Genomic DNA, 115343 nt, shown 5'->3' with positions numbered 1-115343 from the left:
TCAAAGAAGGAAAAAATCCATTTGGGGACTCCTATGATGAAGAAGCTAACGAATTTGTAACTTTCTTTAATGAGGATTTCTCTACAGAAGTTGGTGAGTTTCAGCCTATCTCTGAAGAATTCTTCTTAAAAGTAAAAAGCTAGTGGGACAACTTCAATAATCAATAAGTACATTAATCTAAAAAAGAGGGGCCCTCATCATTCAGGGTTCTTTTTAATATTTCTCCAGAAAGAAGACTATACATAATGTACATAAATAAGGAAAGCACTCTGGGTCTTCGTACAGCCGCCATTGCGCTGCATTAGCCATCTGCCGATATGAAATGCTCGGCGTGGCTTCAGCCATTTTCGTAAGCCCAATTTTCGTTCCCATTGCCATAATGGTAGCCATAAGAATTGTCGGTTCTTCCTCGTTTTGAGTGCGGTTACTGGAGGCGTGAATAAACTGTTCATGAAAATTCGTCAAGTTGGCTACTTCCATGAGCAGATCCGTTAGTTTGATTCGTGGAAGAAGTGGCTATGTTGGTTTATACCGACAGAGGATTGGCACTTTTCGGGCTCTCTTTGAGGTCAATCACGGCGGGATCTACAAATAAAAATTAAAAAAGAGAACCCGATTCAGTTTGAAGAATCGGGTTTTATAAGTCCAGGGCATTACGCTAACGGGAGGATAGTTGAATAATAATTCCAGTGAGCCGTATCATCGATAGTGGTAAAGCAAAAGGTCGAGTTAAAGTTTGAATCTTCTATCCTAAGATTTCAGATGGGAGCATAAATGCTTCGCAAACGGGGAGTGTGTAGTATTGAAGTAAAGGGCAGATAAATGGGAGGGCTGAAAATGCCCATAAACAAAGGGTCTCGAGACATGGAGTTTTTCTCTCGGCTGTTAGGCCGGAGGTGCTAATGTCGGGAAACCCTTAATTTTATTGTTTGCGGTAACATATTATCAACCACCTTGAAGGTTCAAGAATTTTAATATCCTATCTCCTTGGTTGACAATTAGGTGGCCCGTACCAGGCAACAGCTCGATCTTAGCTTGTTGTGCAAATTGTTTAAGTCGCTTTATACTCTTGCTTGCAGGTATTATTTGATCAGAATCGCCAAAAAGCATTAAAATCGGCATAGTTAATTGATAAAGCGACTGATCACTAAATAGTGGCATTCTTGCTGTTCGTGGTTTGAAATATTTGAACGTAAGTGATGCCAATGGAAGCTCTTCTCCCAATCCGGATAACGATGATGAAGAAATATTACTGCCACCCACTAATTTGAGTGTTTGTAGCTGGCCCCATTTTCCAAGTAGTGAGAAAAAAATTGCTTTCCATAGGAAACTGGCTTTTTCATGTGCAAGCCCTCCGGGACAAAGCAAAACCAAATTATTAACCTTATCCGGATAGGTGGTAGCGAAACTCAATGCCATCCAGCCGCCTAATGACATAGCTACAATTGAACAGGTGCTTAATCGAAGTGCATTTATTGTTTCATTCAACCATAAAGCATATGAACCACTTTCGTAGCTTGGTCGGCTTGCCGCTGATAATCCTGCTTCTCCAATAATGTCGATCGCATAGACATTGTGGGTTTTAGAAAGAGAAGCTACATCGCCGTACCAGGTGAAAGAATTCGATACGCTTCCATGCAGGAGGATCAGTGGGGGATTGTCCTTTGATCCAGACTCTATGATAAAAGTCGGTCCAAGACTTGTTTCAACTTCGTATTGGTGGTTTTCCACTGGCCAGTTGGCAAGTATTTTGCGGTACTGTCCTAAAACTTCTCGTTTGCCTACTTCTGACTTATATATATTTTCCATTATTTCTCGCCTTTCTTTCTATTTCAGAAGCCATTTTTCAGCTTCTTCTTTACTTTCATATAATCTAAAATGATTGCCTTTGTTCGTTTCCATGGCCATTTGTTTAAATATGCCTTTTTGAATTGTCTCCTGAGGAATAATAGCAGCAGCTTTTATGCCATAGTTTATAAATTTCTGAATAATATTACCTGCCAGTTTGGTTTTAAGTTTGAAGAAATCCTCTGATAAGGCTGCATAGTGTATCATAAGCGCATATGTCTCATGTTCCCAGCATAAAGTCACTAGATCAAGTGCATTATTCTCTGTACTTAAAGGTTCAGTAGTAGAAATGAGTTCAATATATTTTTTACTTTCTATTACTCTAATCTCATAGTTCATCCTGTCTTTTGTCTCCAAAATTTCATTTTCAAACAACTTCTGACGAGTTTCACGGACCCAATTAAGTTCATTATTATAGGTTGAAATAACGTTTTTTGAAATCATCTCCCATATTAAGCTTTCCCTAGTGCTTCTATTAGGCGAATGAAGAGCACGTTTGTATTTTTCCTTCTGCATAATCAATTGGAGTTTGATTTCATTTTCATATTTTGAGAGTACTTCACTTAATTCTTGATTACTTAACATATCTGACCATGCAAGCTGTACTAAAAATGTTTTTTTAATTTCAGGAGCTTCTGGTGATGACACAAGCCATTTTCTTAATTCTTTAAGTCCTTCTTCTGTTATGGTATATATTTTTTTTGAAGGAGAGTTATCCTGGTGGACCACATCATTGGTAACGAAACCTTCATTTTCCATACTTATTAGAGCTTTGTAAATTTGATTATTATTACCGGACCAATACATGAATGAGGAATCTTCAAAAATCTTTTTTAGTTCATATCCTGTTGAGGACTTCCAACTCAATATGCCTAATATTGCTAATTGGATTGACATAGTTACACCTCGTTATAAATAACATAGGTTAATAGTAACATATGTTATTGCTTTTGTTAATCTATTTTCGTCATGCTTGTCAGCTGCTTCAACCATCCACCACTCAAATATATGCCCAGTACGAGGAGAGCGGCGAAAGCTCTGCTCACAGAGCAATACGGGCAAAACAGAGAACGGATCGCAAGTGAGATGTGTACCTTACTCCAGGTGTCAGAGCTTCCTCGTGAATTTTCAGAAGCTCTCGAATGGTTCATGGTAGGGGCTACATACCAATGATCCAATTCATAGGGTTGGTACAATTGATTTTGTGATAGCTACCTACTAAAACCCCCACAACCGCAACTTCACGGAAGATCGACATCGTGAAGCTGCGGTTTTTTTCATGGCCGAATACGTGCAATGGCTGACGGTTTTCAACTCAACGGATTTAGGCAATCCAGGTGGAGGCGGCTCCGCACAAACATGAAGAATGTCGTGTTCTTTTATGGAGAGGGCTGCTTAGTTGTTTTAGACTACAGGAAGATCATGGCGTAATAAGTCTACACATTCCTTACATACAAATGTGCTTTGTAAATTAACCTTCTTTGTATGGAATGAAGCAATGCTTGTTCTTTTCTTGTCACCAGTAGCACTTGATTTAGGGGGACATGTTAGTAACGGGATAGCTGCTTTGATTGCCATGACTATTTAGAGCCTTTCTCTGTCATTGGCCGCGATTTAAAACTAATGAACTTATCATTCGCGCAGGGGTAGTGCCTTCTTTTTTCAATCGATTATAATAGCGTATAGAAGCTAGTTACTGTTATGAGAAAGAAGGAACCTCCATGACCTATACGACCCAGGAAAACGGTGTTTTTCCAGCAGTCTGTTCACTTGATTGCCCGGACCAATGTGGATTGCTCCTTCATAAAAAAGACGGGAAAATCGTCAAAATCGAAGGGGACCCGAATCATCCGGTGACGAAGGGGAATATTTGCAACAAAGTCCGCAACATGACTGAGCGCATTTACGATCCCAAGCGACTCACGCATCCGTTAAAGCGTATTGGCAAAAAAGGGAGCGGGGAGTTTGTTCGAATCAGTTGGGAAGAAGCCATCACTACCATAACCGAACGCTGGCGTGCCTTGATAGATTCAGACGGTCCCGAGAGCATTTTGCCTTACAGCTTTTACGGGAACATGGGGCGGATTAGTGTTGAGGGAATGGATCGCCGTTTTTTCCATCGGATGGGGGCTAGTCAACTTGACCGTACGATCTGCAACAGTGCAGGGGCTGTAGGCTACAGCTACACGATGGGCGGAGCCTTTGGCACAGATCCGGAAGACACTGTACATTCCAAGCTGTTCATCATGTGGGGCATCAACACGGTTAGCACCAACATGCATCAAGTGGTGTTTGCGGAACAGGCTCGAAAAAATGGGGCGAAGATCGTCGTGATTGATGTCCATAAAAATCAGACGGGTCGATGGGCTGATTGGTTTATCCCGATTTTACCCGGAACAGATACGGCTTTGGCTTTGGGCATCATGCATGTGCTTTTTGCAGAAAACTTGGTGGATTCAGCCTTTATGGAAAAGTATACGGTAGGACATGAAGAGCTCAGAAAGCATGTAAGCACCTACGATCCTGCCATCGTATCAGCCATAACGGGTGTCCCTGTCGACGATATTTACAAATTGGCGAGAATGTATGGCACCACTACTCCGTCCTTTATTCGCATTGGAAACGGCATTCAGCATCACGACAATGGTGGAATGTGTGTAAGGACGATTGCTTGTCTTCCGGCCCTGACAGGGCAGTGGCTCGTTAAAGGTGGTGGGGCCAATAAAGGGAATAAAGGTTTCTTGGAGCACAACAAACTTGCCGTGCAGAGACCAGATTTGCTGGCCAATAAACAGACGAGAGTCATCAATATGAATGAGCTTGGAAAAGCGTTGCTCGATACAGAGCCGCCGGTCAAATCGCTCTTCGTCTATACGAGCAATCCAGCCATTGTTGCACCGGATGGAAACAAAGTGCGGCAAGGCTTGGCAAGAGAGGATTTGTTCACAGTCGTACATGACTTATTTTTGACGGAGACGGCTCTTTTTGCCGATATCGTTTTGCCAGCGACGTCTTCCTATGAAAATACGGATTTTTACACGTCGTATTGGCATCATTACATTCAACTTCAGCAGCCGGTGATCGCCCCATTTGGAGAGAGCAAGTCCAACACGGAGGTTTTCCGCTTGCTGGCTGCTGCTATGGGATATGACGAACCTGCTTTTCAAGACAGTGATGCAGAGATGGTCAGACAGGCGTTGGAGGGGCACGGCAATCCTCATCTGGAAGGAATCACGTATGAAACTTTGGTCGAAAAACAATATGCCAAAGCAAATTTGGAACCTTTCTTTTTGGAACACCTTCCCACCCCAAGTGGCAAAATTGAGCTTTACTCACAAGCAATGGCAAAACGAGGGCTGCCCCCATTACCGACGTACACGCCATTGGTGAATGATGGGGATTTCCCGTATTTATTTGTGCCGGGGCCGAATCACAATTATTTGAACTCCACGTTCTCGAATAATGAGAAGCATAAGAAAATGGAGAAAATACCACGTTTGCATATGAATGTGGCAGATGCGTCTGCATCAGGCATAAGTGACGGAGATACGGTCCGCATATGGAATGAGCGGGGAGAATGCGAGCTCGTGGCAGCTGTCGGAGAAAATGTTCTAACGGGTGTCGTCGTGAGTCAAGGCTTATGGGCAGATAACGAAGGTCCGAAGCATTATGTAAATGCCCTCACACCAGACCGAATCGCGGACATGGGTGGAGGCGCGACGTTTTTCTCCGGACGTGTTGATGTGGAAAAGATCGTCCGATAACAAACAGCGAGTGCTCCTACTGCAAGGGCACTCGCTGTTCCATTTTTTCGTGAATGTACCGCAAAAAGGGGAGGAAGCGTCTTATGCTTGATTCCAATCTAATAAAACAACTCATAAAAGAACGGTCAGAACTTCACCTGAATGATCCAAAGGTATATGATTTCTGGGAAAGGCTAACGGAGCTTTTGAGTGCCAACACTCTAGAAACCATCGAGTTCTTCGAGGCTTGCACAGAGCAAGAAGCTTATTGGCTTAGTGAAATTTTTGAGGATATCTCAGCAAGAGTGAATAGTCGGGATTTTATCGAATGTATAAAGCGAGTGGACAGAAAATATCCAGAATTACAACTTTCAAAAGATATTAGGGTAGCGGAGGATTTTATGGACCGAACATGATGAGTGAGTATACTCCTTAAAGAACGAGGATTGTACGAAAAAAAGGAGTGGGTAATGATTAATCCTATATTCAAGCAATGGTTGAGTTTGGTAGTGGTCATGGAGGAGACGGTTCCCCATGTACCCAGAATGAATTGTCAAAATTGCACGAGTGAAAGCGTTGGTTATGAATACATAGGAGCTCCAGAGAAGAGAGTAGGCTCAAGAATCGGAATCCCGGAAGGTGCAAGCGTCATACCGTTTCATGCAGGAGAAGAACAAATCGCCCATATCCCAAATTTCAAGAAGGTTTCCCCATAATACAGGAGGAGGTTCTCTTGTGGCACTGGAATATTCGTTACTTTTGGAAGATCATGTTTTATCAAAAGATACTATTCTAGACGAATTAAACAAATTAGGATACTCATGTGAGAAGATTGAATGCCTTCAACTAGGCTTCACCATCTATGATACCTACGAAAAGGCAGGTTTTTCGTTATCCTTGCTGGATACATCCTGTATGGCATTTGGTTATGAATTCGAGTACTTACCTGATCCATTTATGGATAAGCAGGATCTTTGTTTTCGAATCAATAAGTTCTATGACTGGGAACATGCAATCACTAATATTCTCACAATCATTTTCAATTTTTTAGCGAAGGTCCAAGGGAGCGCTATCTTTGAATGTAACGGTGAAACCATTCATCTATTAAGAAGGAATGGTGTGTTGTATATAAACGAGGATACTGGATTTTGGAAAAACGAAAATTTTCTCCGCTTCGTGAACAAGTTCGACTATGAAATTTTAAAAGCGCCAAACCAACAATAAAAAAGTGTCCCCACCACATCGCAGAGGGACACTTCTTCTTTTCGATTACAAAACAAAGCTGACGACGATACCAGACAAAAGACTAACCAGCGTGGCACCGAACAACAGCTTCAACCCAAAACGAGCAACCACATTGGATTGTTTCTCATTCAGCCCTTTCACCGCACCAGCGATAATGCCGATAGAGGAGAAGTTCGCGAACGAAACAAGGAAGACGGAAAGAATTCCTACTGTACGTGGGGAGAGTTCAGATACGACTTTGCCCAGCTCGATCATCGCTACAAACTCGTTCGTTACGAGCTTCGTCGCCATGATACTACCAGCCTTCATCGCTTCCCCAAAAGGAATACCCATCAGGACGGCAAAAGGAGCGAAGACGAAGCCAAGCATTTCTTGGAACGTCCAGCCGAAAATCATGCCGAACAAGCTGTTCACAGCTGCGATCAAAGCAACAAAACCGAGCAGCATTGCGCCAACGACTACGGCTACCTTGAAGCCGTCCATGATGTACTCGACGAGCATTTCGAAAAAGGACTGCTTTTCATTGCTTTGAATCTCCAGTAAATCGTCTTCTTCTTTCACGGTATAAGGGTTGATGATCGAAGCGATAATAAAGCCGCCAAACAGATTCAAGAACAGGGCTGTGACAACGTATTTCGGCTCAATCATCGTCATGTACGCACCGACAATCGACATCGAAACAGTGGACATAGCTGACGCGCACAGCGTGTACAGACGGTGCTCCGGCAAGGAACCGAGCTGTTTTTTCACCGTGATGAATACTTCATTTTGGCCGACGATAGCAGAAGCAACAGCGTTGTAAGACTCTAACTTACCCATGCCGTTAATTTTGCTTAGAACAAAGCCAATTGCCTTCATGATAATCGGCAAAATCTTGAAGTGACGCAAAATACCGATGAGAACAGAAATGAAGACGATTGGGAGCAATACACCAAGGAAAAAGGACATTTGTCCGTCGTTTGCCAGATTACCAAATACGAAATTGATTCCTTCCCCAGCAAATGCAAGAAGCTTTTCAAACGATTTGGAAATGGCTGAAACGAATATAACCCCAAACTTGGTTTGCAGAAGAAGAAAGGCGAGCAAAAATTGCAGAGCAATCATGACGATGATCGGTCTGTATTTGACCTGTTTACGTCCATTGCTTCCTAACAATGCTAACCCGATCACGATGAGTATGCCAGCGATGGGAATGATAAAATTCATTACAACCTCCAAGAAATTAAATAGTGCTAAACTTAAAAGGCAAAAAAACGCACTTCCCGACAAGAGAAGTGAAAGCGGTTTATATTCTATCATCCCGATAATATGATTGCAATTTATATGTATGTTCAGAATTGTTGTCCGTTACGTGTGGAACGCTGAAATCGGGCGTACTAGCATAAGCCTACCGCCATACGGTTTATGGAGGAGGTGAAATCCTTGGATGAGTTGCAGAGGCTCAAGCAGTTTATTACTTCAGCAGAGCATGTCTGGACTCAGATCGCGAATTCGCCGAGAGGAAAGCCTGTATATACCGTAAACGGTGTGGATTACACGCCATTGCCCGAAAAATACAACACCAAACGAAAAATCTCCCGTATTTTCCGCCGGTATTGGGGCAAGCAATTGACGGAAGTGATGATTCGGAATCTCCACTTGCGGATGCTGAAAGGAAAGCTCTGTATTCCTTATCGTGACATCCCAACTTTTCCAGCAACCGTGCTGTCGTTGCAAATAAAAGTGAATCTGCCGGATCATCGGACCGTGGCTGCGATACTGAGCGGGGGAGGGAAAAAAACAAGAGTGGACTACCGTTTGATCCGAGTCGGCGCAACCAAAACGTTTACGATCATGAAACGCTCAGGCGAGCAGTTTGATCTGAGATATCAATCTCTTGCTACGATACCCCTCAACCCGAAGGCACAACCCGTACGTAGAAGCAAGCAACGGGGAAAAACCAAAAAGTAACGAAAAGCTCCTCAATTCCCCCGAAACATAAGGGGCGAGGAGCTTTTGTTATTCCGTTACGTACGAATGGAAACGCGGTACTCCCGCAGCCAATAATCTAGCTGGCCGAGATAGGCAAATAACTGTGGGGTACTCATGAGCTGACCGAAAAAAGGAATGCTCGAAGCCTGGGCATCTGACTCGGCAATTTTTCGAATCGTCGGAACATCTACCAGTTGAAGCAGTGGAGAGGAAGAGTCGTTTATGATATCCAGCAGCCAAGAGCGAACGGCTTCCGTATAGGCGGGATTGTGTGTTTTCGGATACGGGCTTTTCTTGCGATATAAAACCTCATCAGGCAAGATTCCTTCCATGGCTTTTCGCAAAATTCCTTTTTCCCGATTCCCGTGCGTCTTCATATCCCATGGGATGTTCCAGACATATTCCACGATGCGGTGGTCACAAAACGGGACGCGCGCTTCCAGACTGGCTGTCATACTCATTCGGTCTTTGCGATCCAACAGCGTGTTCATGAACCACGTAATATTCAAATAAAACATTTCCCGACGGCGCGCTTCAATCGGATCTTCGCCTGGAAGATGCGGGACTTCATCGAGAGATTCCTCATATCGCATGGCAACGTATTCCTCGGGTTTGACCCAATCACGAAGCTCAGGTGATAGCCAGGAGGCACGTTCTTTCGTCACTCTCGACCAAGGAAACGTTCCGGCATGCAGCAGTTCCTCACGATGAAACCACGGATACCCGCCAAATACTTCATCTGCGCATTCTCCAGAGAGGACGACGGTCGTCTCTTTTTTTATTTCTCGGCAAAACAGATAAAGCGACGCATCCACATCAGCCATCCCCGGCAAGTCGCGGGCAAGTGTCGCTGTTTTCAAGGCTTCGATCAAATCGTCAGTGTCGAACTTAATCGTGTGGTGCTCGGTTCCGAGAAACTTTGTAACGAGTTGCACATAAGGTTCATCCTCATTCGGTTGAAAAGCACTCGCCTTGAAATGTTTTCGGTTGTCGACGTAATCGATAGAGTAGCTGTGCAAAGTTCCGCGGCCTGTTTTTTGAAAATGATCTGCCGCAACAGCTGTAATAATGCTCGAGTCCAACCCGCCTGACAAGAGGGTCGAAACGGGCACATCTGCAACCAATTGGCGTTCAATCGAATCCGTGACTAGCTCCCTGACACGTTCCGCAGTTGTCTCCAAGTCATCCGTATGTGGGTGGCTTTTGAGCTGCCAGTAACGTTTTTGCTTGACACCATCACGAGTCACCAGCAGATAAGCACCGGGCCGAACCTCGTGTACATTGTGAAAAACTCCATGGCCAGGCGTACGGGCGGGACTGATTCCGAAAACCTCTGCCAAGCCTTCGCGAGAGAGCTCTGGTTTGACTTCGGGGTGAGCGAGCAAGGCTTTTAGCTCGGAAGCAAGCAGAAATGAACTGCCTCTTTGCGCATAAAACAGCGGCTTAACCCCCATACGGTCACGGCCGACAAACAATCTTTGTTCCCGTTCGTCCCAGATCGCAAAAGCGAAGATGCCGTTTAGCTTTGACAGACAATCTGGGCCCCACTCTAAATACGTGTGCAAAAGCACCTCCGTATCCGAGTGAGATTGAAAAGTATGTCCGCAAGCAAGCAGTTCTGCTCGCAAATCCTCGGTATTATACAATTCACCATTGTAAATCATGGTGCAGGCAAGTTCGTTTTTGAGAGCTGACATAGGCTGCTGTCCGCCAGCAGGGTCAACGACCACAAGGCGACGATGACCGAGGGCCGCGCGAGGAGTCAGCCAAAAGCCTTCTGCATCAGGGCCTCGATCCTTGAGGCATTGGGTCATTTTTTGCAGCATATCACGTTCACCAGATAAGTCCTTTTCCCAATCAATCCATCCTACAATTCCACACATGGCATACTCACCCTTCTCCTGAAGCATTGCACACACAGCGTATGCAATCAGCCTAGCGCGGTTGTCTGTCCAGCAGGGAATTGAGGGTAATACGCGGAATTTATAGAAGATTTAAACTAAGGGAGGCTGCGGTGGACAATCTTACGTTATTGCTCATTGAAAGGATGGGCATTCTTTTGACGCTGGCATTTATTTTGACAAGGACATCATTGTTCCGCCAGCTTTTAGACCGCGAATTGCACGTAGGGACGTCAATCGCATTTTCCGTCATGTTCGGGTTGTTTGGGATTGCGGGTACATATGCAGGAGTGGTTGTACAAGGAGAGAGCTATCTCCCTGCATTTTGGATTTTTCGTTTGTCGCATGACGAAATAATCGCCACTTCTACGCTGGTAGGGGTCGTCATCGGAGGTTTGCTAGGGGGACCTCTCGTTGGCCTGGGGGCAGGTGTCATTGCTGGGCTTCATGTCTTTCAATTGGGAGGATTCGCCGCAGCACCGATGGGCTTGTCGATCCCGATCACGGGTTTACTGGCAGGATACGTAGCGCGTTTTTTCTCGCAGGAGCGGGTTATTTCTCCGTCCAAAGCCATGTTTATCGGCATGTTCGCGCCCATTATTCAGATGTCGCTTTTATTGATCATGGCCGCTCCGCCTGAGCTGGCGCGAACCATGGTCAACGTGATCGGGATTCCGATGGTACTGACAAACAGTGTTTCGATTGCGATTTTTACGACGATGATACGGGTTGCCTTGCAAGAGGCAGAGCGTTCCGCTGCCATTGAAGCGGAGCGTTCCTTTACGATAGCGGAAAGAATTTTGCCACACTTGAAAAGGGGGCTTACACTGCAGACAGCCCAGTCAGCAGCCCTTGTCTTACAAAAAGAAACGAAAGCAGCCGCCGTTGCAGTAACAAATCGGGAACAGCTTCTCGCGCACGTTGGAGTGGGGGCTGATCATCATCATCCGGGAGAAGCACTCCATAGTGAGCTCGATAAGCGGGCTCTGTTTAGCGGTGGAATCGACAAGGGATTGACGCGCGAGAGCGTCGGGTGCAAGCGTAAAAATTGTAGCCTGCATGCAGCGATTCTCGTGCCGATTAAAGAGGGGGACAGCGTCGTTGGTCTGATCAAACTCTATTATCGGAGGCCGCAACAAATAGGAAAAGTTCAGGAGGCATTAGCAAAAGGGCTTGGCAACCTGATCTCCAATCAATTGACCCTATCTCTCACGGAGCAAATGAAAGGCTTGATGAAGGATGCTGAGTTGCGAATGCTGCAGGCACAGATTCAACCACACTTTTTGTTTAACACGCTGAATTCAATTGTGACCTTGATACGAATTGATCCGCAGCTAGCCCGGCATATGACCATTCAGCTTGGCGTGTTCATGCGTTTTAACCTGAAGCTAACAGCAAGTCCGCTTGTCACCGTGAGACAGGAGTTGGAACACCTGCATGCTTATTTGGAAATTATCAAGATAAGATTTTCCGAGCAATTCGCCGTTCGCACCATCATTGAGGCGGGGGTAGAGGAAGCCCTTATCCCGCCTGGCACGTTGCAGCCGTTATTTGAAAACTGTATTCAGCATGGTGTTCGTGACATCACGAACGGCGGTGAGATCATTCTCCATGTGAAACGGCAGGATGTGCACGTTGCTTTTCAAATCGAAGATAATGGCCAAGGTTTTCCTGACAACTTGCTGCCAGTTCTCGGAAAGGTTCCCATGGAGAGTAAGGAGGGCAATGGAATTGGCATTCATAATGTCAACCAACGCCTGATCAGCTTGTGCGGACAAGAGGCCCAACTTCATTTTGCCAATAAACAAGAAGGCGGTAGTATGATTACCTTTACGATTCCGATTACAAAAGAGGTGAGTGCCTGATGCCAATACGCGTCATGATTGCAGAAGACGAGCGACTAGCACGCGAAGAACTGAGCTATTTACTGCTTCAAGAAGGAGACGTAGAGCTGCTGCCCTATGCCACCAATGGACGAGAGCTGTTGGAAATGGTCGATGTGCACGAACCGGATGTCGTCTTCCTCGATATGAAAATGCCTGAGCTGGAAGGAGCGCAAGCAGCGAGAATGCTGGCTTCGCGTAAGCAGCACCCCCTCATCGTTTTTTGTACCGCGTATGAGGAATTTGCCATCGATGCGTTTAAGCTGTACGCCGTCGATTATTTGCTGAAGCCTACGGAGCCCAAACGGCTGGTCGAAACGATGCAACGAATACGAGAGCGTCTAGTCAAGCCAAAAGTAGAGCCTGTCCAGACAAAACGAACGAAGCTGTTGGTAGAAGACAACAGCCGATTAGTGGTCATTGATCCAATGACGATTGTCTATGCGGTGCGGGAGGAGCGATATGTGCAAATCGTCACCCAAACGGCTACCTATTCGACGCGGATGACCCTGACACAGCTGGCTGAGAAGCTTTTTGCATACGACTTTTTCCGTACCCACAAAAGCTATTTGGTCAATCTTCAATTCGTAAGCGAGCTCGAACCATGGTTCAACGGTGCCTACAACCTGATTTTGAAGGGAGAAGGAAGACCGCGTATTCCCGTATCCCGGACCTCCGCCAAGGATTTGCTCAAACGTCTCGAGGAGTAAGCCAGGTGATCCATGGTTTGCAGATCATGGTTGAAAATCTGCCACTGACACACTCTCCCCGACATCTTACGCAGAAAAATACACGGATAAAAAAGGATTCTCTACAATGTAGGAAGCGCTTACATTTTGGTTGATAAAGGGGAGGTTCCTATGGGCAAATCCGCTTCGGCAAAAAAAGCCGAGGATCAGAAGAAGGATGCTGTTGATTATGCCGCAGTGATTCAGTCAGCCACGTTCAAAGAGCTTTTGAGAAGAAAAAAAGCGTTTATTTTGCCATCTTCTATTTTTTTCTTTGTATTTTACTTTACCCTTCCGATATTAACCTCCTACTTCACCGTACTGAATCAACCAGCATTTGGGGCCATTTCGTGGGCGTGGGTATTCGCCTTTGCTCAGTTCGTCATGACATGGGGTCTCTGTATCCTGTACACCAAGCGGGCAGAGCAGTTTGATCAACTCGTAGAGAAAATCAAACGAGAGGCAGGTGGGAGGGGCTAATGAACGTTACTGCATTTTTACTCTTTCTCGTCATTGTTCTTTTGACGCTTGTCATCACCTTTTACGCGTCGAAAAAGACGAATACGACTAGTGAGTTTTACACCGCTGGAGGAGGCTTGACGGGTTGGCAAAACGGCCTTGCGATTGCGGGAGATTACATGTCCGCTGCTTCCTTTCTTGGAATTGCCGGGATGATTGCGTTGAGCGGGTTTGATGGTTTCTTCTACAGTATCGGTTTTCTTGTCGCGTATCTCGTGGTGCTCTACTTGGTAGCAGAGCCTTTGCGTAATTTAGGAAAATACACGATGGCTGATATGATAGCCGCGCGTTTTGACAATAAAAAGGTTCGTGGTGTCGCTGCTCTCAATTCGATTGCCATCTCGATTTTTTATATGATCGCGCAATTAGTCGGAGCAGGCGCCTTGATCAAGCTACTGTTGGGTCTGGATTACACGACCTCCGTATTGATCGTAGGGGCATTGATGACCATCTACGTCGTCTTCGGCGGGATGACGGCAACCTCATGGGTGCAGATCGTCAAAGCCGTTTTGTTAATGATTGGGACATTCATTATCTCTATGATGGTTTTCGCCAAATTCGATTTTAATCTTTTGAAAATGTTCGAGCAAATGAAGCTGGCGACACCATTGGGAGAGCAATTCCTCAATCCTGGTAACAAGTTTAAAGTGGGGCTCGATACGATTTCATTGAATCTCGCGCTAGTGCTCGGAACGGCTGGATTGCCGCATATTTTGATTCGTTTCTTCACTGTAAAAGATGCCACGACAGCTCGCAAATCGGTTGTGTACGCAACGTGGATCATTGGTGTCTTCTATGTCATGACGATCTTCCTCGGCTTCGGTGCGGCAGCGTTTGTCGGAGCGGGCAATATGGACCCAGCAGGTAACATGGGCGCTCCATTACTAGCGCAAGCACTCGGTGGTAACTTCTTGTTCGCCTTCGTATCTGCGGTTGCCTTCGCTACCATTCTCGCAGTAGTGGCTGGGCTGGTGCTGACTGCGGCTTCTGCCTTCGCGCACGACTTTTACGGACACGTATTACGCCAAGGAAAAGCAACAGAAAAGGAACAAATGAAGATGGCCAAATGGGCGTCTGTCGGAGTCTCGATTGTCTCTATCCTGCTCGCCTTGTTTGCGCAAAATCTGAACGTGGCTTTCCTTGTTGCTCTGGCTTTCGCAGTAGCGGCGAGTGCAAATCTACCCGTGATTTTGTTCACGATCTTCTGGAAAAGATTCAATACGGCGGGAGCAATTAGCGGGATGCTCGTCGGACTGTTCAGCGCTCTCATTCTGGTTGCCTTGAGTCCGAACGTTTGGAATCCTGTGGCTGGAAAGGCGATTTTGGTCGGCGAAGCGCTGTTCCCATTGCCGAATCCGGGGATTGTCTCGATCCCGTTAGGGTTTTTGGCAGCATGGATCGGAACCTTGTTGTCCAGCTCCCGTGATGATAAGAAGTACGATGAAATTTTGGTGAAAGCGAATACAGGAATGAAAGATTCAGCGTAGAAACAGTAAGCATAGGAAGCTCATGCCAAGAAGAGAAGGCTGGGGTTAACCCCTGGTCTTTTTTCATTTTTGCAAGAAGGGAGAGATATTGTCCGTGACGACGATCATCTTTTTCCTTGCCGTCATTATTGGAACGATGGCTATCACTTATTCGGCTGCCAAACAGACAGGAACGACGAGAGACTTCTATGCAGCAGGAAATCGCTTGAACGGGTTACAAAATGGCATTGCCATTGCGGGCGATTATATGAGTGCTGCCTCGTTTTTGGGGATTGCGGGAACGATTGCGATGTACGGCTTTGACGGGTTCGTGTATGCGATAGGCTTTTTTGTCTCTTATCTGATTATTTTGTTTTTAGTTGCGGAGCCGTTGCATAATTTGGGGCGCTATACGCTGGCAGACGCGATTGCCGTCAGGTTTGACAGTCTTTGGCTCCGTGGCGTTGTTGCCTGTACGACTCTATTAATTACGATTTTTTACATGTTGGCGCAATTAGTTGGGGCTGGTGCCCTCATTCATTATTTATTAGGAATCCGTTACGATACGGCGGTCCTGATCGTCGGGAGCCTGATGACATTTTACGTGGTGTTCGGCGGGATGGTGGCGACCTCGTGGGTTCAGATTATTAAAGCAATTTTGCTCCTGACAGGGACATTGATCCTAAGTCTGATCGTATTTGCCCGTTTTGATTGGAGCTTATCCGAAATGTTTTCTCATGTAAGTACGATTACACCTCTTCAGGAACAGTTCTTACAGCCAGGTAATCAACTTCATGATCCGCTGGAAACGATCTCCCTGCATTTGGCTTTGATTCTCGGTACCGCCGGACTCCCCCATATTATCTCCCGGTTGTTCACAGTCAAAGACGCAAAGACGACTCGTAATTCGATTTACACCGCTACTTGGGTCATCGGCGCCTTTTATTTGATGACGATCTTCCTCGGTTTCGGAGCGAGCACGTTTGTAGGCTACGAGGCATTGAAAAATGTGGGCTTCGGGGGGAATCTGACTGTCACGCTCTTGGCGAATGCTCTCGGTGGAGAGTTTTTGATGGCATATATCGCTGCCGTTGCCTTTGCGACGATATTGGCTGTCGTGACAGGACTCGTGCTCTCCGCGTCTTCAGCGTTCGCGCATGATGTCTACAGTCATCTGATCAGGCGAGGGATGGCATCGGAAAAAGAACAGGTCACCATGGCAAAGCTTTCGTCAGTTGCGGTGGGCGTGATCTCCATTTGGCTGGCGATCGGTGCAGAAAAAATGAACGTGGCGATTCTCGTTGCGCTGACGTTTGCAGTAGCAGCATCATCCAATTTACCACTGCTATTGTTTACGTTATATTGGAAGCGGTTTACCGTGAGAGGAGCGATTTGTGGCGTCCTGACAGGGGTAACGGCATCCGTAGTCCTTGTCATTCTGGGACCGACTGTTATGCATCCCGTAGCTGGACTTATTCGTGCGGAGCCATTATTTCCACTGACGAATCCCGGATTGGTCTCGATACCACTCGGCTTTCTAGGGGCGGTGCTCGGAACACTACTGGATCGGCCTGATCCGGATGCCGAGAGGAAGTATGAGCGCGTACTGTTTCAGGCGTTGACGGGAATCCGAGTTCCATCTGGGAAAACGTAACGATGATTCGTGATGAGCACAGCATGATGAAAAAAGACGATGGAGTGGCGACCCTTTTTGAGGGTCGTTTTTTGATTGGCACGATCCGGCCCTGCATGTTTCATTGGGCAATCATTCATACTACGGGTAAACGACATCAAAATGGGTGATAGGTATGGAAAAGGTCGGGCTCGTTTTGCAGGGAGGAGGTAGCCGTGGGATTTATACTGCTGGCGTTTTGGATTACTTCATGGAGCAGGAGCTATACATCCCGTATGTGATTGCCGTATCAGCAGGTGCGTGCAATGGGGCGGCATACTTGGCGAGACAGCACGGATTGGGCAAGATTTATCATACGAAATACATTCGCGATCCCCGATACTTTCACTATAAAAATTTGATCAAGAAACGCTCGCTGTTTGGCATGGATTTTATTTTCAGTGAGATGCCTAACAAGCTGGAGCCGTTCGCCTTTGATCGGTTTCGCGAAGCGAAGGAACAGTTTGTCGTCGTCACGACGGATTGCTCGACAGGGGAAGCCGTTTACTTTACGAAAGACGACTGTGAGGATATTTTCCATGTGATTCGGGCTTCGTGCAGTCTCCCGTTTCTATCCCCAAAAGTTGCCTTCAACGGGCGTAAGTTATGGGATGGAGGCATCGTGCATCCGGTACCTCTCATGAAGTCCATGCTTGATGGCAATCAAAAGCATATTATTGTACTTACGTCTTCTTGTCCGCCTAGTGAGTGGATGCGCAAGCTTTCGCGTGTCGAGCGTCTTTTTTCCAGAGGTACGCGCTTGTGTCAAGCATTCATTCGTCATTTTCGCATCTATTACGAGGCAATAGAGCAGATCAAGGAGATGCAGAAGGAAGGCAAAGCGTTTGTTATCGCACCTCCAGAGGGTACCTTTCTACGAGGGTTTGAACGACAAGAGGAGAAGCTGGAGCATTATTACAGACAAGGCTATCAGGATGCTCGTACCCAATTTTCTGGGCTTTGTACATGGCTTGGTCTTGGCGGGAACAGGTGAAAACTGAGGAGACATCGATCCCGCGGATGTTTTTTCGGCAAAATCATGTGAAACAGGTTTTTCCAAAGCAAAGATAGGGAAGAAGCATCAGGGGAGGATGGAATCAGGAGGAAAGACCCCATGAAATATGTGAATGTAGACCTAGTAGAGCCAGGAGACGTTTTGGCTCGAAGCATTTATACAAGCGAAGGCTTGACGCTCTTGCATGCAGGTGTCCAGCTGACTGTCGGAATGATAAATAAATTGCGTCGGTTTGGCGTCACGATGTTAAGCATCAAAGACCCTCTGCTCGATGAAGTGAAAGAGCAGGAGGTCGTCACGGAAACCACTCGAAAGGACGCAATCCGCAATCTATCTCAAGCGATTTCGTGTGTGCAGACTGGAAAAAATTTTGATGTCCGGGGCATTCAAAAATCAGTGGGAAGTATCATCGACGAGACCTTGAAAAATCGTCGCGTGCTCTTGAATCTGGGGGAAATTCGCACGACCGACAACGCGATGTACATTCATTCCTTGAATGTGTGCATGATGGCGACAGTAATGGGCGTAGGATTAGGTTATAATACGGCTCAATTAAAAGAGCTCGCCATCGGAGCCCTCTTGCATGACATTGGAAAGCTGTCAGTCGACAAGGAAGCACCAGCTTACAAAAAGAACAGCAAAACCAATCATCATACCTGGCTAGGCTTTGATCTGTTGCGAAAAAAACATGAGATGAGCATTGTGTCCGCACACGTTCCTTTACAGCATCATGAATGGGTGGATGGAAGTGGGCAGCCACGAGGATTGACTGGCGATGAAATTCATGATTTCGCCAAGATTGTGGCGATTTGTAACTACTATGATAATCTCATCTCGCCTTTTTCAGCGGAAGAGGAGACGTTGCCTGCGTATGAGGCTTGCGAAAAAGTCATGGGGCTCGCGGAGAAACGCTTTGATCATAAAATGGTCATTCACTTTTTGCGCTCGATTGCCATGTATCCGACAGGAACCTCGCTGAAGCTGTCGACAGGAGAGATCGGTGTGATCATTGACCAAAATAGAGGCTTGCCTTCGCGCCCAGTCGTTCGGGTCATTCGAAGAGAGCAACAGGCGAATCGGCGGATCGTCGATGATCATGAGATTACGGACATTGATTTGAGTGAAAAGCCTACTATTTTTATCTCAGCTGTCATGGACTAGGCCATAGGAAGAATAGGACTCCCTATCAGGGAATATCCCTATCAAGATCAGGGAATACCCCTACATACACGTAGGGCCCACGGGGCTACAATGAACTCAAGGCAGATGGATACATAGAGCTACACCAACACATTTGCCAGATGAAAAAGAGGAAGGACGTGTCATTATGTCCCGTATTCTAGTTCCTGTTGATTTCTCAGCGCAGTCCATTCAGGCGGTCCGCTTCGCGCTGGCCTATGCCAAGAATAAGCATGATATCACATTGCTTCATGCCATCTCGCCATTCCCTTCACGCAATGTTGTCAGAAGGTTGGGACGAGAAGTCGTTGAAGATTATCAATTGGATGAGGCAAGAGATGATCTGAAAAAATTCCTGTCGATCATAGAAGAAGCAGGTATCACGTATGAATTGGAGATTGAGTTCGGAGAGCCGCATGAAGTCATTGCGAAGCACGCTGCAAATGACTATGCTGCCATCGTAATGGGAACACATGGCTACGGCCGAATCACAGGCTTCCTGTTGCAGAGCGTCAGCTATCCGACACTCCACGATGTCAAAGTCCCGGTCTTCCTCATTGCAGAGGAGACAGATGAGAAACGCTTCCCTTGGAATAAAGTGCTCATTGCAGTAGATGGTTCCGATCATTCGATCGAAGCTGCGAAGAAAGCCATCGAGATGGGTCAGCACCTCCCGAATGTATCCTATACACTTCTGTCCGTTGTCATACCGCCAGTCACATACGCAGGTGTATATGGCGTAGGCTGGGATAACATGAATACACTCGAAGGTTGGGGACGGGAATCGTTAAAACCTTGCGAAGAGATGCTTGAGGCTGCATCGATTCCTTTTGAAAGCATGGTTGTAGTTGGAGATCCAGCTACTGTGATTCGCCAGACCGCTGAAGAAATCAACGCTGGACTGGTTGTGCTCGGTCATCATGGCCAAGGTGCGGTTGCAGGGACATTGCTTGGAAGTGTTACATTTAAGACGATTCATCGTACGAAAACACCACTCCTCATTGTGAAAACATAGCATTTCGCTAGAAAAAGCTGTCCGATTCGTGGACAGCTTTTTTGCTTGGGCGCAGCCTCTTACGATAGCGTTTGCGCTTGTTTTTGTTCGAAAGATTGATTCGCCCCATCTGGTGTAACCTCTGCCGAATCCCACTTGATTCGCGTACATCCCCATGCAGCGAGCAGAAGGATGACAGATGATATCAGAAATACGGTAATCAACGAAGTCATCTGCATGAGCGGACCTGCAACAAAGGAACCGACCATCATGAGTCCGACCATGAGCGGTGAAATCGTCCCATTCACTCGCCCGATATACGCTTCATCCACGAGCTTGATCATGAACATACTGATCGCAATCTGTAAAAATGCCATCCCAATTCCGGTGAAAAAGCGCATTGCTGCGGTTACGTATACCCAAACAGAGAGAACTTCTACGGCGACGGAGAGAGCGAAGAATATCAATCCACCTGTAATGACCCAGCGACTATTCATGCGCTCCAGATAAACAGAAGCCAAAATGCCGCCCAACAACATACCCAATCCGTCTAACGCGGTAAACCATTGGATGGCTTCTTTGGAGAGTAAAAGACGATCCGTGACGACGAATACTTCAAGCGAATTAATAAAACCCGAGGATAGCCCCAGACACGAAAAGGTAATGGCAATCCCGAGCAAGGCTGGTCGCTTTTTTACATAGGCAAAACCTGCTTTAATCTCAGAAAGGAGAGTTCCGTCTTCCTCTGTTGCAGTGGCAGATGAGGTAGGGAGCGTCAAGAGAATCAATGCCGCGACGAGGAATAGGCCAGCCATTGTTAACAGGGAAGGGTAGATGCCCCAATGTTCAAAGAAGAAGGTACCGACAATCGGGCCAACCAGTAGAAAAATAGAACCCGTACTTTGTGAAATAGACACAGCTGCTGCCATTTGCTCATCAGGAATATGGCGCTTCAACATCTTGGCAGAAGAAGGCTGGGAGAACTGCGACACGACAGCTGAGATAAATGTCGCAAAGAATACAGCGATCCACATCCCTTGCCAGAGCAAATACACGATGACCAAAACAGAGAGGGCGCTTAACAGGTTCCCGGCTATCATCGTTCGTTTTGGATTCCAGCGATCAGCCAATGCCCCGCCAATAATCGAAAAAACCAAGATCGGCGCGAGTTCGATAGCGGTCAAAAGCGATACCGCGGTCGGATTGTTGCCGCTCGTTTCCATTACGTAGTAGAGCAAGGCCATGTTACGGATCCATATACCGATATTTTCTAATGTATCCGTGATAAAGACGGTCAGAAAAACTTTGTTTCCCCAAAGACCTTTCATAGGTCATATCACTCCCGAAAAGTTATACCGAACGTCCGGTCTAATTAAGGTTGAAAAAAATGCTACTTGGCAACAATGCCATGCAGCAAAACGTCAATGCTCCTCTTCAGCAGAGCATGAAGACGCTCGTCATCCATCTGATAACCTACATTAATGATTCCGTTCATAAGCCCTTCCAGTATCATCGCCATTTCTTCAGGATCGCATGGGGCAAAATCGCCTCGATTGATTCCTTCTTGGAAGATTGAGGTATAGAGGGTATACGAGGAGCTGAGCATTTCCAGCACTTGTTCCAAAATGGCTGGATCGGCGAGCTGGCTGCCGGAGAACTCTTCGCCTGCTTTTTTTAGAGGGTGGGACAAAAAGTCCTCCAAGAAAAAAGCAGCTAAGCCGTACAGTTTATCGATGGATGTCTCGAATTCTTTTTCTTTTTCCTGCCATAGATCTACCCATTCGTTGTACTGCTTTTCAAGCAAATGCAGGAACAACTGCTCCTTGTTTTTGAAGTGGTAATAGAGGCTGCCCTTACTCGCTCCAGTTGCTTGGCAAATGTCCTCAATGGAAGTGGCTGAATAGCCTTTCTGAGAAAATAACTCGGTGGCTTTCTCTACGATATGTTGTTTGGTTTTCTCCCCATCGAGACGGCGCTTTGACATGATTGAAATGCTCCTTAATCTAGACTGAACGTTCGGTTTATTTTTAGTTTATTCGATCTGAAAGGGAAGCGCAAGTGCTCGATTGAGAAAAAGGACAGAGGGAAAAATGAGAAGAAGCGAGTAAGAGGAGGGATTATCTTGCAAGTCGGTTGTCATGTCAGTATTCGTCATGGGTACGGGGAGGCGGCGAGAACGGCATACAAAGAAGGTGCGTCATCCTTTCAATTTTTCCCGAAAAACCCGCGTAGCTTAGGCGTCAAGCCATTCGATGCCCGGGATGCAGAGCGTTGTCGTGCTTTTTGTCAGCAAAACGGCATGCTGTCGATTGCTCATACGCCATACCCGGTGAATCTTTGCGTCGAGGAGCAGGAACTATTCGCCGTCACAGTGGGCTCCGTGCGAAATGACCTTGAAATTGCCGAAGCTTGTGGAGCGTTGGGCGTGGTCGTTCACTTTGGCCAGTATAAAGGTGCTGATGTCCTTGCCGGTTACAAAATCATGATCCAGATGGTCAATCAAATACTGGATGGCTGGAATGGGAAAGCCCAGCTGTTAATCGAAAACAATGCCGGACAAGGCAACGGCATGGGCACGACACTCGAAGAGCTTACGCAGGTTCGACAATTGTTTGCTGAGCCACAGAAGGTAGGATTTTGTTTGGATACGTGTCATGCATTTGCCAGCGGATTGTGGAAAGGGAATGATTGGGGAGAAGTAGCCGATCGGATGCGAGAGCTTGATTATTTTACGAGCTTGCGGGCCGTTCATCTAAACGATTCTGTTTATCCGAGTGGTTCCTTTCGAGACCGGCATGCCTCTATCGGAAAAGGGATGATCGGTGATGCAGCCATTGCCACTTTTTTGCAAACACCCGAATTGCAAGGACTTCCCATCGTTTTGGAAACGGCGAGAGGCTCAGAAGGGGGCAATGGTGAAGAAATCAAACATGTTCGTCTACTCATAGACAATTGGCAGGGCTGACCATGTTATGGTAGAGTGTGAAATGATGTGTTCAACACGGGAGGGGTACCAATGAAAAAGCGTATTAAGGTGACGATTGCGGATTTTACTCATCTGACAGAAAACTTGAATAACCCAGAGGAGCTCGCTCTGTACGAAACGGCGAACGGAAATACATACGATGCTGAAATCGAGCATGATGGATATGCGATTGTGGATGTGACAGACGAGGATTACATCGAGCTGGCTCCAGGGGAATATCAGCTGATGATCGAGGAGTGGACAAACGCCGGACAAATCGGTGAATGGACACTGCAAACCATGTCTGACCCAGCAGATGACAAAGCTTTGCTGTACCGCACAGTGGACAAGGCTGGATCAGAAATACAAGCACCACAATCTTTGCCGAAGCAAGTAGTCGAGCTGGTAGCAAATACATGGTTTGGCAAAAAAGCAAAGAAGATTGAGGAGTAATCCAAGAAAGAAAAGGAGCGCTGCGAGATAGCGCTCTTTTTTTTATACAGATAAGAATTTATAAGTTTTAGGGAACCTCTTTGGCTGTTTTCGACTATCGCTAAATAAATCATTTTAAATTCCCGATGTGACTAAACTCTCTTTATTATCCGGTTCAATACTCTATTATTCAGTCTAAAACTTTATTGTCGCTGCGCATTCGCTCCGGGTTTTCTTATTTTTGCATCCTCCATTTACATGAAATTAATCTTTTAAACAAGATAAATTCATATGTGTTTAATATTGCGATTTTATATTATACATGTAGCAAATCGCAATCAAACGCACACGAATCGCAAATTGGAGGGGAACGAAGTGATAAGAATAACGGCTCTGAAAACAGTACTGGCAATGGGTTTAATGACAATTACCATTACGGGATGTGGAGGTCAACAAAATACTGCCACCCCAAATACGGCATCAGATGCAACAGCGGAGCACACAAGAAAAGAACTGTCGCTCGAAGAGATCACCAATCTGGCGAAAAAAGAAGGAAAAGTTGTGAGTTTGGGAATGCCAGACGGGTGGGCCAACTGGAAGGATACTTGGACTGATCTTGACAAGAAATATGGGTTGCAGCACATCGATACAGATATGTCTAGTGCAGAAGAAATCGCAAAATTTGAAGCTGAGAAGGATAATCCAACAGCGGATATTGGGGATGTCGGCATCTCATTTGGCCCTGTCGCAGTCGCAAAAGGGGTAACAATTCCATACAAAACATCCTATTGGAACGACATTCCTGATTGGGCAAAAGACGATCAGGGACACTGGACAGTTGCTTATCAGGGAACGATCGCGGTTCTCACAGACAAGAAGCTTGTCAATAACCCACCTACATCATGGGATGATCTGCTAAAAGGCGACTATAAAGTAGTTATGGACGATGTTGCAGTATCGAATCAGGCACAAATGACCGTTTTGGCAGCCGCCATGGCACGCGGCGGAAATGAAGGAAATATCCAACCAGGTTTGGACTTTTTTGCGGAGTTGGCGAAGCAAGGCCGGTTAGCATCGATGGATGTAAAACCAACTAACCTGGAGAAGGGTGAAGTGCCAGTTGCACTTTTGTGGGATTTTTCGGCTTTGGGGTACCGGGACAAAATCGATCCAAACCGTTACGAAGTATCGATTCTAAAAGAGGGCAGCGTTGTCAGCGGTTATACGACTATTATCAATAAATATGCGCCGCATCCGCACGCAGCGATGCTTGCCCGTGAGTACATTTTGAGTGATGAAGGTCAAATCAATTTGGCCAAAGGCTATGCTCGACCAATACGAGCAAATGTAAAGTTGCCGGAAGATGTAATGAAAAAAATGATTCCATCCGAGCAGTATCAAAATGCGAAGCCGATCAATGACTACAAAGTCTGGGCAGAAACAGCAAAACGGCTTCCTCAAATGTGGCAAGAACAAGTATTAGTCAACGTACACTAGGAGGATTTGACATGAACAAAGTGATTATGGTCGTGATTGACGGCTTGCAGTATAAAGTTGCCACTTCCCAAATGGGCTATTTAAACCATCTGGTTGAACTGAATAAAGCCGCATCGTACAAAGTAAAGTCCGAACTGCCAAGTATGTCGAGACCTCTTTATGAGGTGCTGTTGACTGGTACCCCATCATCTGTTAATGGGATCACAAGTAATGACACGGTTCGACTGTCTACCCAAAAGAGCCTGTTTCATTTGACAAAAGAATTTGGGATGCGCAATGCAGCAACCGCTTTTTATTGGGTAAGCGAGCTTTACAACCGGGCTCCATTTGACAAATTTGTTGATCGCCACCAGGCGGATGAGTCGAAGGGCATTCAATATGGTTCGTTTTATTACGACGATTTCTATCCGGATTCTCATCTTCTGTTGGACGCTGAAGCGCTGCGCAGAAAACATGACCCTCACTTTCTCTATATCCATACCATGGGGGTTGACAATGCAGGACACCTGTACGGATCAGATTCGAAACAGTATCGAAAATCTGCTATTAAAATGGACAGCCATTTAGCCGAGTTGATCCCTCTGTGGTCGCAGGAAGGATATCACATCGTCATTACGGCAGACCACGGGATGAATACGGATGGGGATCACGGTGGTACCGGTAATGATGAGAGGGATGTTCCTTTGTTTATCATCGGTGAACGAGTGAAGCCGGGCTATCATGAGCAGGTGATCCCGCAGCTTGCAATGGCGCCATTTATTTGCCAGTTGCTTGGAATCTCTAAGTCCGAAGTGATGATCAATTATGATTTTTCAGGAATGATCGTTTAAATCTGAACCAATCACAGGAAGACCATTGCTAGAAGGGAATGGTCTTCCTCAATTAAAGCTAGGAGTTGTCCAAATGAAACAGAAGATAACGTGGTTCTCCGTGCTTGTACTGCTGCCTTTTGCCGTGCTGGTCATTGCGTTTGAAATCGTGCCTCTCACCGGAATGATCCTCGACAGCTTTCAGTCTGATAATGCATACAGCTGGGTTCATTATGTAACAGCTTTGACAAATCCCTATTATTTTAAAGGAATACTTAATAGTTTGCAGATATCCTTGTATTCCAGTCTGATTGGGATTGTAATTGCCCTGGTCGCCTCTTATTCCATTACGCAAATGCCAAAAAAGATTCAAACGATCATGATTACATTCTCTAATATGACTTCTAATTTTTCAGGAATTCCACTTGCCTTTGCTTACATCATTTTACTTGGAAGCAGCGGGGTATTTACCTTGTTATCCAAGGAACTAGGTTGGAATATACTCTCTTCCTTTGATTTATATAGCTGGAGTGGACTCGTAGCGGTGTACGTCTATTTCCAAATACCATTAGCGATACTGATGCTCTACCCGACATATTCCGGCATCCAAAAATCCTGGCGTGAATCCGCCGCTCTCTTGGGAGCCTCTCCATTGCAATTTTGGTGGCATATCGGACTTCCAGTGATTTTTCCAGGACTTGTTGGTACGTTTAGTATCCTCTTTGCTAATGCCATGGGGGCGTATGCAACCGCATTTGCGTTAGTAGGGGGCAGTTATAATATCGTGCCGATACGCATCGGTGCTTTGGTAAGCGGAGATGCTATCAGCCAGCCCCATTTGGGAAGCGCGTTGGCTGTCATCTTGGGCTTGATGATGATTGGAGCGATGTGGTTTAACGAACGAATGATGCGTCGGGTTAGGAGAGATTTGCAATGAGAAAAGGATCAATCCACTATCTTGTCATCTTCGTGGTAGGGATGTATCTTTTCCTGCCTTTGGCCGCAACATTTTTGTACTCGATATCCAATACGTGGGCGAATACGATCTTGCCTTCAGATTTTACGCTCTCATGGTACCAAGAGCTGTTTTCCGATCAGCGCTTTATCCTGGCGATGGGAAGAACCTTGCTGATCTGTATCCTGGCTCTATTCGTCAGCATGATTACCATGGTGATGGCTGTTTTTACGATCACCGTCTATTTTCCAAAATGGGAACGTTTTATCCAGGCGCTAGTGATGCTTCCGTATGCCATTCCAGGTGTGGTAGCTGCTGTGGGACTGATCAAAATGTATTCCAGCAAGCCGATTGTCCTGACGGGAACGGTATGGATCATCGTTGGAGCTTATTATGTGTTGATTCTTCCATACATGTATCAGGGGATTCGAAACAGCTTGAGAACGATTGATGTCAAGAGGCTGATCGAAGCCGCAGAGATATTGGGAGCAAGTAAATGGATAGCTTTCCTTAAAGTGATAGTGCCTAACATTATTCCAGGAATTCTTGTTTCGTCTCTGTTATCTCTTTCGATTTTGTTCGGAGAATTTGTCTTGGCTAACATTCTCGTAGGCGGGCACTTTGAAACGATCCAAATCTATCTAATGAAACGTCTTAAAGAAAATGGGCATTTGTCCAGTGCGGTTGTGATAACGTATTTTGTGATCGTTCTGATCAGTTCGCTGGTGATGTTGAAGCTGGGCTCAAGACTTCAAAATGGAAAGACAAAGGAGAAGGTGTCATGAGTTATGTACAGATTGAAAGGGTTGAAAAAAATTATGCTGGCACCAGCGTGCTTCAGCAGGTCTCCCTTCAGATTGAAAAGGGTGAATTCATCACATTGCTTGGTCCGAGCGGATGCGGAAAGAGTACATTGCTCCGTTGCATTGCCGGATTGGAAACAGCAGACAGCGGAACGATCACAGTCAATGGTACGAACATTACCAACCTATCTCCCCAAAAGCGGAATGTCGGGATGGTATTTCAATCGTATGCATTGTTTCCCAATATGACGGTATTTGATAATATCGCCTTTGGATTGAAAATGCAAAAGATGGACAAGATCCAAACAGAAAGAAAAGTGCGTCAGGTAATTGAGCTGATTCATCTGTCAGAAAAAGAAAAAGCCTATCCCCACGAACTTTCCGGAGGACAGCAACAGCGTGTAGCGCTTGCGAGAGCGATCGTGACAGAACCAGATATATTGTTGCTGGATGAACCGCTCAGCGCACTGGACGCAAAAATCCGCAAAAGCCTGCAAATGGAACTCAGAAACATTCAGAATAATTTACAAATGACGATGATCTTTGTAACGCATGACCAAGAAGAAGCGATGACCATTTCAGATCGGATCTTTGTGATGGACCAGGGTGAGGTTGTACAGAGTGGGGTACCGGAGCATATTTATGCGTCGCCCAAAAACGAATTTGTTGCCCGCTTTATCGGTAGCTATAACGTATTAACTCACGCAGACATTTATCGATTAACGGGGGAGTCGCTTCAAGCAGGAACCTATGCTGTTAGGCCCGAAGTAATCGGATTATTTGACAGCAGTATTCCTTCCAAGATGAAAACATCAGGTTATTGGGTAAACGGATCTGTCATGAGTGTAACCATCAAAGGAAACGTACGTCGTTATGAAATTCAGGCGAATGATTGCTTGATACATGCTGACGAACTGAACGTGCCTCAAACCTCCTCCTTAACAGTAGGCATGCAGGTTCAAGCCTGGATACCGGAAAAAGAGTGCATATTACTTTAACAGAAAGGTGAGTCCCGATGTCGATTCAGGCAGTAGAACGAAAAAAAAACATTCTCGATCAGTTGCAAGCTACCGGAAAGGTGAACGCATCTGCATTGGCTCGATTGTTTAATGTTTCCATGGAGACAATTCGTCGAGACCTTGATCTTCTGGAGAAGGATGGTTTATTAAAACGCGTGCATGGTGGGGCAGTCAAAAGCAATTTTGAACTTGGAGAGCCTCCTTTTGTGCAAAGGCAAAGTCTTATGATCGAGTCCAAACAGCAAGTCGCAAAACGTGCGGTACAATTGATCCAAAATGGAGATACGATCGTACTTGGTGGAGGCACCACGATCGTGGAACTGGCGCATGCGATTCGCGGCCTGACGAACCTCAACATTTTAACGAATTCACTCCCCACAGCTAATGTCTTATTGGATTCGTTGTACCAAGGAGTTTTCCACGGGAATGTCATCCTATTGGGAGGAGCGTTAAACGTGGAACAGCACTCAAGTGCAGGGACCATTTGCGAGAAAACGTTAGAGGTGTTTCATGTAAACAAAGCCTTCATTTCTCCGGGTGGAATCTCTTTGAATGGAATTACAGAGTACGCTCTCGAAGAGTCTGCAATTTCCAGGAAGATGATCGAAGTAGCGAAGGAGGCTGTCATTCTCGTAGATCATTCCAAGCTCGGAATGGAAGCCTTTTGCAAGGTTTCACCAATACATGGGGTTGATGTGATTGTCTGTGATCAGGATATGCCTGTAGCATGGAAAAAGCAAATAGACAGCATTGAATGGATAACAGCAGGAAACGAACAAGAAGGTAATTCCGCGGCATCGTAAAGAGAGGCAGAAAGGTTGGGTGCATTAGAATTGGGTCAGATTAAAGGAATCCTTTTTGACAAGGATGGTACGTTACTGGATTTTCATGCTTTCTTTGTTCCAGTAGCCAGACAACTGGTTACTCAATTGCTTGATGATTTGGGATTATCAGATGATCGCCAGTTGGAACAAGAACTGTTGAAAGTGATTGGATTAAGGGAGACTCAGGTAGATCCAAAGGGAATTCTCGCCAGCGGTACATCCCGTGACATTTATGAAGCCTTTTCTGAATTGCTTCAGGATAAACATGTGAGGGCGGACCGACTGAAACAATTGGAGTCCTGGGTTCCCGAAAAACTATATGAACTGACCAAATCAAGCGCTGCTCAAATACAGCCAACTGCTGATTTGAAAAAACTGTTTGCACAGCTCCAGTCCCTGGGAATGAAGGTAGGGATCGCAACGGCAGATGATTGGGAATCAACTGTTTACGGTTTGAAAAGCCTGGGAATTCATGATTATTTTGAATTCATTGGAACATCGGATCACTATGATAAAAAGCCAGATCCATGCATGCTTCATGCATTCTGTGAAAAACATCAGTTGGATACGACTGAAGTAGCTGTGGTCGGGGATACGGTAGTAGATCTTCTGCTTGCCCGAAATGGGACGGCTGGTCTTGCAGTTGGAGTGCTCTCCGGTGTAAGCGGAACAAGTGAATTGGAAGAATTGGCCGATATCCTGTTGCACTCCGTTGGAGACATCGTTCGAGAAGATGGATGCTTGATATGGGAAAACAGCATCATTCGCTAAATGCGAGTGATGTTGTTTTTTAGGAGCTGTCGCTGGGGAGATGAACGTATGAATGGAAATTGGGTATACATTCTTGTCGCTGGTTTTTTTGAAGTGTTATGGGTAATTGGATTGAAACATTCATCGAACGGGTGGATGTGGCTAGGTACGATTGTAGCGATCTTCCTCAGTTTTGCTTTTTTGATCCGTGCTTCCAAACAATTGCCGCTGGGGACGGTTTATGCAGTCTTTACTGGTATTGGAACAATGGGAACAGTATTGATAGAAATACTTATTTTCGGAGAGCCGTTCAAGTGGATAAAATTGCTTTTGATTCTCATTCTGTTAGCAGGGATCGTCGGCTTAAAGGTAATCACCAAAGACATGGATACAAAAGGAGAAGCCGCATAATGGGATGGGTATATCTACTCTTGGCTGGTGTATGTGAAGTGGTTAGCGTAACAAGTATTCATCATGTAAACGTAGGTGGTGGCTGGAGGGCAAAGATTGTGTTGGTTAGTGGTTTTACGTTAAGTTTTTTACTCCTTTCCCTTGCCATGAAAACCATTCCGATGGGGACCGCGTACGCAATCTGGACTGGAATAGGGACAGCAGGAAGTACAATTGTATGCATGGTAGGATACGGGGAATCAAGAGATTGGCGTCGAATGATCTGCATGAGTATGATTTTATTTGCAGCAGTCGGTTTAAAGATCGTATCCTGACATGTCGGAAGGAGAGAAGTATATGAGAGCAGGTAAGCTGATCGCAGGAAAAACGATCAATCACTGGATTGCCGAGCATCCTCTGTTGGAAGATATCATTTCAACCAAAAAGGTTTTCTGGTCAAATCCAGATAATGGATTACAAAAGGGAGAGCCCTGTTCTTTGGGAGCAGAGGACATAAAGGATGCAGAGGAGAGATTGTTGAGATTCGCGCCGTATCTCGCGAAGGTATTTCCGGAAACAAAAGGGACAAACGGAATCATAGAATCACCCATTATGCCTATTCCCAATATGAAAAGATACATGGCGGAACGTTACAAGCAAGAGATCCCAGGGAGATTATTTTTGAAGTGTGACAGCCATCTCCCCGTCTCAGGATCAATTAAAGCCCGGGGCGGAATTTATGAAGTGCTGAAACACGCTGAAGCCCTGGCATTTGCACATAACATGCTTACGATGGATGATTCCTATGAGATGATCGACTCGGAAAGGTTTAGGCAAATTTTTTCTCAGTATTCCATTGCTGTAGGCTCTACCGGGAACTTGGGGTTAAGCATAGGCATTATGGGTGCCAGAATGGGATTTAACGTGACCGTTCATATGTCAGCCGACGCAAAACAGTGGAAAAAAGACTTGCTTAGAAGCAAAGGCGTAACGGTTATTGAATATATGTCGGACTATAGCAAAGCAGTAGAAGAAGGAAGAAAACAGGCGGAAGAAGATCCAACCTGCTATTTTATTGACGATGAGAATTCAAAACATCTTTTTTTAGGGTACGCCGTCGCAGCCGGAAGATTACACAAACAATTGGATGAGTTAGGGGTCATTGTTGATGAGGACCATCCATTGTTCGTATATCTCCCCTGTGGTGTAGGCGGGGGCCCAGGAGGCATCACGTTTGGATTAAAATTATTGTACAAGGATCATGTATATCCCTTCTTTGCTGAACCTACCCATTCCCCATGCATGTTGCTAGGTTTATTAACTGGATTGCATAACCAGGTCTGTGTGCAGGACTTCTGCATAGATAATCGAACAGAGGCGGATGGGCTTGCAGTAGGCAGACCTTCACGCTTTGTCGGCAAGACCATTGAGTCCTTACTCAGCGGAATATATACTATTGATGACGATTCGTTGCATGTACTATTGCAAGCGCTGACTGATATCGAAAACATAAAGCTTGAACCGTCTGCCTTGGCAGGAATGCTGGGTCCCGTCAATCTGATTGGAACCGAAGCAGGCAAACAATTTCTCGCAACGAATCATCTGGATTCGAAAATGAATCAAAGTACACATATTATTTGGGCTACTGGTGGAAGTATGGTACCGCCAGAAATAATGAAAGAATATTACGAGAAAGGGCTGCTTTTATCAAAGGGCAGCAGGTAAGCTTTTCATTTTGCCTCAGTAATTCTGGTTGTACAGGATAAACTCCGCTTGTGTCATTCAGCTGTCGGGAAATTCTCGACAGCTATTTTAATATATCCCGGGATATTGCAGCATTTTTATAAGACGGCTACGAATGTGTAGACTTTCCTTCCGATAACAGTGATTAAGTCAGTACAATGAAGCTCATAACATTTCCCTAGCGTGCTAGTATAAGATACTTGGTATAAGAAGTAAAGCGCAGGACTCGCAGACCTTGACAACGCCTACCCAGTCGGAACTTTAAAAAGGGGGCCCGGTTGTCGAACACTTCTTCCCTGAGATACGTCCGCCCGTAGGGTGGCTTGGGCTCGACGGTCCCCTTCTTGAAGTGGAGACGGACAGTCAATCCCCCATGCGGGCGTGTTAGAGTCGAAGAGAACTGCGCTTTTTCTTCTCCTCCACTATGTTGACTCACTCGTCCTCAGAATCCAGTTGAATCCCATACTTTCTAATCCGCCGCATAAGTAGCGACTGGGTTATACCGAGGCCCGCTGCTGTTTTGCGAGTCGTTTTGTGTGTACGCAATGCTTGCAGAATAAATTCCATCTCAATTTTCTCCATCCGCTCTGTAAGAGAAAGAGAACCGAGTGAAAGAATCCCTTCCTCCAGCTCACGAATACTCCGCAGTTCTTCCGGCAAATCACTGACTTGGATTTCATCCAGCTTGGACGTAATAACGATCCGCTCTACCAAATTTTCCAGCTCCCGCACATTTCCAGGCCACTCGTATTGATGCAAGACATCCAGCACTTCCGGGGAAAAACGCCGTTTCTGGTTATGCTTGCTATTGAATCGCTGTAAGTTGTGATGGAGTAACGGGAAAATATCGTCCTTTCTCTCCCGTAATGGCGGAACATTGATTGGCAAAATATTAAGACGATAGTACAGATCGTGTCTGAATTTGCCCAATCGCACAAGCTCCTGAAGGTTGGCATTGGTTGCTGTTATGATGCGGATGTCAGCCGTGTATGTTTTCGTGCCGCCGATCGGCATAAATGTTTTGTTTTGCAAAAGCAGCAATAATTTCGATTGCAAGTGGTAGGGAAGTTCACTGATTTCATCCAAGAAAAGCGTCCCTTTGTCCGCCATTTTCACTAATCCGATTTTCCCCGAGTGACTCGCCCCCGTAAAGGCCCCTTTGTGGTAGCCGAACAGCTCTGATTCGATCAAGGTTTCGGGAATAGCGCTACAGTTGACGTGGACAAACGGCCCGCTGCTTCGCTCACTCAACTGATGGATTTGCTCAGCAAGATAGCTTTTTCCTACACCTGTTTCTCCTGTAATAAACACGGTCGTGTCGACAGGGGCTGCTTTTTTCATTAATTCCAGCAGAGCGAGGTAGGAACGGCTGTTTCCTATCAAGGTTTGGGAGGAGCTCTGGCTTGCTTCCCACTTCATGTGCTGAATCTCTTCGCTGTATCGCTTAAGCAAAGCGACCGTCTCTTCCAGCTGTGAACTCGCACGGGCTGCCTCAGTGATATCGCGTGAGTGGGAAACGATCAGCTCTGGTCTCCCCTCCTCATCCGGGATGATGTGTCCAGTTACTAGGAATTTCCCCTTGTTATTGACGAGCTGAATGGTTGTGGTCGGTTTTCCCGTTTCCAAAACCAAGCGGGTGACAGAAGGGCTGAAAATTCCCATTTCTTCGAGGTCGGATACGTTTTGCCCGATGAGTTCGGCTTTCGGTAGACCACACAGGTTTTCACTCGCGTTGTTTAACCATAAAGTAGTTCCCTGTGCATCAGCGATGAATATGCCATCTGCCAGTGTGTTCAGGATGTCAATTAAACGATCAACAGAAGACAGTGCTAGTATCTCCGCAGCTTTTTCCATGTTGAGTAGCTCCCCGGTTTTTCAACTGATTGTACAAGATGATATTGATCGTGTATAGTGAGTCGAATTTAAAATTAGTTGAGTCGAAATCGATTCGAGCGAAAAGTTAGACTTTTCCTGCCTTTTCGATTCAAAAGTGAGTCTATTTCGACTCGTCAATCGGAATGGCTTTTTGCTTGATCGCGTTTTCTTGCCGTTTTGAGGCTTGGCACAAGAGTTGCTATTACATAGTGGGACGTAAGCGATTTATCCAAGAATAAGAGATAAGGAAATGCATGCGATGTTATCAAAACTGGTGACGCACGAACAGGCAGTGGAGCATGTTCAGGATGGCACCCGGCTGATGTATGGCGGATTCGGCACGATTGGCTCCCCGGCACACATGATTGATGCGATCTTGCACAAAGGCGTGCAAAGCTTGACACTCATTGGAATTGATGCGGGGTATCCGGAAATCGGAATCGGAAAGCTGATCAGTCATGGACGGGTGAGGCGGCTAATAACCACACATATTGGCTCCAATCCCGAGGCAGGTCAACAAATGATGGACGGGATGCTGGAAGTGACATTTTGTCCACAAGGAATTTTCGCAGAAAAGATTCGGGCAGGAGGTGTTGGCATTCCGGGAATCGTTGTGGATGCGCATGTGAGAGGAGAGCGAATGGAAGGAGCAGAGCCATTTGCTTTTGCCGGAAGAACTTGTCAGATTGAAGCCGCCCTGACCGCGGAAGTAGGGATCGTCTATGCGAAACAGGCAGATACTTACGGAAATCTTATTTATGACAAGGCGGCAAGAAATCTGAATCCGCTAGTAGCGATGGCCGCAGATATCACGATCGCTGAGGTAGAGGAGATCGTCCCGGCAGGAGAGCTGGACCCGGATATAATCGTGACGCCTGGCATTTTTGTGGATTATATCGTGGTTCGTGGTGGAGGGAACAGCTAATGGGGTTGGAAATGGATCAGCGAAATATGGTTGCGTGGCGCGCGGCCAAAGAGGTCGCTCCCGGAATGGCTGTGAACTTGGGGATCGGGATACCTGAGCTCGTCGCTGATTTTATCCCGAATGAATGGCAAGTCATGTTTCACTCGGTGAATGGAATCTTGGGTGTCGGACCTACGCCGTTAAAGGGAGAAGAGGACCAGCACATTTCCAACGCTGGTGGAGCACCTGTTACCGTTGTCCCGGGGGCATCGTATTTCGACAGTAGCATCGCGTATGGCATGATCCGAAGAAGAAAGCTGGATGCCGCGTTTATCGGGGCTTTGCAGGTGAATCGCCGAGGAGATTTGGCAAACTGGATTGTTCCGGGCTCACGTGTTCATGGCATTGGTGGAGGAGCGGAGCTGGCCTATTACGCCAAGAAAGTGATCGTGCTCATGAGCCATGTGAATCAGGCAGGAGAGCCTAAAATTCGCAGGGAGTGCACATTGCCGCTGACGGCGAAGGGCTGCGTCGATCTTATTATCACGGAGCGGGCGGTAATCGAGATCACGCAAAGAGGCTTGCTTTTGACAGAGGTAATGTACCCGTTCACCTTGGAAAATGTCATCACGAATACGGGAGCACCTTTAATGATTTCAGAAAATTTACAAATGGTAGAGTAATGAAAAATGTAAGCGTGAACAGAAAGAATTGGGGGATGGAACAGATGAAAAAAACATGGAAATCAATCGCAGGGGTCGTATTTTCGTTGTCACTACTCGTAAGCGGATGTAGCCAAGGCGCATCTACTAACAGTGCGGGAGGTCAAGCGGGTGGGGCTACTGCTGGAAATGCATCATCGATGACAAAAGAGGCAGGCGTATTTGTATACGCGGCTTCCGGTGAATATCAGCCATTCAGCTACTTCAAGGATGGTCAATTGACCGGATTTGATGTCGAGATCGGCAATGAGATCGCCAAGCGTTTGGGGCTTGAGCCAAAGCCAGTCACGTCGCCTTTTTCCGGTATTATCGCAGGGGTAAAGGAAGGACGCTACGATGCAGCGATTGCCAGCCATGCGATTACAGAAGAGCGGAAGCAGCAGGTTGATTTCGCAGACCCGTACTACTTGTCCGGTGGTCAGCTGTTCGTTCGCCCGGATGGGACGATTAGCACGCTGGAAGGCTTAAAAGGCAAAGAAGTGGCAGTCGCACTCGGCACTACACACGAAAAGATGGCGAGGGAGTATACGGATAACATCAAAACATATGACAGCGATGTAACGGCTCTGCGTGCCTTGGAGCAAGGAAAACACGATGTCGTGATTACAGATAGCGTCGTTGGGGAAATTGCCATTGCCCAAGGCTTAAAGCTCAAGAAAAATGGGTCGCCACTCTCGGAGGTCAAGCATGGAATCGCAGTGCGCAAAGGAAATACGGAATTGCTGAACAAGATCAACGAAGTGCTCAAGCAAATGATGGAGGATGGAACCTACGTCAAATTGAGCGAAAAGTACTTTAACCGCGACATCAGTAAAGCAGAATAGTGATCTGATATAAAAAGTAAATTCCATTACGAGTGAGGGGTGGCATCTAGTGCCCAGTTTTGCCCATCTGACAGAAGAGTTTTTCCGGACATTGCCGTTTTTTTGGAAGCCGTTGCTGCTGACCTTTCAGCTGACGATCGCTTCTGTTATCGTAGGCTCGATTATCGGATTGTTTGTCGCCTTGTTAAAGGTATCCAAGCTTCCAGTTGCACGTTTCATAGCCAATGCGTACATCATGATCATTCGCGGTACACCGTTGGTCGTGCAAATTTTCGTCTTGTATTTCGGCTTTTACAAAGTCATTGACCTCGGTCAATTTTGGTCGGCAGCGCTCGCTTTGGCGATTCACAGTGGAGCCTATATCGCAGAGATTTTCCGGGGCTCTATTCAGTCAATTGATAAAGGACAAATGGAGGCAGGGCTGTCTTTGGGCATGTCCGCTCGTCAGACCATGCGTCGGATCATTTTGCCGCAAGCGATGAAAAGATCGATTCCACCGCTTGGCAACCAGTTTATTTTGTCTTTGAAGGAATCGTCTCTGGCCGCTTTCATTGCCATGGATGAGTTGTTCTCGCTGGCCCGCCGCTTGTCTGCGGAAACCTTTGATGAAATGACGTACTTTTTGATTGTGGCGCTCTATTACCTGGTTATTGTCATGGCGTTTACGTTTGTGGTCCACATCATGGAGAAGCGTTTGGCAAAAGGAGAGGCGTAAAGCGGAGGGGAAAAACGATGGAAAAGCAAAGAGAAATGATTCGCGTGCAAAATTTGAAGAAAAGCTTTGGAAAAGTGGAAGTTCTCAAGGATGTTACCTTGCAAGTCGGAAAGGGCGAGGTCGTCGTCTTGATCGGTGCCAGTGGATCGGGGAAAAGCACATTGATTCGATGCATTAATTTTCTGGAGATCAAGGACGGCGGAGAGATTTATATCGAAGGAAAAAGCATCGACCCGAAGAAGGATGACTTGACCAAAGTACGGCAAAAAGTAGGCATGGTGTTCCAGCACTTCAATCTGTTCCCGCATAAAACGGTTCTGGAAAACATCATGGAGGCACCGCTGATTGCAAAGAAAGCGGACAAGGAAGCAACGAAGCAGGAAGCGCTCCGACTGCTGCAAAAGGTAGGTCTTTCTGAAAAAGCGGATTCCTACCCATCCAGCCTTTCCGGTGGACAAAAGCAACGCGTGGCCATTGCTCGTTCGCTGGCGATGAAGCCTGAGATCATGCTCTTCGACGAGCCAACCTCAGCGCTTGACCCAGAGCTGGTAGGGGAAGTGCTAGAGACCATGAAGCAGCTCGCACAAGAAGGAATGACGATGATTATTGTGACGCACGAAATGGGGTTTGCCAAGGAAGTGGCCGATTGGGTGGCGTTTATGAATCAAGGCAAGATCATCGAAATGGCTAGACCCCAAGAAATTTTCAACAACCCGAAAGAAGAGCGCACGAGAGAATTTTTGAACCGAGTATTGTAATGGCGTAAAAACGAAAGGGAGCTGGAGTATGAGAGACGTAGTCATTGTCGCGGGTGTGCGCAGTGCTGTGGGTGCATTCGGAAAAAGCCTGCGTGACGTACCAGCAACAGAGCTGGGGCGGCAAGTATTGGAAGGCTTGATGAATAAGGTTGATTTGCCGAAGGAACAAGTCAATGAAGTGATTTTTGGCAATGGGTACGTACATGGGGGAGGACTCAATGCTGCACGTATCAGCTCGCAGCTGGCGGGATTTCCCCGCAATGTCTATGGTCACATCGTGATCAAAGCCTGTGGTTCAGGTTTGAAAGCAATTGGCAACGGTGCGCTAGCGATTGCAGCAGGTCAAGAGGATGTGGTGATTGCGGGCGGAGTGGAGTCCATGAGTAGTGTTCCCTACCTCGTGAAGAACCGCTGGGGCAGCAAATTCGGCCATTTGTCCATGGAGGACGCTCTTTTGTCCGATGGTTTAATCTGCTCGCTGACCGGTGAGCATATGGGCATGACCGCGGAACGGCTGGCTGTCCAGTACGGTATTTCCCGTGAAGAGCAGGATCGTTTTGCCTACGAGAGCCACGTAAGAGCAGCGGCAGCAATCGAGGCGGGCACGTTTGCGAGTGAGATCGTACCGATTGAAATCAAGGATCGCAAAGGCACACGTGTTTTTGCGCAGGATGAGTCCGTACGCCATGATATCAAGCTAGAAGAACTCGCCAAGCTGAAAAGTGTTTTTCAAAAGGAGGGAACGATCACTGCCGGAAATGCGTGTCCGATGAATGACGGCGCAGCCGCTGTATTGATGATGTCCCGTGAAAAGGCAAAGGAAGCGGGTTTGACTCCACTCGTGAAAATAAAGGCTTTTGCCAGCGCAGGAGTCGAACCTGACGTGATGGGGATCGGGCCAGTTCCCGCCACGCAAAAAGTACTGGAGAAAGCGGGCTTGAACCTCGAAGACATTGGGCTCATCGAATTGAATGAGGCATTTGCCTCCCAGGCTTTGTCTGTGATCAAATGCTTGGAGCTGGACTCGAGTAAGGTGAATGTCAATGGAGGCGCGATTGCCTTGGGTCACCCTGTGGGAGCAACTGGAGCCAAACTGACAGTGACGTTGATGAACGAAATGATGCGCAGACGCGAGAAGTATGGCATGGTGACGCTGTGCATGGCAGGTGGCATGGGAATGTCGATGATCTATGAAAATTTGACCATGTAAACTTCACATGTGCAAATGAAAAAGCCCCGAACGTTGAAATATCGGGGCTTTTTGCCATGGGAGCTTATCGCTTATTAGGGGGCCTTTTGTTCGCGTAAGTATTCCCGCAAGGTAGCCGCTACTTCTGTTGGGTTTTCCAGCTGTACAATGACATGCTGATATTTGGCATGACCCTCTACTTCTAGGATCAACAACGAATCTGTCTGGGCAAAAGAAAGGAAGTACCATTCATTTCGATGCTGAAAGCTTCCTTCATAAATGTTCAAAGGTCCAAAAGACGTCCCTGGCATGCGTAACATCCATTTTGGCGGAACAAAAGAACCGACCTCGACATGCTTGATCGATTGATAAGGGAGCGTGATCGTGTTTTTCAAGGCTAAGAGTGTTTGCAAGCCAGTGAGACGCAAGGTAAAATCCGTCTTGCCGAAATGTACACTTCTTCCCATCGTTGCTCACCTCTTTCATCTACCATCGTTCCATTATCTCACAGAAGAATGATGATGACACGGGACAATCAAAAAAGCCGGCGCATCCCCACAAGAGGAAGCAACCGGCTTTTCGTATGCTTTCTTACATTTCTTCTGGAGCAGCCAGACCGAGCAGACGCAGACCTTCCTTCAGCACAGCAACGACTGCTGCTACGAGCTGGAGACGGGATGCTGTCACATCTTCCTCCTCAGCTAGGATGCGTACATTCGCATAAAATTTGTTGAATGTTTGCGCCAGGTCGATCACATACTTGCCGATTTGCGACGGATCGAAGTTATCGGCAGCACGTTCGATTACCTCTGGGAATGCGTTCAAGAGGGTAATCACCGCCCAAGCCTCTTTGCTGTCGAGTGCACCGGAAGCCAGGTTCACCTTCGTTGCTGGCTGGTAGCCACCTCTGCGCAACAGCGAGCATGCACGCGCGTGTGCGTATTGCACGTATGGTCCTGTTTCCCCTTCGAAGGTCAGCATCTCTTCCCATGAGAAGTTGACATCATTCAGGCGGAAGTTTTTCAAGTCATGGAAAATAACTGCGCCTACCCCGACTTGACGAGCCACTTCTTCTTTTGTGGACAGCGTAGGGTTTTTCTCTTCGATGACTTTTTGGACATCAGAAATGGCTTGTGCCAACACTTCTTCCAAGAGAACAACTTTCCCTTTACGCGTGGACATTTTCTTGCCGTCCTTGAGCATCATGCCGAATGGGATGTGGTGCATATTTGCGGACCACGCATAGCCCATTTTTTCCAACACTTTGTAGAGCTGCTGGAAGTGGAGGCGTTGCTCGTTTCCTACGACATAAAGTGCTTTAGCAAAATCGTACGATTCGTGGCGGAAGAGGGCTGCAGCCAAATCGCGCGTTGCGTACAGGGTAGCACCGTCAGATTTTTTGATCAGGCATGGCGGCATGTTGTATTCGTCGAGGTTCACGACCATTGCACCATCGGATTCAGTCAAGAGACCTTTTTCCTCGAGCAAGGTAACAACGCGATCCATTTTGTCGTTGTAGAATGCTTCACCGTGTGTGGAGTCGAAGGCTACGTTCATCAGGTCGTAAATCTTCATGAATTCCTTGAGGGACTCATCACGGAACCATTTCCACAGATGCTGAGCTTCTTCGTCGCCATCCTCGAGCTTTTTGAACCATTCACGCCCTTGATCTTCTAGGGTAGGATCGTTCTCGACTTCTTCGTGGAAACGAACGTAGAGGCTGAGCAGCTCCTTGATCGGTTCTGCTTTTACCTTTGCTTCATCACCCCAGAGGCGGTACGCAACGATCAGTTTACCGAACTGTGTACCCCAGTCACCCAAGTGATTGATGCGAACGGGCTCATAGCCTTGCTTTTCCATGATGTTGGCAATCGCGTTACCGATTACAGTAGAGCGCAGGTGCCCCATGGAAAACGGCTTCGCAATATTCGGGGAGGAGAGGTCGATTGGTACTTTGCGTCCATCACCGACATGGCTGCTTCCGTATGTGCTGCCTTGGGTAAGGATGGTTCCGATAACTTGCTCGGCCACATTTTCTTGATCCAGGAACAGGTTCACGTACGGACCAACTGCGTGCGATTCGCGCAATGGTGCATCGGAGAGCTGTCCAGCCAGCTCTGCTGCGATCATCGGTGGAGCTTTGCGCAATGCTTTTGCCAATTGAAAGCAAGGGAAGGCCACATCGCCCATTGCAGGGTTTGGTGGTGTTTCCAGCATGCCGTATACGGCTTCTTTGGTCAGTGTGTCTACGCCCATCGAGGAGAGCGCAGCGGCAATCTTTTCAGCGACTTGGTGTTTGTAGCTCATTTGATAAATCCCCTTTCGTAAATACGAAAAACACTATCGAGGCCTCCCCAGGAGGAGCGACCGCGTTATAGCGGAATTTTTTCCGCTATATCAGGAAGCCATGTCAGTGCAGTTTTTACTTTCTGATATAGTAAAAAAACCTCTACGTCTCCTGTGAAAAAGAGACGAGAGGTTATACTCCCGCGGTGCCACTCTTGTTGTTTTTCCCTTCCATCGCACAGGAAGGCAAAAACCGCTTGACCTGCTGTAACGGGCAGTCCCGGCATAGCCCTACACGATCCGTTGCCCATAATGGCTGGCGTAGGATGTTCAGGCGGCATCTCCGAGGGGCGCTTCCTCACATGGTTTGGCATCGGGCTCACACCGTCCCCGACTCGCTTTCGTCCTCACACAAGGAGTACTATCCTCTTCAACGATTCGTTTGTTTCTCTAGAATTATAGCTGTTTTGTCCGTCATGATGCAAGGTGTCTCGATCAAGGTTTTTTTAAAATCTTATCTAATTCCGCGAAATATTGCTTGGTCAGCTCTTCCCTTTCTTCCGGGCTGAGGTTATCTGCGTTCATCATTTGCTCTTTGTACTGTTCCAGCTTTTCGAGCATGGCCAGCTCGGCAGCAGCCGCATCGTCCAGATCGTAATTTTCCGATGGATCGAACGGGATCAATCGATTGTCATTTCCACTGCGCAAATAAGCGGAGCGCCAGTTCTCCGGAAACTGGTAAGGCTGTTCGCCAAACATAATCGCTAAAATATCGTCGGATTCAATCGGCAGGAAGTGATCGTAATCGTCTCTTCTGCCTCCCTCGGACAAGTTAATGTGGGACAAAAAATAGTGGAGATAATGTTCTCCCGTTTCGGTATTCTTAACGATGGAATAGGTTTCAAATTCGGATTTGGATAGTTCTTTTATGGTCTCCAAACAGGAGAGGAATTTGTCTTTTTCACGTGCTTGCATGTCATCCATGTCATCTCGTTCCTTTCGCTCTACAATAAGCCTCATGATAGCAAAAGCAATGTGCGCTGACAATGAGAGCAACGCAGCAGAGTGCAGCAGTGGAAGAAGGGAAAAGGATTATAGATAAAATAGTTGGATAATCTTGTCACAAAAATAAGCCAGCTGGATCAAATACATATCAACAGGTAATAAGGAGGTGAACAGTACGTGAATGCAAGTGCCAAAAGTAGCGAAGCGGACTGGACGCTGCAATTGACCAACGAGGAGAAGCTGACGAGACTCATGGGCGAGTACGGAGACAACATCGTGCAGCTCGCCTACTTGATCGTCAAGGATCGGGGAATCGCGGAAGACATTACCCAGGAAGTGTTCTTGAAGGCATATCGGGGTCTGGATCAGTTCCGCCATCAGAGTAGCGTGAAAACGTGGCTTTACCGAATTGCGATCAACGAGTCCCGTAAATATTTGCGTTCGTGGTCCTTTCGCCAGATTTTTTCTACCTACCTCTCCAAAGAGGAAGCACCCCCGGAAGAGGTCGACACCGCAAACGTTGAATCGGCAGTCATCGGACGAATGAGCAAGGTACAAGTAGCGGAGCAGGTGATGAAGCTCTCGCCGCTGTACCGAAAAGTCATGGTACTTCATTACTATGAGGATTTGTCGATAAGAGAGATGGCGCAAGTGCTGGATATTTCAGAAGATGCCGTACGAACCCAATTGTCACGGGCCCGAAAACATTTTAAGGCATTGTGTGAAAAGGAGGGATTGGAATGGACGTAGATAAGCAAATGCGTGAAGCAGTACGGAGCGCAAGTGAGGAATCAGTGGAGGAAGTGAGGTTTACAAAAGAGATGGAATTACGGATCAGAGGTGCAATTGCAAAGAATAAACACAAGAATCGAAACAGAATTTTCGTGGCTGGTTCGCTGGCAGCTTGCTTGGCGGTTACTGCTGTGGGCATGCACCAGCAAGGCTGGTTTCCACAGTTGCCAAGTGGCAAAAATGTAACGAATGCGATTGCAACGACTGCTACGAAAACAAACAATAAAGAGGCAAATCAGAACAGTGTAATGGTGTCGCCGGAAGAGGCCATCTTACCATTGAAAAAAGTGATTCCAGCCTTGAGCAAGATGACAATAAGAGTGGATCGTACAAGCTATGGAATCAGTGATCTAACGTTATTGGAAGGCGATAATGCTCGTGCCAAGGTTGCTTATGATATACAGACAGGACAAATTGAGAGCTTTACAATTGATGGTGATCGAGGAGAACAGAAGGAAGGGAAATTGCCATCAGCCAAGACTGCGGAGAATGCGGCAAACGCATTTCTACAAGCTTTCCTTGGGGAGGGAAGCCAGTCCTATCAGCACGTCGAGACTCAGATCTATACCGACGAGTATATGGTAAAAGGCCCATGGATGAGCGTGAATTATCAACGAATGGAAAACGGCCAGCCCGTTCCGTTCGACGTAATGTCGGTTGGAATTGACGAACGTGAGCAAGTCGCGTTTTTCGGGCGATTGAACAAGAGCGAACAAGCCTTTTTTACCAAGCTGACAGATGCCATGCCCGGTTTGAGCCCATCCCTTCTTCTTTTGGATAAAGAAAAGAACCACGATGGCATGTCATTCATTTTGGGGAAAACGAACAAAGAGGGTCATGAAGTTTCTCTTGTGATCACTGGCAATGGTCAAGCATTGGAACATTATAGGCTTCTGTTTAAGGATGAAAAGGAAGCAAAGAGTCAGAAAAGAGCAGAAGGAGCAAAAGCATTGGAGCAAGAGCGACAGTTCCTGAACAAGCTGCTCGGGGCTGATAGCGAGAACTATCGGTTGTTGGACGCCAACCATCCGGGATTGTACCTGAGATACTATAACGGGATGCCGGTGTTGTCTGATGAAATAAGCATCGAAACAACCGACTCTGGCCACCTCGAATATTTCAATAAGGGGCTCGAATCATTTGAGCCGTCGCAGTACCCGGATGTATCGACTGCTGTGTCAGAAGAGGTAGCCATCAAAGAGCTGAGCGAGCATATGAAGCTTCGGTACGTGCAGAATCCGAGAATACAGCCACAATCAAATCAAGGGGATATGTGGCAGCCCATTCTGGAGTACACACCAGCTGTTTCCTTCATGCAAAGAGGACGTGAAGATGGTCAGGAGTGGTATATCGACGCGACCAATGGCAAGATGGTGTATGGAACGGGAGATAACGGGCTTGCTTTTGATCAGTTGAATACGAAGGAAGCACATCCGATCGAATCTCCAAAGGAATACGTCAAGGTTCGCTCCAAGGAAGAGGCAAAAGCGTTGCTGCAAGCGGAATTCGGCATACAAGTGGATGACTCGACCTATAGAGAGAGTAACCGTGACGGACGCAAGGAATACGTCTGGAATGATAAAAATGACAAGTATATCGGCGTAGAAGTTCTCGCAGAAACAGGCAGTGTCGTCGGGCTGGGATCACCGCGATCCGATACAGCAGTGACAGTCAAACGCGAGCAAGCGGAAGAGGCTGCACTTGCCTTTCTGCCTAAATACGTTGATCCAGGCATAAAAGAAGTGCAATTGGCGCAAGTCATACAGCCAGGCGAAGCGAATCCTGTGTCATCGGGCGAATGGGAATTCAGATATCTCATGAGCAAGGATGGCATTCCAGTACAGGATCGCGGGCAAAAAGCGGCTTATTCAGTAACAGTCGATCCGTCTTCTGGCAAAGTGACAAAGTTCGAAAACTACAGAGAGACGCACGAGTTGGTGGAGCTTCCAGCATCCGACGAGATCGTCTCGAAAGACAAGGCTGTTGAGGCGTATTTACGCGTCATGCCTTTAAAGCTGGTCTATTTGAGGAGAGATGTGGATGGGCAAAAATTAGCTCAACCAAAGCTGGCGTATGTGCCGTGGAGTGACGAAAAGCTGGCGTTCAAATACATTACGCTGGATGCCGTGACAGGCAAGATCATCACCAAATAACAAGAAAAAAAGGCTATCCCGCAGCCATTCCTGATGGCCTTTGGGATAGCCTTTTTTACACTTATTTAACACTCGTCACAGGAACACCCGATAATAACCAACAGGATAAACAGCACGAGCACGATTGCGAAGCAGTCACCGAAGAATCCGTTACCGCAGAAAGATGTACTCATCTTTGTTTCCCCTCCTTTCCGTTATACTCCAGTCTATACACGAATGCCGATATTGGACTGGGCGGATGCCCAGCTTAGGCAAAAATGGGCGCGTAAGAGGAGAGGCCCCGTAAAAAATAGACAATTCACAATTGACGGGGAGACAAAGGGGGTGTTAAGATACTTGCAAACATTCAAGACATTTCGCAAACCAACTAAATGACAAGTGTACGACTCTTATCCAGAGAGGCAGAGGGACTGGCCTGATGAAGCCTCGGCAACCGGTAAAAATCCGGTGCCAATTCCAGCAAAGCTACGTGCTTTGAAAGATAAGAGGATGTCTCAGGCGTTTTCTTATCTGCTGACAAATCCTCTTCTTTCAAAGAAGAGGATTTTTTTATTTTATTTACCCAATTATGGAGAATAAGCCGATGCAAGGGAGAAAAGGGGCACGTCAATGAAACCAACTTTTCGCGAACAGCTTTCCCGGAAAATTCTGATTCTGGACGGTGCAATGGGCACCATGCTTCAACAGGCGAACCTGACCGCTGATGATTTCGGCGGTGAAGCCTATGATGGCTGTAATGAACTCCTGAACCTGACCAGACCAGATGTGATCCGTTCCATTCACGAGAAATATTTAGAGGCGGGTGCAGACATCGTCGAGACCAATACGTTTGGTGCTGCTTCCATTGTTTTGGCTGAGTACGATGTGGCAGAGAAAGACCTTGAGATCAATATAGCGGCAGCACGCTTGGCCAGAGAAGCGGTGGATGCCTATTCCACGGAGGAATGGCCGCGTTTTGTAGCAGGTGCAATGGGACCTACGACCAAAACCCTTTCGTTGACAGGCGGTGTCACTTTCGAAGAGCTGGTCGAGGCGTATTATCGTCAGGCAAAAGGTCTGATTCTCGGTGGCTCCGATGTGCTTCTTTTGGAAACTTCGCAAGATACGTTGAACGTCAAGGCTGGCGGAATCGGGATTCGCAAAGCTTTTGAAGAGCTTGGACAGGAGATCCCGGTGATGCTGTCAGGTACGATTGAGCCGATGGGCACGACGCTGGCGGGTCAAAACATCGAGGCGTTTTACATCTCCTTGGAGCATATAAAGCCTGTCTCAATCGGTCTGAACTGTGCGACAGGACCCGAGTTCATGCGCGATCATCTGCGGACACTATCAGGAATTGCCCAATGTGCGGTCAGCTGTTATCCGAATGCAGGCTTGCCAGACGAGAACGGTCATTACCATGAAACGCCACAGGGACTTGCTTCGAAAATGCGAGCATTCGCTGAACAGGGCTGGATAAACGTCGCTGGCGGCTGCTGTGGAACAACGCCTGACCATATTCAAGCGATGGCAGAGACCTTGAAAGACTGCAAGCCACGGAGTACAGCTGTAGAACCGCTGAGCGCGGTCTCCGGGATCGAGGTCGTTTACGTCGAAGATGACAATCGCCCCTTGCTAGTAGGAGAGAGAACCAATGTCATCGGTTCCAAAAAATTCCGTGAAATGATTGCAGCCGGTCACTATGAAGAAGCATCTGATATTGCCCGGGCCCAAGTGAAACGGGGAGCACACGTCATCGATATATGCTTGGCTGACCCCGACCGTGATGAATATGAAGATATGGAAAAATTCCTACAGTTCATCGTGAAAAAAGTAAAAGCGCCCCTCATGATCGACTCGACAGATGCCAAGGTCATGGAGCTGGGACTTCGCTATTCGCAAGGAAAGGCGATTCTCAACTCGATCAACTTGGAAGACGGGTTGGAGCGATTCGAGGAAGTCGTCCCACTTATTCACAAGTTCGGTGCCTCCGTTGTCGTTGGAACGATTGAGGAGGCGGGTATGGCGATCACTCGCGAAAAGAAGCTGGAGGTCGCGCAACGATCGTACGACATTCTTGTCAACCAGTACGGAATAAAGCCACAGGATATTATTTTCGATCCACTCGTCTTTCCAGTAGGGACAGGGGATGAACAATACATCGGCTCTGCAAAGGAAACCGTAGAAGGCATTCGTTTGATCAAACAAGCAATGCCTGCTTGCAAGACGATCCTGGGTGTCAGTAACGTTTCCTTCGGCTTGCCTCCTGCTGGGCGGGAAGTGCTGAATGCGGTCTTCTTATACCACACCACTCTCGCAGGGCTTGATTACGCCATCGTCAACACGGAGAAGCTGGAGCGCTACGCTTCGATTCCAGAAAACGAGAGAAAGCTGGCAGAAGCCCTTCTATTCGAGACAAATGATGAGACATTGGCGGCTTTCACAGAATTTTATCGCCAAAAGAAAAAGGAAGTCCGTGTGGAAGTCTCCTCGTTAACACTCGAAGAACGCTTGGCCCGTTATGTAGTCGAAGGCTCCAAGGATGGTCTGACGGAAGACCTGAAGCTAGCTCTGGAAAAATACACACCACTCGAGATCATCAACGGTCCGTTGATGGCTGGGATGGAAGAGGTCGGTCGTCTATTCAACGGCAACCAGCTGATCGTGGCAGAAGTATTGCAGAGCGCGGAAGTCATGAAGGCATCTGTATCATTTTTAGAGCCGTTCATGGAAAAAAGCGATGCCGCTGCCAAGGGGAAAATCTTGTTGGCGACAGTCAAGGGCGATGTACACGACATCGGAAAAAACCTCGTGGAAATTATTTTGTCAAACAACGGCTACAATGTCGTGAACTTGGGGATCAAGGTACCGCCAGAGCAACTAATTGCCGCATGCAGAGAAGAAAAGCCGGATGCCATCGGTCTGTCTGGACTCTTGGTAAAATCCGCGCAGCAAATGGTCATTACTGCACAAGACCTGCGTGATGCAGGCATTGATATCCCGATGATGGTTGGCGGTGCGGCGTTAACGCGCAAGTTCACATCGAATCGGATCGCACCGGAATACCGTGGAATTGTTTTATACGCAAAAGACGCCATGGATGGTCTGGACCTCGTGAATCGTCTGCAAAATCCGGAAGAACGTGATCGCTTGGTAGAGGAACAGCAGCATCTGCTGGAAGCTGTCGCAACGGCTCAGCCTGTTGTCGAGGAGAAAAAAGCACCTTTGCCAGCTCGTTCAGCCATTAGCAGAACCGTTCCAATCCATCTGCCGCCCGATTGTGAACGACATGTTCTGCGACAATACCCGCTGAGCCATCTGCAACCGTATTTGAACCTGCGGATGCTCCTCGGAAAACACCTCGGTGTACGCGGAAATGTAGATAGATTGATAGAGGAAGGCGACGAGAAGGTACTGGAACTGTACGGCATTGTGGAAGAGCTATTAAATGAAGCGAAGCAAAAAGGAACCATTACGACACACGGTGTGTATCAGTTCTTCCCGGCTCAGTCAGATGGCAACGATATTTTGGTTTATGATCCAAAAGACCACAGCAAGCTGCTGGAGCGCTTTTCGTTCCCGCGTCAGCTGGAAGAACCTCATCTCTGCCTGTCCGACTTCTTGCGACCAGTCGAGAGCAAGGAAATGGATTATGTCGGATTCCTGACCGTAACGGCTGGAGGCGGGATTCGCGAAAAATCAACAGAGCTCAAAGAGCGTGGTGACTACTTGCGCTCTCATGTCCTCCAATCCTTGGCATTGGAGCTGGCAGAGGCATTTGCTGAGCGAATTCACCATGTCATGCGCGACGTGTGGGGCATACCGGACCCGGTTGAGATGACGATGTTAGAACGTTTCGGAGCCAGATACCAAGGCATTCGAGTTTCCTTCGGTTACCCTGCTTGCCCGAACCTGGAAGATCAGGCGCAGTTATTCCGTCTATTGCGTCCAGAGGATATCGGCGTTCAGCTGACAGAGGGCTTCATGATGGAGCCAGAGGCTTCCGTATCGGCGATGGTATTTGCTCACCCAGAAGCGCGTTATTTCAACGCAGGTCCATCTATTTTTGAAGTTTAAAAATAAATGAAAATGGGAGAGAAGGGATTGAGTTGACGACGAGAAAGAAAGATTTACGAGCCTACTTGAAAGACCATCTCCTAGTAGGAGATGGTGCAATGGCGACCCAGCTGCACGGGCTGGGCGTCCCGGTTGGCGTCAGCTTTGAGGAGCTGTGTTTGTCCAACCCTCGTTTGGTGCATGAAGTTCATACGTCTTATTACCAGGCCGGTGCGCGTTTCCTAGAGACAAATACGTATTCTGCCAACCGAGATGCATTGAGCCGTTACGGTCTGGAGCATAAGGTAGCCAGGATTAACCGGCTCGCAGTCGCCATTGCACGGGAAGCCGCACAGGACGACGCTTATGTGGCTGGAAGCATCGGATCGATTTTGGCAGGACGGGTGAAGAAAAAGGTTTTGGATGAATACCGTGACCAGTATGAGGAACAGGCCATTGCCCTGTTACATGCGGGGGTAGACGGACTGATTCTGGAGACGTTCTTGGACTTGGAGGAGCTGCTTCTGGCGATCGAGGTAATCCGCCCGCTCACAGATGTCCCTGTAATCGCGCAGTTAGCCACTTTGGAAGTAGGGCGCACACGTGATGGTTACGCTTTGACAGATGCCTTTTCCGAGCTGAAAGCAGCGGGCGCTGACGTGGTCGGACTAAACTGTCGACTTGGTCCCGCTGAACTCTTGCGCTCGTTTGAAAATACAGTGATTCCAGAAGATGCACTCTTATCCGTATTCCCGAATGCGGGGCGTCTGGGGATGACTGACGGAGAATACGCTTTTAAATCATCACCTGAATACTTTGGACAAAGTGCGCTTCGCTTGCGTGAGCAGGGAGTTCGGTTGATTGGTGGATGCTGCGGAACCACACCTGCACATGTGAAGGCGATTGCGGATGCACTTGAATCTCTTGAACCGCAAGCGCGTGTGAACCCGACCATCGTTGCTGGAGATCGTCCTACGATTTCTGTGCAGAACACGAGGGAGAGGGAGAAACCAAGCATTGTCGAGCGTGTAAAAACAGCAACGACAATCATTGTCGAGTTTGATCCGCCACGTGATCTGGATGCAGACCAATTTCTCCACGGATGCTGTGAGCTGCACAAAGCAGGAGCAGACGCGATTACTTTGGCGGATAACTCGTTGGCGACAGTGCGCATGAGCAACATGGCTCTCGGGGCCCTCATGAAGAGCAGACATGGAATCGATCCGCTCTTGCACCTTGCTTGCCGGGATCGCAATCTGATTGGACAGCAATCGCACTTAATGGGCCTCAACGCTTTGGGGATTGACCAAATATTGGTGATTACTGGCGATCCATCACGCTTTGGTGACTTGCCAGGGGCCAGCTCGGTATTTGATGTGACCTCGTTTGATCTGATTCGCATGGTGAAGCAGTTGAACGAAGGCGTTTCGTTCTCAGGACGTCCGTTAAAGCAAAAAGCCCAGTTTATCGTAGGCGCTGCCTTTAATCCGAATGTCCGAAATATGGATGCTGCCGTTGCCCGCTTGGAAAAGAAGGTCGAGGCAGGCGCGGATTACATTATGACGCAGCCTGTGTACGATGCGGAGTCGATTCGGAATGTATACGAGGCGACGAAGCACATCGGCATTCCTGTCTTTATCGGGATCATGCCGCTGACCAGCTCGCGCAATGCGGAGTTCCTGCATAATGAAGTGCCGGGAATCAAGCTATCGACAGAAGCTCTAGAACGGATGAAAAAGGTACAGGGAGAAGCCGCCAGACAGGAAGGAATCGCAATCGCGAAGGAATTGGTCGATACGGCCGTTCGTTACTTCAATGGCATCTATTTGATTACACCTTTTAATTATTACGAGATGGCGGCAGAGCTCATTCAATATACCCGCCAACAAAGCTCTTTGGTGAGGATGGCTCAAACGTAACGGTTTGCGCCAGTTAAATAGGGAAGGCCTATGTGTATAGACAGGCTATAGCCTTGCGTCTAATACACATGGGCCTTCATTTCGTCTAGCATAAACGCTGTTTTGAGAGCTTCTCGATTGCAAAACTGTTGAATCTCAGCAAGGTGCATCTGGTCATACTGCTTTTTTCGTAAAAAACGTTCAACGATATGCGGGAAAGCGAGATCGACAAAGAGTAAATGCAGTTGCCTAATCGAGAGGGGATTTTCTCGGAGATAGCCACGCAATAAATGAGAGAACAATTCCTCGTTCCACTGGTCATTTTTTCGCATAGCAAGGGAGAGAACACGCGCAATGTCTTTGGACGGAAAATCGTAGCGAACGTCCTCCCAGTCAATGATCGCAATTCTTTGATTACTGACGAGCAAATTCCCATTGTTAAAATCTCCATGACAGAGGAAGTGCTTGGTCAATGGCTCCCTTTTCCATGTCGAGAAGTATGGAGAGGATAGTAAATGTTCCTTGGCTGTCACCCCTGCTTGTTTAAAAAAAGGGAGGTATTCCGCGATAGTAGCGTATTTTCGATCATTTTTCCCGGTGTGTTGAAGCTCCCACTTCTCAAGGACAGCTAAATCTGTTTTGTACTCTGCGGACCATTTCTCTGCTCCATTGTAAAGTTTGCCGTACTTGGAGGAAAAACCGAGCGATCTCGCATGAATTTTGCCTAATACCGTGCCGATGCGTTCCATTCGAAGAGGGGAAGTATACGCAATATTTGGCCAGGAGAGCCTTTGGTGGAGAACGAAAAGATTTTCTTTATGCGTGATGTAGCGCTTATTATTTTTGGTGCGTTGAATGTCGGGGATGTGTACCCCATTTTTACGCAAATGCGCTTCTGCATTCAGGATGAAATGTAAACGTTCCTTTTCGATTGGGAAAGCTTTTCCGATGAATTTGCCATTGGTTGTTTCCAAGTAAATGACGAGTGACTTGGGTGTATCTCGAATGGTTTTGTGTTGCAAAACAGTCATGTCGTATTTGTTCTGGATTTTTTTGATGAGGTCGTCCACTGCTGATGCCCTCCTTGCGTACAGAGCTACAAGTATTGTACGGAAGAAGAGATGTGGTTGACACGAAAGGCTTTACTTAGTAGGGGAAGGTAGAGGGTGCCAATTCATCTCGCGTAAAAAATGACTCAGCTCTGTAAACTTGGCGATGCGTTCCTCACGTGTAAAAGATGCGTTAGCCCCACTGGTAGACGGGACGACAAACACATAGCTGCCAGACCAATCTTCTGTTCCAAAGTACCTGATTGGTTGCAGTCCAAGTGAAATTGCCTCTTTCTTTTGGTCAGTCGCGTGACGAAAAGCAGTAATACCGTTAAAACAAATGACACGAGGCCGGTAAGTCTGGATCATTTGGACGAACAGCTCTGTACCTGCGGCGTAATCCTCGTTGCGTAGGTCTGTTGCGGAGCGGGTAGGACGTGAGACCAGATCGGTAATGCCATAGTTGTAGTCTAAGAGGGTAGCCGTTTCCTCTGGCAAGAGCTTGTGAGGTGTCAGGCCGCCTTCGTACAATCCGCGCCAAAACAGGTTGGCTGGATTGGCGTAGTGGAAACCCGTTGTAGCCGATATACGTCCTGGATTGATACCGCAAAATAAAACCGCCAAATCACGGCGAATGTACGTGGGCAACCATTTTTCTGTGAACTCGACCAAAGCGAACCCCTCCTGTTTACCACATTGTAGCACATCAGTGAGCGCTTTCAGAAAGAAGCAAAAAAAGCTGCCGGACTCGGCAGCTTCAAGCTATATAGGCTCAAGGATTGGATCTTATAACTGGGGAAGCGGATACGGCAGCACTTGCTGTGGCTCATTGAACGTGAATTGCTCCATTTCATTCCGGACGTATCTTTTCGTCTCGAATGGAACGACTTCTTGTTCTTCATTCCCCCACAACCAATTCGACAGCATTTGTATCATAAGGATACCCTCCACTTTGTGGAAATGTTTTACATGTTCATCATACTCCAGTTGAGGGCAGTTTTGGTTGGGCAGGTGTGAATAAGGCGTGAAGAAATGGTGGATAGAAAGTGAACAAAAATGAAGCGATTTCACAGGACTTCGCAAAAAAGCGAAAAGAAATCCGCCTGTACGAGCGGACTCTTTTCGCTTTTTTGCCATGTCATTTCTATGGATTGGTGGACCAAAGTCCAGCAGATTTCACAAAAATACGTTTGTTCAGCTTCAGCTGGCTAACCACGAACTCAGCAATATCCTCAGGCTGCATCGTCTTCTCAGGATTTCCGTCTGTCAGACCCAAGTCCAAAGCCAAATCGGTAGCTACCGTGCTCGGCGTCAGCGCCGTGACTCGGATGTTGTGTTTGCGTACTTCAAGAGCCAAAGACTCTGTCAGACCAAGAACGCCGAACTTGGATGCGCTGTATGCACTGGTAAGAGGAGCACCTTTTTGTCCTGCCGTGGAAGAAATGTTGATAATGTCACCGGCGTTTTGCTCCATCATGCCTGGAAGCACCGCGCGAGTCACGTAATAAACACCCATCAGGTTAACTTGGATGATTTGCTCCCATTCGCTTGTTTCCAGGTCCATGAACTTGCCGAATTTGGCAACGCCCGCATTATTGATCAGAATATCAATCTGACCCAGTTCATTTTTGATAGAAGCAACAGCTGTTGTGACAGCATCGTAATTGGATACGTCTGCGGTCGCAATTGCTACCTTGACGCCATATGCTTCTACTTCCTTGGCGACCTGCTTTAGATTTTCTTCAGAGCGAGCCAAGAGACCGAGATGCACGCCTTCCTTTGCCAGGGCGATCGCAATTGCGCGGCCAATACCTTTACCTGCACCCGTAATGAATGCGGTTTTTCCTTTTAGTTCGATAGCCAAACGAAAAACACTCCTTTTTCAAGACAATAGGAATCTCATGTATATTGTGCAGTGTACTAGCATTTATCCCCGGAGGGAAGGATGCACTTTTATGTACGTAGGTTACGAAAGGTAACTATATAAATGAAAATGTCCTCCCTGAGTAGGGAGAACATCGGATAGTAAGGGTGGAACTGCTTACAGCTTGTATACGTCTGTGTATTTTTTCTCGAGATAATTCATCAAGTAAGTCGCATTTGTACCTTCGCCTGTAATCGCTTGAACGAGTTCACGAGGGCTCTTCATTTTACCGTACTGATGGATTTTTTCCTTGAGCCACTCACGGATCGGCGCGAAATCGCCTTTTGCGATCAGGTCTTCGTAACCGTTAATCTCATTTTCCATAACGTGGACGAATTGTGCCGCATACACATTACCCAGCGAGTAAGTCGGGAAGTAACCGATCATTCCACCTGACCAGTGAACATCCTGAAGCACACCCAATGCATCTGTCGGTGGCTCAACACCCAAGTATTCTTTCATTTTTTCGTTCCAGATTTTTGGCAGATCAGCCACTTGAATGGTTTGGTTGATCAAGCCCTTCTCGATTTCGTAGCGGATCATGACATGCAGGTTGTACGTCAACTCATCTGCCTCTGTCCGGATAAAGGAAGGAGTAACAGCGTTAACCGCACGATGCAGGTCTTCTACAGATACGCCTTCGAACTGGGTAGGGAACGCTTTTTGCAGGTCCGCGAAAAAATGATTCCAGAATGGCAGACTGCGTCCGACCATGTTTTCCCAGTAACGGGATTGAGACTCGTGAATCCCCATGGAGGTACCATCGCACAGAGGCGTGAACAGCAGGTCTGGATTGATGTTCTGCTCGTACATCGCGTGGCCAGCCTCGTGAATACAACTAAAGAGCGCAGAATTGAAGTCATTTTCAGCGTAGCGTGTTGTAATGCGGACATCTCCAGGGTTGAAGGTGGTGCAGAACGGATGCGCACTGCGATCCATGCGGCCAGACTTGAAGTCGTATCCGATTTTCTCGAGGATATAACGGCTGAATGCTTCCTGGTCTGCCACTGGGAAGTTTTTCGTCAAGAAGGAGGTGTCTGGCTTGTTCGGAGAGTCTGCGATCGCTTTTACCAGCTTGACGGTTTTCTCACGCAAGGTGGCGAAGATTGGATCGAGCTGATCGACAGTCATGCCAGGCTCGTACATGTCCAAGAGGGTGTTGTACTTGTTTTTGCCGTCATTCCCCCAATATTCAATGAACTCGAGCTGGAAGTTCACGATTTTCTCCAGGTATGGCTGGAACATGGAAAAGTCGTTGTTGGCACGAGCTTCTTCCCATACCGTTTCTGCCTTGGCGGTCAGTACAACGTACTCCTGATGTCTGTCAGCAGGAATTTTCTTGTTACGGTCAAATTCCTTTTTGCATTCCAGCACACTGTGACGGGTAATTTCATCCAATGTTTCGAGGACAGATGGCTCACTCAGCTCTGCCAAAAGCGCTTCCATTTCTTTAGACGTCGCCAGCTTGAATTGCTCGCCAGCCAAAGTCCCGATGATTTCGGAGCGGGCATCCATTCCATTGCGAGGCGCTTGTGTAGCCTTGTCCCAATAAAGAACGTTCAGTGCTTGCGTGTAGCTGGTTATTTTCTTCACATAGTCACGGAATTCTGCCGCACGTGTTTCTACAGTCGTTGACATAGGGTTCCTCCCATAAATTTTTCATGTTCTGGTAATGGATAGGTAAGTCATGCAGTCAAAAAATTTTTACTACTGAATATTATATCGGTTTAACGAAAAATTACTAGGTGGATGCGGCAAGCATTTGTCGGTATAATCGTAGAGGAAACGAATGTGTTACTTATTTGCGATGACAGGAGAATGAAGATGAGTCAATCCAATCCCCAATGGGAAAATGAGATAGCAAAACGCCGTACCTTCGCCATCATCTCCCACCCGGATGCGGGTAAAACGACAATGACGGAAAAGCTGCTCTACTACGGCGGAGCCATCCGTGAAGCAGGGGTGGTCAAGGGGCGCAAAAATTCCAAGCATGCCACCTCCGACTGGATGGAGATCGAGAAAAAGCGTGGAATCTCCGTTACGTCTAGTGCGATGGATTTCGAATACAACGGACACCACATCAACATTTTGGATACACCTGGTCACCAAGACTTCAGTGAAGATACGTACCGCACGCTGACGGCTGCTGACGCTGCTGTGATGATTATCGACGTAGCAAAAGGGGTAGAGGCGCAGACGATCAAGCTGTTCAAGGTCTGTCGCATGCGTGGTATTCCGATCTTTACGTTCGTGAACAAGCTGGACCGCCACGGTAAAGATCCATTCGAGCTCTTGGAAGAAATTGAGCGCGTATTGGGTATTCGTTCTTATCCGATGAACTGGCCGATTGGGATGGGAAGCTATTTCAGCGGCGTATTTGACCGTATGAAGTCCCGTGTCGAGCTGTACCAAAACAATACACAGCACGAAGAGATTTCCTTTTTCCCTGTAGAGGGAGCAGAAGATCCATTGATCGGTGATCGTGTCGGTCAAGAACTGTGGCAGCAATTGCAGGACGAAATCTCGCTGCTGGATGTTGCGGGAGATGAATACGATCCGGAACTGATCAACAAAGGGCAACTGACGCCTGTTTTCTTCGGAAGTGCCATCAATAACTTCGGTGTACAAACATTCCTGGATAACTTCCTGCAAATGGCGCCAGCACCTTCTGCGAAGAAGAGTACAGAAGGCTTGATTGATCCGTATACGAATGCGTTTTCCGGCTTCATCTTTAAAATCCAAGCCAATATGAACCCAGCTCACCGAGATCGGATCGCTTTCTTGCGTATTTGCTCCGGCAAGTTTGAGCGGGGGATGGCAGTCAAGCACGTCCGTCTTGGCAAAGACATCAAATTGGCGCAGCCGGTACAGTTTATGGCACAGGACCGCGAAATAGTCGATGAATCGTTCGCGGGAGATGTCATCGGTCTTTTCGACCCGGGCATTTTCCAGATCGGCGATACACTTTGCGTCGGAAAATCGTTTGAGTACGAAGAAATGCCGCACTTCTCGCCGGAGTTTTTCTCCAAGGTGATGGTGAAGGACGCGATGAAGCACAAGCAATTCCAAAAAGGGATCATGCAGTTGACCGAGGAAGGGACAGTGCAGTTATTCCGTACCCATCCGATGGAAGAGCTGATTCTTGGTGTCGTAGGTGTGCTGCAGTTCGAGGTACTGGAATACCGTTTGAAAGCCGAGTACGGGGTAGACATCATGCTGACTCGTATGCCGTATCAAATCGCTCGCTGGCTCGAAGGGGAGAAAGCAGACCTCGATGCTGTGAAGAACCGAACCGTTTCTGACCGTTATGGCCGTCCGGTTATGCTGTTTGAGAGCGAGTACCAGCTGCGTGTCGCGATGGATAAGTACTCGAATATCAAGTTCCACGACAGTTCACTTGGTTTGAAATCCGTACATTCTTAATTAAAAATGGAATGACAGGGCCTCCCGATCACGGTGAGGCCCTTTTTGTCCCTCCTGAGGAGGCAAATGTAGTAGTTTGGCTCAGGAGACGCAGTTAGAACTCGATTTCAAAAAACCTGACCGCCTCCGTAGCATTTGGAAGGGTGATCATCCCTTTTTCTTGCAGACCGATTTTCTTTAGAAGATTGGCAGAAGATGCATTATCGGGGTTGGTGATTGCTACGATACGCTTTAAGCCGAAAACTTCTTTTCCGTGGGCAAGAACGGCAGAGGCTGCCTCATAGGCGTAGCCTTTGCTCCAGTATGCGGGTAGTAAGGCAAAGCCGATATCGACATCCTCCAACGAATCTCTCTTGATCAGCCCACATAAACCAATCGGAACATTTCCTTCCTTCAGCTCTATCAAATACAGGCCAAAGCCATGCTTTTCATACATCGCGACAGCGCCATTCAAAATAAAGTTGCGGGCGTCTTCCGTCGTACGAAGACCACGATCGCCAATAAAACGGATCCAAGAAGGCTCATTCATCAGTTTCAAGACAAAATCAGCGTCTTCGGCAGTTTGCCAGCGGAGGATGAGACGATCTGTTTCCAGCACTTTCAAAGAAACGACACCAGCCTTTGCTTTTATCATTTATCCGATAATTTGCAGCTCTTTAGGAAAGGACGTCAATACTTCTACGCCTTCCTTCGTGACGAGCACATTGTCTTCAATGCGGATGCCACCGATCTGCGTGTTATAAATGCCCGGTTCAATCGTGAAAACCATGCCTGGGATGAGCTCTCCTGCTGCTTGGCTGTGAACGTAAGGCGCTTCATGGAGCTCCAGTCCGATTCCGTGCCCGACACGATTGATAAAAAATTCTCCATAGCCCCGGTCCGCAATGACAGCTCGTGCAGCTAGGTCAACATCTGCGATCGGAGCCCCTGGCCGAACGGCCTGTATCCCGGCCCGATTCGCTTGCAAGACCGTATCGTACATGTCCAGCAATTCTGCACCCAGTTGACCGACAGCAAAAGTACGAGTCAGGTCCGATACATACCCATCAACATACACGCCTGCGTCAATCAACAAAACTTCTCCCGCTTGAATCACACGTTCTCCTGGGTCACCATGGGGCAGTGCTGCTTTTTCTCCAGCCAGCACAATCGTTGAAAAGGAAGGGCCTTGTGCTTTTAGCTTCTTCATCTGGTATTCTAGCTCTGCGACGACGTCCAGTTCCGTCATCCCTATGGATATCAGCGGAAGCGTACGGCGTAGAGATTCCTCCATGACCCAAATAGCCCGCTTGATCGTAGCGATTTCAGATGCATCCTTGGCAACGCGTATACTGCATAGCAAGTCACCGACATCCACTGCTTCTGTAACGTTCACGATCGATACGAGTGCCTCGTATGTTTTCGCTGTCAAATGGTTCTTCTCTACACCAATGTGAGAGAGGGAAGCTGGCAGCAAATGCTTCAGCACGGTTAGCGCATCCTGTGAATCGTCATACGTGTAAATCATAATGGCGGGACAAGCCTCCCGTGCTTTGTCAGCGTCCAGCAGTGGAACGAAGAGGAAGGGGGACTCGCCTCTCACTAAGACAAGGCCCATAAAACGTTCATGTGGCTCTGTCAAAAATCCGGTAAAATAGTACACATTTTTGGGATGCGTAATCAGCAATGCGTCCAGTTTCCTGCTTTCCATATACGCGTGCAGCTTTTCCAGTCTTTCTTGCATCCAGATCACCCTTTTTTATTGGTAGACATGCGGATGAGACACGTTGCGTTAGGTTCTAAAAATGACAGGTGTCAAAACGGACAGGATCTCGGCTTCTTCAACAGTGGAAGGATTGTACCACGTATGTAGGAGAGAGGAAGGGAAGTGGATCGTGTCTCCTTGCTCGAGATGGTATTCGGTTTCGTCGACGACGATGGTGACACATCCTTTTACGACGTAGTAAAACTCTTCACCGGGATGCTGAAAGGCGACATGCTTCGTCTGTCCGGGTGGTAATACGTTGAGGAGGGGCTCGAGTGCCCTGTCGGGGAAATTCCCACCGATTCGAATGTACTTTACCGGTGACCCTTCAATCTGCAACGTTTTACGCTTTGCAATGGGCGTGTGGTACGTGACATCTTTGTCTACTTCAAAGAAGTACGTAATGGGGACACCCAGGCATTCCGCAACTTTTTGCAGGGAAGTAATCGCGAGCGAGCTGTTGCCGCGCTCTACTTGTGATAAAAAGCTGACGGAGAACCCTGATTTCTCACTTAAATCCTTTAAAGTAAGCTCCTGCTGGATACGAAGTGCTCGTATTTTTTTGTAAACGTGCTCCAAAAAGTCACCTCCTGCTCAAAAAGTAATTACGGTATTACAGTAAATATTACGGTAATACAAAAATAAATGCTACATTTATTCCGAATCTTCCTTCTTCTTTTTGTATCCTACTTGTACCATTCCCTTCATATACTGGGACAAAGACAGGCCGTTTGAGAGGAAGGGAATGCTTTGAGGGCTCTCTTGTTAGTGGTTTTGTTTCTTGTTGCCTTTGACATGCACGCGCAGACGCCTCTTCTTGCGCCGTATTTAAACGTATTGGGTGTATCCGCTGCGATGATCGGCTTTGTGCTCGGCGGTTATGCGATCAGCAATTTGACAGGAAACCTGCTCGCTGGCCCTTTTCTTGATCGCTATCCGAAAAAATGGTTTATCGCAGGTGGATTGATTTTGGCTGGCGTGATGCTGATTGGTCAAGGCATCGTGCAAAATACTGCGGGCTTCTTTACCTTTCGGCTGATGCTCGGGTTTTTGATGGCGTTTGTATCTCCTGCTTGTTCTGCTTTGCTCGGAGAAACAGGGAAGACGGCACTTGAGCAGGGCGAGATCATGGGGAAAAAGGGATTGGTCCTTACCGCGGCAGGTATCGTATCCCCGGCAGTCGGTAGCTTTTTGGCGGTGCAGTTTGGCTATGGCCAATCATTTGTGATTCTCGGCTACATGATGATGATTGCTGGCGTTTTCGCTTGGATGATGCTACCCGAAAGAATAGAGGGAAGCACGTCGTCAACGCCACGAAGCAACGGTGAGGGCAAGCAGAGCCTAACTACCATCCTGGAAAATCGAATGCTATATCCTGCGTTTCTTGGGGGATTTGCGATCATTTACGCACAAGGAACGATCATCTATGAGGTGCCTTTGCTCATTCAAAAACAAGGGATGTCCCCCGCCGTTACTGGCATATTGTTCAGCTTGAAAGGGTTGGGGGCGCTTGCGATTTTGTGCCAGTTTTGGCTGCATCGGGTCCCCGTTGAGACGAGAACGTTTGCTGGATTGGGTGTACTCAGCCTTCTTCTGTACGCTCTGGCAATCGGGCTGGCTATTCCGATTCACGTCATGATGTTTTTCTTCGGTGCGTGCTTTGGGATGCTGTTCCCAGCTTTCGCGACCATTTTGACGGTACATACACCGAGAGAGCAATACGGTAGCGTGTTTAGTATTTACTCAGCGATATTGTCGATCGGAGCGGTATTGAGCCCAGTATTGGCAGGCTTGCTGGGGAATTGGCACCATTCCTACTTCATTGCGTTTTTTGTAACCGCGGGTGTCTGCCTGATCGGGGGCCTGCATCGATTCTTGTTAAGCGGGGTTCCACGCTAAGAGGATAAGGACTTTCTGCTTAGAGAGCAGGGGGTCTTTTTTTGTTTCCATAAAACAAAAAGTTGAGCATTTTGCCATAATCCGCTATAATACCCATTGTGATTATGATAATTATTCTCAATTGAAATGCATTCGAGTTGGCAATTTTTTGCTGCCTGAAGGCATGACGCAGATGGAGGAACGAACCGATGAAGAAAACAGCCAAACTTTCGATAGCCAGTGTCGTATTGGCAAGCCTCGTTACAATCGTGAGTGCTTGCTCTGGCCAGCCGAACGCTGCGAGTCCAGAGACACAAGCGAGCAACAGCCAGACCGCGACACCAGCGGCTGAAGCCCCACGGGTACTGAAGGATGCGATGGGAAATGAAGTAACAGTCCCAGCTCAACCGCAGCGCGTGATTGCTTCTTATCTGGAGGATCATTTAGTAGCATTGGGAGTGAAGCCAGTTGCACAATGGTCAGTAGGGAACAGCCAGGTACAAGGCTACCTGCAAAAAGAGCTGGGGGGTATTCCAGCGATTCCTTATGATCTGCCGCCAGAGGTCGTGATGAGTCACAGCCCTGACCTGATTATTTTGGAAAGCGCGACCCTAATCGAAGGCGACAAGTATAGCCAGTACTCGAAAATCGCTCCTACTTACACCATTGGAAAAGAAAAGAACAGCGATTGGCGTAAAGAGCTCCTGACTGTAGGAGAAGTCCTCAACAAGGGGGAAGAAGCAAAGAAAGTGCTGGCGGATTACGAGAAATTTGCAGCGGAGTCCAAGCAAAAGCTGCAGAAAGCGATTGGGGAAAAATCAGCGGCAGCACTGTGGATGACGGGGAAAAATGTGTACGTAGCACGTCAGGACTTGTCTAGCGGTGATGTGCTTTACAAGGACCTCGGCTTTAAGGTTCCTGCCATCGTTCAGGAAATCTCCAAGTCAGGAGATGCAAACTGGAACGCGATTTCCATGGAGAAATTGGCTGAACTCGATGCCGAGTATTTGTTTATCGTAAACAGTAATCCGACTGCTGTGGAACAGCTTCAAAAGGATCCAGTATGGACGAATATCCCTGCTGTGAAGAATGGCAATGCGTATACGTTTGCGAAAGATTCCAGCTGGCTTTACACAGGCGTCATTGCCAATCGTCAAATGATTGAGAATGTACTCAGCAACGTTATTAAATAAAGAAGAGAAAGCCTATCCACCCCTTGACGTTTCGTACGAAAGAGTGGATAGGCTTTTTATATGTGTTTCTTGCTATCTTGGGATTGGGATCTTCTGGATTTTACATGCTTCAACTCTGCCACGATAATAAAGCTCACGATGACGAGCAAAAACCACGAGCTGATTTTACTGAGATGCACGAGCTCCCAGCCTGCTCTTTGATTCGGATAATTCCAAGCGCCAAGAAACGTCGCTATATTTTCCGCAATCCAAATGAAAAAACCGATCAAAAAGTAACCAAGAGGGATGGGCATGAAAAGCCGCTCGTTCGCGACGGTAAAATAAACACGTGTTTTCCAGAAGACAATGAAAATAGCTGCCATCAGAACCCAACGCAAATCCCCAATATAATGATGGGTGAAAAAGTTCAGATAGATCATTGCGCCCAAAATGGTGGCGATAATCTGATTCGGCCAGCCAGAGAGAGAAACCTCTAGGCGACGCCACGCTTGACATAAGTAGCTCGCGACACTAGCGTACATAAACCCACTGTACAGAGGAACGCCAAACACCTTGCTGTACGCATCCTCTGGATAGCTCCAAGATCCCATATGTACCTTGAATATTTCCAAGCACAGCCCGATCACGTGAAAGACTGTGATGACCTTCAATTCGTCCCGAGACTCCAAGCCGCTTTTCACCATGAAAATCTGGAAGAGCAGGCAGAGCAACAGCAGGAGGTCATACCTTGGCAAACCATGAATGGTGACGAATTTGGACAAGGCGAGCGAACCAAAAATAAAGACCGGAAACAAGCAAGACATGGCTTCTTGATAGCCAAAATGAAGCAATAGACGCATATATCGTATCATTTGTCTGTCCTTTACGTTTACGAAAGTAGTTTCAGAGGGCTAATCCGCAAGCACAAACCGCACAAGTCTATTAATAGCGGAAGGCAGCACGCTTACGTGGCCCTCATCTTCGAATTTGATGTAGCTCACTTGAACACCTTTGGTAGCGAGTGGTTCCATACGCTCGACGACCCGTTGTGCACCCTCGACCATGAAGGTGAGCTCATCGCCGCCAACAATGACAAGCAGCCTTATTTCATGATCGCCTTTCCATTCGGCGATGAAGCGTTCCTGCTCTCTCAATACTTCGTCATTGCCCCACCAGACGGAAGGGCTGCCTGAAACGACGTGTGAGAAAAGCTTCGGGCGCGAGAACATCGTATACAGGGTGAAATGACCGCCCAAGGAATGGCCGAAAATCGCCTGTTTATTCGGATTTACCTGCCATTCGGAAGAAATAGCTGGCAGCAGCTGCTGTTCAAGGAAATCGAGGAACAAATCAGCTCCACCATGCTCGGGCCAAGGCTGCCCATTCGGTCGGTCAGGAAGTGTAGCTACGTCCACAGGCATGGTCAGATCGTAACAACGGCGGTCCATGTCAAATGGTAGTCGTGAGGGATAGCCAATTCCTACAACAATGGCTGGGTTGTAGCCCTTGGGCTTGCGGGTTTGCAACTTTACTGTCTCGGCAATTGTTCCGAACATCGCATCGCCATCCACGGCATAAATAACCGCATACCCCTCAGGAGGGGCCTCAGCTTCCGGAATCGCAATCATAATCCGATAGTCACGACCATGGCTTGATTGCAGTGTCCACTCCACACAATTATGAGGGGAGTAGCTGTTTTTCTCTATCATTCTCATTTTGCAATCAATCCTTTCACATCGTCAATGACTTTCCTATGTGCGATTAGGCCACCACTTAACCAGTGATCTCCCTCTACTTTAAACGTACGACCGTTCTTCACTGCCTGCATGCTTTTCCAAACAGGACTCTCTGTTAATTCTTTCTCGAACGCATCCCCCGTACCAGCGTCGTTGATCAGGAAAATATAATCCGCATCCAGATCGGGTAAGCTCTCTAGTGATAAATTGATGTCACCGCCCGATACAACCTGGCTCGGCAAAAAGCCTAGTTCATTGGTAAGGACATATCCACTGAAGAAATCGTACTTGATGAAGAACATCCCTCTGCCATTGAAGCGAATAATCGCTGCTTTTTTGCCTTGGATATGAGGGGCCAGCTCCTTTTTGGCTGCCTCGACATGCTCCTTATATGTCTGCAAAGCTTTTTCAGCTTCCGTCGATTTGCCCAACAGATCGCCAATCACTCGTACGGAAGAATCAAGATCAGCATTTGCTTGCTTGAATACATACGTCGGCGCAATCATCTTATATTTATCGTACACGCCGCTCTCGATATGGTTGGCATTGTGCAAGAGGATGAGGTCTGGTTCATGGGCCATAACCGCTTCCGGCTCTGGAGGCAATCCGCCTGTGAAGGCAATGGACGGCACATCTTTTAGTTGATCTTGCAAATACATTTTCGGTCTTGAGCCAGATGACCACTGCACGACCGGAGCAACGCCCAGTGCGACCAAAGTATCTTCCAGATTGGGAGCGAATATTTTGGCAGGTGCGGCAGGTAATGTCACCTCGTTACCCATTTCATCTTTTAGTACCCGCGGGTAGGCAGGCTGATCAGAAGAGCTCTTTGCCGATCCTGCGACATTCCCAGTCGCGGACGAATCGACCTTCTGCGCTACTGCCTCACTGTTTGCATGGTTCCCGCAGCCTGCTGCCAGTCCCGCAACGAGCATCGTCGTGGTCAGCATCAGCGCAAGGCTAGTTTTCTTTGTCATAAAAGTGGAATCCCCTCTCGGTGATAATGTTTCTCACTGGGAAACATTATAATTCACCCAAGAAAGGGGCTCCATGGACAACACCTTGAATGGCATTTGGACTTTTCCCCGTTATCATCAGCATGATCTCATCCAGCATTCGGTTCATGGCAACCGGTGAATACTCGTACCACGGGTTGGAGGGCAAGGAGTAGAGATAGCCATGTTGAACAGCGCGAAGTCCTCTCCAAAGCGGATGATGCTGGAGAGTCAGCCAGCTTAGGCGTGTCGACTCATCCAGACAAACGAACAACAGGATTCGCTCCGGGTCATAGCTTGCGAGCTGTTCGAGCGTGATTGGCCGATTGCAAGGTTCCGTTTCCTGTTCCACAAGAGAAAGCTGCAAATCATCGCATAGAAGCTCCTTCATTCCCTTGTTGTTGTAGAGATGGATGCCATCCCGATAGAGTCGAATGATCGCAAATTTATCTTGCTTGAGCACGGATTGCAGATCTGCGCGAACGGTAGCCGCTTTTGCTTCATAAAAAGCGATCCAGGAGTCACAAGCTGCTTCTTTGCCCGTGTAGCTGGCAACTTCACGTAATTGCTCTCTCCAGCCAGAAGATTGGAGAGTGAAGACGTCTATGCCATGTGCGGACAAGCGTTGACTGTTAGTCTCGGGAAGCTCTATGTGGCTAATGACAACATCCGGCTTGGCAGAAAGAAGCGTGATTTCTTGATTGTCATCGTTCCACGGTGTTTCGATTGCTTTTAAATGAACCGCGATCTGTTGCTGATACTGCTGATAGTAATAGGGGGTCCACTTCGCATCCAGGGGAGCAGCGACTGGTATTATCCCTAGTACGACTAGATGTCCCAGCAGGGAAGGGGAGTAGACGGCAACTTTGCGCTGGGATGCTCTTTCATACGCGGAAGGGGATACACCCACTTCCTTCTTGAACTTCCGACTAAAGTAAAACTCATCGCTATACCCGATTGTTTTCGCAATATCCCGCAGCTTCATATCTGTCTCGCGTAACAATCGCTTGGCATGATTGATACGCAGACTCGTAACGTAGTCCATGACACTTTGTCCGTAAGCCTTCTTGAACGAATCGCCAAAATAGCTCGGACTCAAGTTCGCCATCGCTGCCAACGTAGTTACGTTTAACGGACGATCGAAGTTACAGATCATATATGAGCGAACCTCGCTGAGTGACATTTGGCGACTAGGCTCGTATTCTTCGTTATGCTTCATGAATCCATCCACCTTTTCAGGCACGTGTACACGTTTTTGATAATGATAATTATTATCTATGAATGGTGACGAAAATGATAGAGGAAGAAAAAAATAAGGCGACCGCTCCCCAGTATCGTAGGGAAGCGATCGCCGCCATTCCAATTATGGAATTACTCTTCGCCGGTAGCTACCGGATTATCCGGATACGAGCTCCAGTCACTCCAACTACCCAAATACAATTTCACATCGGTTCGACCAGCAGCATGGAAAGCGAGCAAATTAGAGCAAGCCGTCACGCCTGAACCGCAATAGACGATCAATTCTTTATCAGCGTAAGGAGCGAGACGCTTTTGCAGCTCGTCTGTCGGAAGCATCGTCTGATCAGCGCCGAGGTTGTCCTTGTAAAAGAAATTGTGCGCCCCGGGGATGTGACCTGCTTTTGCGTCGATCGGCTCGTTCTCGCCGCGGTAGCGTTCTGGCGCACGAGAATCGAGCAATACAGTGTGCTCGCTGCGCTTTTTGACACCTTCCATGTCAACCAGCATGTCGTGACGGACATGGGGGACGAACTGACGAGCTTGTACAGTAGGTACTTCTGCTGTTACCTCATAGCCAGCCTTTTTCCAAGCAGCGTATCCGCCGTCAAGTACAGCTACCCGATCATGACCAAGATATCGCAGCAGCCACCATAGCCGTCCTGCCATTGCCATTTCCTGATCATCGTAGGCGATGACAGTGGTGTTGGCATCGATTCCCGCATTTGAAAAATGGGCAGCCAGCAGATCCGTATCTGGTAGAGGATGACGTCCACCATGCTCGCTTTTGGAGCCAGAAAGGTCACGGTTTAGATGAAAGTAGAGGGCTCCCGGGATGTGATCGTTCTCGTATTCCTCTGCACCTGCTTCAGAAGCACTTAAAGCAAAACGACAATCGACGATCACCAAATTTTCATCATTCAGATGATCCTTGAGCCATTGAGGTGTGACAAGTGCTTGCATGAATCTCCCTACTTTCTCTTTTTTCCTTCATCATAGCAGATGGCAATCCAATCAGGTACAATAATTACGGTATTGTGGTTAGGAGAGAGGAGGAGAGAGATGAAGCGTTTCATTCGCTATTTTTTTGAGGGGTTATTGTTTGTTATTCCTTTGGCAGTGACGCTTTATATTTTGTATTGGATTTTCACGACCGTGGACAACTGGTTCTATCTGCTGGTCCATAGGTGGTTTAATCTCCAAATTCCAGGACTGGGTGTCCTCTTGACCATACTTGGCATCACGATTATCGGTTTCCTTGCATCCAACGTTCTGACACGCGGAGTGCTTTCGCTCGTATCCACCATCTTCGAGAAAGTGCCGTTTATCAAACTCATTTATACGTCCATCAAGGATTTGATCGGAGCGTTTGTAGGGGAGAAGAAGAGTTTTGACAAGCCGGTGCTCGTGACGCTATCCAAGGATGGAAATGCAAAGGCCATTGGGTTTATTACAAAGGAAAGCCTCGATTCTTTCGGTCTCACAGACCACGTAGCAGTCTATCTGCCGCAGTCGTACAATTTTGCAGGAAATCTCCTGTTGTTTCCGAGTGATCAGGTACAGCTTCTCGATACGGAAAGCTCAGAAGTCATGGCATTTCTGGTATCAGGTGGGGTATCCGGAGGGCAGCAAAACGTAACTAAAAAAAGTAGCGATGCTTAAAATCATACAAACCTCCAACCCCACTGAGCTTGTGGTTTTGGAGGTTTGTTGCAAGACACCCAAACGAATTGGAGTGCCTTCTCATTCTATTAACGTTAGCTACTAAAAAATGAACTATGGCTGGAATATTTGCGACGATAGTGACGATGCCCGTATGTTCGATGTCCCGTCTTCCATGAGGGCCGATGTCGGTAATCACTGCTGCTGTATTTGTGATAGCCACGTCCGGTCATTTTCCATAAGAACCGGGCGCCTTTCTTAAAGAGGACCGCCACGATGACAATCGCAACGATCAAAATAACGAAACCGATTCCCAAAATCGTGAGTAGGACTGACATCCACATCTTCTCCTTGCCAAAAAGGTCTTACCATTTTCTACGGACGACTCCACAGGGAGTTTCAATTATCCCTCGGCATTCAAATATTTCTCATAGGGCGTATAATCGATTTCTTTGGATTTCAGGTGGGCGATGAGCCATTTGTGGTCACGCTTGGGGGTTGCTACGATGTACCCCTTTACAATCAAATCTATTGTAATGGTGGTTGCTTTCTCTTCCAACGCGATCTGGCCGATTTTCGCTGCGATGGATCGTCTTGCAACATCACGAAACAACTGTGGCACAGGATCAACCAGTTCATTGAGCAAGGTCAGACCCTCATCTGTCCAGAGCGCACGTGTCTGATCAATGTAATGGTCCTGCCAATCCAAGTCAGATTTTCCGTCTTGCTTGGGCATGGACTTGAGAAATTTGCGGAACATGAAATACCCGCCAATCGCCATCAGACTTACAAGAACAATGGTCCAGCCAACGATAAACAGGGAAAACCCTGTAGACATTTCACCCATACCTTGTACACCTCATTACCAATATCCATTCATTAGTAAAAATTGTACCTTATTTTGGTTCGGGCAACAAACTTTTTGTGCGTTTTCCTATCCTTGGGGGTTTGCTCTTCCCAAGAACACATACAATTTAGTATGATTAGAATTAATCTTTATTGGGAGTTGACGCTCATGTTCAAGCTTGGACAACGCGTCGTCATTGTTGCCGACTCCTTCGAGCAAGGTTTGCCTTTGGGTGAATACGGTTACCTGATTGCTCGTGACCGCAATCCAGACAGCGCATTTTCTTGGGTTTTACGCATTCCAAAAATTGATAAGCATATCGCCGTTGTAGAAGAGGATATCGCCTTGGAGGAGCAATTGCTGGAAGAAGAAGCTAATCGCATCTCGCATGAGGCATTACTTGACTTTGCATTGGCGACAAGGAACGAAGCACTGTTTCGACAACTGATGGGCATGGAAGATGCAGAAGAGGCAAATGACGAACCCGCGAAGGAATCAATGGAGGAATTTATCCGTAAAGTAAATATCAAAGCATGGATCTAATTGGCGATACAAGCATTTGAAACTTTTGTGAGGAAATGAAAGCGAGGCTGTTTCATGTCTGAATTTGTGACGTTTACCAATGAGTTTGGTCAAACCATCGATATGTCCCGAGAGGATTACCAGAAAAAAATAATTCCGCAAAATCTGGATAAGTACTGGGATGAAAAAGATAAGCTTCGCGATTTTGCGATGGAGTTGGTGAAGGGTCAATTTCACGAGCAAGCGGCTGTTGCTGCCGACAGGCTTCTCGAATTATACGGGCCAATTGAGTCTGCTCTCATTTTCCGTGCAGTCGTTCATATGCAGGCGAGAGAGTTTGAAAGCGCTAAAAAAATCCTGACAGATTGTCTGGAACGATTCCCGTCATCGGGTACGGCTTGCACCAATTTGGCAAAAATCTTCGCGTTTGAGGGAGATGAGCCAAAAGCGTTCGAGACCCTACATACAGGTTTGCACAAAGACCCGAATCAAGAAAATGGCTTGAACATGTTTGTCGAGAGCTTCATGCAAAGAGGGAAAAAGGATGAGCTGAAAGGGCAACTGGAGGCGCTGGCAAGTAAAGAAGGCGCTTGGAGACCACAGCTTCAACTGGCTCGTATTGCCGTGACGGAGGAGGACCTCCTGAATGCGATGAAGTGGTACACGGTAGCGATTGAAGGAGCGAAGGACCGCTTTGAGGTCGTGATGACTGTGACTGGAGAATTGGGACAAGCAGGATATGTCTATCAATTGATTCAGATTTGTGAAAAGTTCTGGACGCCTCACTTCCCGTATCCGTATGCGGGCTTCAACTATGCCAACGCTCTGTTGGCGACCGATCAAATGGAAAAGGCAATTGACATCCTTCGAAACATGCAAGAGCATTTGCCAGATAACTACAAGCCAATGATCGACCACTTCCTGAATCGGGTACCTGGAGCACTCGAAGTGGAAGCAGCCACCAAACAGAAAGTCGTCGAGAGCCAAATGGACGATCCGATGACGAAAAAGAGCAAGTGGAAGTTTTGGAAGTAAGTGGATAGATAGAGCGCCCGGCATTTCGCTGTCGGGCGTTTTTCTGTAAGAAGGGGGACTGTGCTTTGCTGCATCATCTGGAAGTGTATGTGTCCAATCTGGCGCGCTCCAAAGATTTTTGGGGTTGGTTGCTGGAGGGTGAGCTGGGTTATACGCGGTATCAGGAATGGGCCAGCGGGGTAAGTTGGAAACAGAATGGCACCTATCTGGTATTCGTCCAGGCAGAAGAGCGATTCCTCGACATTCCGTATCACCGATGTCGAGTCGGTTTGAATCATCTGGCATTTTACGCACGGGATCGAGAACATGTGGAAAAGCTGCGGGAGGAAGCTGCTCGTCGTGGAATCTCCTTACTTTATCAGGAGCGGCATCCCCATGCTGGAGGAGAAGGACATTATGCTTTGTTTTTCGAGGACCCAGATAGAATAAAGGTCGAGATCGTGGCTCCCTAACCTCCTTTGAACATATTAGTCCATGAAAAAACGGTGCAATCATCCCCGGTTGATGGTTGGCACCGTTTTTTAGAAGCCATCTATTTGAACTGGCTGGTGAGCCGCCGCTCTATATAGGCTACGCCTTGATACATCAGGGTAGCGATGACCGCGATAATGGCTAAGCTCATCATGACCAGGGTGAAATTAAACACTTGGAAGCCGTATATGATCAAATACCCCAAGCCTTGCTGGGATACGAGAAACTCTCCGACGATAACACCTACCCACGAAAGGCCGACATTCACCTTCAGTGTTGCGAGAAGGGTTGGGATGGTAGCGGGCAAAATGACGAGCGTGAAAATTTGACGTTTGCTCCCTCCGAGTGTTTGCACGACTTTGACGTAATTTTGATTGACTTCCTTGAAGCTGGTGTAGACGTTGATCGTGGTGATAATAACCGAGATCGCGCATCCCATGGCTATGACGGAGAGCAAACCTGGACCAAAGCCGACGATGAAAACCGGACCGAGCGCTACCTTTGGCATACTATTGGCTATGACCAGGTAAGGCTCTAGTACGCGGGAGAGAAAAGGGGACCACCATATAATCGTAGCCATGACGGTTCCTAGAATCGTTCCTAAAAGAAAGCCGATAATCGTTTCCCATACGGTTAAGCCGACATGCGGGAGAAGACTGCCATCTTGCAGCTGCAACCAAAATTGAGCCCAAATTTTGGTGGGATAGCTGAAGATGAGCGCATTAATGGTATTGGTTCGAGCCAATAGCTCCCATAAGCCGAGAAATACGAGAAAGAGGAACAGTTGTGTGGCAAAGACGGAAAAGCTCATTCGCTTTTCTAGCTGCAAGTAGCGGCGGTGGACGGATTCAATTTCCTTTGGCTGCATCAGACACTACCTCCATCTCTTTCCACACGCGATGGAACAAGTCTTGGAATCCATCATGATTTCTGGCGTCGAATGGCAGAGCATCCCGGATGGGACTGGGTACGACAATTTCGCTGTTGATGCGTCCTGGGTTGCGTGAAAAGATATAGACGCGATCGCCCATCGCGATCGATTCAGAGAGATCATGTGTCACAAGGACTGCCGTTTTTTTATGCCGACGCAGTGTTGAAAAGATCAAGTCTTCGAGCTTGAGTTTCGTCTGGTAGTCCAATGCCGAAAATGGTTCGTCAAGCAACAGCACATCAGGTTGACAGGCGAGTGTTCGGACGAGGGCAACCCGTTGCCGCATGCCACCCGACAGCTGCAAGGGAGAGGATTTGCGCACATCGGACAGCTCCATTTCATCCAGCAGATGCAGGGCGTACTCTTCTGTTTCCTTGGTACGAATGCCTTGGATATCGAGTCCGAGAAACACGTTGTCTTCGATGGAGCGCCAGTTGAACAAATAATCTTGCTGGAGCATGTAGCCAACTTGCCTGGACGTTCCGTTGACTTTTCTTCCGTCGATCCATACCTTGCCTGCTGTCGGCTTCTCAAGCCCTGCAATGAGGGAGAGCAGCGTCGTCTTTCCGCAACCGCTGGGACCAACCAGACAAATGAATTCGCCTTCCTCCACGCGCAGGTTAATGTCTTGGACCGCCATGAACGCCCTGGTCGTGGATAAATAAAGATGGGTCACGTGGCCGAGTTCTATTTTTGCCGGCGTAGAAGAAATCTGCTTCATAAGGGCCTATTTCCCTTCTTTGGATTGGATCGCAAAAGTGGTATTTACCAGCTTGTTGTATTCAGCGCGTTGCTTTAATTCACCAGCGGAATCCATGATATCCTGTAGCTGGTTCCATTCCTTTTCGTCCAGAATGGGATCTGTGGCATAGGACCCCTGTTCCAAGTAACGCTGTACAGCGGTTTCCAGAATCTTTGGATCGATTTGCTCGAAGTACTTGCCTATCACATCAGCCGTTTCTTTTGCACTGTGGCTGGCAACCCACTGTTGCCCTTTGTAGACCGCATTGGTAAACTTTTGGATAGCTGCTGCGTTGCTGTCGATATAGCTTTGTTTTGTCATGAAGACCGTGTAAGGAACCGTTCCGCTCTCTTTGCCAAAAGAGGCGACGACATGGCCGATTCCTTCCTGTTCAAAGCGGGAGGCTTCCGGCTCAAACAGCTGTACATACGCTCCGGTACCAGATGCGAAGGAAGACGCGATATTTTTGAATTCGATATTCTGAATGAGTTCCAGGTCGCCTTGCGGATTGATATTGTGCTTTTTGAGTACATACTCTCCAACCATTTGTGGCATGCCGCCTTTCCGTTGCCCCAAGAAGACATTGCCCTTTAGCTTGTCGAAAGTAAAGTCATCCATTTTGGTGCGGGAGACGAGGAAGGTACCGTCTGTCTGAGTAAGCTGCGCAAAATTGACAACGGGATCGGCAGCTCCTTGCTGAGAGACGTAGATGCTGGTCTCGGAGCCGACAAGCGCGACCTCGATGCCGCCAGATAACAGAGCTGACATCACTTTATCTCCGCCGGGTATGGTGGAGAGCTCCACTTCCAGCCCTTCTTCCTTGAAAAATCCTTTTTCAAGTGCGACATATTGCGGGGCGTAAAACAAAGAACGAGTCACTTCACCAATTCTTATTTTTTCAGGAGTGCTGGAGCAGCCAGTCAAAACGGCCGTCATAGCGAAAAAAGCGGCCAGCCCCAGCGCCAAAAATCGTTTCATGATTAGGAGTCCCTCCTTGCTAGGCTTTGTATGTTGTAGGCTATGCGCCCAGACAAAAAAGGGTGAATGCCTAGAGATAGAGACAGGCACATAATGAGGGAAGGCCACAAAGGAGATGGATATAGCGTGATCGTTACATTTTTAGGCACCGGATCAGGTGCACCCACTACGCGAAGAAACGTGAGTGGGATCGGCTTGCGATTTTTACAGGCAGGAAAGTGGTGGTTGTTTGACTGCGGAGAGGGGACTCAGCACCAGCTACTGCGTGCCCCGATGAAAATTAGTCAATTGGATAAAATCTTTATTACTCATCTGCATGGGGACCATCTGTACGGACTGATCGGACTGCTTGCAAGTCGTTCTTTGCGCAATACCGAACCGACTCCATTAGAGCTGTACGGACCACCAGGGCTGGACCGATATTTTCGAGGTATCATGGAGGCAAGTCCGGTTCATTTGCAATATCCATTAGAAATAAAGATCGTCAGTGAGGGCGTAATCTACGAGGACGAAGAGATCGTGGTGAGCTGTCGAATGGCGAAACATCGCGTGCCTTCGTTTGCTTATGCCGTGATGGAAAAGGAAAAGACAGGAGCATTTCAAGTAGAGCGGGCAAAGCAGGCTGGTGTGCCGTCAGGGCCGTTATTTGGAGCGTTGAAGAGAGGAGAACAGGTCACACTCGAGGATGGTCGTGTTCTGGATGGAAAGGACTTCGTTGGAGAGCCGCAGCCAGGACGCAAAATCGTCTTCAGTGGAGATACAGAGCCGAGCCAAGCGGTTTTGGAGCTGGCAAAAGGGGCGGATTTGCTCGTCCATGAAGCGACCTACGCCCATCACGACAAGGAGCTGGCGACCAGAAGCGGACATTCTACAGCACGCGAGGCGGCTCAAATTGCCAAAGAGGCGGGCGTGAAAGAACTGTGTCTGACTCACTTTAGTCCACGTTATGAAGATGAAGACGGAGATTTTTCGATGGAGGATCTGTTGGCAGAGGCACAGCAAATTTTCCCAGCTACCCAATTGGCTGATGATCTTGGAAGCATTTCTGTAAAGCGAGAGAGGAACGATGGGAGAAAGCAATAATCCCTGCTATAATGAATGATCACGATGGAGGAGGTGGAGGAGCATGAAGCGGATTACTTTTACTACACCAGAAGAACTCATTCAACATTGTCAGTCGGAAGAAGTCAGCCTCGTCGTCGAATATCGAGACGATGTGAACAAGCAACGCCAGGTCATTTTGACGGGAGAGCAGCTTGCAGAGGCACAGACCTACCTGAACTTCTCCAAATCCGAAGCGTATTACCGGAAGGACGGACTTTTTTACGAAGTCATTGCAGGCTGGAAGTAAAACACACACATCGTCAGGAGATGAGTAGTCGTGTCTGGCAGAGGGTTTAACCGGTCGATCGCAGTTCGCTACATGATGTTTGTTCTTGGCTTGTTTGTTGGTGCATTCGGTACAGTACTGGCCATTAAAGCAAATCTAGGCGTAGCCCCTTGGGAAACCTTTCACATCGGCCTGCAAAAAACTTTTGGATTAACGATTGGTCTATGGTCTCAGATCGTAGGAGTCGTTGTCATTTTCGCCACGTATTTGGTGGCAAAAATCAAACCCAATTTTGGAATGTTCTTAAATATGGTTTGCTTTGGCGTTTTTCTCGATCTTATCTTATGGTTGGATTTTATTCCTGAGGTTCAATCAATCTGGGCGAGAGTCTTGATGTTTCTCGCAGGTGTTGTTGTTTTGGCTGTCGGAATCGGGATGTATTTGTCTCCTTCTCTAGGAGCGGGTCCGCGCGACAGCTTCATGCTGGCGATGAACGAGCGTCTTGGCTGGAGTATTCAGCGAGTCCGCCTCATCATAGAAGTAACCGTCCTGCTTGCAGGCGCTGCTTTGGGCGGACCTGTGTCAATTGGCACGATCCTAATAGCGCTATTAACGGGGCCAATGATTCAACGGACGATTCCGTTTTGGCGTCAAATCATGAAAAAGCCGTACGGTCTGCCAGAGCCAGTTGAAAGACAAGCGAGCTAATCTCCACTCCATTTGCCAGTAGCTGTGTAAAAATACCGGAAAAACCGTTTTGTATAGGCGAAGGTCCAATCATCCTTGAGCATTCGCACATACAGTATGACTAGTTGCTGGCAAAGGAGGGAAAGCGAATGAGTCTGTTCAACGGAGGATTTGACGACTTTGCTTTAATACTGGTGTTGTTCGTATTGCTCGTTATCGTAGCTTGCTCTTGCGACTAACGAAAACACTAGGTAGCTTCGCCAAGAGGGAGAGCGATTTTTCGCTCTCTCTTTTGTTTTGCAAAAAAAGCTTCGCCATATAGAGGCGAAGCCAAGGGGGGAGACCTATCTTATCCGAGGCGATCGTGAACTTGTTTTTTTACACTGGACATTTGCTGGTCGGATAATTTGACACCGACCGCCTTGCTGACTTTTTTAATCAGCTCGCTTAATTTCTTGTCGTCCCTCAAGTCTTTCATGGAGAAGTCTTTTGCCAGCGATCGGACATCGCCCATCGTCCATTTTTTCTTGCTTTTCTTGTTGATGGATTTCAATAAATCACGTGGATTGCCCTTCGTCTTGAGCTTGACTTTTGCCCCTGCTTTTCCTTTTGCTTTTGCCATGATGCAACGCTCCTTTCACAAGAATACGTCTGCCCTATGCAGTTATATGGAAAAGCAAGGGGGTTCGCTTGGACAGATTCACGTCGTTATTCGCCTATTTTGCTTAACGTTGTGCAATGGCCCAAACCCATAGGGGGAGCCGTGACATAGGATGAGTCAGAACGATGCATGACAGGAGGCTAGTGGGTTGAAAATTGTCAGCTTTCATCGGGATACGCCGTTTACCGAGATACTGTCAGATTTGAAAACCAAGGTTCTGACGAAAACCGAGAGACTTCCATGGCGATGCTATGATGACCTTTCTTGCTTGTGTGTCAAACAAAAGATTTTTGAGCAGCATGAGGAGCTTTTTCGAAGGTACAAAGCGATGGTGGAGGAGAACATTACCGTAAGCGTCCATGCGGAAGGGGAGGATGAAATCCCGTGGGGCGTACGATATGTCGGGGCACAGAGATTGTGGCGCAAGGGGCGTGGAGCAGGCGTCAAGGTCGCTGTCATCGATACGGGAATCTCCCGCGATCATTTTGATTTGAAGGATCAAATAAAAGGCGGCATCCAGCTTGTCCGCGGCAAACAAAATGGACACGGTACGCATGTCGCAGGGATCATCGTAGCTGAGATGAACCAAAGAGGAATTGTCGGAGTGTCTCCAGAGGCCCATTTGTATGACGTCCGTGCTTTTGATTATGATGGCCAATCATCCTTGTCGACCATTTTGCAGGCCCTGCAATGGTCGATTGCCAATAAGATGGATGTGATCAACATGAGCTTTGGTATGCCCCAATATAGCGAAGCAATGGCAAGAGCAGTTGGTCGGGCCCATCAACAAGGAATCGTACTGGTAGCTTCGGCAGGTAACGGAGGGGGAGAAGCGGAGTATCCAGCGCGGTACGATGGTGTCTTAGGGGTTAGTGCGATTGATCAAACGGGAAAATTGGCATCGTTCAGTGCGAGAGGCAAGGGCGTAAATATGAAGGCACCTGGAGTTGATATTCTGTCTACGTGGCCGGGAAATCAGTTTAAAAAGCTGAATGGTACTTCGATGGCTGCGCCACATGTAGCAGGGCTGAAGGCGCTAGAAATTGGTCGCAAGCGAAAAAGAGCATAGCGATCCTACGAAAAAAAACAGCTCCGAGGCTAGAAATGAAGCCAAGGAGCTGTTGCTTTTTACAAACGAATTATTGATGGATTTTGGTGTCATGGTCTTGCTGGACACGGAACCATATATTAAGATCGTTAATAACACTGGCCAATTCGTGGATCTCGCTGTTTAATTCGCAAGATCTGACGAAATTTTCTTCTTCGGACATTTGGTTGGTTTTCTCAACGATAACCTTCTCTACCCGGTGTATTTGATCTGGAATGGACGCGCGGATTTCTTCCCATTCTAGCAACATGTCCGCTCTTTCTACAGTCGAATAATCTTCCCATTCCAGATGCAGCACGGGAAGCCGTATACCTAGCCGTTCATCATGGATAAATTGATAGCGCAAAGGTGAACTCACTCCTCTCCACCTCCATCATACCAAAAATGAATCCGTACGGGGAGAGAAATACACACGAAAGGAGCAACCATGTCAAAAGGACGTGTTCTTATCGATGCGGATGCTTGTCCGCGCCAGGCACTCTTAACTGCCCAAGCATTGTGCAAGGAGCTAGACTGGATCTGTCTGACCTTTGCCAGTTATAATCATCAAATTGGCAACACAAATCATGTGACGGTAGATGCCGGTCCACAAGCGGTAGATATGAAGCTCGCAAATGAAACGAGTTCAGGGGATGTCGTGGTGACGCAAGATATTGGTTTGGCGGCGCTTATTCTCGGGAAGAGGGCCCATGCCCTGACACCACACGGGATGGTTTTTGACCCAGAACGGATTGCGTTTCATTTGGAAGAACGAAATGAAAAAGCGAGATATCGGCGCGGAGGAGGTCGTACGAAGGGGCCTGCCGCTCGCACGCGTGAAGACGATCAGCGATTTGCGGAGTCCTTGCGCTTTTTGATGGAAAGAGGAGATCAACAATGAATCCGACAACGAGAAAAAATAGATATGTAGGCGGAGCACTTACATTTGCGGTACTTGCTACGATCATGTTTGCCCTCTATGCAGCGGGGAAAGTGACCGGTATGGATCAAGCTGCCATTGCATTTGCGGAGTCGATTCGCTCGGATATTGGGACTGCTTTTTTTCGATGGGTAACCAATCTGGGCGGAGGCATGTTCCTTGTACCAGTAGCGGTGATTATAATCGCTGTCCTATACATAAAGAAATATCGTGTGGAGGCAATGTTTGTTCTCATTTCCCTCGGTGTCAGTGAAGTTGCAAATGAGATCTTAAAGCTGTTCTTTGCCAGACCTAGACCGAGTGGCGTCAATCTGATTGAGCTCCCGGAGTCCTTTTCGTTTCCGAGCGGTCATGCGATGATTGGACCAGCCTTTTATTGCATGGTCGCATTTTGGATTGCACAATGGTTTGCGGAGAAAAGATGGTCGTCGCTCGTGCAGCCTGCGGTTTTTATTTTTGTAGCATTGCTCGCGTTCAGCCGTGTGTATTTGGGCGTTCATTATTTGAGTGATGTGCTTACCGGCTTTTTCCTATCGATGTGCTGGTACTTTCTCCTTCGTCTTGGCTATGAAGAAAGGATGGGGAGACGAAGCACAGTCGTCGACCCCGTACCTCATTCCAGATAATCATGAAGCTAGGTGGAATACCCTAATTCACTCATTAAACTCAGCCATTTTTCTACGCTGGGTTTATTTTTTTTGTCCTTCGGCAAGACGATGTACGCTGAGCGTTTGGGAGGCTTATTGCCTGTTATGATCAGTTCCTTCAAGGTACCAGCCGCAAGATCGGCTTTGACGGTAGAGCGCGTCAACAAGCTCACGCCGAGACCTTCTTTTATCAGATCGATGGCGAGCTCTGCTTTGTCTACGGTTAGTTTGGGTACATAATTACGCGGCAGTGTCTGCCTAATCCACTCGTTAAACGGAGGGCCCCAATTCATGTACAGCAACGGCAGATTGCGCAGCTCGCGCGAATTGACCTGTGTAGATGCGGCAATGGGGCTCTCTGGAGAGCACACAAGAACGATTTCATCATCCCACGTTGGAATGACGTCAAAGTTGGGTAAGGATGGGGGAACGTATACGATTCCGATTTGAATCACGTTGTCCAGCAAATACTGGATGACATCGGACGAGTGGCCTGTCTTTGTGCTGATCGCAATTTGTGGATAACGATAGTGGTACTCTTTCAAGATCGGCTCGAGGGTAGAAGTCCAGATCGCATTTAAGCTGCCGATTGATAAATAGTCTTCATAAGGCTGGAGTGAAGCAACTTCATTTAGGGCTTCATGGGACAGTTTGAGGATTCTCTCTGCATACGGTAATAGGGTTAAGCCCGCTTGCGTAATTTCAACACTTCTTTTATCACGAATGAAAAGAGGTTTGCCAACTTTTTCTTCCAGTTGCTTGATTCGCATTGTCACCGTAGACTGGACTAAGTGGAGCATTTCCGCAGCCTTGGTGAAATTTTTCGTTTGGGCCAATGTGTAGAAAGCGCGTAATTGTTCGAAGTCCATACAGTTGGAATCCCTCTTATCTAAATATTTGATTACCATATACAAAAATGTTCGTTTCCCAAATTATACCCTGTTCGCTAAGCTGGGGATATCCTTATTTCATGTGGGCTATCGGGAGAGCGAGGGGTATTGGAATGAAGTGGGAATGGTGGCGAGAAACGCCCTTTTCAGTGAAGCTCTTGTTAAGTACATCTTTTATGATGAATATGGGTTTTTATGCATTAATCCCCTATCTCACTTTGTATTTGACGGGCAGCATCGGCTGGACCCTGGCGATGGCAGGGATTGTCCTGAGTGTCAGACAGTTCTCCCAGCAAGGTCTTGCCTTTTTAGGTGGTGTGATCGCGGATGCCTTCGGATACAAAGGGGCGATGTTCCTCGGATTGGGCGTACGTGCCGTTGGTTTTGCGATGTTCGCTTTTTGTACCGAGACATGGCACTTTTTTGTTGCCGCGATTCTTTCCGGTTTGGGTGGGGCGTTGTTTGAGCCTGCTTGCTCTGCTGCCTACGCCATTATTACACCTGAGGCCATTCGAAAAGAAGTATTCTCCCTTCGCAATGTGCTAGGCAATATTGCGGTTGTCGGTTCCCAAATCGTGGGGACAGCACTCTCGGCTATTGATTTTACGTACATCTCGCTGTTTGCAGGGGCCGTTTTCGGAGTGAATACCATCGTGATCTTCTTTTTCTTCCCACCGATTCGCGCCACGAATACACGGCATAGTATATGGGAAAGTATGTCTACGGTAGTGAAGGACAAGCTGTTTGTACGATATACCTTTATTTTGATGGGGTATTATTATTTGAATATGCAGGTGTTTTTAACGATTCCGCTGTTTGTTGAAAATGTTACACATAGCAAGGTGAATGTAGGGATCGTGCTTTCTGCGCTTTCGCTGTTTGTGATCTTATTTCAAATGAAAGTGACACAATTGCTGGAGGGTTATCCGCAAAGGCTTACCTTGATTGGTATCGGGACGTTGTTTATGAGTGTGGGACTATTTTTGTTCACGTTTGCCGATTCATTGTGGCTCATTCTCTTGGATGTGTCCCTTTTTGCACTGGGTACCATGATTGCTGTCCCGAATCTGGTGGATGTCGTTCCCCGTTTTGCTCCCAAGGACTTGGTGGGCGCCTATTATGGCTTCAGCGGGTATTCGATTGCCATCGGGGGTTCATTTGGACAGGTAGCGGGAGGATGGGTGTACGATGTCGGGCTGCGTTTGCAAATGCCATGGCTGCCGTGGATCATTTGTTTGGTCATCGGGTTTTGGGTGGCCTGGATGCTGCATCGCATGGAACAACAAACCGGACAAATCGGGAATGATCTAAAGAAAATAGCTCGATCGTAAATATTTTTGGGCGAAATGAAACATTTTCCATCGTTCATACGTATATAACGATAGAGATGATTGGCGCAAGAAAGTGAGGGAATTTTATGGAAGATATGAAAAAGCTTAAGCGCATGTTGCTGGTAACGAGTTCCCTTGGATTTGCAGTCTTTGCCATGGTAGTCGTTACGGAAATTGTCCGAATCTCATTGTAGCATTGCCAAGCCTAACGCATCGCATATAAAGCACGAAAAGCTTGCAGTCCCTTCTTGAAAGGGGGCTGCAAGCTTTTCTTTTGATTTACGCTTCGAGTTTCTTTTTAAAATGGAATTGATACACGCAGATCGCAATGATCATGAACGGAACCCCGCAGTACAAGGCAATGCGCTGTTCTGGATCGAATGCCAGACTCACGAGAACGAGCAAGTTCAAGATCAAGGAAATCAAAGGCAGTATAGGGTACAAAGGTGTACGGAACTTCAGATCCTCCAGCTTGCCTCCGTTTTTCAGGTAATGACGACGGAATGCGAGCTGCGAAGCGGAGATGGAGATCCATCCTACCTGTGCGCCGAGACCAGCGATAGACAACAGTACCATGAACACCGTATCTTCTGCAAAAATACCGGAGAGAAGAGACAAGAGAGCGATTGCAAACGTAATCAACAAAGCGTTCATCGGAATCCCTTTTCCATTTACAGCCCCAAGCTTTTTCGAAGCCATTCCTTCTTTGGACAGGGAGTAAAGCATACGAGTTGCTGCGTACAAACCAGAGTTGGCCACAGACAGAAGTGCTGTCAGGACAACGAAGTTCATAATGTCAGCTGCATAAGGAATCCCAATGCTGTCAAACACGACGACAAACGGACTTTCAATCACACCCGCCTGTTGGTGTGGAATCATCCCTGCCACAATGGCAATCGCCAGAATGAAGAACACGAGTGTGCGCCAAACCGTCGTACGAATGGCCTTCGGAATCGTCTTCTCTGGATTCTCACTTTCTCCAGCCGCAATCCCGATTAGTTCGGTACCTTGGAAGGAGAAGTTCACGGTGATCATCGTCATCAGCAAGCCTGTAATTCCAAAGGGGAGAAGCGGGCTTTCTGTAAAATTGGTGAGCATTGGCGCAGGCTGACTGTTTTTCAGGTCAATGAAGCCAAACATCGCCGCTCCACCCAAGATGATGAACAAGATGATAGCGCTTACTTTAATGCTGGAAAACCAAAACTCAGATTCACCGAACGCACGAGCAGATAAAGCATTTAATAAGAAGAGCACTACACCGAAGATCGCACACCACATCCAAACAGGTGAGTCAGGGAACCAACGTTGCATCAGCAGTCCTGATGACAACAACTCTAAAGCAACGGTCACGGCCCAACCAAGCCAATACAACCAGCCTACACCAAACCCAAGTGATGGGCTAACAAAGCGAGTCATATATGTTTGGAACGAACCGGCCACTGGCATGGCAACTGTCAGCTCGCCCAGACATAGCATAGTCAGATACATGATAAAGCCGCCGACTAAATAGGAGAGAATGGCACCAACTGGTCCTGCCTGACTAATTGTATAACCTGATCCGAGGAATAACCCGGTTCCGATTACGCCGCCAAGAGAAATCATAAAGAGGTGTCTGCTGTTCATCGTGCGTTTCAATTGATTGTGCTGTTCCATGTTGCTTTGGGACATATAACCCTCTCCTTCACGCGAGTATGTTAAATGGATGTATGCGTTTTCAGCGCGATAGCCATATATGCTCTGCAAGAATGATACCAAATGAAATACTTTATGAAAATATTATTTTTGAGGGATTTGCTGGCAAAAAGCGCAAAAAGATTCGGCATGTAGATGCAAAATAATTAAAAAAACGCCAAATCTCTTGGCGTTTATTAAAAATGATAAGGAAAAAATTGGACTGAAAGAAAACATCTCAAGAGATGAACTTGCAAGCTTTTTAGTGCAAGTTTTTTAGAAGGTAACGATGAACCAATAAAGCTAGTGAGAAGAAAAAGCGCAGGGCTCGTAGACCTTGACAAAGCCTACCCAGTCGGAACTTCAAAAAGGGGACCACGCTTGTCGAACACTTCTTCCTGAAAAACGTCCGCCCGTAGGGTGGCTTTGGCTCGACGGTCCCCTTTTTGAAATGGAGACGAGCAGTGAGTCACCCTTGCGGGTGTGTCAGAGTCGAAGAGAACTGTGCTTTTTCTTCTCCTCCACCATGTTGACTCAAACCAGAACGTTTTTATTAATATGCTTTATCCCTTAATCCCCAGCTTACGCAAACGATATTGCAAGCTTTGACGACTGATTTGCAATTCCTTGGCTGCTCGTGAAATATTTCCGTTATAGCGTTCCACAACATGGTGAATATATGCTGTTTCAAATTCTTGCATCGTTTCCTTCAACGGCTTTCCTTCATCCAAAAATGGCAACGTGTGAGGGGAGGGTTGCTCGATTGTTACGGGAACGGCTGGCGTCCGACGCAGAAAGTGTAAGGGCAAGTGCTCATAACGTATGGTTGATTCGTCGTCAATCATCAGATTCATGGCCCCCTCGATCAAGTGCTGAAGTTCACGCACATTGCCAGGCCAGTCATGCTGGATAAAAAATTGCAGAACCTCGTCACTGATGCTTCGTACCTCCATTTGGAACAGCTCATTGTATTTTTCGATAAAATGGCTGACCAGCATCGGAATATCTTCTTTGCGATCCCGAAGCGGGGGAAGGAATAACGTGACGACTCCGAGACGATAGTACAGATCTTTTCGCAAATGCGAATTGGCAATTGCTTCAACAGGATCTTCATTGATAGCCGCAATGATGCGTACATCAATCGTTCGATCCTTTGTGTCACCAATACGTCTAATCGACTTCTCTTGCAGAGCACGCAACAATTTTGCCTGTAGTGGCATACTAAGCGAGTTGATTTCGTCGAGAAAGAGTGTTCCGCCTTCCGCTTGCTCAAACAATCCAGGTCGCTCTACTGCCCCGGTAAATGCTCCACGAGCCGTTCCAAACAAAAGCCCTTCAATCAGGCTATCTGGAAGCGCAGCGCAGTTTTGTGAGATAAGGGGGCCAGATGCACGCAGACTGGCATTATGAATGCTTTGCACGAACAATTCTTTCCCGGCACCAGTTTCACCGACTACCAATACGGATGAGGAGGTGCGTGCTGCGCGTTTGGCATTCTCTATGACATCGAGAATAGGACCGCTTCTCCCGATAATGTGCTCGAATGTGTAGCGTGACCCGTTTTTTTGCAGCAGGTTTTCTCTGATCAATCGTTCCATTTTGGTAACATCATTTGCGATTTCCATCGCGCCGATGACCTTGCCATTTTCAATGATGGGGTACGTATTGTTGATGGTTGAAATTTCTTTTTGCTTGTCATTGAAATACGTTTGGCGTGTATTGCGAATGCTATTTCCGGTACGCAAGCATGTAAGCAAGGTACTTTCCTGTCCAGAAGGGAACTGAAAAACCTCTGCCAAAGGTTTGTGCAAAACGTCTTGTCTGGTCATCAATTCTAGCTCGGTCATTTTGGAATTGTAGACAATCGTTGTCCCGTCCGAATCGATGACATGTACACCTTCATTCATTCTGTCCAAAATATGTTCATAAATGCGCAAGAGAGTGTCAGCAGAAGAATTATGCGTAGAAGACGACACTGTGGTCACCAGCCTTTCCTTATGAGGGTATCATAGCATAAAGGGAATGAGTGCAAAAACATTATGCACTGCAAAAGAATATGAATGCGAGATGCAAAATTATTTTGCTCATTAGATCGGATTGGACCGACTTTGTGGGGTTTTTTTGTTTGGCATCGTTCTTGCTAGATAATTTTAGCAAGTGATCTTGAAGGAGGCTAACGACATGAGTAAAACAAACGTGGTTATTGAACAAACAGAAAAATTCGGTGCGCACAACTATCATCCGCTACCGATCGTTATTTCCAAAGCAGAAGGCGTATGGGTACACGATCCGGAGGGCAATAAATATCTGGATATGCTGAGTGCATATTCTGCGCTGAACCAAGGACATCGTCATCCACGTATCATCCAAGCTCTGAAAGATCAAGCAGATAAAGTAACGCTCACTTCCCGTGCTTTTTACAATGACCAACTGGGTGAATTCTACGAAAAGCTCTCTGCCGTGACAGGAAAAGAAATGATCCTGCCAATGAACACGGGTGCTGAAGCAGTAGAGACGGCTCTCAAAGCAGTTCGTCGCTGGGCTTATGATGTGAAAAAAGTACCAGAAAACCAAGCAGAAATCATCGTTTGTGAAGGCAACTTCCATGGTCGTACTGTCACAGTGACTTCCTTCTCCTCTGCTGAAGAGTACAGACGTGGCTTTGGACCATTCACACCTGGTTTCAAAATCATTCCTTATGGCGATATCGAAGCGCTTAAGCAAGCGATTACACCGAATACAGCAGCATTCATGCTAGAGCCAATCCAAGGCGAAGCAGGGATCATCATTCCGCAAGAGGGCTTCTTGAAGCAGGCACAAGAGGTATGTAAAGCAAACAATGTACTCTTGGTCAGCGATGAGATCCAAACAGGCTTTGGACGTACAGGTAAAATGTTTGCCAGCGATTGGGAAAATGTAGTACCAGATATGTACATCATGGGGAAAGCTCTTGGTGGTGGCGTGTTCCCGATCTCCGCAGTAGCCGCAGATAAAGAAATTTTGAGCGTATTTGAGCCAGGCTCCCACGGTTCTACCTTTGGCGGAAATCCACTCGGATGTGCCGTTGCTGTTGCAGCTATGGATGTATTGGCTGACGAAGGTCTTGTACAGCGCTCCCTGGAAATGGGCGCATACTTCATGGAGAAATTGAAAGAAATCAATAACCCGATCATCAAGGAAATTCGCGGTCGCGGTCTGTTCATCGGCTTGGAGCTGACTACAACAGCTCGTCCATATTGCGAAAAACTAAAAGAACTGGGACTCCTGTGCAAAGAAACACATGAGACAACCATTCGCTTTGCACCACCACTCGTTATCAGCAAAGAAGACTTGGATTGGGCAATTGATCGCATCAAGCAAGTTCTGCACGTGACAGAATAAAAGCAACAAGGTAAGCCATCCTGTGTAGGGTGGCTTTTTTATGTGGGGTCATTATGACAGAATAGTCGCATCATTCGTTCGACAAATTTCGACTGACTGTGGATAAAAGGAAAAAAACAATCCACAAAGGAAATGCTTGGATGCTTATGAGTTACGCACAATTTGCCCACATGTTACCAACAAGATGTCCACATTGCTTGTGGATATCCGAACGGTTGTTCGATACAAACCTATCTGGTACAATGGGCTCATATTAGAAATGGAGGTGAGCGAAGGTGAAATACTTAAGCGACCAAATGTTGATAGAAGTATATCATCGAGCTGTCGACCTTCAACTAGATGCAGCTTTTATCGAATTGCTTCGCGAAGAACTACAGCATCGGAATATCCGTATCACGCAGTTCAGCGCCTAAGAGCAAAATCATCACACATACGAACATATGGCAAAAGCCATCCTCTTTTTTCGAAGGAGGATGGCTTTTGTTATCTTACGCTTGCTCCGTGATAAACTCAAAAGCAGTAATTCCTTTAATCGGTTCTTCTTTGGCAAGCAACACTTCTGGCAAATAAAAATACACAGGACCGTCCTCTTTAATAGGCCTGCCGTCTTTGGAGAATTGGAGGATGGCTCTTCTTGCCTCGGCAAGTGGAAGAACGACTGCTTCCTGATCCTCGCGGTGAAGGCGGACATGAGTCACCTCTTGCAGGGGCTCAGCATTTGTAATGAAGGGATCAAGACGAATTCCGTACTCGCCTTCGAGCACTTTACGCTCTTCGGCTAAGCTTTTTCTCTCAGAAGGAAGCGTAGCCCCTTCGCGCAACTCCTTATCCCACTGCGTTCCCGTGCCAGCCAAATACTTTGCTTGCGTAGCCAGTGAGCTATCATCTTCGCCAGCGTATGTTTTCAGATCGAATTTACGTTCATCAAAAACCCAAACGGTTGGATCCAATGTAATAGGGAAAGAAATCGCCCCTTTGAACACGATAACATCAGACATACGTCATTCCTCCGTGGTCATTCATAATCAATCTCTATATTACTATAGACTCGCAAATGACAGCAATTATCCAAAAAGCGAAAAATTCTTAAAATAGTCTAAAAATTATTGACATGCTTTTTATAGATTATATAATCATAAAAGCTGGGGGCAGAGATAAAGTATTGTGTACAAGCCTTTCCATTTTTGAAAGGGCTTTCATAAAAGGTATTAGCGGCGATGAGCGCTAGAGAAGAGAACCCACATCATTCATCCAGAGGATTATTGCAAGGTGGAGTGAATGTTCAGGGAATTCAAACGATTTAGGGGGGCAAAACGATGGCGAAAGGCACGAATGTGCAAGTAGATCTGATGAAGCAAAAAGGTATCCTAAAGTGGATTGAAACGGTGGGGAATAAGCTCCCGCACCCATTTGTATTGTTCATTATTTTGTGTGGCGTATTGATGGTAGTCTCTGCAATCCTCGCAGCGATGGATTTTTCGGTCATACATCCTGCAAAAGGCGAAGAGGTTGCCGTTAAGAGCTTGCTTAGCGTCGAAGGTATTCACTGGATTTTAACGAGTATGCTGAAAAACTTTATTGAATTTCCAGCACTTGGTCTCGTTCTGGCGATGACGCTTGGAATTGGACTGGCAGAAAAAATCGGCCTTTTGACGACAGTTCTACGCAAAATGATGGCAGGCATTCCGGCAGCAGTTGTCAGTTATGCCATTGTCTTTGTCGGTATTTTAGGAAATCTTGCTTCTGATGCAGCCATGGTTATTATTCCTCCGCTTGGCGGTCTCGTCTTCTTGGCAATGGGGCGTCACCCGATTGCAGGCTTTGCAGCTGGTATGGCGGGTGTATCCTCCGGTTTTACAGCGAATTTTTTCATTGCCGGTACAGATGCTCTCTTGGCGGGGATCAGTACAGAAGTAGCGAAAACAATTGATCCAAATGCAATGGTTACACCAGTAGATAACTGGTTCTTCATGTCAGCTTCCGTTGTGATCCTCGCTTTCTTTGGAGGATGGATAACCGATAAAATGATCGAACCACGTCTTGGTACGTATCACGGAGATCGAAACGTACAATTCGAAGAAGTAACTCCGCAAGAAAACAAAGCACTGCGCAAAGCTGGCATCGCAGCGTTGATTTTCGTACTCATGATAGGATTGCTGGTCATTCCAGAAGGTTCATTGCTGCGCGATCCAAAGACAGGAGACTTCTTGACCTCACCGTTTTTGAAAGGGATCATTCCCATCATCCTGCTGTTCTTCGTGACTGTATCGTTCGTGTACGGTAGAGCAATGGGACTGATTAAAATATCGAAGGACATTCCGCATTACATGTCCGAAGCCATCAAGGATATGTCCGGCTTTATTGTGTTAGCGTTTACAGCAGCACAGTTCATCGCGTTCTTTAACTGGAGCAATATTGGGATTTTGATGGCTGTCAATGGTGCAGAATACATGACAAGCATGGGACTGACAGGCTTGCCAATCATTATTGCCTTCACACTTTTCACAGGTATCTGTAGCTTGTTTATTACGAGTGGCTCAGCGCTGTGGGCGATCCTGGCACCTGTATTCATGCCAATGCTGATGCTGTTGGATTACAATCCGGCATTTATCCAAGTCGCTTATCGGATTGCAGACTCTGCAACCAATACGATCTCACCTGTGAATCCGTACATCCCGCTTTTCCTGGCTTTCTATCAGAAGTACAATAAGAATGCAGGGATGGGAACGATTTTCTCTACCATGACGCCATTTGCGATCGTTTTCTTGGTTGTATGGATCTTGCAATTGACAGCATGGTACTTCCTGGATCTCCCGTTCGGTCCCGGTGTATACGCTCGCTAATAGATGCATGAATGAAGAGCCGAGAGCCACTCGTCGAAGTGGCTCTTTTTTCGTTGGCAAGAGAGCTTGGACAATTGGAAAAAACGGTTTATGCTGTGTAGGTAAGGGGAAGGGACTACGGGGAGGGAACGAACGTGTACGATTTTGATCAGCGCATCGAACGCAGAGGGACAGATAGTGTCAAATGGGAGATTCAAAATCCAAAAGTGAACGGAGAAGGGATGCTTCCGCTGTGGGTGGCGGATATGGATTTTGCTTGCGCTCCTGAAATCACGGAGGCATTGATCAAACGAGCGAATCACCCAATATACGGATACACGTTGAAGTCAAATGCCTTTTATCAGAGCGTAAAAGAGTGGATACACAAACGATTTGGTGTAGAGGTAGAAGTGAGCTGGATGACAGGGATACCTGGAGTCGTTCCCGGCATACATGTAGCGGTAGAGGCTTACACAGCCCACGGAGATCGTGTCTTGATCCAGACACCTGTGTACCATCCTTTTTATCATGCAGTCGAAAACCGCGGACGTCATGTCGTTACCAGCCCACTCTTGGAACGTGACGGCCGTTATGAAATGAATTGGGATGATCTCGCACAAAAGCTGAGCGACCCGCGGGTGAAGCTCATGCTGCTTTGTACACCGCATAATCCGATCGGACGAGTATGGACCAGGGAAGAGCTGGAACGCTTGGGAAGATTGTGTGTAGAAAATGGCGTCCTCGTGGTTGCCGACGAGATTCATTCAGATTTGGTCTATGAGCCAAATGTTCATACGCCTTACTATTCGCTGGCACCGGAATTAGCCAACCAGAGCGTTACCTTTCTATCAGCTGCCAAGACATTTAATTTGGCTGGTCTGTACACTTCTTATTTGATGACAGAAAATCAGCAGTTATTGCGGAACTTCCAGGTCACAGCATCCAAAATGGGCTATGAGAACCTAAATTTGTTTGGGATGGAAGCAACGATTGCAGCCTACCAACATGGAGAAGCATGGCTGGAAGAACTGTTGATCTACTTACGGAAGAATGCAGCCTTTGTACATGAGTTTTTATCGACTCGTATTCCGGGGGTATCCATGGCAATTCCAGAAGCGACATACTTGGGATGGATGGATTTTAGACAGTTAGGATGTAATCAGGCGGAGTTGAACAAGCTCATTCGCGAAGATGCAAAGCTCGGTTTGCACGATGGCACGACGTTTGGGCCAGATGGTGCAGGCTTCATGCGAATTAATTTTGCTTGCCCGAGATCGATTCTAGTCGAAGCGATGGAACGATTGGAGCACGCTGTTCATAAGTAGGGATCATTTGACATGTCCCATGTAGAAATCTACAATCGAATCTGTATACATCGACGTAATAGACTGAGGGGATTTTCAATGGATTTGAAACAAGCGTCCGATCAATTGGAGCAAATACGCAACCAATCACTTGAGTTTACATACATGGGGAGTGTAGCGTCCTATATCCCTGAATTGGCAAAAGTCGAACGACATCAATTGGGAGTAGCTGTATGCTTGCCCGATGGGACGATCCTTTCTGCTGGAGATGCAGATGTGCCATTCTCGATGCAAAGCATCTCCAAGATTTTCTCTCTGATCGTCGCCTTATGTCAAAATGGGAAGGACTACGTGTTTCGGCATGTGGGGAAAGAACCAACGGGAGACCCGTTTAATTCTATTATAAAACTAGAGACGACCGAATCTCATAAACCACTGAACCCGATGATTAATGCAGGAGCCATTGCCGTTGCGGGCATGATTCGTGGTGCCAACGTGGACGAGCGGCTAGATGCTGTGCTGGCTTTAATGCGGAAAATGACGGGGAATCCTCACCTTTCTATCAATCAAGCTGTTTATTGTTCGGAAAAGAAAACGGCTGATCGAAATCGTGCCCTCGCTTGGTTTCTAAAGGACAGTGGCATACTGGAAACGGATGTAGAAGAGACGCTTGATCTGTATTTTCGCCATTGCTCGATAGAGGTGACAGCGAAGGAAGTAGCTAAACTAGGGATGGTGCTTGCAGCAGACGGAATTCTCGTGAATACGGGTGAGCGAGTGATTCCAGAAGAGGTAGCGCGAATCTGCAAGACTTTCATGGTGACTTGTGGGATGTACAATGCCTCTGGTGAGTTTGCGATTGACGTAGGAATTCCCGCGAAAAGTGGGGTTGCCGGCGGCATTATGGCAACCGTGCCACAGCGTATGGGGATTGGTGTGTTCGGTCCGTCCCTGGATGAAAAAGGAAATTCGGTAGCCGGTGTCAAGCTGTTGGAGCTGCTCTCAAAAGAGTGGAAGCTTGGTATCTTTTAGCTTCTTGCAGTTGATCTGTCTTCTCCCCTTTTCAAATGGCCCAGAATCGCGTACTATGTATGATAAGGATGGAGGCAAACGGAGGGATAGGTTTTGACAGAAATTAAGGTTCCCGATCTGGAACAAAAAGCGCTAGCGTTGCTTCAAGCAGACGCCGACAAAATTTACAAGCTGATCGACGTACAGATGGAAAACCTGACCATGCCGCAGTGCCCACTGTATGAAGAAGTGCTGGATACTCAAATGTTCGGGCTTTCTCGTGAAGTAGAGTATGCGGTCCGCTTAGGACTGATTAGCGACGACATTGGTCGAGAAATTATGGGTTCATTGGAGCGTAAATTGGCCCATCTTCATGAACTGTTTAATCAAAGGTAAGGCGAGGAGAGCGGCGATTATCCTCGCTTTTCATTTTATTGAGAGAAAAAACACTTGCCTATTTCGTGTATTTATATTAAATTAAAGTCTATAATTTTTTATTGATTTTGAAATGCAATGACGGAGACTAGTATGCGGAATCACCGCTTGTCAGGGAGAAGCTGCCTTAGACTGAAAGCAGCTTTGAAGCGCGCCCCGTAGAATTCCCTCCTGAGCAGCCCTCTTAATGGCAGTTTGCCTAGTAGGAGGAATCGGGTCATTCCCGTTATCAATGATGGAGAGAAGTGCGTAGGGAATCTGTATCCCGTGCACTTAATCAGGGTGGTACCGCGAATAACTCGTCCCTTTTTTGGACGGGTTTTTTTTATTTCGGAAAAGCCCAACAACTGAATCATAGAAACAAGCAAGGAAAGAGACTAGTAAACGGACCTGCTGCATGACAGGGAGGGCTGCCATAGACTGAGAGCAGCCTGATGTAAGCCCCGTTGAATTCACTCTTGAGCTGACCTCTGAACGCAGGCGCCGCCAGTAGGAGAGTCCGGGTCATACCCGTTATCAATGACGAAGCGAGGCATTCCCTATCAGGGATGTCTAAGTAGGGTGGTACCGCGAGAAATAAATAACTCGTCCCTTTTTGGGGCGGGTTTTTTTGTATCCATTTTTAAGAATGAAAAGAATATCTTTGGAGGGTGAAAATTATGAAACAAGCCGAACAATGGACGAGCAAGCTCGGCTTCATCTTGGCAGCAGCAGGCTCGGCGATTGGACTGGGGGCCATTTGGAAATTTCCATACATGGTCGGAACGAGCGGTGGAGGAGCGTTCTTTCTGCTATTCATTATCTTTACGCTAGCAATTGGTCTTCCACTGTTGTTAGGGGAATTCACAATCGGACGTAGTACACAAAAAGAGGCGATCAGTGCGTATAAAACAATTGCGCCCGGATCACTCTGGCATTGGATCGGTCGCCTTGGGGTGACCACTTGCTTCTTGCTCTTGTCCTTTTACAGTGTAGTGGGAGGATGGATTCTTACTTATCTTCTTCGCGGGTTTACTGGTCAACTGCAAGGGCCAGCTTATGACAAAGTGTTTGGTGACGTTATCGGTGATCCTGTTGGTGCAGTAGTTGCGCAGTTGGTTTTCATGCTCATTACCGCATGGGTAGTCGCGAGAGGCGTATCGAGTGGAATTGAGTCCGCCAACAAATACATGATGCCTGGTTTGTTCCTTTTATTCATGGTATTGATGGTTCGTTCCTTGACATTGGATGGGGCGATGGAGGGCGTTTCCTTCTTTCTGCGTCCGGATTTTACCAAGCTGAGTGCGCAATCGATCCTTTACGCATTGGGTCAATCCTTTTTCGCGCTGAGCGTCGGGGTGTCCGTCATGGTCACGTACAGCTCGTACCTTGCCAAAAACGAAAGTTTGGTTCGTTCTGCTGGATCGATTGTCAGTTTGAATCTGCTCGTATCGTTATTTGCCGGTTTGGCGATTTTCCCTGCCGTCTTCTCCCTTGGCGTAGAGCCAACTGCAGGGCCGGGATTACTGTTTATCGTACTGCCTTCTGTGTTTGAACAAATTGCCTTCGGTAACATTTTTCTGTTAATCTTTTTGGCTCTTTTCCTTTTTGCTACACTGACTTCGGCTTTTTCGATGCTGGAAATTATCGTTGCATCTCTTGCAAAGGGGGACGAAGCAAAGCGCAAGCGTCTTGCCTGGGTGATTGGTCTGCTGATTTTTATCGTTGGTGTTCCGTCGGCTTTGTCATTCGGTGTATGGAGCGAGGTTACGCTGTTCGGAAAATCTATCTTTGATGCGATGGACTTTTTGGTCAGTAATATCTTGATGCCGTTGGGAGCGTTGCTCATTGCGATCTTCGTTCCGCTGAAAATGAAGCGTGAGGTTTTGATAAACGAGCTGGGGGCGCATACTTCTCTGGGCAAACGCATGTTTATCATTTGGCTTCTCCTGATTAAATATGTAGCACCTATCGCGATTCTCGCCGTTTTCCTGCAAATGCTGGGTTTCTGGTAAAACAACGAAAGGCTTCGCCACTTTAAGATGGCGGAGCCTTTGTTTTGTTCCAGTGCCCTACGCGAAAAAAAAGACCGTACCCAAAATAATATACACGGTCAATAGAAGGACGCCTTCAAACCAGTTCGTGGCGCCATCCCGTGTGATGGAAATCGTGATAAAGGTAGCAACTCCGATCGCAGCCAATTCAAAGGTAGAGAACACGATGTCCATCGGATTGCCTAGCAAGAGACTCATGATGACCAGAGTCGGGGCTACAAACAAGGCGATCTGCAAGCTGGAGCCGATCGCGATTTCGACTGCTGCACCGATGCGTCCTTTTAGTGCCAACAGCATGGCAGCACTGTGCTCTGCTGCATTCCCGATGATCGCAATGACAAAAGCACCGACGAATAACTCCGACCATCCTAACGATTCGGAGACATGCTGTACACCCTCTACCAGCCATTCCGAGACAACCGCAACGAAAAAGGTAGAGACAGCAAGCATCAAGAGAGAGACACCTTTTGGCCATACCGCATCACTTTCTTGCGGTTCAATATCCGATAAAAAATCACTGTGTGTAATCATGGAAAAGATGAGCCACAAAATGTAGGCAATGATGAGCAGGCTGGCGATGACGATGCTGATGATCTCCACCTTGATCACGGGAAGATCGAACATGAAGACAGCCGGAATGAACAAGGCGACGATTGCGAGAGTCATCAACGAAGCATTGTGACTTGCCAGCCTGCTATTGAAGGTTTGTTCCTTGTACTTGAGACCACCCAGTAACGTACTCAAGCCGAGAACCAACAGCATATTTCCGATGATCGCACCTGTAATAGAGGCTTTGACCATATCGAACAAGCCTTCTTTCACCAGAAAAAAAGCAATAATAAGTTCTGCTGCATTTCCGAAGGTAGCGTTAAGAAAGCCCCCGATTCGGTCTCCAGCATAATGGGCGACGCTCTCTGTCGATTTTCCGAGCCAAGCCGCCAAAAAAATGATGGCCAGTGAAGCTGTGACGAATTGGAGCATTTCATTTCCAGAAAAATAGTGGGCGTAGACAGCTAATGCCATGCTCCCGCCTACTAATGAGAAAAAGAGTTTCAAGTTCATTTCATCACCTCTACGATTTTTACTCATCCCTAGAACCTCATAGGTATAGAGTTCCTGTTCTGGACAAAACTAACCATGAACTAGAAAAGTGAGGTGTTTTTTTATGACCCAGCCTTTGTTGTGCCCGACATGTAAATCGAATCGGATGAGGTTCACTGTCATTGAGCAGACCCCTCGCTATATAAGACTGGACCCACAGTCAGGCGAAGTCGTAGCAGAACTCCATCAAGAAGAGCTTGATATGTTTCACCAGCCGTACAAAGGTGAGCACTACATGATACAATGTGGAGTTTGCGGGACCACAGAACCGGAAGAGCGATTCGTCAAAATGGCCCAGCATATGCAAACACAACGTTCGAAATGAAAACTCGAAAAGGAAAACAGGCACGCAGTTTACGACTGTCGTGCCTGTTTTTTATGGAATGCTAGCGGCAAAAAATGTGTCTGCCGATCTTTTTGATTTGAGGGCGGCTCCAAATCCAACCGGATGTAGCTGTATCCGGGTTGAAATAATAAATAGCTCCGTCTGTTGGGTCCCAACCTTTGAGCGCGTCATTCACTGCTTTTTTTGCCTGCTCGTTCGGTGTTAGCCAAATCTGACCATCCGCCACAGCTGTAAAGGCCCGAGGTTCGAAGATAACGCCCGCTGGTGTATTGGGAAAGGACGCGTTTTTCGTCCGGTTTAGAATAACAGCCGCCACTGCGACTTGGCCAATGTATGGCTCTCCACGCGATTCTCCGTACACGGCATTCGCCATCAGACGCAGGTCGTTCTCTGATATTCCGGCTACGTGATACGTAGGTTTAGAAGGCGCAGAAGGCGTCGATGGCGCAGGGGTTGCGGTTTGTGGCACCCCGAGATCAGAAGCAGTGGGCTTATAATTTTTCGTTGCGTTGTACAGCTTTACTTTCGTCTGCGCGCCAAGGACGCCGTCTATGGGTAAGCCAAACTCATACTGAAAGTTACGCAGCGCCCAATAAGAACGCCACCCGAATACGCCGTCTACTTTTCCCGTATAAAATCCAAGATGCTTCAAGCGATACTGCATCTCACGCACGTCTGAGCCTTCTTCTCCTACTTTAACGATCTGTTCACTGAATGCATCTGATCGTAAGGGAGATACCATAACCGCCGTTGTAACCAGAAGTGCGAATACTACTACAGCTAGCAGCCATTTGACAGGCTGTTTCATTTCTTACCCTCCTTCGGGTATGGATTTGAATATCAGTTGATTATTGTTAGGTTCTCCAACTTCCGTCATTTTGGATTTAGTAAAATATTGGAGAATGCGTAGACTACGAGTACATGTATTTGAACTTTGTCCTGGAAGGGGAAGATTTTGATGCAGGTCGCGCAATATTTGACGGAACAATTGATTCGTTGGGGAGTGAAACGAATATATGGGGTGGCAGGTGACGGAATCTTTGCCTGGCTGGATCAGATCGCGAAGCAATCCGACATCCAATACGTTGCTTGCAAGCATGAATCTGCTGCGGCCATGATGGCAAGTGCGGAAGCAAAGCTGACAGGGAATCCAGCTGTTTGTACCGCGACGATGGGGCCGGGTTTCGTCAATCTGCTGAATGGACTTGCAGACGCGCATACGGATCGTGTACCCGTCATTGCGATTACAGGTCAAGTGGAGTCATACAAGCTGGGTGGAGCGTACAAGCAGTTTATCTCTCAAGAAGACATGATACGTCCCATCAGTTTTTATTCGACGACGATTACGCATCCAGATGCAATCCAAAGTGTTCTGCACAAAGCATTTGTCACGGCTATGCAGCAAAAAGGAGTGACACATCTCGCCATTTGCAAGGACGTCTTTACCCAAACGACTTCAGAAGCTGTCCTTGCAGCACTTCCACGCATTCCACATGCCATTTATCCGGATCGGATGGAGATTGAGCTCGCTTCCGAGCAGGTTGCAAAGGCGCAAAAGCCTCTCATTCTTCTTGGAATCGGTGCCCGCAAGTCGGCGGATTTGTGTGTGGGGCTAGCGGAACAGCTAGGGGCAGGCGTGTTGCTGTCGCTCGGAGCAAAAGGAACGATAGATGAAACCCATCCACTTGTGATCGGCGGATGGGGAGAGGGGGGCAGCGAAACAGCTTTACATGCTTTAGCGGAAGCTGATTTGTTGCTAATTTTGGGAGCCAGCTGGTTCCCTCGCGCTTTTTTGCCAAAGAAACTGTCCGTCATTCAAGTAGATCATCAGCCTGGATCGATACATGCACACCCCTACCTTCAGTCTGTCACGGCTGAATTGGACGATGTCCTGCCGATCTGGATGAGACGTTTGCAATCGCGCAGACAGGACGATGCGTGGCGGGAACAAATTAAGCGTTGGCATGGCGAGTTTGGCGAGGAGACAGAGCAAGCAGTTATTCAACAAGCGAGTGAACAAGTAAAGCCACAAACCTTGATGCATACGCTTGGGGGAGTGGTAAATGAAGATGCGATTATCGTCCTGGATACGGGTGAGCACACGATCTGGTTTAATCGTGCGTTCCGTGGGAAAAAACAGACCCCACTCTTTTCTGGAAAGTGGCGAACAATGGGATTCGGGTTGCCTGCCGCTGTGGCTGCAAAGCTAACCCATCCTGAGAAGCAGGTCGTCTGCATTGCCGGGGATGGGGGATTGCAAATGAATCTGGCGGAATTGATGACAGCGGCCCAGCTTCAGCTTCCGATTGTAATTCTCGTGGTGAACAATGGGACATTAGGATTGGAAGAGGTCAAAATGAGTCAGGCGGGCTTGATCCCTTTTGGAGTGAAATTGCATAATCCAGATTTTCAACAATTGGCGAAAGCTTGCGGGATCAGTGGCAAGGTAGTTAAAGAGGTACAAGCTCTGGAGACTGTATTGCGGGAGGCACTTGCTGCAGATCAGTTGACACTCGTTGACATTTGTTGCACATCTCCGACACTGACGGAGAGAAAAAAACAAATTTCCTTCCAAGCCCAAGCATGATTTGTTTATAATGAAAGAAAAGGCAAATGAAACTAGTGGGGGAAGAAAGAAACGGGCGAAGAGGAGGGCGTCCTGATGGCTGACAGACTTGGCGAAATCCGAGTAGCAGATCAGGTGATCGCAATCATTGCTGGCGTTGCTGTAGAAGAAGTGTTGGAAGTCACCGTCCGTTCAAGCGGAATTTATCAAGATTTGGCGAAAAAGCTGAATGGCGGCGCAAAAGGCATTACCGTATCCGTAATAGAAGACAGAGTCGCCATTGACATGCGTGTGTCCGTCCGTTATGGGGCGCAGATTCATCACGTCTGTCATGTCCTACAGGAAAAAGTAAAAGAAGCGGTGGAAACATTGACAGGTCTTTATGTGGAAGCCGTGAATGTACGGGTGGAAACAATCGAACTCCTTCGAAATGAGTAAGAAAAAAGGGATACTGGACTCATCCGGTATCCCTTATTTGTTTTTTACATGGCGTATGGCTGTTTTTGTAATTGCTCTTCTACCTTCTGGCGACTGACTTCCCGCGATATACTGAGCAAAAAGCCTGTGGCGAGCAGACATACGAGTAAGGAGGAACCACCATAACTGATAAACGGCAATGGTACACCTGTCAATGGAATCAAACCCGTTACTCCGCCAATGTTTAAGATCGCCTGAATGGCGAACATGCTGACCACACCGATTCCTGCGAGACTGGCAAAGGTATCTTTTACGCGCAGACAAATATGGATGCCACGCAGTAGGAAAAGCAAGAAAATCAAAAGGAACACAGAGGCACCGATAAAGCCAAGCTCTTCTGTCATGATCGAGAAAATAAAATCGGTATGCCTCTCGGGCAAATACAAATACTTTTGAATGCTTTTTCCAAAGCCTGTCCCAGTCAGGCCGCCATGTGCAATCGCAATCCAGGATTGAATAATGTTGTAGCCAGTGCCACTCATATCACTCCATGGATCGAGGTAGGAAGAAATCCGATTCAAGGCATGGGGCTTTGCTGTGATGTATACCAATAGTGCAACAGTCACAGCTGGTGCACCGAGACCGACCAGTTGACGGATTTTGGCCCCACCGCAGATCATGACAATCAAAGCGCACCCGAGCAGGATGGCAGCAGAACCGAGGTCAGGCTGGACGACAATCATCATAAAAAACATCCCCGTTACCATCAGTGGGGGCATCAATCCAGATTTCAGCTTTTCTATCCCGTTCCCTTTTTTGGAGATGATCGCTGCCAAGTACAGAATAAGACCAAGCTTGGCAAACTCCGCAGGCTGTATGGTTGCAGAACCGATTTCAAACCATGATCGAGCTCCGTTCACTTCCTTACCAATACCCGGAACAAGAACGAGGAGCAAAGAAAAGAAGCTGACGAGCGCAATCAATAAGAAGTTTCTCTTATAAAAGGAGAAGGGAATGTTCATGGCCACCAGCATCCCAACGACACCGAGCAGCAAGAAAACGGATTGACGCTTCACGAAATAAAGCTCATCTCCGCCACAGTAATCACAGCCGCCGCTTGTAAAGCTCGTCAACGCGAAAATGGAGCTGGAGCTGAGCACCATGGTTATCCCAAACCCAACAAGTAGGGCGGTCAAAAACAGGAGCAAGAAGTCAGGTACGCCCCTCGTCTTCATAAAAAATACCCCCCTCTACGTGAAACAGAGAGGGGATTCCTCTCTGCACACCATGCATTTCAATTTTTAATGTGAGGACAGCTTTTCACCCAGCATTTGCAGCTTCAACTTCGCTGTTTTTACAACGGAGTCTGGCATTGGGTAATCGTAATCCAGCCCGTGTGGGAAAAGGTGTTTGCCCATGTAAGGATCTTCGAGCTTCAGTACTGCGTGCGTATCCTCAAGCTTGCCTTGTGTCACGTTCGCTTCGATGCGCAGGTAGAAGACGTTGCCTTTATCTTGGATTTTATAATCGTATGTAGCATGCTTGTAATCCCAAGCGCCGCGATCAAAGCCGAGTTCGCTCATATAATGCTCCAGATCGGCGAAAAAGACTTCTTTCGTGCCAATACCCGTGTCCTTAATGACCATTCTTTTTCCTCCTAAAAATGGGTGAGATATTCACTCATTTAATCATAGTCTGTTTTTGGAAGAAGCGCAATATATCATACTCTTTCTTGCGAATGAAACGATAGATGAGCGGACAAACTACAATCGTTGATTAGCAAAAGGAGGAGAATGAAATGGCAAAGCTGGAAAATCGTACCCTTCGTGAAATTATGACAAAAGATGTCGCTACTGTGACGCTTAAGGATAATGTGTATGAAGTGGCTTGCAAAATGCGCGATTGGAATGTAGGGGTCATTCCGGTTGTGGATGAAAAAGAAGATGTGATCGGTGTCATTACAGACCGCGATATTGTGATTCGCGGTTTGGCTGAAAAGCATGAAGGATCGACTGCCACCGAGGTGGTCATGACCCGAGACATTATTCTCGGTCAGCCGGGAATGACGGTTGATGAAGCGGCAAGGGTTATGGCTCAGCATCAAATTCGTCGCCTGCCTGTTGTCGAGCATGGCAAGCTGGTTGGAATTGTGGCGTTGGCAGATATGGCTGTTCGTCAAGTCCATCACGATGAAGCGAGTGACGCTCTCCAACAAATTTCTGAGCCGGCGCCACATTAATAAGATAGAAATCAGCTGTCGGGAGGAATCCGGCAGCTTTTTTTCTTTCTGTCTGTACATTCACGCTGCGTCAAGGTTTATGATAAGGAAAGAATGAAACAGGGAGAGAGTTCCATGCAAATCAAAGACATGGCCCATCGCTTGCAAATAACTCCGCGTGCGATTCGATATTATGAAGAAAAAGGGCTAATCAAGCCATCAAAAGCAGATGCGTCCGGGTATCGCCAGTTCACGGAGGAAGATGTCTGGAGGCTGCAAACCATCATTACCCTGCGCGAGGTCGGGATGGCGGTAGAAGACATACGGGAGCTTCTGATTCAAATGAAGGATCAGGAAGGCACTCTTCTCCATTATTTAGAGCTGCAGCGTTCGTTTATGTATACAAGGTGGGTAGAAATGAGCAAGGTCATCCAAACGACAGAAGCAATGATTGAGCGGGTAAAGGGTAAGGAATCGATTGATCCAGCAGAGCTGTTTACATTGGCAGAGGCGAACAAGCGATTGAAGCAGACGCGGGATAACTGGGTGGATCGATGGAATTTTAATGAATGGGCGGACCGCTACGACGAATGGGTACATGGCGGGAATGGTCATGAATCGTACGAGAATGTACTGGATGAGGTGGTAGCAGCCGTTAAAGTCAAACCAGGAGAGTGCGGCTTGGATGCTGGAACGGGAACTGGAAACCTCGCTGGGCGTCTCGTGAAAAAAGGAGCCAAGATGAGCGGGTTCGACCAATCTCCGCAAATGCTGAAGCAATGCAGAGCAAAACACGCGGAGGTCGAGACGAAGCTGGGAACCTTTTTCGCCTTTCCGTTTTTAGAAAATCGGTTTGACTTTGTGGCTACGAGTTACGCCTTGCACCATTTGACGGATGATCAAAAGCAGCTTGCCTTGGCGGAATGTCGCCGCGTATTAAAACCAGGGGGACGGTTGGTCATTGCCGATTTGATGTTTGAGGATCAGATGCATAGACAAGCTCATCTTGAAGCCCTAGAGGAAGCAGGACATACGAGAGTGATAGCAGATATTCAGGACCGCTGTTATGCAGATCGCTCCCGATTGCTACAGGAGCTTGTTCATCTTGGTTTTACGAATGAAGTAAGACAGCTAGGTACCTATACGCATTTGATCTTGTCTACTTGTTCGTAATACATTCTTTCGAACACGAATTTCACTTTTGGGCTCTTCCAACTACTGACATGTGTCTAGCCTTTTGCATAGGCTGTAACGAGAAGGAAAGGAGGACTCCACCATGGGTCTGTTCGACGGTTTTTTTGATCGCGAAAACGAGGAATTTATATGGATTATTATTGTCGTGGTCGTCCTGTTGTTCTTGTTTAGTGCCGATCGTGATTAAAATCTGGACGTATAGACAAAACGACCTTGGGCGAAGGTCGTTTTTTTCGTTACCCAAAATGTACTTCTCTATCCAAAACATGCTCGCGCGGTGGCAGTTCCCGTGGCGAAGCGTTTTTTTCTCTCCTATTGACCTGCGCGGGCAAATCCACTACGCTGGAAAACAATGCAACATAGAAGAGGAGAAGGAAGTTTATGAGACGATTTGCTATGTATCTGCTCGTACTTACTCTTTTGCTAACGGCATGTGGAGCGTCCGGCCAACCAGAAGCTAACGGAGAGATGGATGCTTTGATCAAACGAGTGGTTGATGGCGATACATTCGAGCTGGATAGCGGAGAAAAAGTCCGTATGATTGGCGTAGATACCCCGGAGACAGTGAAACCCAACCATCCAGTCGAACCGTATGGGAAAGAAGCGAGCAATTACTCCAAAGAGCTTTTAACGGGCAAAAAGGTTAAGCTGAAGTTCGATGTCGAGCCCTATGACAAATACAAGCGTTTGCTTGCTTACGTATATTTGGAAGACGGCACCTTTGTCAATGAAAAGCTCGTTCGTGACGGCTACGCCCGAATCATGACAATCCCACCTAATGTAGCCCAAGCCGAGCTGTTCTTGGCAGCAGAGCGGGAGGCGCGGGAGCAGAATCGCGGATTGTGGGCTTTAGAAGGGAAGCAGGCAGAGGCTCCTAAGGAAAAAGCCAAGCCAAAAAAACAGTCCAATAATAATACCGTAGCAGATACTGCACCACCAGAAGGCAAGACGATCAAGGGCAATATCAATAGCAAGGGCGAGAAAATCTATCACGTTCCTGGCTCCGCTAGCTACGAGCAAACAAATGCGGAAACGTGGTTTGCAACGGAGGAAGAAGCGCAGCAAGCAGGTTTTCGAGCGCCAAAACGATAAGACATGTAAGGAACATGAGCCGCATTAATGGAAACGCAAGCCTCGTCTGCTTTGGCAGTCGGGGCTTTTTCCTTGTCGAAAAGAATTTTAGAAATGTTACAGAACGATGTTATATGATAAAAAAGGTCAAAAGTCCTATATAAAATGCCGTTATATAAGAGAAAGGGATTATAAAATTACTTGCATTTTCACAGAAAGAAGAAATCATTCGTAGAATTGCGATGGAGGAAACAACTATTATGAAGTTGACGGTAAGGAGAAAGCTTTTTTTAGGATTTTTGGCCGTGTTATTACTTTTAGTGGCAGTAGCAGGGATTGGTTTTTCTCAGATTTCTTCCATCGATTCCCGTTATGGGAGGATAATTGAAGACAGAATCCACAAGGAGATGTTGTCCAAGGACATTATTGCCAGTGTCAGTGAACGACAAAAATATGCACGAGGATATGTCATTGTAGGCGATGGCAGCTACCTGACAGGGTACTCAAAAGCCAATGACCGTTATAAAGAGCTCACAGCAGAATTATTCCGTTTGGGCATGACATCTGAAGGGCAAAAGCTCGTTACAGAGATGAACGAGCTACATACCCAACACGAGGAAATTATTGATCGGGTTGTCGCGTTAAAACAACAAAACAAGGTAGAAGAGTACACGCGCTTGGTCAGGGATGAATGTACGCCAGTCGGCGAATTGTTTATTCAAAAAGCCCAGGAATTTGTTGCTCTCGAACAGAAGCTATTGGAACAAGATATAGTGGAGCTGGAAAGCGGTATTCAATCTACGAAGCTCCTGGTTGTCTTGCTTAGCGCGCTGGCCCTTCTCACAGGAGTCGGTATCGCCTTCATGATTGGACGTGCCATTTCTCATCCCGTTTTACTGATCACGCAGGCCGCAGAACAAATTGCCGCAGGGAACTTGGCACAAGCAGATATTTCGATCAAGAATCGTGACGAAATCGGCGAACTCGCCCGCCATTTTACCCAAATGAAGCACAATTTGCAAGATTTATTAGAACGAGTCTCCTTCCATTCACAACAAGTGGCCGCATCCTCCGAGGAATTGATAGCCAGCTCCGAACTAACACATCAGACAGCAGAGCACGTATCCCAATCGATCCAAGGTATTGCAGCAGGTGCTGAGCAGCAAGTAAATGATGCAGAGAATGCCACGCAGCTTGCTGTGAGCATCTCGCAGGTTATGCAGCAAGTATCAACGAGCATGGAGCATGCGATCAGCTCATCCGTTGAAGCGAACAAAACAGCAACGGAAGGTAATGAAGTGGTAGCCAAATCAATCGAACAAATGAATGAGATTAATGAAAGAGTGAGCTCTTCTACCGAAGTGGTCAATATGCTCGGCGAAAAATCAAAAGAAGTTGGCTCAATCGTTTCGATTATTACGGAAATCGCGAGTCAAACGAATTTATTAGCGTTGAACGCAGCGATTGAAGCGGCGAGAGCGGGAGAACAGGGAAGAGGCTTTGCGGTCGTCGCAGATGAAGTTCGCAAATTAGCAGAGCAATCCGCGCAAGCCGCTTCGCAGATCGCTTCCATCATTGGGGATATTCAAAGAGATACGGAAACGGCGATCCACGTCATGAGTCAAGGGGACGTAGCTGTTCAAGAAGGAGTCATCATGATCAAACAAGCTGGGGTTGCCTTCCATAAAATTTTGGGGGTAGTAGACGAAGTCTCGAAAAGAACACAAGAAATGTCAGGACAAATCAATAAAGCCAATGACGGAACGGTTTCCGTTGTAGAATTCATAGAGGGAATTGCGCATGTTTCAAGAATGGCAGCGGAAAACACGCAAAGCGTAGTTGCTTCAGTACAAGAACAAACAGCTTCTATGGAACAGATTACAACCGCTTCTAGCACACTCGCCGAAATGGCAGAAGAGCTGCAGCATTCCATCCGGAAGTTTCAATTGTAATGCGAAAACAGGCGGGGGTGCCATGTGTTTAATCATATCAGAGATGTAAAGTATGCATTATCTGCATTGGAAGAGTCATCTGTTATTTCGATAACAGATGAAAAGGGAATTATCACCTACGTCAATCACAACTTTTGTCAACTATCCAAGTTTAATAGAGAGGAATTAATCGGAAAGAGCCATAACATTGTCGATTCCGGTTTCCACCCACGAAACTATTTTAAATCGCTATGGGATACCATCAGCCGAGGAAAAGTATGGAAAGGTGAGATGAAAAACCGGGCAAAGGACGGGACGGAATATTGGCTTAGCATGACATTAGTTCCGTTCATGAACGATAGTGGATTCCTTTATCAGTATGTAGCAATCGGGACGGACATCACAAAACGAAAGCTGATGGAAGAGTCTCTTGCAAAAACGATGAAGGACTTGCACGATATCAAAAATGCACTGGATGAATCTTCGATTGTAGCGATTACAGACGACAAAGGCGTCATTACCTATGTAAATGACAAGTTTTGTGAAATCTCCAGATACGAAGTGGATGAATTAGTTGGAAATACACATCGGGTCATTAACTCTCGCTATCATTCCAAGTCGTTTTTTAAATTGATGTGGGAAACGATCAAGCAAGGACGTGTCTGGAAGGGCGAAGTGAAGAATCGCGCCAAAGATGGCACTGAATACTGGATGAATACGACCATCGTGCCATTTCTAGACGACCGGGGGGTTCCGTATCAATATGTTTCAATCCGTACGGACATTACCGACCGGATTGAAGCAGAGGCAGCTTTGGCAGAAGCCTTGCAGAACGATTTTCGCAGGACGGTCCAAAACTTGCAAAACTGTGTGTTCAAGATCGTGACAGATCAGAGAGGGAACATCACGTATACCTTGTGTGAAGGGAAAATTGCCGAAGCGCTCGGGCTAACGTCTGAGAGGATGTTGAGAAAAACGTCATATGAAATCTTTCCTTATGAGGTAGCGGAGCAAATGGAAAGCAATTTTCGCAGAGCATTTGCTGGCGAGTCTGTCACCTTCGAGCTTCAACTATCCGGAAATGATTATTACATTACGTTGTCACCTATTGAGGAAAACGGAGAAATCATGGAAATGGTAGGCTCCATGATTGACATCACTGAACGAAAAAAGGCAGAAGAAACAATTCGCTACATGGCTCATTACGATTCCTTAACCAACCTGCCTAATCGTACGCTATTTCATGAAAAATTAGCAGAGGCGATGCTCAAAGCAAAACAAAAAGATGAGAAAATCGGTGTTATGTTCATCGATTTGGATCGATTTAAAAACATCAATGACACGCTTGGTCACTCCATTGGGGATGTCCTTTTACAAGCAGTAGCAAATCGTCTCATTTGTTGTTTGCGAAAAGAGGATTCTGTTTCTCGACTAGGTGGAGATGAGTTCGCCATTTTTCTCACAGGTGCCACGCACAAGGAGGCTGGTGAAATTGCGCAACGAATCATCACGAGCATGTCCGAATCGATTACGTTAGACCATATCGAAATCTTTATCACACCAAGCATCGGCATCAGCATGTATCCGGATGATGGAGACGATATTGAAGCGCTACTGAAGCATGCAGACGCTGCCATGTATTTGGCAAAAGAGCAAGGGAAAAATAATTATCAATTTTTCTCGGAGGAGCTGCATCAGGTTTTAGCGAAAAAACTACAGCTTGAAAGAGAGCTGCGAAAAGCTTTAGATGAGAAACAGTTTACGCTGCACTACCAACCGAAGATTCATTTGCAGACGGGCCAGATTATTGGTATGGAGGCGCTGATTCGGTGGGACCATCCAGACCTTGGTCTCATCCCGCCTATTCAATTTATTCCGATCGCAGAAGAAACAGGCTTAATTGTACCGCTTGGAGAATGGGTAATGCGAACGGCTTGCCAACAGACAAAAGCGTGGCAGGAAGCAGGCTTTACACAGCTGGCTGTTGCGGTCAATATATCCTTACGCCAATTTATGCAAAACAATCTCATTGAGATGATTACCTCGATCCTTGAAGAAACAGGGTTAGCTCCGCAATACTTGGAGCTGGAAATCACGGAAAGCATGGCGCTAAACGTAGACTATACGATTCGGATTTTGAATCGCTTGAAAGCTCTCGGGGTTAGCATCAGTATCGATGATTTCGGGACGGGCTACAGTTCATTGAGCTATCTGAGTCAATTCCCGATCGATCGGCTCAAAATCGACCAATCCTTTCTAAGGAATTTGAATCCACAGAATCAAGCGATTATTAAAACGATCATCCATATGGCACATAACATGAAAATTGCTGTTATTGCAGAGGGTGTAGAAACACATGAACACGTTGATTTTCTAAAGGAACAATTGTGTAATGAAGTCCAAGGGTACTTTTACAGTAAACCTCTGCCCACGAAAGAAATCGATTCCTTCTTGCAGGTAAATCGTTATGGTGAATCAGGCAGCATGGTTTAAGTGAGACCATCGAGATTAACAAAAGGAAAGCGGTGAAGGAGCTTGGATCACCAGATACATGGGACGTACGATAGTTTCCTCGTGATACTATCTTATTTAATCGCGGTTGCAGCTTCTTTTTCTGCTCTCAACCTGGCAGCCAGAGTGAGTAAAAGTAAAGGGAAGCATCAGCTACTCTGGTTGATGTTTGGTGCCACAACGATGGGGCTTGGAATATGGTCCATGCATTTTGTCGGAATGCTGGCACTTACCCTCCCCATAAAGGTTCTGTATGACATCGAGTATGTCATTCTATCCGTCATCCTTGCCATTTTCGTCTCAAGCATAGCCTTGTTTACCATCACGAAACGCAACTTACATGCGAGACAGCTAGGTATCGCGGGAATTCTTATGGCTGCTGGAATATCTGGGATGCACTACGTTGGAATGGCCGCGATGATGATCGAAATTACATACGATATAAGGATTGTCATTTTATCCATTATGATCGCAGCGACTGCTTCGGCAGCGGCACTATGGCTCTTGTTTTACTTTCGCCGTGATCAGTCGAAATACGCGTATTTATATAAATTGGGCAGCTCACTCATTATGGGGGCCGCAATCGCGGGTATGCATTATACCGGGATGGCTGCAGCGCATTTCTACGGAACGGAACAGCGGATAAAACAAGTGGGGACGCAGATTGAGCCGGAGAGCTTGGCCTATATCATCGTCTTGGCCACATTTTTACTGATCGGCATTACATTGTTCGGCTTGTTTATTAACAAACGACTCTCGCAAAAGGATACGGTCATTCAAGAAAGTGAAAGCTGGTATCGTTCCCTTTATAAAAATAATGAGTACGGCATTATTTCCTTAGATACAGGTGGATGTATTATCAAAATGAACCCAGCTGTCACGAAGATTGGCGGACTGCGGGAGGAAGAATTCATCAACCAGCATGTATCGAAAATTCGCATGCATATTGTTGAGGAGCAAAGGGAACTCACAAAAGATTCTTTCGCCCAGTCTTTTGCTCCCAATCGAAATAATTTTGAGACGACCATCTTTCATCCGAACGGAAATCGCGTTGAGCTGAGTGTACTCAATGTCCCGGTTGAGATTGAGGGAGAAGTGGTGGGGAATCACATCATTGTGAAGGATATTACCGAAGAGAATCGCGTGAAAGAAAAAATCAGGTATTTGGCCTATCACGATGAGCTGACCGACTTACCGAACCGAAGAAAGTTTAATCAAGTTCTCCATCAATCCATTGAAAAAAGCAGCCAAGATTCATCGAGCTTTGCCGTCATGGTTATCGACATCGATCGTTTCAAAATGATCAATGATTCCTTGGGTCACTCCTACGGCGATATCTTTTTGCAGGGGGTCAGCGACAGAATTTCAAAGAGTGCCAAAGGGTACCACGCAACAATTGCCCGGATGGGTGGAGATGAATTTACCATCCTCTGCGAAACAGGAGCGGATGGCAGGGAAGCAGCGAGTTTAGCCGATAAGATCATTGAAGCATTGAAACAGCCATTCACGCTAAAAGACAGTGAATTTTACATATCCGCAAGTATTGGAACGGCGATATTCCCAGATCACGGCACGGATGCTGTCGCACTGCTCAAAAAAGCGGATACAGCCATGTACGAGGTAAAAAAACAGGGGAAAAATGGTCATCTGTTCTACACGACAGATTTTGACGCCCAATTGCTGGAAAATATTGAAATAGAACGTGATCTCAGAAAAGCAATTGAACGAAAAGAGCTGGTGGTGTACTACCAACCTCAATTTCATTCGGAAAGTAATCGCATGATCGGAGTGGAGGCGCTGGTCAGGTGGAATCATCCAACCAAGGGGATGCTTTCACCAGGAGTGTTTATCCCTATTGCTGAAGAGACAGGATTGATTTATGAGATGGGTACATGGGTGCTTCGGGAAGCGTGCAGGCAAATGAAGCAGTGGCATGATAAAGGGGGGCCGTTGATACCCGTCTCTGTCAATTTGTCCTCCCATCAATTCCACCAACGGAACCTGGTCCAGTACATCAAAAATATTCTCGAGGAAACCAAGCTTGCCCCGCACTTTTTGGAATTGGAAATCACGGAGAGCATGATGATGGACCCGGCAGTATCGATCAGCATCCTTCATGAGTTAAACAAAATCGGAACGAGAATCAGCTTGGATGATTTTGGAACCGGTTACAGCTCATTGAGCTATTTGAAAAAGTTCCCGATCCACAAGCTAAAGATTGACCGTTCCTTCATAACAGACCTGTCTCGAAATGAAAACGATAAAGCCATTGTGGCCACTATCATTTCGATGGCGAAGCATCTGAAATTGGATGTAATTGCAGAAGGCATTGAAACGAAGGATCAGTTGGATATTTTGACAGAAAATCATTGCAAGGAAATTCAAGGGTACTATTACAGTCGCCCATTATCTGCGAATGAGGTGGAGCAATCGTTTTTTGTTCCGATAAGAACGCATTTCAGCCAAGAAGCGTAAGCAAAACTCCCTGTCTTGTATCGATGGGGAGTTTTTTTACAGATACACAGTAGGAAATGTAAAATCGGGTATTGCATACCCTACAGGGGTATTGTAAAATAAAATCAAATTAAGCTTCCCAAAAACAAAGGAGGATGTAAAATGAATGTCACTTTGAACGTACAGGGAATGTCCTGCAATCACTGCGTCATTTCCATAGAAGGTGCTCTTCAAAAACTAGACGGGGTTAGCAAAGCAACGGTAAGCCTTGCTGACAATCAGGTAAGCGTGACTTTTGATGAATCCGTTGTTTCGCTGGACAATGTGAAAGAGACGATTGAAGATCAAGGATACGATGTCGTTTAAGCAAAAGTTGCGGGAAGGGCTGTGATTGTAGAATGGCAGCCTTTCTTACACCTGTTGATTGACAGAATATTACGAATTCAATCACTCTAGGAGGAATGCCTTTTGAAGCGTGTACAGTTTGCCGTAAGTCCAGAAATTCGTGTCGGCGGTTCTGTGCTTACTCCGGCAGAAATGGTAGTGATCGGTCAAATCGTTGGCGAGGATGCACAAATTGAACTGTCGATCTTTCAGCAGCTGATTATCGAGATGAATGAAGAGAAGGCTGAGGATGCCAAAAAAGCGCTGCGTGAGAAAGGCTTACGCGTGTACGAAACGGGTTCTGTTGTGAAGAATTTGTCTGTCTGTTCTTTTTGCAAAGGAGCAGAGATAGAAGGGCTTGAGGCAGCGAGAAATTTGAATGATACGATAGCAGGGATGGCTGTTCCTTTTACGATGAGAGTCGGTTATACGGGCTGCCCAAATGCCTGTGGAGAGCCGTTGGTAAAAGATATCGGGATCGTCAAGCGAAAAGAAACCTTTGAAATCTACGTCGGAGGCCAATCGAAAACAATGGAGGCCAGAACAGCCGAGCTCCTGGTCGAGCAGGTGAAGGAAGAACAATTATCTTCCATCGTCCAAAGCATCATTTCACTGTATCAGACGCAAGGGAAAAAGAGAGAGAAGTTTTTCAAGTTTGTCGACCGATATGGATTGGAAAATGTCCGAAAAGAATTGGGGCTATCTTCCTGACGGGTGTTTGCGAGAAAGAGTTGAGGAGGAATCTCATTGTCAAGTGCAGAATTGAACATTGTACAGTCTTGTCATACGTCTGATCGAAACAGTCACCACTCGGAAAAAACCAAGCAAAACTTGCAGGCGCGTCTTAATCGGATTGAAGGACAGATTCGCGGGATTAAAGGCATGGTGGAGAAGGATGCTTATTGTGATGATGTCTTGAATCAAATAGCTGCGGTACAATCCGCCTTAAATTCAGTAGGACGTATCCTTTTGGAAGGACATATGAAATCCTGTGTGATAGAACGCATCCAAGAAGGGGACAAAACAGTCATTGACGAGCTGTTAACCACGATGAATAAGCTGATGAAATAAAAGCTTCAGAAATGAAGCTTTTTTATAATGGCGAAAATAAGAAAAAGTGTGAGCCCTCTCGACAGTATCCAGAGGGTTTTCGCGTTCGTTTTGTCCTATTTAGTTGGCGTAGGACATACTTTACAAGGAGGGGAATATACTCGGGGGTGGTATCTTGAGCGCGGTGTATCAGATCCTGATCTACGTCGGTTTCGCTTACGTTTGTTTCACATGGTTTATCTGGCGACGAAAGCAGAGTATCGATCATATGCAAGGCATGATGGGTACGATGTCTGTCAGTATGACGATTGGCTTGATCGGAGGGTTGATCTTCGGCGATGTTTACAGGGGAGACCTTTATGTATCCACCATGTGGGGAATGCTGGCAGGTGGACTGTCTGGTTTTCTGCTAGGAGTTCCTCTGTCGATCCTGAGTATGGTAGAAGGAATCTTATCGGGTGTCATGGGCGGGATGATGGGTGCCATGCTGGGAGAGATGGTACCCAGTGAAAAGGTAGAGCATCTCCTGTTTGTTTTCGTCATGCTCTTCACCGTATGTATACTGCTCGTAGCCAAGCTGATTGATTTTCATAAAAAAGAAACGAAGTGGTCCTCCTTTTTTCATCATCCAAGTACTCCAGCTATATTGCTCCTCGCTGTCTTTTTCTGGTATCAATCCTTACCGTTTCCATCCTCGGCTCTTTTTGCTGGTGATCGCACGACAGAAATCAACCTCACAGCCGTCGACTTTTCCTATAAACCGAACCAATTTACCGTTAAAAAAGATACGGAGATCAAAGTCGTTTTTCAAAATGATGGCAATGTAGAGCACGATATTCAGGTTGTCTCGTATGGGAAAATTGTAACGATTTCAGAATCAAGCAGCGAACATCGTCATGGAGGAATGGCTAAGGACGTTGTACATTTGCACGCCAAACCGGGAGAGTCTGTTGAAACAGTGTGGAAGGCATTGGAGGAAGGAACCTACGAATTTTATTGTAGTATCCCGGGACACAAAGAAAGCGGTATGATTGGGCGTTTGCAAGTGACGGGTTGAAGCAAAGGGGGAGGAAAATGCCTTTCTTATGCGAGCGTTTTTCTTTTTGGGGTAGCAATCACGCCTACTGGGTGGGCTGCATAGTGTAGTCATGAAGGAACAGACATTACAAGTTGGAGGAGGATATTGGCATTGCATTCGCAAACACGCGACTACTTTCCGTACGTTGGTCCCTTCGATCCTTGTCCGCCAATTCGGGTGAAGACGTACCAGGTCCCCCCTCAGCTGTTCATGACATTTCAGCCGGAGAACTTACCACAATATAGCCCGATGGAAGCATTGAAATTAGGTACGTTATGGCCGGCACTTTTTAGCCCCTATGATCCCAGACTGAGTCACTTGGGGAGGGGGCACTCATGACAGCTGAAAATAGATTCGGCGACGACCAATATTACGCATTGCTTGAACAGCTACAAGCGATCGATTTTGTACTAGTAGAGCTCAATCTTTATTTAGATACGCATCCAACCGATCAGAATGCGCTCCAGCAGTTCAATGATTTAACGGAGCAACGCTGGGTTTTGGCAAATGAATATGAGAAATTGTACGGGCCTCTGCAAAATCTTGGCCGTAGTTATTCAGGCTATCCGTGGCAGTGGAATGATGATCCATGGCCTTGGCAAGTTTAGAAGAGAGGGATAACGAAACCGATGTGGATCTATGAAAAAAAACTGCAGTATCCGGTTCGTGTCAGTAAGTGCGATGTGAGAATGGCAAAATATTTGATTGAACAATACGGAGGGGCGGATGGAGAGCTGGCAGCCGCTCTGCGCTATATGAATCAGCGGTATACGATCCCGAATAAAGTGGTCGGATTATTAACGGATATCGCTACCGAAGAGTTTGCGCATCTCGAAATGATTGCCACGATGGTCTATAAGCTGACCAAAGACGCGACTGTGGAAGAGCTGAAGGAAGCGGGACTGGGTGAGCATTACGCCAACCATGATCGGGCGCTCTTTTACAACAATGCCAGTGGTGTGCCGTGGACGGCGGCCTATATCGCTGCCAAGGGCGATCCCATAGCCGACCTTTACGAGGATATTGCAGCGGAAGAAAAAGCCCGCGCGACGTATCAATGGCTAATTGACATGACCGATGATGTTGATTTGCAGGACAGCTTGAAGTTTTTGCGGGAGCGGGAAGTCGTTCACTCTATGCGTTTCCGCGAGGCTGTAGAGATTTTGAAGGAAGAGCAGAATGCGAAGAAGATATTTTGAGGGTGAAAAAAGAGAGCTGGTGGGCTCTCTTTTTTCTAATTTAGTCTATCGCATAGCTGGCGAAGGTTATTGAAGTTGTTAATCTTCGCTAAAATCGTATGGGATCACTATAATGGATTTCTGCCCCCATTTATGAACAAAAATAACCTCGCACTCTAACATTTCTGCAACTTCTCGTAACGGGACCACAAGAATCGTATTATTGTGCAGCTTTGCTTTTGCCGATGCAGTAACTGGGTAATTATTCATTATGAATCGATTACTTCCTGCTGGAATCGTAATCCAAATTGCGCTTCCCGGGTATGTCTCTTTTGTGATTGTTGCGGACTGAGTTGAATCGTCCCATTGAAGAGTAGCACCAAAAGCATCCGCTAAGTCGCGAAGAGGCACATATGTGACATCATTTTCAACCAAGATTAGATCATTAAGCTTTTTATTATTAACTGTCACACTCAGGGCTGTCTACTCATCTATAAAGAAGATCATTCGGAATGACGACGATGGTTTTCTGACCCCCTTTTTGTTCAAAAACAACATAGTAATCCAGCATTTCTACAATATCTCGTAAAGGTACAACCAGGGTAGTGTTATTGTACAGCTTCGCTTTTCCCGACACAGTAGATTCGCGACCTTGATCAATAAAGCGATCACTGCCAACAGGTATGACTATTTGTCTATCGTATTCCATGAAGGTGTCTCTCAGGATGAGCGTTGCCGTTTGGGTAGGATCATTCCACTGGATCGTAGCACCAAGAACGTCGGCTAACTCGCGAAGGGAAACATAAGTGACATCATTTTCAACAAAGGTTTGTTGCACAAGCTTTTTATTATTTACGGTCACATTCACTGCTGAGTCGTCTTTATAAGGAGCAGAGTTATCGCGGAGAATCAAAATACTAATTTTTCTGATGTCATTTATGTCTTTAAACCTAGAATCAATAAAATCTAAGGGCAGTTCAAATTTTGCTTCTACAAAATGTCCCGGCTCTAGCTTCAACGATGAATTGATAACAGTGTGGCTAGTTTCGGGGTAGAAGTGGTCCATTCCGTTTTTGCCCGCAAATGAGAGACCTGCGTAGCTAAAATTTGTAGCGGTTGCTTCACCTAGATTAAGTAATAGGGCATAAATAAAAAACGTGTTGTTGTCCTCTGATCTTCCATAAATCATTGAATCTACAATGACATTTGCCTTGAGTTCTGCCCCTTCAGACTCTGGAACTGAAGCAAAGAAAATAAAAAAGATTGCAAGAAAGCACGCTAAAAGTCTAACCATTTTCCCCATTTCAAATCACCCCAAGATTGAAAATATCATGATAGAAAAGCCTTCAGGAAAGAAGGCTTTTCCCTCACACATCCATAATAATCGGCAGGATCATGGGTCTGCGCTTTGTTTTGGCATACACGAATTTCCCAATCGATTCCCGCATTCCTTGCTTCAGGCGGTTCCACTGACTCACATTCGCTTCCTGCAAATTGGTGATCACCTCGGATGCAAGGCGAGTCGCTTCTTCCAACAGGCCCTCTGATTCCGGGGCATGAATGAATCCGCGAGAAATAAGGTCAGGACCCGACAAAATTTTGCCGTCAGTTTTACTGCGCGTCACAACGATTACGAGAATGCCATCTTCCGAAAGATGTTTGCGATCCCGTAATATTCCATTCCCTACATCTCCGATTCCTAAACCATCCACCAAGGTATTGCCAGCAGGGATTTTTCTTTCCTGCACAGCCACACCATCCT

At 47.0% G+C, this 115343-nt stretch carries 116 protein-coding genes, 2 pseudogenes, 1 riboswitch and 2 other annotated features (2 of these 121 running past the window's edge); of the genes and pseudogenes, 74 read left to right on the top strand and 44 right to left on the bottom strand.

Translation table 11 applies throughout. The features are described from left to right. Positions 1–143, top strand: the 3' portion of a protein-coding gene (locus tag HP570_RS14335) for a hypothetical protein (protein WP_173626130.1). 133 nt of this gene lie to the left of the window's left edge; 143 of the gene's 276 nt are visible here — the last part of the coding sequence; its start codon lies beyond the left edge, outside the window; its stop codon occupies positions 141–143. Between the two features lie 130 nt (positions 144–273). Here the strand turns inward: HP570_RS14335 and HP570_RS14330 are convergent. The 3 genes and pseudogenes from HP570_RS14330 to HP570_RS14320 all read right to left on the bottom strand — a co-directional run. Next, positions 274–513: pseudogene (locus HP570_RS14330) on the bottom strand (Tn3 family transposase); the annotation flags it as partial. Between the two features lie 432 nt (positions 514–945). After that, positions 946–1809 (bottom strand): alpha/beta fold hydrolase, encoded by an 864-nt coding sequence (locus HP570_RS14325; RefSeq protein ID WP_173626129.1) that lies wholly within the window; start codon positions 1807–1809, stop codon positions 946–948. A gap of 18 nt (positions 1810–1827) precedes the next feature. Beyond that, positions 1828–2745 (bottom strand): PadR family transcriptional regulator, encoded by a 918-nt coding sequence (locus HP570_RS14320; protein WP_173626128.1) that lies wholly within the window; start codon positions 2743–2745, stop codon positions 1828–1830. A gap of 571 nt (positions 2746–3316) precedes the next feature. Here HP570_RS14320 and HP570_RS29945 point away from each other — a divergent pair. From HP570_RS29945 to HP570_RS14305, 4 genes and pseudogenes are all read left to right on the top strand, one after another. Continuing rightward, positions 3317–3433: pseudogene (locus tag HP570_RS29945) on the top strand (DUF418 domain-containing protein); the annotation flags it as partial. Between the two features lie 136 nt (positions 3434–3569). Next, positions 3570–5612 (top strand): molybdopterin-containing oxidoreductase family protein, encoded by a 2043-nt coding sequence (locus HP570_RS14315; RefSeq protein ID WP_173626127.1) that lies wholly within the window; start codon positions 3570–3572, stop codon positions 5610–5612. Positions 5613–5695: 83 nt separating this feature from the next. Further along, positions 5696–6007, top strand: coding sequence for a hypothetical protein (locus HP570_RS14310; protein ID WP_173626126.1), 312 nt, complete (start codon positions 5696–5698; stop codon positions 6005–6007). Positions 6008–6326: 319 nt separating this feature from the next. Beyond that, positions 6327–6815, top strand: coding sequence for a SitI3 family protein (locus HP570_RS14305; protein WP_173626125.1), 489 nt, complete (start codon positions 6327–6329; stop codon positions 6813–6815). A 45-nt stretch (positions 6816–6860) separates the two neighbouring features. On the opposite strand, the gene HP570_RS14300 is transcribed toward HP570_RS14305, so the two are convergent. After that, positions 6861–8042, bottom strand: coding sequence for a NupC/NupG family nucleoside CNT transporter (locus HP570_RS14300; RefSeq protein ID WP_173626124.1), 1182 nt, complete (start codon positions 8040–8042; stop codon positions 6861–6863). A 207-nt stretch (positions 8043–8249) separates the two neighbouring features. Here HP570_RS14300 and HP570_RS14295 point away from each other — a divergent pair, with 207 nt between their 5' ends. After that, positions 8250–8786 (top strand): DL-endopeptidase inhibitor IseA family protein, encoded by a 537-nt coding sequence (locus tag HP570_RS14295; protein ID WP_173626123.1) that lies wholly within the window; start codon positions 8250–8252, stop codon positions 8784–8786. Between the two features lie 56 nt (positions 8787–8842). Here the strand turns inward: HP570_RS14295 and asnB are convergent, their stop codons facing one another. Then, on the bottom strand, positions 8843–10690 hold the full coding sequence (asnB, locus tag HP570_RS14290) for an asparagine synthase (glutamine-hydrolyzing) (RefSeq protein WP_173626122.1): 1848 nt from the start codon (positions 10688–10690) through the stop codon (positions 8843–8845). 131 nt (positions 10691–10821) lie between these two features. On the opposite strand from asnB, the gene HP570_RS14285 reads away from it, so the two are divergent. The 8 genes from HP570_RS14285 to HP570_RS14250 all read left to right on the top strand — a co-directional run bounded on the left by HP570_RS14285 (position 10822) and on the right by HP570_RS14250 (position 20185). Further along, a complete protein-coding gene (locus HP570_RS14285; protein WP_173626121.1) occupies positions 10822–12573 on the top strand; it encodes a LytS/YhcK type 5TM receptor domain-containing protein in 1752 nt (583 codons plus the stop codon). After that, positions 12573–13301 carry a LytR/AlgR family response regulator transcription factor gene (locus tag HP570_RS14280; protein WP_173626120.1) on the top strand — a complete coding sequence of 243 codons (729 nt, stop codon included), beginning with the start codon at positions 12573–12575 and terminating at the stop codon, positions 13299–13301. The genes HP570_RS14285 and HP570_RS14280 overlap by 1 nt, the downstream gene beginning before the upstream one ends. A 150-nt stretch (positions 13302–13451) precedes the next feature. Further along, positions 13452–13799: a DUF485 domain-containing protein gene (locus tag HP570_RS14275; protein ID WP_012685883.1), complete on the top strand. Its 348-nt coding sequence runs from the start codon at positions 13452–13454 to the stop codon at positions 13797–13799. Continuing rightward, positions 13799–15325 (top strand): solute symporter family protein, encoded by a 1527-nt coding sequence (locus HP570_RS14270; RefSeq protein WP_012685884.1) that lies wholly within the window; start codon positions 13799–13801, stop codon positions 15323–15325. Before HP570_RS14275 ends, HP570_RS14270 begins: the two co-directional genes overlap by 1 nt. 88 nt (positions 15326–15413) lie before the next feature. Continuing rightward, positions 15414–16958 carry a solute symporter family protein gene (locus HP570_RS14265; RefSeq protein ID WP_375138854.1) on the top strand — a complete coding sequence of 515 codons (1545 nt, stop codon included), beginning with the start codon at positions 15414–15416 and terminating at the stop codon, positions 16956–16958. A 154-nt stretch (positions 16959–17112) separates the two neighbouring features. Further along, positions 17113–17970 (top strand): patatin-like phospholipase family protein, encoded by an 858-nt coding sequence (locus tag HP570_RS14260; RefSeq protein ID WP_173626118.1) that lies wholly within the window; start codon positions 17113–17115, stop codon positions 17968–17970. A 120-nt stretch (positions 17971–18090) separates the two neighbouring features. Next, complete coding sequence (locus HP570_RS14255; protein ID WP_173604344.1) at positions 18091–19152, top strand: HD-GYP domain-containing protein; 1062 nt, start codon at positions 18091–18093, stop codon at positions 19150–19152. Between the two features lie 166 nt (positions 19153–19318). Further along, positions 19319–20185: a universal stress protein gene (locus HP570_RS14250; protein ID WP_173626117.1), complete on the top strand. Its 867-nt coding sequence runs from the start codon at positions 19319–19321 to the stop codon at positions 20183–20185. Positions 20186–20244: 59 nt separating this feature from the next. On the opposite strand, the gene HP570_RS14245 is transcribed toward HP570_RS14250, so the two are convergent. Both HP570_RS14245 and HP570_RS14240 read right to left on the bottom strand, forming a co-directional pair. Further along, positions 20245–21492: an MFS transporter gene (locus tag HP570_RS14245; protein ID WP_173626116.1), complete on the bottom strand. Its 1248-nt coding sequence runs from the start codon at positions 21490–21492 to the stop codon at positions 20245–20247. A gap of 62 nt (positions 21493–21554) precedes the next feature. Next, positions 21555–22148: a TetR/AcrR family transcriptional regulator gene (locus tag HP570_RS14240; protein ID WP_064199792.1), complete on the bottom strand. Its 594-nt coding sequence runs from the start codon at positions 22146–22148 to the stop codon at positions 21555–21557. Positions 22149–22286: 138 nt separating this feature from the next. Between HP570_RS14240 and HP570_RS14235 the strand changes: the two genes are divergently transcribed. The 12 genes from HP570_RS14235 to HP570_RS14180 all read left to right on the top strand — a co-directional run bounded on the left by HP570_RS14235 (position 22287) and on the right by HP570_RS14180 (position 32333). Continuing rightward, the gene (locus HP570_RS14235) at positions 22287–23129 is read left to right on the top strand and encodes a deoxyribonuclease IV (protein ID WP_173626115.1); all 843 of its coding nucleotides are present in this window, start codon (positions 22287–22289) and stop codon (positions 23127–23129) included. A 51-nt stretch (positions 23130–23180) separates the two neighbouring features. Continuing rightward, complete coding sequence (locus tag HP570_RS14230) at positions 23181–23582, top strand: hypothetical protein (protein WP_064199794.1); 402 nt, start codon at positions 23181–23183, stop codon at positions 23580–23582. A gap of 354 nt (positions 23583–23936) precedes the next feature. Continuing rightward, positions 23937–25058, top strand: coding sequence for an ABC transporter substrate-binding protein (locus tag HP570_RS14225; RefSeq protein WP_309139196.1), 1122 nt, complete (start codon positions 23937–23939; stop codon positions 25056–25058). A gap of 11 nt (positions 25059–25069) precedes the next feature. After that, positions 25070–25888, top strand: coding sequence for an alkaline phosphatase family protein (locus HP570_RS14220; RefSeq protein WP_173626114.1), 819 nt, complete (start codon positions 25070–25072; stop codon positions 25886–25888). A 73-nt stretch (positions 25889–25961) separates the two neighbouring features. Continuing rightward, entirely contained in the window at positions 25962–26804 is an 843-nt protein-coding gene (locus HP570_RS14215; protein ID WP_173626113.1) for an ABC transporter permease, read from the top strand. Further along, entirely contained in the window at positions 26801–27607 is an 807-nt protein-coding gene (locus HP570_RS14210) for an ABC transporter permease (RefSeq protein ID WP_048032409.1), read from the top strand. The genes HP570_RS14215 and HP570_RS14210 overlap by 4 nt, the downstream gene beginning before the upstream one ends. Next, positions 27604–28623, top strand: a complete 1020-nt coding sequence (locus HP570_RS14205) for an ABC transporter ATP-binding protein (RefSeq protein ID WP_173626112.1) — start codon at positions 27604–27606, stop codon at positions 28621–28623. Before HP570_RS14210 ends, HP570_RS14205 begins: the two co-directional genes overlap by 4 nt. A gap of 17 nt (positions 28624–28640) precedes the next feature. Beyond that, the gene (locus HP570_RS14200) at positions 28641–29447 is read left to right on the top strand and encodes a DeoR/GlpR family DNA-binding transcription regulator (protein WP_173626111.1); all 807 of its coding nucleotides are present in this window, start codon (positions 28641–28643) and stop codon (positions 29445–29447) included. A gap of 15 nt (positions 29448–29462) precedes the next feature. After that, the gene (locus HP570_RS14195) at positions 29463–30239 is read left to right on the top strand and encodes an HAD family hydrolase (RefSeq protein ID WP_016739790.1); all 777 of its coding nucleotides are present in this window, start codon (positions 29463–29465) and stop codon (positions 30237–30239) included. A gap of 48 nt (positions 30240–30287) precedes the next feature. Further along, the gene (locus tag HP570_RS14190) at positions 30288–30629 is read left to right on the top strand and encodes a DMT family transporter (RefSeq protein WP_048032413.1); all 342 of its coding nucleotides are present in this window, start codon (positions 30288–30290) and stop codon (positions 30627–30629) included. Continuing rightward, positions 30629–30943: a DMT family transporter gene (locus HP570_RS14185; RefSeq protein WP_016739792.1), complete on the top strand. Its 315-nt coding sequence runs from the start codon at positions 30629–30631 to the stop codon at positions 30941–30943. Before HP570_RS14190 ends, HP570_RS14185 begins: the two co-directional genes overlap by 1 nt. 22 nt (positions 30944–30965) lie before the next feature. Further along, a complete protein-coding gene (locus HP570_RS14180; protein WP_173626110.1) occupies positions 30966–32333 on the top strand; it encodes a D-serine ammonia-lyase in 1368 nt (455 codons plus the stop codon). Between the two features lie 450 nt (positions 32334–32783). Here the strand turns inward: HP570_RS14180 and HP570_RS14175 are convergent, their stop codons facing one another. After that, complete coding sequence (locus HP570_RS14175; protein WP_173604339.1) at positions 32784–34205, bottom strand: sigma-54 interaction domain-containing protein; 1422 nt, start codon at positions 34203–34205, stop codon at positions 32784–32786. Positions 34206–34485: 280 nt separating this feature from the next. Here HP570_RS14175 and HP570_RS14170 point away from each other — a divergent pair, with 280 nt between their 5' ends. Genes HP570_RS14170 through HP570_RS14145 form a run of 6 tightly spaced genes read left to right on the top strand, consistent with a single transcriptional unit; the run spans position 34486 to position 39359 of the window. Continuing rightward, entirely contained in the window at positions 34486–35151 is a 666-nt protein-coding gene (locus tag HP570_RS14170; protein ID WP_173626109.1) for a CoA transferase subunit A, read from the top strand. Further along, positions 35151–35813 carry a 3-oxoacid CoA-transferase subunit B gene (locus HP570_RS14165; protein WP_173626108.1) on the top strand — a complete coding sequence of 221 codons (663 nt, stop codon included), beginning with the start codon at positions 35151–35153 and terminating at the stop codon, positions 35811–35813. The genes HP570_RS14170 and HP570_RS14165 overlap by 1 nt, the downstream gene beginning before the upstream one ends. Positions 35814–35857: 44 nt before the next feature. Beyond that, entirely contained in the window at positions 35858–36676 is an 819-nt protein-coding gene (locus HP570_RS14160; protein ID WP_173626107.1) for an ABC transporter substrate-binding protein, read from the top strand. Between the two features lie 49 nt (positions 36677–36725). Beyond that, positions 36726–37391, top strand: a complete 666-nt coding sequence (locus HP570_RS14155) for an amino acid ABC transporter permease (RefSeq protein WP_012685897.1) — start codon at positions 36726–36728, stop codon at positions 37389–37391. Positions 37392–37408: 17 nt separating this feature from the next. Further along, entirely contained in the window at positions 37409–38149 is a 741-nt protein-coding gene (locus tag HP570_RS14150; RefSeq protein WP_305852630.1) for an amino acid ABC transporter ATP-binding protein, read from the top strand. Positions 38150–38177: 28 nt separating this feature from the next. After that, positions 38178–39359 (top strand): thiolase family protein, encoded by a 1182-nt coding sequence (locus HP570_RS14145; protein ID WP_173626106.1) that lies wholly within the window; start codon positions 38178–38180, stop codon positions 39357–39359. 74 nt (positions 39360–39433) lie between these two features. Here HP570_RS14145 and HP570_RS14140 read toward each other — a convergent pair whose 3' ends face one another. The 4 genes from HP570_RS14140 to HP570_RS14125 all read right to left on the bottom strand — a co-directional run bounded on the left by HP570_RS14140 (position 39434) and on the right by HP570_RS14125 (position 42608). Beyond that, positions 39434–39805: a hypothetical protein gene (locus HP570_RS14140; protein WP_173626105.1), complete on the bottom strand. Its 372-nt coding sequence runs from the start codon at positions 39803–39805 to the stop codon at positions 39434–39436. A gap of 124 nt (positions 39806–39929) precedes the next feature. After that, complete coding sequence (gene argS, locus HP570_RS14135) at positions 39930–41645, bottom strand: arginine--tRNA ligase (RefSeq protein WP_173626104.1); 1716 nt, start codon at positions 41643–41645, stop codon at positions 39930–39932. 65 nt (positions 41646–41710) lie between these two features. Beyond that, positions 41711–41965 carry a hypothetical protein gene (locus HP570_RS14130; RefSeq protein WP_173626103.1) on the bottom strand — a complete coding sequence of 85 codons (255 nt, stop codon included), beginning with the start codon at positions 41963–41965 and terminating at the stop codon, positions 41711–41713. 154 nt (positions 41966–42119) lie between these two features. After that, on the bottom strand, positions 42120–42608 hold the full coding sequence (locus tag HP570_RS14125; RefSeq protein ID WP_173626102.1) for a hypothetical protein: 489 nt from the start codon (positions 42606–42608) through the stop codon (positions 42120–42122). A 198-nt stretch (positions 42609–42806) separates the two neighbouring features. On the opposite strand from HP570_RS14125, the gene HP570_RS14120 reads away from it, so the two are divergent. Together HP570_RS14120 and HP570_RS14115 are read left to right on the top strand one after the other, a co-directional pair. Continuing rightward, positions 42807–43379, top strand: coding sequence for a sigma-70 family RNA polymerase sigma factor (locus HP570_RS14120; RefSeq protein ID WP_173626101.1), 573 nt, complete (start codon positions 42807–42809; stop codon positions 43377–43379). Further along, the gene (locus tag HP570_RS14115) at positions 43370–45574 is read left to right on the top strand and encodes a YcdB/YcdC domain-containing protein (protein ID WP_173626100.1); all 2205 of its coding nucleotides are present in this window, start codon (positions 43370–43372) and stop codon (positions 45572–45574) included. Before HP570_RS14120 ends, HP570_RS14115 begins: the two co-directional genes overlap by 10 nt. Before the next feature lie 65 nt (positions 45575–45639). Here HP570_RS14115 and HP570_RS14110 read toward each other — a convergent pair whose 3' ends face one another. Continuing rightward, the gene (locus HP570_RS14110) at positions 45640–45747 is read right to left on the bottom strand and encodes a YjcZ family sporulation protein (protein WP_012685906.1); all 108 of its coding nucleotides are present in this window, start codon (positions 45745–45747) and stop codon (positions 45640–45642) included. Between the two features lie 213 nt (positions 45748–45960). Then, positions 45961–46062: riboswitch (SAM riboswitch) on the top strand. Positions 46063–46183: 121 nt separating this feature from the next. On the opposite strand from HP570_RS14110, the gene metH reads away from it, so the two are divergent. Continuing rightward, positions 46184–49630 (top strand): methionine synthase, encoded by a 3447-nt coding sequence (gene metH, locus HP570_RS14105; RefSeq protein WP_173626099.1) that lies wholly within the window; start codon positions 46184–46186, stop codon positions 49628–49630. Between the two features lie 32 nt (positions 49631–49662). After that, positions 49663–51528, top strand: a complete 1866-nt coding sequence (locus tag HP570_RS14100; protein ID WP_012685908.1) for a bifunctional homocysteine S-methyltransferase/methylenetetrahydrofolate reductase — start codon at positions 49663–49665, stop codon at positions 51526–51528. A 59-nt stretch (positions 51529–51587) separates the two neighbouring features. On the opposite strand, the gene HP570_RS14095 is transcribed toward HP570_RS14100, so the two are convergent. The 5 genes from HP570_RS14095 to HP570_RS14075 form a co-directional block, all read right to left on the bottom strand. Beyond that, complete coding sequence (locus HP570_RS14095; RefSeq protein ID WP_173626098.1) at positions 51588–52577, bottom strand: phosphotransferase; 990 nt, start codon at positions 52575–52577, stop codon at positions 51588–51590. A gap of 72 nt (positions 52578–52649) precedes the next feature. Continuing rightward, a complete protein-coding gene (locus tag HP570_RS14090; RefSeq protein ID WP_173626097.1) occupies positions 52650–53228 on the bottom strand; it encodes a mismatch-specific DNA-glycosylase in 579 nt (192 codons plus the stop codon). A gap of 114 nt (positions 53229–53342) precedes the next feature. Continuing rightward, the gene (locus tag HP570_RS14085) at positions 53343–53492 is read right to left on the bottom strand and encodes a hypothetical protein (protein ID WP_016739809.1); all 150 of its coding nucleotides are present in this window, start codon (positions 53490–53492) and stop codon (positions 53343–53345) included. A 208-nt stretch (positions 53493–53700) separates the two neighbouring features. Continuing rightward, positions 53701–54420 (bottom strand): 3-ketoacyl-ACP reductase, encoded by a 720-nt coding sequence (locus HP570_RS14080; RefSeq protein WP_064199809.1) that lies wholly within the window; start codon positions 54418–54420, stop codon positions 53701–53703. Between the two features lie 177 nt (positions 54421–54597). Then, positions 54598–56118, bottom strand: a complete 1521-nt coding sequence (locus HP570_RS14075) for a carboxypeptidase M32 (protein ID WP_173626096.1) — start codon at positions 56116–56118, stop codon at positions 54598–54600. A 186-nt stretch (positions 56119–56304) separates the two neighbouring features. On the opposite strand from HP570_RS14075, the gene HP570_RS14070 reads away from it, so the two are divergent. Continuing rightward, positions 56305–57903, top strand: a complete 1599-nt coding sequence (locus tag HP570_RS14070) for a peptide chain release factor 3 (RefSeq protein WP_142496290.1) — start codon at positions 56305–56307, stop codon at positions 57901–57903. Between the two features lie 94 nt (positions 57904–57997). Here HP570_RS14070 and HP570_RS14065 read toward each other — a convergent pair whose 3' ends face one another. From HP570_RS14065 to HP570_RS14055, 3 genes are read right to left on the bottom strand one after another with little or no spacing between them, the layout of a single operon-like run. Next, positions 57998–58537 carry a GNAT family N-acetyltransferase gene (locus HP570_RS14065; RefSeq protein WP_012685915.1) on the bottom strand — a complete coding sequence of 180 codons (540 nt, stop codon included), beginning with the start codon at positions 58535–58537 and terminating at the stop codon, positions 57998–58000. Continuing rightward, entirely contained in the window at positions 58538–59626 is a 1089-nt protein-coding gene (locus HP570_RS14060) for a M24 family metallopeptidase (protein ID WP_173626095.1), read from the bottom strand. Between the two features lie 48 nt (positions 59627–59674). After that, positions 59675–60226 (bottom strand): helix-turn-helix domain-containing protein, encoded by a 552-nt coding sequence (locus HP570_RS14055; RefSeq protein ID WP_173626094.1) that lies wholly within the window; start codon positions 60224–60226, stop codon positions 59675–59677. Positions 60227–60397: 171 nt separating this feature from the next. Here HP570_RS14055 and HP570_RS14050 point away from each other — a divergent pair, with 171 nt between their 5' ends. Together HP570_RS14050 and HP570_RS14045 are read left to right on the top strand one after the other, a co-directional pair. Beyond that, positions 60398–61546: an MFS transporter gene (locus HP570_RS14050; protein WP_173626093.1), complete on the top strand. Its 1149-nt coding sequence runs from the start codon at positions 60398–60400 to the stop codon at positions 61544–61546. Between the two features lie 188 nt (positions 61547–61734). Further along, positions 61735–62718, top strand: a complete 984-nt coding sequence (locus HP570_RS14045; protein ID WP_173626092.1) for an ABC transporter substrate-binding protein — start codon at positions 61735–61737, stop codon at positions 62716–62718. 56 nt (positions 62719–62774) lie between these two features. On the opposite strand, the gene HP570_RS14040 is transcribed toward HP570_RS14045, so the two are convergent. The 5 genes from HP570_RS14040 to HP570_RS14020 form a co-directional block, all read right to left on the bottom strand. Then, entirely contained in the window at positions 62775–63569 is a 795-nt protein-coding gene (locus HP570_RS14040; RefSeq protein ID WP_173626091.1) for a DUF817 domain-containing protein, read from the bottom strand. 39 nt (positions 63570–63608) lie between these two features. After that, the gene (locus tag HP570_RS14035; protein WP_173626090.1) at positions 63609–64412 is read right to left on the bottom strand and encodes an alpha/beta hydrolase; all 804 of its coding nucleotides are present in this window, start codon (positions 64410–64412) and stop codon (positions 63609–63611) included. Next, on the bottom strand, positions 64409–65410 hold the full coding sequence (locus HP570_RS14030) for an ABC transporter substrate-binding protein (RefSeq protein WP_173626089.1): 1002 nt from the start codon (positions 65408–65410) through the stop codon (positions 64409–64411). Before HP570_RS14030 ends, HP570_RS14035 begins: the two co-directional genes overlap by 4 nt. A gap of 46 nt (positions 65411–65456) precedes the next feature. Further along, on the bottom strand, positions 65457–66647 hold the full coding sequence (locus tag HP570_RS14025) for a helix-turn-helix domain-containing protein (protein ID WP_173626088.1): 1191 nt from the start codon (positions 66645–66647) through the stop codon (positions 65457–65459). A gap of 152 nt (positions 66648–66799) precedes the next feature. Continuing rightward, positions 66800–67627, bottom strand: coding sequence for a sulfurtransferase (locus HP570_RS14020; RefSeq protein WP_173626087.1), 828 nt, complete (start codon positions 67625–67627; stop codon positions 66800–66802). Positions 67628–67726: 99 nt separating this feature from the next. On the opposite strand from HP570_RS14020, the gene HP570_RS14015 reads away from it, so the two are divergent. Further along, entirely contained in the window at positions 67727–68326 is a 600-nt protein-coding gene (locus HP570_RS14015; RefSeq protein WP_173626086.1) for a DUF502 domain-containing protein, read from the top strand. A 95-nt stretch (positions 68327–68421) separates the two neighbouring features. Here the strand turns inward: HP570_RS14015 and HP570_RS14010 are convergent, their stop codons facing one another. Next, positions 68422–68664, bottom strand: coding sequence for a hypothetical protein (locus HP570_RS14010; protein WP_173626085.1), 243 nt, complete (start codon positions 68662–68664; stop codon positions 68422–68424). 65 nt (positions 68665–68729) lie between these two features. Beyond that, complete coding sequence (locus tag HP570_RS14005) at positions 68730–69173, bottom strand: DUF2621 domain-containing protein (protein WP_173626084.1); 444 nt, start codon at positions 69171–69173, stop codon at positions 68730–68732. A 168-nt stretch (positions 69174–69341) separates the two neighbouring features. Here HP570_RS14005 and HP570_RS14000 point away from each other — a divergent pair, with 168 nt between their 5' ends. The 3 genes from HP570_RS14000 to HP570_RS13990 all read left to right on the top strand — a co-directional run bounded on the left by HP570_RS14000 (position 69342) and on the right by HP570_RS13990 (position 71182). After that, a complete protein-coding gene (locus HP570_RS14000) occupies positions 69342–69716 on the top strand; it encodes a hypothetical protein (RefSeq protein WP_012685928.1) in 375 nt (124 codons plus the stop codon). 54 nt (positions 69717–69770) lie between these two features. Next, positions 69771–70730, top strand: coding sequence for a tetratricopeptide repeat protein (locus HP570_RS13995; RefSeq protein ID WP_173626083.1), 960 nt, complete (start codon positions 69771–69773; stop codon positions 70728–70730). Between the two features lie 65 nt (positions 70731–70795). Further along, the gene (locus HP570_RS13990) at positions 70796–71182 is read left to right on the top strand and encodes a VOC family protein (RefSeq protein WP_064199823.1); all 387 of its coding nucleotides are present in this window, start codon (positions 70796–70798) and stop codon (positions 71180–71182) included. A gap of 80 nt (positions 71183–71262) precedes the next feature. Here HP570_RS13990 and HP570_RS13985 read toward each other — a convergent pair whose 3' ends face one another. The 3 genes from HP570_RS13985 to HP570_RS13975 are packed head-to-tail and all read right to left on the bottom strand — an operon-like array spanning position 71263 to position 73852. Beyond that, complete coding sequence (locus tag HP570_RS13985) at positions 71263–72069, bottom strand: ABC transporter permease (protein WP_012685931.1); 807 nt, start codon at positions 72067–72069, stop codon at positions 71263–71265. Then, a complete protein-coding gene (locus HP570_RS13980; protein ID WP_173626082.1) occupies positions 72050–72853 on the bottom strand; it encodes an ABC transporter ATP-binding protein in 804 nt (267 codons plus the stop codon). The genes HP570_RS13985 and HP570_RS13980 overlap by 20 nt, the downstream gene beginning before the upstream one ends. A gap of 6 nt (positions 72854–72859) precedes the next feature. Then, positions 72860–73852, bottom strand: coding sequence for an ABC transporter substrate-binding protein (locus HP570_RS13975; protein WP_173626081.1), 993 nt, complete (start codon positions 73850–73852; stop codon positions 72860–72862). A 126-nt stretch (positions 73853–73978) separates the two neighbouring features. On the opposite strand from HP570_RS13975, the gene rnz reads away from it, so the two are divergent. From rnz to HP570_RS13955, 4 genes are all read left to right on the top strand, one after another. Beyond that, positions 73979–74935, top strand: coding sequence for a ribonuclease Z (gene rnz / locus HP570_RS13970; protein WP_087343925.1), 957 nt, complete (start codon positions 73979–73981; stop codon positions 74933–74935). Between the two features lie 43 nt (positions 74936–74978). Next, complete coding sequence (locus tag HP570_RS13965; protein WP_064199827.1) at positions 74979–75203, top strand: hypothetical protein; 225 nt, start codon at positions 74979–74981, stop codon at positions 75201–75203. A gap of 30 nt (positions 75204–75233) precedes the next feature. Beyond that, a complete protein-coding gene (locus HP570_RS13960; RefSeq protein WP_173604311.1) occupies positions 75234–75890 on the top strand; it encodes a YczE/YyaS/YitT family protein in 657 nt (218 codons plus the stop codon). Positions 75891–76018: 128 nt separating this feature from the next. Next, complete coding sequence (locus HP570_RS13955; RefSeq protein WP_100169674.1) at positions 76019–76108, top strand: YjcZ family sporulation protein; 90 nt, start codon at positions 76019–76021, stop codon at positions 76106–76108. Positions 76109–76218: 110 nt separating this feature from the next. Here the strand turns inward: HP570_RS13955 and HP570_RS13950 are convergent, their stop codons facing one another. Beyond that, positions 76219–76491, bottom strand: coding sequence for a stage VI sporulation protein F (locus tag HP570_RS13950; protein ID WP_173626080.1), 273 nt, complete (start codon positions 76489–76491; stop codon positions 76219–76221). A 187-nt stretch (positions 76492–76678) separates the two neighbouring features. On the opposite strand from HP570_RS13950, the gene HP570_RS13945 reads away from it, so the two are divergent. Continuing rightward, positions 76679–77599 (top strand): S8 family peptidase, encoded by a 921-nt coding sequence (locus tag HP570_RS13945; RefSeq protein ID WP_016739835.1) that lies wholly within the window; start codon positions 76679–76681, stop codon positions 77597–77599. Between the two features lie 70 nt (positions 77600–77669). On the opposite strand, the gene HP570_RS13940 is transcribed toward HP570_RS13945, so the two are convergent. Further along, complete coding sequence (locus HP570_RS13940) at positions 77670–77996, bottom strand: hypothetical protein (protein WP_012685942.1); 327 nt, start codon at positions 77994–77996, stop codon at positions 77670–77672. A gap of 69 nt (positions 77997–78065) precedes the next feature. Here HP570_RS13940 and HP570_RS13935 point away from each other — a divergent pair, with 69 nt between their 5' ends. Together HP570_RS13935 and HP570_RS13930 are read left to right on the top strand one after the other, a co-directional pair. Next, on the top strand, positions 78066–78518 hold the full coding sequence (locus HP570_RS13935; protein WP_016739836.1) for a YaiI/YqxD family protein: 453 nt from the start codon (positions 78066–78068) through the stop codon (positions 78516–78518). Continuing rightward, complete coding sequence (locus HP570_RS13930; protein WP_173626079.1) at positions 78515–79183, top strand: phosphatase PAP2 family protein; 669 nt, start codon at positions 78515–78517, stop codon at positions 79181–79183. The genes HP570_RS13935 and HP570_RS13930 overlap by 4 nt, the downstream gene beginning before the upstream one ends. Before the next feature lie 8 nt (positions 79184–79191). Here HP570_RS13930 and HP570_RS13925 read toward each other — a convergent pair whose 3' ends face one another. Continuing rightward, entirely contained in the window at positions 79192–80073 is an 882-nt protein-coding gene (locus HP570_RS13925) for a LysR family transcriptional regulator (RefSeq protein WP_012685945.1), read from the bottom strand. Positions 80074–80207: 134 nt separating this feature from the next. Here HP570_RS13925 and HP570_RS13920 point away from each other — a divergent pair, with 134 nt between their 5' ends. After that, the gene (locus HP570_RS13920) at positions 80208–81425 is read left to right on the top strand and encodes an MDR family MFS transporter (RefSeq protein ID WP_173626078.1); all 1218 of its coding nucleotides are present in this window, start codon (positions 80208–80210) and stop codon (positions 81423–81425) included. A 279-nt stretch (positions 81426–81704) separates the two neighbouring features. On the opposite strand, the gene HP570_RS13915 is transcribed toward HP570_RS13920, so the two are convergent. Together HP570_RS13915 and HP570_RS13910 are read right to left on the bottom strand one after the other, a co-directional pair. Then, positions 81705–83093 (bottom strand): amino acid permease, encoded by a 1389-nt coding sequence (locus HP570_RS13915; RefSeq protein ID WP_173626077.1) that lies wholly within the window; start codon positions 83091–83093, stop codon positions 81705–81707. Positions 83094–83659: 566 nt separating this feature from the next. Beyond that, positions 83660–85081: a sigma-54 interaction domain-containing protein gene (locus HP570_RS13910; RefSeq protein WP_041749376.1), complete on the bottom strand. Its 1422-nt coding sequence runs from the start codon at positions 85079–85081 to the stop codon at positions 83660–83662. Positions 85082–85277: 196 nt separating this feature from the next. On the opposite strand from HP570_RS13910, the gene HP570_RS13905 reads away from it, so the two are divergent. Continuing rightward, positions 85278–86477 carry an ornithine--oxo-acid transaminase gene (locus HP570_RS13905; RefSeq protein ID WP_173626076.1) on the top strand — a complete coding sequence of 400 codons (1200 nt, stop codon included), beginning with the start codon at positions 85278–85280 and terminating at the stop codon, positions 86475–86477. 275 nt (positions 86478–86752) lie between these two features. Next, entirely contained in the window at positions 86753–86890 is a 138-nt protein-coding gene (gene sda / locus HP570_RS13900) for a sporulation histidine kinase inhibitor Sda (protein WP_007725857.1), read from the top strand. A 75-nt stretch (positions 86891–86965) separates the two neighbouring features. On the opposite strand, the gene HP570_RS13895 is transcribed toward sda, so the two are convergent. Then, positions 86966–87475 (bottom strand): molybdopterin-binding protein, encoded by a 510-nt coding sequence (locus tag HP570_RS13895; protein ID WP_173626075.1) that lies wholly within the window; start codon positions 87473–87475, stop codon positions 86966–86968. 318 nt (positions 87476–87793) lie between these two features. Between HP570_RS13895 and HP570_RS13890 the strand changes: the two genes are divergently transcribed. From HP570_RS13890 to HP570_RS13870, 5 genes are all read left to right on the top strand, one after another. Further along, positions 87794–89320, top strand: a complete 1527-nt coding sequence (locus HP570_RS13890) for an AbgT family transporter (protein WP_173626074.1) — start codon at positions 87794–87796, stop codon at positions 89318–89320. Between the two features lie 134 nt (positions 89321–89454). Continuing rightward, the gene (locus HP570_RS13885; RefSeq protein ID WP_173626073.1) at positions 89455–90624 is read left to right on the top strand and encodes a MalY/PatB family protein; all 1170 of its coding nucleotides are present in this window, start codon (positions 89455–89457) and stop codon (positions 90622–90624) included. 78 nt (positions 90625–90702) lie between these two features. Next, positions 90703–91635, top strand: a complete 933-nt coding sequence (glsA, locus tag HP570_RS13880; protein WP_173626072.1) for a glutaminase A — start codon at positions 90703–90705, stop codon at positions 91633–91635. 93 nt (positions 91636–91728) lie between these two features. After that, the gene (locus tag HP570_RS13875; RefSeq protein WP_012685955.1) at positions 91729–92010 is read left to right on the top strand and encodes an Fpa/YlaN family protein; all 282 of its coding nucleotides are present in this window, start codon (positions 91729–91731) and stop codon (positions 92008–92010) included. Positions 92011–92118: 108 nt separating this feature from the next. After that, positions 92119–92359, top strand: a binding site (T-box leader). A gap of 48 nt (positions 92360–92407) precedes the next feature. Then, positions 92408–92645: a binding site (T-box leader), on the top strand. 63 nt (positions 92646–92708) lie between these two features. After that, positions 92709–94043 (top strand): sodium-dependent transporter, encoded by a 1335-nt coding sequence (locus tag HP570_RS13870; protein WP_173626071.1) that lies wholly within the window; start codon positions 92709–92711, stop codon positions 94041–94043. A gap of 57 nt (positions 94044–94100) precedes the next feature. On the opposite strand, the gene cax is transcribed toward HP570_RS13870, so the two are convergent. Further along, the gene (cax, locus tag HP570_RS13865; RefSeq protein ID WP_041749828.1) at positions 94101–95144 is read right to left on the bottom strand and encodes a calcium/proton exchanger; all 1044 of its coding nucleotides are present in this window, start codon (positions 95142–95144) and stop codon (positions 94101–94103) included. A gap of 103 nt (positions 95145–95247) precedes the next feature. Between cax and HP570_RS13860 the strand changes: the two genes are divergently transcribed. Next, on the top strand, positions 95248–95508 hold the full coding sequence (locus HP570_RS13860; RefSeq protein ID WP_012685958.1) for a hypothetical protein: 261 nt from the start codon (positions 95248–95250) through the stop codon (positions 95506–95508). Positions 95509–95569: 61 nt separating this feature from the next. Here the strand turns inward: HP570_RS13860 and sleB are convergent, their stop codons facing one another. After that, positions 95570–96337: a spore cortex-lytic enzyme gene (gene sleB / locus HP570_RS13855; RefSeq protein WP_173626070.1), complete on the bottom strand. Its 768-nt coding sequence runs from the start codon at positions 96335–96337 to the stop codon at positions 95570–95572. A 150-nt stretch (positions 96338–96487) separates the two neighbouring features. Between sleB and HP570_RS13850 the strand changes: the two genes are divergently transcribed. Next, positions 96488–98116 carry a thiamine pyrophosphate-binding protein gene (locus tag HP570_RS13850; protein ID WP_173626069.1) on the top strand — a complete coding sequence of 543 codons (1629 nt, stop codon included), beginning with the start codon at positions 96488–96490 and terminating at the stop codon, positions 98114–98116. Positions 98117–98191: 75 nt separating this feature from the next. Then, positions 98192–98533 (top strand): Asp23/Gls24 family envelope stress response protein, encoded by a 342-nt coding sequence (locus HP570_RS13845; RefSeq protein WP_173626068.1) that lies wholly within the window; start codon positions 98192–98194, stop codon positions 98531–98533. A 44-nt stretch (positions 98534–98577) separates the two neighbouring features. Here HP570_RS13845 and ftsW read toward each other — a convergent pair whose 3' ends face one another. Further along, a complete protein-coding gene (gene ftsW, locus HP570_RS13840; RefSeq protein ID WP_173626067.1) occupies positions 98578–99747 on the bottom strand; it encodes a putative lipid II flippase FtsW in 1170 nt (389 codons plus the stop codon). A gap of 66 nt (positions 99748–99813) precedes the next feature. After that, a complete protein-coding gene (locus HP570_RS13835) occupies positions 99814–100158 on the bottom strand; it encodes a YugN family protein (protein ID WP_012685963.1) in 345 nt (114 codons plus the stop codon). A 152-nt stretch (positions 100159–100310) separates the two neighbouring features. Here HP570_RS13835 and HP570_RS13830 point away from each other — a divergent pair, with 152 nt between their 5' ends. From HP570_RS13830 to HP570_RS13770, 13 genes are all read left to right on the top strand, one after another. Then, complete coding sequence (locus HP570_RS13830; RefSeq protein WP_012685964.1) at positions 100311–100751, top strand: CBS domain-containing protein; 441 nt, start codon at positions 100311–100313, stop codon at positions 100749–100751. A 114-nt stretch (positions 100752–100865) separates the two neighbouring features. Further along, positions 100866–101903 carry a MerR family transcriptional regulator gene (locus HP570_RS13825; RefSeq protein WP_173626066.1) on the top strand — a complete coding sequence of 346 codons (1038 nt, stop codon included), beginning with the start codon at positions 100866–100868 and terminating at the stop codon, positions 101901–101903. Positions 101904–102305: 402 nt separating this feature from the next. Continuing rightward, positions 102306–103016, top strand: a complete 711-nt coding sequence (locus HP570_RS13820; protein WP_173626065.1) for a thermonuclease family protein — start codon at positions 102306–102308, stop codon at positions 103014–103016. Positions 103017–103237: 221 nt separating this feature from the next. Further along, positions 103238–104947 (top strand): methyl-accepting chemotaxis protein, encoded by a 1710-nt coding sequence (locus HP570_RS13815; RefSeq protein ID WP_254495262.1) that lies wholly within the window; start codon positions 103238–103240, stop codon positions 104945–104947. Positions 104948–104971: 24 nt separating this feature from the next. Beyond that, positions 104972–107419 (top strand): bifunctional diguanylate cyclase/phosphodiesterase, encoded by a 2448-nt coding sequence (locus HP570_RS13810; RefSeq protein WP_173626063.1) that lies wholly within the window; start codon positions 104972–104974, stop codon positions 107417–107419. Positions 107420–107461: 42 nt separating this feature from the next. Next, positions 107462–109912, top strand: a complete 2451-nt coding sequence (locus tag HP570_RS13805) for a bifunctional diguanylate cyclase/phosphodiesterase (protein WP_173626062.1) — start codon at positions 107462–107464, stop codon at positions 109910–109912. 141 nt (positions 109913–110053) lie between these two features. After that, on the top strand, positions 110054–110257 hold the full coding sequence (gene copZ / locus HP570_RS13800) for a copper chaperone CopZ (protein WP_007725825.1): 204 nt from the start codon (positions 110054–110056) through the stop codon (positions 110255–110257). Positions 110258–110359: 102 nt separating this feature from the next. Then, the gene (locus HP570_RS13795) at positions 110360–110986 is read left to right on the top strand and encodes an NAD(P)/FAD-dependent oxidoreductase (protein ID WP_173626061.1); all 627 of its coding nucleotides are present in this window, start codon (positions 110360–110362) and stop codon (positions 110984–110986) included. A 36-nt stretch (positions 110987–111022) separates the two neighbouring features. Beyond that, a complete protein-coding gene (locus HP570_RS13790; protein WP_087343856.1) occupies positions 111023–111346 on the top strand; it encodes a metal-sensitive transcriptional regulator in 324 nt (107 codons plus the stop codon). A gap of 163 nt (positions 111347–111509) precedes the next feature. Continuing rightward, the gene (locus tag HP570_RS13785; protein WP_173626159.1) at positions 111510–112382 is read left to right on the top strand and encodes a cupredoxin domain-containing protein; all 873 of its coding nucleotides are present in this window, start codon (positions 111510–111512) and stop codon (positions 112380–112382) included. Between the two features lie 132 nt (positions 112383–112514). After that, complete coding sequence (locus HP570_RS13780) at positions 112515–112742, top strand: spore coat associated protein CotJA (RefSeq protein WP_012685974.1); 228 nt, start codon at positions 112515–112517, stop codon at positions 112740–112742. Continuing rightward, positions 112739–113011, top strand: coding sequence for a spore coat protein CotJB (locus HP570_RS13775; RefSeq protein ID WP_142496255.1), 273 nt, complete (start codon positions 112739–112741; stop codon positions 113009–113011). The genes HP570_RS13780 and HP570_RS13775 overlap by 4 nt, the downstream gene beginning before the upstream one ends. A 21-nt stretch (positions 113012–113032) precedes the next feature. Further along, a complete protein-coding gene (locus tag HP570_RS13770) occupies positions 113033–113602 on the top strand; it encodes a manganese catalase family protein (RefSeq protein WP_012685975.1) in 570 nt (189 codons plus the stop codon). Positions 113603–113680: 78 nt separating this feature from the next. On the opposite strand, the gene HP570_RS13765 is transcribed toward HP570_RS13770, so the two are convergent. The 3 genes from HP570_RS13765 to HP570_RS13755 all read right to left on the bottom strand — a co-directional run. After that, entirely contained in the window at positions 113681–114052 is a 372-nt protein-coding gene (locus HP570_RS13765; RefSeq protein WP_309139195.1) for a copper amine oxidase N-terminal domain-containing protein, read from the bottom strand. A gap of 16 nt (positions 114053–114068) precedes the next feature. Beyond that, the gene (locus tag HP570_RS13760) at positions 114069–114884 is read right to left on the bottom strand and encodes a copper amine oxidase N-terminal domain-containing protein (RefSeq protein ID WP_173626060.1); all 816 of its coding nucleotides are present in this window, start codon (positions 114882–114884) and stop codon (positions 114069–114071) included. 64 nt (positions 114885–114948) lie between these two features. After that, positions 114949–115343: the final stretch of a ribonuclease J gene (locus HP570_RS13755; RefSeq protein ID WP_173604292.1), read on the bottom strand. Its footprint extends 1273 nt past the window's final position; the window shows 395 of its 1668 coding nt (coding positions 1274–1668); its start codon lies off the right edge, out of view; the stop codon is at positions 114949–114951.

It is taken from the genome of Brevibacillus sp. RS1.1, from assembly GCF_013284365.1.
Taxonomy (GTDB): domain Bacteria; phylum Bacillota; class Bacilli; order Brevibacillales; family Brevibacillaceae; genus Brevibacillus; species Brevibacillus brevis_D.
Note: the sequence above shows the minus strand (reverse complement) of the source record. Positions and strands in the feature narration are given on the sequence as shown.

What these genes read in the sequence shown, in the direction of transcription:
- HP570_RS14325 (WP_173626129.1), bottom strand. Translation starts at nt 1,809, where the DNA reads ATGGAAAATATATATAAGTCAGAAGTAGGCAAACGAGAAGTTTTAGGA.
- HP570_RS14320 (WP_173626128.1), bottom strand. Translation starts at nt 2,745, where the DNA reads ATGTCAATCCAATTAGCAATATTAGGCATATTGAGTTGGAAGTCCTCA.
- HP570_RS14315 (WP_173626127.1), top strand. Translation starts at nt 3,570, where the DNA reads ATGACCTATACGACCCAGGAAAACGGTGTTTTTCCAGCAGTCTGTTCA.
- HP570_RS14310 (WP_173626126.1), top strand. Translation starts at nt 5,696, where the DNA reads ATGCTTGATTCCAATCTAATAAAACAACTCATAAAAGAACGGTCAGAA.
- HP570_RS14300 (WP_173626124.1), bottom strand. Translation starts at nt 8,042, where the DNA reads ATGAATTTTATCATTCCCATCGCTGGCATACTCATCGTGATCGGGTTA.
- asnB (WP_173626122.1), bottom strand. Translation starts at nt 10,690, where the DNA reads ATGTGTGGAATTGTAGGATGGATTGATTGGGAAAAGGACTTATCTGGT.
- HP570_RS14280 (WP_173626120.1), top strand. Translation starts at nt 12,573, where the DNA reads ATGCCAATACGCGTCATGATTGCAGAAGACGAGCGACTAGCACGCGAA.
- HP570_RS14275 (WP_012685883.1), top strand. Translation starts at nt 13,452, where the DNA reads ATGGGCAAATCCGCTTCGGCAAAAAAAGCCGAGGATCAGAAGAAGGAT.
- HP570_RS14270 (WP_012685884.1), top strand. Translation starts at nt 13,799, where the DNA reads ATGAACGTTACTGCATTTTTACTCTTTCTCGTCATTGTTCTTTTGACG.
- HP570_RS14260 (WP_173626118.1), top strand. Translation starts at nt 17,113, where the DNA reads ATGGAAAAGGTCGGGCTCGTTTTGCAGGGAGGAGGTAGCCGTGGGATT.
- HP570_RS14255 (WP_173604344.1), top strand. Translation starts at nt 18,091, where the DNA reads ATGAAATATGTGAATGTAGACCTAGTAGAGCCAGGAGACGTTTTGGCT.
- HP570_RS14250 (WP_173626117.1), top strand. Translation starts at nt 19,319, where the DNA reads ATGTCCCGTATTCTAGTTCCTGTTGATTTCTCAGCGCAGTCCATTCAG.
- HP570_RS14245 (WP_173626116.1), bottom strand. Translation starts at nt 21,492, where the DNA reads ATGAAAGGTCTTTGGGGAAACAAAGTTTTTCTGACCGTCTTTATCACG.
- HP570_RS14240 (WP_064199792.1), bottom strand. Translation starts at nt 22,148, where the DNA reads ATGTCAAAGCGCCGTCTCGATGGGGAGAAAACCAAACAACATATCGTA.
- HP570_RS14230 (WP_064199794.1), top strand. Translation starts at nt 23,181, where the DNA reads ATGAAAAAGCGTATTAAGGTGACGATTGCGGATTTTACTCATCTGACA.
- HP570_RS14220 (WP_173626114.1), top strand. Translation starts at nt 25,070, where the DNA reads ATGAACAAAGTGATTATGGTCGTGATTGACGGCTTGCAGTATAAAGTT.
- HP570_RS14215 (WP_173626113.1), top strand. Translation starts at nt 25,962, where the DNA reads ATGAAACAGAAGATAACGTGGTTCTCCGTGCTTGTACTGCTGCCTTTT.
- HP570_RS14210 (WP_048032409.1), top strand. Translation starts at nt 26,801, where the DNA reads ATGAGAAAAGGATCAATCCACTATCTTGTCATCTTCGTGGTAGGGATG.
- HP570_RS14205 (WP_173626112.1), top strand. Translation starts at nt 27,604, where the DNA reads ATGAGTTATGTACAGATTGAAAGGGTTGAAAAAAATTATGCTGGCACC.
- HP570_RS14200 (WP_173626111.1), top strand. Translation starts at nt 28,641, where the DNA reads ATGTCGATTCAGGCAGTAGAACGAAAAAAAAACATTCTCGATCAGTTG.
- HP570_RS14190 (WP_048032413.1), top strand. Translation starts at nt 30,288, where the DNA reads ATGAATGGAAATTGGGTATACATTCTTGTCGCTGGTTTTTTTGAAGTG.
- HP570_RS14185 (WP_016739792.1), top strand. Translation starts at nt 30,629, where the DNA reads ATGGGATGGGTATATCTACTCTTGGCTGGTGTATGTGAAGTGGTTAGC.
- HP570_RS14180 (WP_173626110.1), top strand. Translation starts at nt 30,966, where the DNA reads ATGAGAGCAGGTAAGCTGATCGCAGGAAAAACGATCAATCACTGGATT.
- HP570_RS14175 (WP_173604339.1), bottom strand. Translation starts at nt 34,205, where the DNA reads ATGGAAAAAGCTGCGGAGATACTAGCACTGTCTTCTGTTGATCGTTTA.
- HP570_RS14170 (WP_173626109.1), top strand. Translation starts at nt 34,486, where the DNA reads ATGTTATCAAAACTGGTGACGCACGAACAGGCAGTGGAGCATGTTCAG.
- HP570_RS14165 (WP_173626108.1), top strand. Translation starts at nt 35,151, where the DNA reads ATGGGGTTGGAAATGGATCAGCGAAATATGGTTGCGTGGCGCGCGGCC.
- HP570_RS14160 (WP_173626107.1), top strand. Translation starts at nt 35,858, where the DNA reads ATGAAAAAAACATGGAAATCAATCGCAGGGGTCGTATTTTCGTTGTCA.
- HP570_RS14150 (WP_305852630.1), top strand. Translation starts at nt 37,409, where the DNA reads ATGGAAAAGCAAAGAGAAATGATTCGCGTGCAAAATTTGAAGAAAAGC.
- HP570_RS14145 (WP_173626106.1), top strand. Translation starts at nt 38,178, where the DNA reads ATGAGAGACGTAGTCATTGTCGCGGGTGTGCGCAGTGCTGTGGGTGCA.
- HP570_RS14140 (WP_173626105.1), bottom strand. Translation starts at nt 39,805, where the DNA reads ATGGGAAGAAGTGTACATTTCGGCAAGACGGATTTTACCTTGCGTCTC.
- argS (WP_173626104.1), bottom strand. Translation starts at nt 41,645, where the DNA reads ATGAGCTACAAACACCAAGTCGCTGAAAAGATTGCCGCTGCGCTCTCC.
- HP570_RS14130 (WP_173626103.1), bottom strand. Translation starts at nt 41,965, where the DNA reads ATGCCGCCTGAACATCCTACGCCAGCCATTATGGGCAACGGATCGTGT.
- HP570_RS14125 (WP_173626102.1), bottom strand. Translation starts at nt 42,608, where the DNA reads ATGGATGACATGCAAGCACGTGAAAAAGACAAATTCCTCTCCTGTTTG.
- HP570_RS14115 (WP_173626100.1), top strand. Translation starts at nt 43,370, where the DNA reads ATGGACGTAGATAAGCAAATGCGTGAAGCAGTACGGAGCGCAAGTGAG.
- HP570_RS14110 (WP_012685906.1), bottom strand. Translation starts at nt 45,747, where the DNA reads ATGAGTACATCTTTCTGCGGTAACGGATTCTTCGGTGACTGCTTCGCA.
- metH (WP_173626099.1), top strand. Translation starts at nt 46,184, where the DNA reads ATGAAACCAACTTTTCGCGAACAGCTTTCCCGGAAAATTCTGATTCTG.
- HP570_RS14085 (WP_016739809.1), bottom strand. Translation starts at nt 53,492, where the DNA reads ATGATACAAATGCTGTCGAATTGGTTGTGGGGGAATGAAGAACAAGAA.
- HP570_RS14075 (WP_173626096.1), bottom strand. Translation starts at nt 56,118, where the DNA reads ATGTCAACGACTGTAGAAACACGTGCGGCAGAATTCCGTGACTATGTG.
- HP570_RS14070 (WP_142496290.1), top strand. Translation starts at nt 56,305, where the DNA reads ATGAGTCAATCCAATCCCCAATGGGAAAATGAGATAGCAAAACGCCGT.
- HP570_RS14065 (WP_012685915.1), bottom strand. Translation starts at nt 58,537, where the DNA reads ATGATAAAAGCAAAGGCTGGTGTCGTTTCTTTGAAAGTGCTGGAAACA.
- HP570_RS14060 (WP_173626095.1), bottom strand. Translation starts at nt 59,626, where the DNA reads ATGCAAGAAAGACTGGAAAAGCTGCACGCGTATATGGAAAGCAGGAAA.
- HP570_RS14045 (WP_173626092.1), top strand. Translation starts at nt 61,735, where the DNA reads ATGAAGAAAACAGCCAAACTTTCGATAGCCAGTGTCGTATTGGCAAGC.
- HP570_RS14040 (WP_173626091.1), bottom strand. Translation starts at nt 63,569, where the DNA reads ATGATACGATATATGCGTCTATTGCTTCATTTTGGCTATCAAGAAGCC.
- HP570_RS14035 (WP_173626090.1), bottom strand. Translation starts at nt 64,412, where the DNA reads ATGAGAATGATAGAGAAAAACAGCTACTCCCCTCATAATTGTGTGGAG.
- HP570_RS14030 (WP_173626089.1), bottom strand. Translation starts at nt 65,410, where the DNA reads ATGACAAAGAAAACTAGCCTTGCGCTGATGCTGACCACGACGATGCTC.
- HP570_RS14025 (WP_173626088.1), bottom strand. Translation starts at nt 66,647, where the DNA reads ATGAAGCATAACGAAGAATACGAGCCTAGTCGCCAAATGTCACTCAGC.
- HP570_RS14020 (WP_173626087.1), bottom strand. Translation starts at nt 67,627, where the DNA reads ATGCAAGCACTTGTCACACCTCAATGGCTCAAGGATCATCTGAATGAT.
- HP570_RS14015 (WP_173626086.1), top strand. Translation starts at nt 67,727, where the DNA reads ATGAAGCGTTTCATTCGCTATTTTTTTGAGGGGTTATTGTTTGTTATT.
- HP570_RS14010 (WP_173626085.1), bottom strand. Translation starts at nt 68,664, where the DNA reads ATGTCAGTCCTACTCACGATTTTGGGAATCGGTTTCGTTATTTTGATC.
- HP570_RS14005 (WP_173626084.1), bottom strand. Translation starts at nt 69,173, where the DNA reads ATGGGTGAAATGTCTACAGGGTTTTCCCTGTTTATCGTTGGCTGGACC.
- HP570_RS14000 (WP_012685928.1), top strand. Translation starts at nt 69,342, where the DNA reads ATGTTCAAGCTTGGACAACGCGTCGTCATTGTTGCCGACTCCTTCGAG.
- HP570_RS13995 (WP_173626083.1), top strand. Translation starts at nt 69,771, where the DNA reads ATGTCTGAATTTGTGACGTTTACCAATGAGTTTGGTCAAACCATCGAT.
- HP570_RS13985 (WP_012685931.1), bottom strand. Translation starts at nt 72,069, where the DNA reads ATGCAGCCAAAGGAAATTGAATCCGTCCACCGCCGCTACTTGCAGCTA.
- HP570_RS13980 (WP_173626082.1), bottom strand. Translation starts at nt 72,853, where the DNA reads ATGAAGCAGATTTCTTCTACGCCGGCAAAAATAGAACTCGGCCACGTG.
- HP570_RS13975 (WP_173626081.1), bottom strand. Translation starts at nt 73,852, where the DNA reads ATGAAACGATTTTTGGCGCTGGGGCTGGCCGCTTTTTTCGCTATGACG.
- HP570_RS13965 (WP_064199827.1), top strand. Translation starts at nt 74,979, where the DNA reads ATGAAGCGGATTACTTTTACTACACCAGAAGAACTCATTCAACATTGT.
- HP570_RS13955 (WP_100169674.1), top strand. Translation starts at nt 76,019, where the DNA reads ATGAGTCTGTTCAACGGAGGATTTGACGACTTTGCTTTAATACTGGTG.
- HP570_RS13950 (WP_173626080.1), bottom strand. Translation starts at nt 76,491, where the DNA reads ATGGCAAAAGCAAAAGGAAAAGCAGGGGCAAAAGTCAAGCTCAAGACG.
- HP570_RS13935 (WP_016739836.1), top strand. Translation starts at nt 78,066, where the DNA reads ATGTCAAAAGGACGTGTTCTTATCGATGCGGATGCTTGTCCGCGCCAG.
- HP570_RS13930 (WP_173626079.1), top strand. Translation starts at nt 78,515, where the DNA reads ATGAATCCGACAACGAGAAAAAATAGATATGTAGGCGGAGCACTTACA.
- HP570_RS13925 (WP_012685945.1), bottom strand. Translation starts at nt 80,073, where the DNA reads ATGGACTTCGAACAATTACGCGCTTTCTACACATTGGCCCAAACGAAA.
- HP570_RS13920 (WP_173626078.1), top strand. Translation starts at nt 80,208, where the DNA reads ATGAAGTGGGAATGGTGGCGAGAAACGCCCTTTTCAGTGAAGCTCTTG.
- HP570_RS13915 (WP_173626077.1), bottom strand. Translation starts at nt 83,093, where the DNA reads ATGTCCCAAAGCAACATGGAACAGCACAATCAATTGAAACGCACGATG.
- HP570_RS13905 (WP_173626076.1), top strand. Translation starts at nt 85,278, where the DNA reads ATGAGTAAAACAAACGTGGTTATTGAACAAACAGAAAAATTCGGTGCG.
- HP570_RS13895 (WP_173626075.1), bottom strand. Translation starts at nt 87,475, where the DNA reads ATGTCTGATGTTATCGTGTTCAAAGGGGCGATTTCTTTCCCTATTACA.
- HP570_RS13890 (WP_173626074.1), top strand. Translation starts at nt 87,794, where the DNA reads ATGGCGAAAGGCACGAATGTGCAAGTAGATCTGATGAAGCAAAAAGGT.
- glsA (WP_173626072.1), top strand. Translation starts at nt 90,703, where the DNA reads ATGGATTTGAAACAAGCGTCCGATCAATTGGAGCAAATACGCAACCAA.
- HP570_RS13870 (WP_173626071.1), top strand. Translation starts at nt 92,709, where the DNA reads ATGAAACAAGCCGAACAATGGACGAGCAAGCTCGGCTTCATCTTGGCA.
- cax (WP_041749828.1), bottom strand. Translation starts at nt 95,144, where the DNA reads ATGAACTTGAAACTCTTTTTCTCATTAGTAGGCGGGAGCATGGCATTA.
- HP570_RS13860 (WP_012685958.1), top strand. Translation starts at nt 95,248, where the DNA reads ATGACCCAGCCTTTGTTGTGCCCGACATGTAAATCGAATCGGATGAGG.
- sleB (WP_173626070.1), bottom strand. Translation starts at nt 96,337, where the DNA reads ATGAAACAGCCTGTCAAATGGCTGCTAGCTGTAGTAGTATTCGCACTT.
- HP570_RS13850 (WP_173626069.1), top strand. Translation starts at nt 96,488, where the DNA reads ATGCAGGTCGCGCAATATTTGACGGAACAATTGATTCGTTGGGGAGTG.
- HP570_RS13845 (WP_173626068.1), top strand. Translation starts at nt 98,192, where the DNA reads ATGGCTGACAGACTTGGCGAAATCCGAGTAGCAGATCAGGTGATCGCA.
- ftsW (WP_173626067.1), bottom strand. Translation starts at nt 99,747, where the DNA reads ATGAAGACGAGGGGCGTACCTGACTTCTTGCTCCTGTTTTTGACCGCC.
- HP570_RS13835 (WP_012685963.1), bottom strand. Translation starts at nt 100,158, where the DNA reads ATGGTCATTAAGGACACGGGTATTGGCACGAAAGAAGTCTTTTTCGCC.
- HP570_RS13830 (WP_012685964.1), top strand. Translation starts at nt 100,311, where the DNA reads ATGGCAAAGCTGGAAAATCGTACCCTTCGTGAAATTATGACAAAAGAT.
- HP570_RS13825 (WP_173626066.1), top strand. Translation starts at nt 100,866, where the DNA reads ATGCAAATCAAAGACATGGCCCATCGCTTGCAAATAACTCCGCGTGCG.
- HP570_RS13820 (WP_173626065.1), top strand. Translation starts at nt 102,306, where the DNA reads ATGAGACGATTTGCTATGTATCTGCTCGTACTTACTCTTTTGCTAACG.
- HP570_RS13815 (WP_254495262.1), top strand. Translation starts at nt 103,238, where the DNA reads ATGGAGGAAACAACTATTATGAAGTTGACGGTAAGGAGAAAGCTTTTT.
- copZ (WP_007725825.1), top strand. Translation starts at nt 110,054, where the DNA reads ATGAATGTCACTTTGAACGTACAGGGAATGTCCTGCAATCACTGCGTC.
- HP570_RS13775 (WP_142496255.1), top strand. Translation starts at nt 112,739, where the DNA reads ATGACAGCTGAAAATAGATTCGGCGACGACCAATATTACGCATTGCTT.
- HP570_RS13770 (WP_012685975.1), top strand. Translation starts at nt 113,033, where the DNA reads ATGTGGATCTATGAAAAAAAACTGCAGTATCCGGTTCGTGTCAGTAAG.
- HP570_RS13760 (WP_173626060.1), bottom strand. Translation starts at nt 114,884, where the DNA reads ATGGGGAAAATGGTTAGACTTTTAGCGTGCTTTCTTGCAATCTTTTTT.